Source organism: Streptomyces sp. PsTaAH-137, assembly GCF_003259365.1.
In the GTDB taxonomy this organism is placed as follows: domain Bacteria; phylum Actinomycetota; class Actinomycetes; order Streptomycetales; family Streptomycetaceae; genus Streptomyces.
The window spans coordinates 113,841-227,516 of the sequence record NZ_QLLY01000007.1 but is presented as its reverse complement, the minus strand read 5'-3'; the positions used below and the strand labels follow the sequence as shown (position 1 = coordinate 227,516).

104 protein-coding genes and 2 pseudogenes are annotated in these 113,676 nt (G+C 70.9%); 51 read left to right on the top strand and 55 right to left on the bottom strand.

The genetic code is table 11. The features are described from left to right. Nucleotides 1-44 precede the first annotated feature (44 nt). A complete protein-coding gene (locus tag K377_RS18015) occupies nt 45-425 on the bottom strand; it encodes a hypothetical protein (protein ID WP_258395074.1) in 381 nt (126 codons plus the stop codon). Between the two features lie 202 nt (nt 426-627). Here K377_RS18015 and K377_RS18010 point away from each other — a divergent pair, with 202 nt between their 5' ends. Continuing rightward, a complete protein-coding gene (locus K377_RS18010; protein WP_111664572.1) occupies nt 628-2,094 on the top strand; it encodes an MFS transporter in 1,467 nt (488 codons plus the stop codon). Between the two features lie 63 nt (nt 2,095-2,157). On the opposite strand, the gene K377_RS18005 is transcribed toward K377_RS18010, so the two are convergent. Next, nucleotides 2,158-2,892, bottom strand: a complete 735-nt coding sequence (locus K377_RS18005; protein ID WP_309252234.1) for an SDR family oxidoreductase — start codon at nt 2,890-2,892, stop codon at nt 2,158-2,160. Next, entirely contained in the window at nt 2,873-3,691 is an 819-nt protein-coding gene (locus tag K377_RS18000; RefSeq protein WP_111664403.1) for an alpha/beta hydrolase, read from the bottom strand. The genes K377_RS18005 and K377_RS18000 overlap by 20 nt, the downstream gene beginning before the upstream one ends. Between K377_RS18000 and K377_RS41685 the strand changes: the two genes are divergently transcribed. The 5 genes from K377_RS41685 to K377_RS17980 all read left to right on the top strand — a co-directional run bounded on the left by K377_RS41685 (nt 3,690) and on the right by K377_RS17980 (nt 6,985). After that, the gene (locus K377_RS41685) at nt 3,690-3,950 is read left to right on the top strand and encodes a hypothetical protein (RefSeq protein WP_161195135.1); all 261 of its coding nucleotides are present in this window, start codon (nt 3,690-3,692) and stop codon (nt 3,948-3,950) included. The genes K377_RS18000 and K377_RS41685 overlap by 2 nt on opposite strands. Further along, the gene (locus K377_RS17995) at nt 3,941-4,396 is read left to right on the top strand and encodes a VOC family protein (RefSeq protein WP_111664402.1); all 456 of its coding nucleotides are present in this window, start codon (nt 3,941-3,943) and stop codon (nt 4,394-4,396) included. Before K377_RS41685 ends, K377_RS17995 begins: the two co-directional genes overlap by 10 nt. 117 nt (nt 4,397-4,513) lie before the next feature. Continuing rightward, nucleotides 4,514-5,449, top strand: coding sequence for an ADP-ribosylglycohydrolase family protein (locus K377_RS17990; RefSeq protein WP_111664401.1), 936 nt, complete (start codon nt 4,514-4,516; stop codon nt 5,447-5,449). 165 nt (nt 5,450-5,614) lie between these two features. Then, nucleotides 5,615-6,484: a DMT family transporter gene (locus tag K377_RS17985; protein ID WP_111664400.1), complete on the top strand. Its 870-nt coding sequence runs from the start codon at nt 5,615-5,617 to the stop codon at nt 6,482-6,484. A gap of 93 nt (nt 6,485-6,577) precedes the next feature. Then, nucleotides 6,578-6,985, top strand: a complete 408-nt coding sequence (locus K377_RS17980) for a four-helix bundle copper-binding protein (RefSeq protein WP_111664399.1) — start codon at nt 6,578-6,580, stop codon at nt 6,983-6,985. Nucleotides 6,986-7,032: 47 nt separating this feature from the next. Here K377_RS17980 and K377_RS17975 read toward each other — a convergent pair whose 3' ends face one another. The 6 genes and pseudogenes from K377_RS17975 to K377_RS17955 all read right to left on the bottom strand — a co-directional run bounded on the left by K377_RS17975 (nt 7,033) and on the right by K377_RS17955 (nt 12,668). After that, nucleotides 7,033-7,398, bottom strand: a complete 366-nt coding sequence (locus K377_RS17975) for a MerR family transcriptional regulator (RefSeq protein ID WP_111664398.1) — start codon at nt 7,396-7,398, stop codon at nt 7,033-7,035. Nucleotides 7,399-7,425: 27 nt separating this feature from the next. Next, nucleotides 7,426-7,581, bottom strand: a complete 156-nt coding sequence (locus K377_RS42725; RefSeq protein WP_309252233.1) for a hypothetical protein — start codon at nt 7,579-7,581, stop codon at nt 7,426-7,428. Nucleotides 7,582-7,651: 70 nt separating this feature from the next. Beyond that, nucleotides 7,652-8,449: pseudogene (locus K377_RS17970) on the bottom strand (zinc-binding dehydrogenase); the annotation flags it as partial. A 160-nt stretch (nt 8,450-8,609) separates the two neighbouring features. Next, a complete protein-coding gene (locus K377_RS17965) occupies nt 8,610-9,806 on the bottom strand; it encodes a homoserine O-acetyltransferase (protein ID WP_111664571.1) in 1,197 nt (398 codons plus the stop codon). After that, on the bottom strand, nt 9,803-11,167 hold the full coding sequence (locus K377_RS17960) for a bifunctional o-acetylhomoserine/o-acetylserine sulfhydrylase (protein WP_111664397.1): 1,365 nt from the start codon (nt 11,165-11,167) through the stop codon (nt 9,803-9,805). The genes K377_RS17965 and K377_RS17960 overlap by 4 nt, the downstream gene beginning before the upstream one ends. Nucleotides 11,168-11,639: 472 nt before the next feature. Further along, entirely contained in the window at nt 11,640-12,668 is a 1,029-nt protein-coding gene (locus tag K377_RS17955; protein WP_181512598.1) for a zinc-binding dehydrogenase, read from the bottom strand. Between the two features lie 247 nt (nt 12,669-12,915). Between K377_RS17955 and K377_RS17950 the strand changes: the two genes are divergently transcribed. Further along, entirely contained in the window at nt 12,916-13,812 is an 897-nt protein-coding gene (locus K377_RS17950) for a helix-turn-helix transcriptional regulator (RefSeq protein ID WP_111664395.1), read from the top strand. A 25-nt stretch (nt 13,813-13,837) separates the two neighbouring features. On the opposite strand, the gene K377_RS17945 is transcribed toward K377_RS17950, so the two are convergent. Next, nucleotides 13,838-14,416, bottom strand: a complete 579-nt coding sequence (locus K377_RS17945; RefSeq protein ID WP_111664394.1) for a TetR/AcrR family transcriptional regulator — start codon at nt 14,414-14,416, stop codon at nt 13,838-13,840. 91 nt (nt 14,417-14,507) lie between these two features. On the opposite strand from K377_RS17945, the gene K377_RS17940 reads away from it, so the two are divergent. Further along, nucleotides 14,508-14,954 (top strand): DUF1772 domain-containing protein, encoded by a 447-nt coding sequence (locus K377_RS17940; RefSeq protein ID WP_111664393.1) that lies wholly within the window; start codon nt 14,508-14,510, stop codon nt 14,952-14,954. 28 nt (nt 14,955-14,982) lie between these two features. Here K377_RS17940 and K377_RS17935 read toward each other — a convergent pair whose 3' ends face one another. Further along, complete coding sequence (locus tag K377_RS17935; RefSeq protein ID WP_111664392.1) at nt 14,983-16,071, bottom strand: glutamate--cysteine ligase; 1,089 nt, start codon at nt 16,069-16,071, stop codon at nt 14,983-14,985. A gap of 182 nt (nt 16,072-16,253) precedes the next feature. On the opposite strand from K377_RS17935, the gene K377_RS17930 reads away from it, so the two are divergent. The 5 genes from K377_RS17930 (at nt 16,254) to K377_RS17910 (ending at nt 22,270) form a co-directional block, all read left to right on the top strand. Further along, the gene (locus tag K377_RS17930; RefSeq protein WP_111664570.1) at nt 16,254-17,762 is read left to right on the top strand and encodes an MFS transporter; all 1,509 of its coding nucleotides are present in this window, start codon (nt 16,254-16,256) and stop codon (nt 17,760-17,762) included. 178 nt (nt 17,763-17,940) lie between these two features. Then, nucleotides 17,941-19,119 carry a PP2C family protein-serine/threonine phosphatase gene (locus K377_RS17925; protein WP_111664391.1) on the top strand — a complete coding sequence of 393 codons (1,179 nt, stop codon included), beginning with the start codon at nt 17,941-17,943 and terminating at the stop codon, nt 19,117-19,119. Between the two features lie 194 nt (nt 19,120-19,313). Beyond that, entirely contained in the window at nt 19,314-20,729 is a 1,416-nt protein-coding gene (locus K377_RS17920) for an NAD-dependent succinate-semialdehyde dehydrogenase (RefSeq protein WP_111664390.1), read from the top strand. Between the two features lie 48 nt (nt 20,730-20,777). After that, nucleotides 20,778-21,605: an aldo/keto reductase gene (locus K377_RS17915; RefSeq protein WP_111664389.1), complete on the top strand. Its 828-nt coding sequence runs from the start codon at nt 20,778-20,780 to the stop codon at nt 21,603-21,605. An 86-nt stretch (nt 21,606-21,691) separates the two neighbouring features. Next, the gene (locus K377_RS17910) at nt 21,692-22,270 is read left to right on the top strand and encodes a TetR/AcrR family transcriptional regulator (RefSeq protein ID WP_111664388.1); all 579 of its coding nucleotides are present in this window, start codon (nt 21,692-21,694) and stop codon (nt 22,268-22,270) included. 31 nt (nt 22,271-22,301) lie between these two features. Here K377_RS17910 and K377_RS17905 read toward each other — a convergent pair whose 3' ends face one another. Next, complete coding sequence (locus K377_RS17905; protein WP_111664387.1) at nt 22,302-23,336, bottom strand: SMP-30/gluconolactonase/LRE family protein; 1,035 nt, start codon at nt 23,334-23,336, stop codon at nt 22,302-22,304. Nucleotides 23,337-23,531: 195 nt separating this feature from the next. Here K377_RS17905 and K377_RS17900 point away from each other — a divergent pair, with 195 nt between their 5' ends. Further along, nucleotides 23,532-25,346 carry an NAD(P)/FAD-dependent oxidoreductase gene (locus tag K377_RS17900; protein WP_111664386.1) on the top strand — a complete coding sequence of 605 codons (1,815 nt, stop codon included), beginning with the start codon at nt 23,532-23,534 and terminating at the stop codon, nt 25,344-25,346. A gap of 22 nt (nt 25,347-25,368) precedes the next feature. On the opposite strand, the gene K377_RS17895 is transcribed toward K377_RS17900, so the two are convergent. Then, complete coding sequence (locus tag K377_RS17895) at nt 25,369-26,388, bottom strand: YdcF family protein (RefSeq protein WP_111664385.1); 1,020 nt, start codon at nt 26,386-26,388, stop codon at nt 25,369-25,371. Between the two features lie 53 nt (nt 26,389-26,441). Continuing rightward, complete coding sequence (locus tag K377_RS17890; protein ID WP_146614737.1) at nt 26,442-26,735, bottom strand: PepSY domain-containing protein; 294 nt, start codon at nt 26,733-26,735, stop codon at nt 26,442-26,444. A 142-nt stretch (nt 26,736-26,877) separates the two neighbouring features. On the opposite strand from K377_RS17890, the gene K377_RS17885 reads away from it, so the two are divergent. From K377_RS17885 to K377_RS17875, 3 genes are all read left to right on the top strand, one after another. Continuing rightward, a complete protein-coding gene (locus K377_RS17885; RefSeq protein ID WP_111664383.1) occupies nt 26,878-28,002 on the top strand; it encodes an NADH:flavin oxidoreductase in 1,125 nt (374 codons plus the stop codon). A gap of 152 nt (nt 28,003-28,154) precedes the next feature. After that, on the top strand, nt 28,155-30,035 hold the full coding sequence (locus K377_RS17880; RefSeq protein WP_111664382.1) for a glycoside hydrolase family 5 protein: 1,881 nt from the start codon (nt 28,155-28,157) through the stop codon (nt 30,033-30,035). Nucleotides 30,036-30,131: 96 nt separating this feature from the next. Beyond that, complete coding sequence (locus K377_RS17875; RefSeq protein ID WP_111664569.1) at nt 30,132-30,734, top strand: GPP34 family phosphoprotein; 603 nt, start codon at nt 30,132-30,134, stop codon at nt 30,732-30,734. A 112-nt stretch (nt 30,735-30,846) separates the two neighbouring features. On the opposite strand, the gene K377_RS17870 is transcribed toward K377_RS17875, so the two are convergent. The 3 genes from K377_RS17870 to K377_RS17860 all read right to left on the bottom strand — a co-directional run bounded on the left by K377_RS17870 (nt 30,847) and on the right by K377_RS17860 (nt 34,297). After that, nucleotides 30,847-31,848: an ornithine cyclodeaminase family protein gene (locus tag K377_RS17870; protein WP_258395073.1), complete on the bottom strand. Its 1,002-nt coding sequence runs from the start codon at nt 31,846-31,848 to the stop codon at nt 30,847-30,849. Continuing rightward, nucleotides 31,845-32,756 (bottom strand): ABC transporter substrate-binding protein, encoded by a 912-nt coding sequence (locus K377_RS42310; protein ID WP_111664380.1) that lies wholly within the window; start codon nt 32,754-32,756, stop codon nt 31,845-31,847. The genes K377_RS17870 and K377_RS42310 overlap by 4 nt, the downstream gene beginning before the upstream one ends. A gap of 65 nt (nt 32,757-32,821) precedes the next feature. Continuing rightward, nucleotides 32,822-34,297, bottom strand: coding sequence for an MFS transporter (locus K377_RS17860; protein WP_111664379.1), 1,476 nt, complete (start codon nt 34,295-34,297; stop codon nt 32,822-32,824). Nucleotides 34,298-34,449: 152 nt separating this feature from the next. Between K377_RS17860 and K377_RS17855 the strand changes: the two genes are divergently transcribed. The 4 genes from K377_RS17855 (at nt 34,450) to K377_RS17840 (ending at nt 39,637) form a co-directional block, all read left to right on the top strand. Next, nucleotides 34,450-35,142, top strand: coding sequence for a FadR/GntR family transcriptional regulator (locus tag K377_RS17855; protein WP_111664378.1), 693 nt, complete (start codon nt 34,450-34,452; stop codon nt 35,140-35,142). A gap of 241 nt (nt 35,143-35,383) precedes the next feature. Then, nucleotides 35,384-36,898, top strand: a complete 1,515-nt coding sequence (locus K377_RS17850) for an NAD(P)/FAD-dependent oxidoreductase (protein WP_111664377.1) — start codon at nt 35,384-35,386, stop codon at nt 36,896-36,898. A 116-nt stretch (nt 36,899-37,014) separates the two neighbouring features. Then, nucleotides 37,015-37,983 (top strand): diiron oxygenase, encoded by a 969-nt coding sequence (locus tag K377_RS17845; RefSeq protein ID WP_111664376.1) that lies wholly within the window; start codon nt 37,015-37,017, stop codon nt 37,981-37,983. A gap of 46 nt (nt 37,984-38,029) precedes the next feature. Further along, nucleotides 38,030-39,637 carry an FAD-dependent oxidoreductase gene (locus K377_RS17840; RefSeq protein ID WP_111664375.1) on the top strand — a complete coding sequence of 536 codons (1,608 nt, stop codon included), beginning with the start codon at nt 38,030-38,032 and terminating at the stop codon, nt 39,635-39,637. 19 nt (nt 39,638-39,656) lie between these two features. On the opposite strand, the gene K377_RS17835 is transcribed toward K377_RS17840, so the two are convergent. Together K377_RS17835 and K377_RS17830 are read right to left on the bottom strand one after the other, a co-directional pair. Next, nucleotides 39,657-40,346 (bottom strand): TetR/AcrR family transcriptional regulator, encoded by a 690-nt coding sequence (locus tag K377_RS17835; protein WP_111664374.1) that lies wholly within the window; start codon nt 40,344-40,346, stop codon nt 39,657-39,659. A gap of 81 nt (nt 40,347-40,427) precedes the next feature. Next, a complete protein-coding gene (locus K377_RS17830; RefSeq protein ID WP_111664373.1) occupies nt 40,428-40,841 on the bottom strand; it encodes a rodlin in 414 nt (137 codons plus the stop codon). A 121-nt stretch (nt 40,842-40,962) separates the two neighbouring features. Between K377_RS17830 and K377_RS17825 the strand changes: the two genes are divergently transcribed. Continuing rightward, the gene (locus K377_RS17825; RefSeq protein ID WP_111664372.1) at nt 40,963-41,340 is read left to right on the top strand and encodes a nuclear transport factor 2 family protein; all 378 of its coding nucleotides are present in this window, start codon (nt 40,963-40,965) and stop codon (nt 41,338-41,340) included. A gap of 46 nt (nt 41,341-41,386) precedes the next feature. On the opposite strand, the gene K377_RS17820 is transcribed toward K377_RS17825, so the two are convergent. Together K377_RS17820 and K377_RS17815 are read right to left on the bottom strand one after the other, a co-directional pair. Beyond that, nucleotides 41,387-43,027 (bottom strand): GMC oxidoreductase, encoded by a 1,641-nt coding sequence (locus K377_RS17820; RefSeq protein ID WP_111664371.1) that lies wholly within the window; start codon nt 43,025-43,027, stop codon nt 41,387-41,389. A 117-nt stretch (nt 43,028-43,144) separates the two neighbouring features. Continuing rightward, a pseudogene (locus tag K377_RS17815) lies at nt 43,145-43,966 on the bottom strand (cytochrome P450); the annotation flags it as partial. On the opposite strand from K377_RS17815, the gene K377_RS17810 reads away from it, so the two are divergent. Continuing rightward, entirely contained in the window at nt 43,944-44,537 is a 594-nt protein-coding gene (locus K377_RS17810; RefSeq protein WP_237551772.1) for a gamma-glutamyl-gamma-aminobutyrate hydrolase family protein, read from the top strand. The pseudogene K377_RS17815 and the gene K377_RS17810 sit on opposite strands and share 23 nt — an antisense overlap. Nucleotides 44,538-44,557: 20 nt before the next feature. Here the strand turns inward: K377_RS17810 and K377_RS17805 are convergent, their stop codons facing one another. Both K377_RS17805 and K377_RS17800 read right to left on the bottom strand, forming a co-directional pair. After that, on the bottom strand, nt 44,558-45,130 hold the full coding sequence (locus tag K377_RS17805) for a MarR family winged helix-turn-helix transcriptional regulator (protein ID WP_111664370.1): 573 nt from the start codon (nt 45,128-45,130) through the stop codon (nt 44,558-44,560). A 116-nt stretch (nt 45,131-45,246) separates the two neighbouring features. Further along, nucleotides 45,247-46,221: an aldo/keto reductase gene (locus K377_RS17800; protein ID WP_111664369.1), complete on the bottom strand. Its 975-nt coding sequence runs from the start codon at nt 46,219-46,221 to the stop codon at nt 45,247-45,249. A gap of 302 nt (nt 46,222-46,523) precedes the next feature. Here K377_RS17800 and K377_RS17795 point away from each other — a divergent pair, with 302 nt between their 5' ends. The 7 genes from K377_RS17795 (at nt 46,524) to K377_RS17765 (ending at nt 54,263) form a co-directional block, all read left to right on the top strand. After that, entirely contained in the window at nt 46,524-47,408 is an 885-nt protein-coding gene (locus K377_RS17795) for an AraC family transcriptional regulator (RefSeq protein WP_111664368.1), read from the top strand. A 167-nt stretch (nt 47,409-47,575) separates the two neighbouring features. Further along, entirely contained in the window at nt 47,576-48,439 is an 864-nt protein-coding gene (locus tag K377_RS17790; protein ID WP_111664367.1) for an ABC transporter ATP-binding protein, read from the top strand. A 76-nt stretch (nt 48,440-48,515) separates the two neighbouring features. Next, on the top strand, nt 48,516-49,586 hold the full coding sequence (locus tag K377_RS17785) for an iron-siderophore ABC transporter substrate-binding protein (protein WP_111664366.1): 1,071 nt from the start codon (nt 48,516-48,518) through the stop codon (nt 49,584-49,586). A 32-nt stretch (nt 49,587-49,618) separates the two neighbouring features. Further along, nucleotides 49,619-51,739 carry an iron ABC transporter permease gene (locus K377_RS17780; RefSeq protein WP_375605928.1) on the top strand — a complete coding sequence of 707 codons (2,121 nt, stop codon included), beginning with the start codon at nt 49,619-49,621 and terminating at the stop codon, nt 51,737-51,739. Nucleotides 51,740-51,788: 49 nt separating this feature from the next. After that, nucleotides 51,789-52,856: a peptidase C39 family protein gene (locus K377_RS17775; protein WP_111664365.1), complete on the top strand. Its 1,068-nt coding sequence runs from the start codon at nt 51,789-51,791 to the stop codon at nt 52,854-52,856. A 198-nt stretch (nt 52,857-53,054) separates the two neighbouring features. After that, entirely contained in the window at nt 53,055-53,705 is a 651-nt protein-coding gene (locus K377_RS17770) for a hypothetical protein (protein WP_111664364.1), read from the top strand. 45 nt (nt 53,706-53,750) lie between these two features. Beyond that, nucleotides 53,751-54,263: an SRPBCC family protein gene (locus tag K377_RS17765; protein WP_111664363.1), complete on the top strand. Its 513-nt coding sequence runs from the start codon at nt 53,751-53,753 to the stop codon at nt 54,261-54,263. A 95-nt stretch (nt 54,264-54,358) separates the two neighbouring features. Here K377_RS17765 and K377_RS41680 read toward each other — a convergent pair whose 3' ends face one another. From K377_RS41680 to K377_RS17750, 3 genes are all read right to left on the bottom strand, one after another. After that, nucleotides 54,359-54,532 (bottom strand): hypothetical protein, encoded by a 174-nt coding sequence (locus K377_RS41680; protein WP_161195134.1) that lies wholly within the window; start codon nt 54,530-54,532, stop codon nt 54,359-54,361. A gap of 62 nt (nt 54,533-54,594) precedes the next feature. Next, the gene (locus tag K377_RS17755; protein ID WP_111664361.1) at nt 54,595-55,953 is read right to left on the bottom strand and encodes a lipase family protein; all 1,359 of its coding nucleotides are present in this window, start codon (nt 55,951-55,953) and stop codon (nt 54,595-54,597) included. Between the two features lie 48 nt (nt 55,954-56,001). Continuing rightward, a complete protein-coding gene (locus K377_RS17750; RefSeq protein WP_111664360.1) occupies nt 56,002-57,603 on the bottom strand; it encodes a GMC family oxidoreductase N-terminal domain-containing protein in 1,602 nt (533 codons plus the stop codon). A 315-nt stretch (nt 57,604-57,918) separates the two neighbouring features. Here K377_RS17750 and K377_RS17745 point away from each other — a divergent pair, with 315 nt between their 5' ends. Continuing rightward, nucleotides 57,919-58,560, top strand: a complete 642-nt coding sequence (locus K377_RS17745; protein ID WP_258395072.1) for a TetR/AcrR family transcriptional regulator — start codon at nt 57,919-57,921, stop codon at nt 58,558-58,560. Here K377_RS17745 and K377_RS17740 read toward each other — a convergent pair. Next, nucleotides 58,554-60,062, bottom strand: a complete 1,509-nt coding sequence (locus K377_RS17740) for an MFS transporter (RefSeq protein WP_111664358.1) — start codon at nt 60,060-60,062, stop codon at nt 58,554-58,556. The genes K377_RS17745 and K377_RS17740 overlap by 7 nt on opposite strands. A 288-nt stretch (nt 60,063-60,350) precedes the next feature. Here K377_RS17740 and K377_RS17735 point away from each other — a divergent pair, with 288 nt between their 5' ends. Both K377_RS17735 and K377_RS17730 read left to right on the top strand, forming a co-directional pair. Then, nucleotides 60,351-61,526 (top strand): spore photoproduct lyase family protein, encoded by a 1,176-nt coding sequence (locus tag K377_RS17735; protein ID WP_111664357.1) that lies wholly within the window; start codon nt 60,351-60,353, stop codon nt 61,524-61,526. Between the two features lie 45 nt (nt 61,527-61,571). Beyond that, nucleotides 61,572-62,225 carry a class I SAM-dependent methyltransferase gene (locus K377_RS17730; RefSeq protein WP_111664356.1) on the top strand — a complete coding sequence of 218 codons (654 nt, stop codon included), beginning with the start codon at nt 61,572-61,574 and terminating at the stop codon, nt 62,223-62,225. Nucleotides 62,226-62,281: 56 nt separating this feature from the next. On the opposite strand, the gene K377_RS17725 is transcribed toward K377_RS17730, so the two are convergent. From K377_RS17725 to K377_RS17710, 4 genes are all read right to left on the bottom strand, one after another. Then, on the bottom strand, nt 62,282-62,506 hold the full coding sequence (locus K377_RS17725; protein WP_111664355.1) for a hypothetical protein: 225 nt from the start codon (nt 62,504-62,506) through the stop codon (nt 62,282-62,284). Between the two features lie 370 nt (nt 62,507-62,876). Further along, the gene (locus tag K377_RS17720; RefSeq protein ID WP_111664354.1) at nt 62,877-64,511 is read right to left on the bottom strand and encodes an MFS transporter; all 1,635 of its coding nucleotides are present in this window, start codon (nt 64,509-64,511) and stop codon (nt 62,877-62,879) included. 236 nt (nt 64,512-64,747) lie between these two features. After that, the gene (locus K377_RS17715; protein WP_111664353.1) at nt 64,748-66,337 is read right to left on the bottom strand and encodes an oxidoreductase; all 1,590 of its coding nucleotides are present in this window, start codon (nt 66,335-66,337) and stop codon (nt 64,748-64,750) included. A 9-nt stretch (nt 66,338-66,346) separates the two neighbouring features. Next, a complete protein-coding gene (locus tag K377_RS17710) occupies nt 66,347-68,134 on the bottom strand; it encodes an MFS transporter (RefSeq protein WP_237551771.1) in 1,788 nt (595 codons plus the stop codon). A 51-nt stretch (nt 68,135-68,185) separates the two neighbouring features. Here K377_RS17710 and K377_RS17705 point away from each other — a divergent pair, with 51 nt between their 5' ends. Then, nucleotides 68,186-68,869, top strand: coding sequence for a TetR/AcrR family transcriptional regulator (locus K377_RS17705; RefSeq protein WP_111664351.1), 684 nt, complete (start codon nt 68,186-68,188; stop codon nt 68,867-68,869). Between the two features lie 74 nt (nt 68,870-68,943). Here the strand turns inward: K377_RS17705 and aztA are convergent, their stop codons facing one another. Then, complete coding sequence (gene aztA / locus K377_RS17700) at nt 68,944-69,687, bottom strand: zinc ABC transporter ATP-binding protein AztA (protein ID WP_111664350.1); 744 nt, start codon at nt 69,685-69,687, stop codon at nt 68,944-68,946. Nucleotides 69,688-69,701: 14 nt separating this feature from the next. On the opposite strand from aztA, the gene aztB reads away from it, so the two are divergent. From aztB to K377_RS17675, 5 genes are all read left to right on the top strand, one after another. Further along, nucleotides 69,702-70,586, top strand: a complete 885-nt coding sequence (gene aztB / locus K377_RS17695) for a zinc ABC transporter permease AztB (RefSeq protein WP_111664349.1) — start codon at nt 69,702-69,704, stop codon at nt 70,584-70,586. A gap of 10 nt (nt 70,587-70,596) precedes the next feature. Continuing rightward, nucleotides 70,597-71,844: a hypothetical protein gene (locus tag K377_RS17690; protein WP_111664348.1), complete on the top strand. Its 1,248-nt coding sequence runs from the start codon at nt 70,597-70,599 to the stop codon at nt 71,842-71,844. Continuing rightward, the gene (aztC, locus tag K377_RS17685) at nt 71,841-72,806 is read left to right on the top strand and encodes a zinc ABC transporter substrate-binding protein AztC (RefSeq protein WP_111664347.1); all 966 of its coding nucleotides are present in this window, start codon (nt 71,841-71,843) and stop codon (nt 72,804-72,806) included. The genes K377_RS17690 and aztC overlap by 4 nt, the downstream gene beginning before the upstream one ends. 93 nt (nt 72,807-72,899) lie before the next feature. Continuing rightward, on the top strand, nt 72,900-74,099 hold the full coding sequence (gene aztD, locus K377_RS17680; RefSeq protein ID WP_111664346.1) for a zinc metallochaperone AztD: 1,200 nt from the start codon (nt 72,900-72,902) through the stop codon (nt 74,097-74,099). A 217-nt stretch (nt 74,100-74,316) separates the two neighbouring features. Then, a complete protein-coding gene (locus K377_RS17675) occupies nt 74,317-75,174 on the top strand; it encodes a DUF4328 domain-containing protein (protein WP_111664345.1) in 858 nt (285 codons plus the stop codon). A gap of 17 nt (nt 75,175-75,191) precedes the next feature. Here the strand turns inward: K377_RS17675 and K377_RS17670 are convergent, their stop codons facing one another. The 5 genes from K377_RS17670 to K377_RS17650 all read right to left on the bottom strand — a co-directional run bounded on the left by K377_RS17670 (nt 75,192) and on the right by K377_RS17650 (nt 80,505). Then, the gene (locus K377_RS17670) at nt 75,192-76,052 is read right to left on the bottom strand and encodes an STM4011 family radical SAM protein (protein ID WP_111664344.1); all 861 of its coding nucleotides are present in this window, start codon (nt 76,050-76,052) and stop codon (nt 75,192-75,194) included. A gap of 8 nt (nt 76,053-76,060) precedes the next feature. After that, nucleotides 76,061-77,440 (bottom strand): STM4012 family radical SAM protein, encoded by a 1,380-nt coding sequence (locus tag K377_RS17665; RefSeq protein WP_111664343.1) that lies wholly within the window; start codon nt 77,438-77,440, stop codon nt 76,061-76,063. Next, nucleotides 77,437-78,243: an STM4013/SEN3800 family hydrolase gene (locus K377_RS17660; RefSeq protein WP_111664566.1), complete on the bottom strand. Its 807-nt coding sequence runs from the start codon at nt 78,241-78,243 to the stop codon at nt 77,437-77,439. Before K377_RS17660 ends, K377_RS17665 begins: the two co-directional genes overlap by 4 nt. Before the next feature lie 61 nt (nt 78,244-78,304). Further along, complete coding sequence (locus K377_RS17655) at nt 78,305-79,549, bottom strand: STM4014 family protein (protein ID WP_181512597.1); 1,245 nt, start codon at nt 79,547-79,549, stop codon at nt 78,305-78,307. Beyond that, nucleotides 79,546-80,505 (bottom strand): STM4015 family protein, encoded by a 960-nt coding sequence (locus K377_RS17650; protein ID WP_111664342.1) that lies wholly within the window; start codon nt 80,503-80,505, stop codon nt 79,546-79,548. The genes K377_RS17655 and K377_RS17650 overlap by 4 nt, the downstream gene beginning before the upstream one ends. A gap of 173 nt (nt 80,506-80,678) precedes the next feature. Between K377_RS17650 and K377_RS17645 the strand changes: the two genes are divergently transcribed. Together K377_RS17645 and K377_RS17640 are read left to right on the top strand one after the other, a co-directional pair. Next, entirely contained in the window at nt 80,679-81,005 is a 327-nt protein-coding gene (locus K377_RS17645) for a hypothetical protein (RefSeq protein ID WP_111664341.1), read from the top strand. A 64-nt stretch (nt 81,006-81,069) separates the two neighbouring features. Further along, nucleotides 81,070-82,212: a DUF6745 domain-containing protein gene (locus K377_RS17640; protein WP_375605927.1), complete on the top strand. Its 1,143-nt coding sequence runs from the start codon at nt 81,070-81,072 to the stop codon at nt 82,210-82,212. A 134-nt stretch (nt 82,213-82,346) separates the two neighbouring features. On the opposite strand, the gene K377_RS17635 is transcribed toward K377_RS17640, so the two are convergent. Beyond that, complete coding sequence (locus K377_RS17635) at nt 82,347-82,796, bottom strand: spore-associated protein (protein ID WP_111664340.1); 450 nt, start codon at nt 82,794-82,796, stop codon at nt 82,347-82,349. A 199-nt stretch (nt 82,797-82,995) separates the two neighbouring features. Here K377_RS17635 and K377_RS17630 point away from each other — a divergent pair, with 199 nt between their 5' ends. Beyond that, a complete protein-coding gene (locus K377_RS17630) occupies nt 82,996-83,688 on the top strand; it encodes a DUF2470 domain-containing protein (protein WP_111664339.1) in 693 nt (230 codons plus the stop codon). A gap of 13 nt (nt 83,689-83,701) precedes the next feature. After that, on the top strand, nt 83,702-84,535 hold the full coding sequence (locus K377_RS17625; protein ID WP_181512596.1) for a siderophore-interacting protein: 834 nt from the start codon (nt 83,702-83,704) through the stop codon (nt 84,533-84,535). Between the two features lie 59 nt (nt 84,536-84,594). Here K377_RS17625 and K377_RS17620 read toward each other — a convergent pair whose 3' ends face one another. Beyond that, nucleotides 84,595-84,999 carry a glyoxalase/bleomycin resistance/extradiol dioxygenase family protein gene (locus tag K377_RS17620; RefSeq protein WP_237551769.1) on the bottom strand — a complete coding sequence of 135 codons (405 nt, stop codon included), beginning with the start codon at nt 84,997-84,999 and terminating at the stop codon, nt 84,595-84,597. A 187-nt stretch (nt 85,000-85,186) separates the two neighbouring features. On the opposite strand from K377_RS17620, the gene K377_RS17615 reads away from it, so the two are divergent. After that, nucleotides 85,187-85,927 (top strand): class I SAM-dependent methyltransferase, encoded by a 741-nt coding sequence (locus K377_RS17615; protein WP_111664337.1) that lies wholly within the window; start codon nt 85,187-85,189, stop codon nt 85,925-85,927. 46 nt (nt 85,928-85,973) lie between these two features. Here K377_RS17615 and K377_RS17610 read toward each other — a convergent pair whose 3' ends face one another. After that, nucleotides 85,974-87,254 carry an MFS transporter gene (locus K377_RS17610; RefSeq protein WP_111664336.1) on the bottom strand — a complete coding sequence of 427 codons (1,281 nt, stop codon included), beginning with the start codon at nt 87,252-87,254 and terminating at the stop codon, nt 85,974-85,976. Nucleotides 87,255-87,429: 175 nt separating this feature from the next. On the opposite strand from K377_RS17610, the gene K377_RS17605 reads away from it, so the two are divergent. Next, nucleotides 87,430-88,029, top strand: a complete 600-nt coding sequence (locus K377_RS17605) for a hypothetical protein (protein ID WP_111664335.1) — start codon at nt 87,430-87,432, stop codon at nt 88,027-88,029. A 47-nt stretch (nt 88,030-88,076) separates the two neighbouring features. Here K377_RS17605 and K377_RS17600 read toward each other — a convergent pair whose 3' ends face one another. Next, nucleotides 88,077-88,730 (bottom strand): maleylpyruvate isomerase family mycothiol-dependent enzyme, encoded by a 654-nt coding sequence (locus K377_RS17600; RefSeq protein ID WP_111664334.1) that lies wholly within the window; start codon nt 88,728-88,730, stop codon nt 88,077-88,079. Between the two features lie 255 nt (nt 88,731-88,985). On the opposite strand from K377_RS17600, the gene K377_RS17595 reads away from it, so the two are divergent. Next, the gene (locus K377_RS17595) at nt 88,986-90,518 is read left to right on the top strand and encodes an alpha/beta hydrolase domain-containing protein (protein WP_111664333.1); all 1,533 of its coding nucleotides are present in this window, start codon (nt 88,986-88,988) and stop codon (nt 90,516-90,518) included. A gap of 81 nt (nt 90,519-90,599) precedes the next feature. Here the strand turns inward: K377_RS17595 and K377_RS17590 are convergent, their stop codons facing one another. From K377_RS17590 to K377_RS17580, 3 genes are all read right to left on the bottom strand, one after another. Beyond that, nucleotides 90,600-92,198: a cation acetate symporter gene (locus K377_RS17590; protein ID WP_111664332.1), complete on the bottom strand. Its 1,599-nt coding sequence runs from the start codon at nt 92,196-92,198 to the stop codon at nt 90,600-90,602. Nucleotides 92,199-92,468: 270 nt separating this feature from the next. Further along, a complete protein-coding gene (locus tag K377_RS17585) occupies nt 92,469-92,807 on the bottom strand; it encodes a hypothetical protein (RefSeq protein WP_111664331.1) in 339 nt (112 codons plus the stop codon). 162 nt (nt 92,808-92,969) lie between these two features. After that, the gene (locus K377_RS17580; protein ID WP_111664330.1) at nt 92,970-95,843 is read right to left on the bottom strand and encodes a lectin; all 2,874 of its coding nucleotides are present in this window, start codon (nt 95,841-95,843) and stop codon (nt 92,970-92,972) included. Between the two features lie 416 nt (nt 95,844-96,259). Here K377_RS17580 and K377_RS17575 point away from each other — a divergent pair, with 416 nt between their 5' ends. Then, entirely contained in the window at nt 96,260-96,982 is a 723-nt protein-coding gene (locus K377_RS17575; protein WP_111664329.1) for an SDR family oxidoreductase, read from the top strand. A 13-nt stretch (nt 96,983-96,995) separates the two neighbouring features. Here K377_RS17575 and K377_RS17570 read toward each other — a convergent pair whose 3' ends face one another. Further along, a complete protein-coding gene (locus K377_RS17570; RefSeq protein ID WP_258395071.1) occupies nt 96,996-97,331 on the bottom strand; it encodes a GNAT family N-acetyltransferase in 336 nt (111 codons plus the stop codon). A gap of 329 nt (nt 97,332-97,660) precedes the next feature. Here K377_RS17570 and K377_RS17565 point away from each other — a divergent pair, with 329 nt between their 5' ends. Continuing rightward, nucleotides 97,661-98,932 carry a glycoside hydrolase family 16 protein gene (locus tag K377_RS17565; protein ID WP_111664328.1) on the top strand — a complete coding sequence of 424 codons (1,272 nt, stop codon included), beginning with the start codon at nt 97,661-97,663 and terminating at the stop codon, nt 98,930-98,932. Nucleotides 98,933-99,008: 76 nt separating this feature from the next. Here K377_RS17565 and K377_RS17560 read toward each other — a convergent pair whose 3' ends face one another. The 4 genes from K377_RS17560 to K377_RS17545 form a co-directional block, all read right to left on the bottom strand. Beyond that, nucleotides 99,009-99,605, bottom strand: coding sequence for a class F sortase (locus tag K377_RS17560; RefSeq protein WP_258395070.1), 597 nt, complete (start codon nt 99,603-99,605; stop codon nt 99,009-99,011). 147 nt (nt 99,606-99,752) lie between these two features. After that, complete coding sequence (locus K377_RS17555) at nt 99,753-100,208, bottom strand: hypothetical protein (protein ID WP_111664326.1); 456 nt, start codon at nt 100,206-100,208, stop codon at nt 99,753-99,755. Between the two features lie 471 nt (nt 100,209-100,679). Further along, nucleotides 100,680-101,756, bottom strand: coding sequence for a glycoside hydrolase family 19 protein (locus K377_RS17550; protein WP_111664325.1), 1,077 nt, complete (start codon nt 101,754-101,756; stop codon nt 100,680-100,682). Between the two features lie 422 nt (nt 101,757-102,178). Continuing rightward, nucleotides 102,179-102,943, bottom strand: coding sequence for a hypothetical protein (locus tag K377_RS17545; protein WP_181512595.1), 765 nt, complete (start codon nt 102,941-102,943; stop codon nt 102,179-102,181). A gap of 443 nt (nt 102,944-103,386) precedes the next feature. Between K377_RS17545 and K377_RS17535 the strand changes: the two genes are divergently transcribed. After that, nucleotides 103,387-103,983, top strand: coding sequence for a hypothetical protein (locus K377_RS17535; RefSeq protein WP_111664322.1), 597 nt, complete (start codon nt 103,387-103,389; stop codon nt 103,981-103,983). 334 nt (nt 103,984-104,317) lie between these two features. Here K377_RS17535 and K377_RS17530 read toward each other — a convergent pair whose 3' ends face one another. The 6 genes from K377_RS17530 to K377_RS17505 form a co-directional block, all read right to left on the bottom strand. Beyond that, nucleotides 104,318-104,794 carry a nuclear transport factor 2 family protein gene (locus tag K377_RS17530; protein WP_111664321.1) on the bottom strand — a complete coding sequence of 159 codons (477 nt, stop codon included), beginning with the start codon at nt 104,792-104,794 and terminating at the stop codon, nt 104,318-104,320. Nucleotides 104,795-104,954: 160 nt separating this feature from the next. Further along, nucleotides 104,955-105,560, bottom strand: coding sequence for a dihydrofolate reductase family protein (locus K377_RS17525; protein WP_111664320.1), 606 nt, complete (start codon nt 105,558-105,560; stop codon nt 104,955-104,957). Between the two features lie 94 nt (nt 105,561-105,654). Further along, nucleotides 105,655-107,106 (bottom strand): carboxylesterase/lipase family protein, encoded by a 1,452-nt coding sequence (locus K377_RS17520; RefSeq protein ID WP_111664319.1) that lies wholly within the window; start codon nt 107,104-107,106, stop codon nt 105,655-105,657. A gap of 95 nt (nt 107,107-107,201) precedes the next feature. Beyond that, the gene (gene surE / locus K377_RS17515) at nt 107,202-108,299 is read right to left on the bottom strand and encodes a 5'/3'-nucleotidase SurE (protein ID WP_111664318.1); all 1,098 of its coding nucleotides are present in this window, start codon (nt 108,297-108,299) and stop codon (nt 107,202-107,204) included. 90 nt (nt 108,300-108,389) lie between these two features. Further along, nucleotides 108,390-110,168: a glycoside hydrolase family 3 protein gene (locus K377_RS17510; RefSeq protein WP_111664317.1), complete on the bottom strand. Its 1,779-nt coding sequence runs from the start codon at nt 110,166-110,168 to the stop codon at nt 108,390-108,392. A 44-nt stretch (nt 110,169-110,212) separates the two neighbouring features. Further along, the gene (locus K377_RS17505; protein WP_111664316.1) at nt 110,213-111,466 is read right to left on the bottom strand and encodes an MFS transporter; all 1,254 of its coding nucleotides are present in this window, start codon (nt 111,464-111,466) and stop codon (nt 110,213-110,215) included. Nucleotides 111,467-111,813: 347 nt separating this feature from the next. On the opposite strand from K377_RS17505, the gene K377_RS17500 reads away from it, so the two are divergent. Continuing rightward, nucleotides 111,814-112,806, top strand: a complete 993-nt coding sequence (locus K377_RS17500) for a LacI family DNA-binding transcriptional regulator (protein WP_111664315.1) — start codon at nt 111,814-111,816, stop codon at nt 112,804-112,806. A gap of 72 nt (nt 112,807-112,878) precedes the next feature. Then, complete coding sequence (locus tag K377_RS17495; RefSeq protein WP_111664314.1) at nt 112,879-113,262, top strand: hypothetical protein; 384 nt, start codon at nt 112,879-112,881, stop codon at nt 113,260-113,262. Nucleotides 113,263-113,676: the final 414 nt, after the last annotated feature.

Sequence of the window (113,676 nt, the reverse complement as noted above, 5' to 3'; positions counted from 1 at the left end):
GACCCGGTCATGGCAGGGGCGGCTCGGCCTACGCCGCTCGACTCTCAGCGGATGGTGACCTGGACGGTGTTGGAGACGGCCCCGCCGCCCACCATCCGGAGCTTGTTGAGGCCCTTGATGCCGAGCTTCACGCGCAGGTTGTAGGCGTGGCTGCGGGTGGTGTTCATGTGGATCGGGAGGCTGACCCACCCCTTCTTCTGCAGCTGCTGAAGGGTGACGCGGGTGCCCGACGCCAGCCGCGTGGAGGAGCCGTAGACACGGAACTCCTGCCATGCCTTGGCGGACTTCACCGTCGCCTTGGCCGAAAGCGTCGGCTTCGGGGCCTGCTGCGGGGCCGCGGCGACGACGGCCTGAGGAGTGGCGGCGTCGGCGGCGGCCGGCGTCGCGGCCAGCGGCGCGGCGCAGATCAGGAGACCGGTACCCACGGACGCGACGCGTCGGGAGACAGGATGCACGGAGAGCCTTTCGACAGTGGACCGAACCGAAGAATCAAACGAGCGCAATATATGACAAAAGGTGCACGGTGCTGAGCGGACATGCGGAACAGAGGCGTGTCGCATGCGCCGCGCACGGTCCCGCATCCCATCGCTCCGCCGTGTCGGCGGCCGGGCGCTGTATACCTGGGGCATGTCGAATGTCCGGCTGGCCTCGCCCCAGGGCAAATGGATCCTGCTCACCACGGTGCTCGGATCCAGCATGGCCATGCTGGACTCCACCGTCGTCAACGTCGCGCTGCCCCGCATCGGCGAGGACCTGGGCGCCGAACTCGCGGGCCTCCAGTGGACGGTCAACGCGTACATGCTGACCCTGGCCGGGCTGATCCTGCTCGGCGGATCCCTCGGCGACTCCTACGGCCGGCGGCGCGTCTTCGTGATCGGGGTCGTGTGGTTCGCGTCGGCTTCGCTGATGTGCGGGCTCGCGCCGAACGCCGAGGTGCTGATCGCCGCGCGCGCCCTGCAAGGGGTGGGCGGAGCGCTGCTGGGCCCTGGCTCGCTCGCGCTGATCCAGGCGTCGTTCCACCCGGACGACCGCAGCCGGGCGGTCGGCGTGTGGTCGGGGTTCGGCGGTATCGGCTCCGCCATCGGGCCGTTCCTGGGCGGCTATCTGGTCGGCGGCCCGGGCTGGCGCTGGGTCTTCTTCCTGAACATCCCACTGGCCCTGTTGTGCGTCCCGGTCGCCCTGCGCCACGTACCGGAGTCGTCCGACGGGCGTCGCCACGAACGGTTCGACGTGCTCGGGGCGGCTCTCGGAGCCGTCTCCCTCGCCCTGATCACCTACGCGCTCATCGAGGCCCGCGGCGGATCCTGGGCGGTGACGCTCTGCGCGGTGGCCGGGGTGCTGACGGGCATCGCCTTCGTCCACGTGGAGCGGCATCGGGCCGATCCGATGCTGCCGCCGGACATCTTCGCCTCACGTCAGTTCACGGCGGTCAACCTGGTGACGCTGTGCGTGTACGCCGCGTTCGGCGGCTTCTTCTTCCTCGCCGCGCTCCAGTTGCAGGTGGTGGCGGGCTTCTCGCCACTGGCGGCGGGGAGCGCGCTGCTGCCGACGACCGCGCTCATGCTGCTGTTCTCGGCCCGCTCCGGCGCGCTGGCCGACCGGATCGGCCCGCGCATCCCGCTGACCGTGGGGCCGTTGCTGTGCGCGGCGGCGATGCTGCTCATGCTCCGGGTGGGGCAGGACGCGGACTACCTCACGGACGTGCTGCCCGCCGTGCTGGTCATGGGCGCCGGCATGGTCGTCCTGGTCGCGCCGCTGACGTCCACGGTCCTCGGATCCGTCGACGCCTCCCGGGCCGGTCTGGCCAGTGGCATCAACAACGCGGCGGCGCGGGTCGCGGGCCTCGTCGCCGTGGCCGCGCTGCCGCTGCTGACCGGGATGGGCGCGGAAGCGTACCGATCGGCCGACGCCTTCGGTGCGGCGTTCCGCCGGGCCATGCCGATCTGCGCGGTGGTGCTGGTCGTCGGATCGGCGCTGGCCTTCACGCTCGTACGCCGTCCGGCACCCGGCTGTGCGCGACCGGAGTGCCGGACGCACGGGGGCGTCACTGCGCCGCCCCTGGAAGGGAAACGGGTGCGCAAGCCCACCGCGTGAGCGGACGTGAGCCGTCATGCCGCCACCCTGGAACGGTTGACAGCATGACGTCGTGACGGGCCGTCAGAGGGAGTCGACGAGACCGCCGTCGATGACGAAGTCGGCCCCGGTGATGTTCGCCGAGGAGGGGCCGGCGAGATGGACGACGAGATCGGCGATCTCCGACGGGCGGCTGAAGCGGCCGGTCACCGCCTGGGCCGCCGCGCCCTGCGCCACCTCGGCGGGGTCGACGGTGTTCACCCGCACTCCGCGCGGCCCGACCTCCTTGGACAGGGCCTTGCAGATGTTGGTCAACGCGGCCTTCGCCGCGCAGTAGTCGATGACGAGCGGGTCGGGCAGCCGGGCGTTGACCGAGGAGACGGTGACGATGCGCCCGTCTCCGGCGGCGATCAGATGGGGCAGGGCGGCCCGGGTGACGCGGACGGCCGCCATGAAGTTGATCGTGAACGTCCACTCCCACTCGTCGTCCGTCACGCTCAGGAACCCCTCCGGGCGGGGACGCACCGCCCCGACGTTGTTCACCAGGACATCGACACTGCCGTGCACCGCGACGGCCTCGGCGACCAGCTCCGCCGGGGCCTCGGGCAGCGCGAGATCGACCTCCACGACGGTCAGTTCGGCCCCCTGCTTCACCAGCAGGTCCAGAGCCTCGGTGCGTGTTCTCGTGCCCGCGACGACACGGGCGCCGGCCGCGAGGCAGGCCTCGACGACCGCCAGCCCGATGCCGCGCCCGCGCCGGTGACGACGGCGGTCCGGCCGGCCAGGGCCCCGGAGGTGCTCATCGGCCGTCCTCGGCACTCGACCCGCCGTGCTTGCCCAGCCAGTCCAGCACGGTGGTCGCGACCTCGCGCCAGCCGCTGTCGATCGTCAGGGAGTGCCCGCGGTCGGGGAAGTTGAGGATGTCGGTGACGGCGTCGGAGTGCCGGTACTGCTTGAGGGTGGCGCGCGTGACGGACTCCGGGACCGTGTGGTCCTTGCCGCCGGAGATGAGCAGCAGCGGACCGCGGCCGCTGTTCTCCGTGGCGACCTTCGCGGCCGAGTGCGGGTTGAAGTTGGCGGAGGCGGCCTCGTACAGCGGCTTGCCCGGCGCGGGGATGGTCCAACGCTCGTACAGCGCCGTCGACTCCTCCTCGGCGATCGCATTGCCGAAGGCGAACCGGAACTGCTCCTCGGTCAGCGAGACGGAACGGCGCTTGTTGGCCGGGTTCTTGAAGACGGGGAACGTCACCTTCAGCGCGGAGAGCGGCACCGGCAGCACCCCCTTGATCTGCGCGGCGTCGATCGCGACCGCCGCGGCGGCGCGGTCCTGACCGAGCAGCTTCTGCGCGATCATGCCGCCGAACGAATGCCCGATCAGAAGGGGCCGCGTCGGCAGGGACTCGATCAGCCGCGCGTAGTGCTCGACGACGTCGTCGATGCCGTGGTCGGCGATGCTCTCCGGGTTCCGGCGCGCTTCCTCGACGGTGTCCGGGTCGCCGGGCCAGCCGGGCGCGGACGGCTCGTAACCCTCGCTGCGGAACAGGTCGATCCAGGGCTGCCAGGAGGTGCTGTGCAGCCAGAGCCCGTGGATGAAGACCACGGGAAGGGGAGCGGTCATGATCGATCCTCTTTTCTACGACCAGACGGATCAGACGGATCGGATGGATCGGGCGGATCACATGGATCAGATGGATCGGATGGCGCAGATGGATCGGGCGGTGCCGTTGGCGCACCGCTCCAGTGCGTTCGAGGACGCATGGTGTCCCGGACTGAAGTATCGGCTGTCCCGGCGTGCGGACGTGGGGATTCCGCTCGGCTGGTTCCCGGCCGTGGCCCCGTTGTCGGACCCGCCTGGGATGCTCTGCCCATGGAGATGACGATGCAGCTGACGATCGACTGTTCCGACCCGCAGCGAATGGTGGCTTTCTGGGCCGAGGCCCTGGGCTACGTGCCGGAGCCCGCGCCGGCCGGCCACGCGACGTGGCGCGCCTACTGGGTGTCGATCGGAGTGCCCGAGGAGGAGCTGCCGGCCGGTGCCGGAGACGTACCGGAGTCGATCGTCGACCCCGAGGGACGCGGCCCGAGAGTGTGGTTCCAGCAGGTCCCGGAGCCCAAGACCGCCAAGAACCGGTGGCACTTCGACCTGAAGGTCGGCGGTGGCCGTGACATCCCGCTGGACGTCCGCGCACAGCGGGTCAAGGCCACGGTGGACCGCCTGGTCAAGGCCGGTGCCACCGTGCTGAAGGTCAGGGACGAGCCGGACACGGGGTCCTACGTCGCCGCCCTGCAAGATCCGGAGGGCAATGAATTCGACGTTGTCTGAAGAACGGTGGGACGGTGCTCGACAGGGCCAGGGGGTACTTCCGCACTTCCGTACTTCTCTGCTTCTGGCGCGAGTTGGCGCGGACCGGGTTCCGTCGCGCACAGATAATCTGCACGGATGAAACATGGTCAGCGTGCCGCCGGTGCGGTGGTCGGTGCGGCGGTGGGGGATGCTCTGGGCGGTCCGTTCGAGTTCGGGCCCCAGGGTGTGTTCTCCGCGCGGTTTCCCGTGCCGGGAGGCGGCGGCGAGATGTGCGGCGGCGGTGGCTGGGATCCGGGTGAGGCGACCGACGACACACAGATGGCCGTTCTTGTCGCGGAGTCACTGCTGGAGCGGGACGGACTGGACCTGCCGGACCTGTTCACGCGCTTCCAGCGATGGGCTGCCGCGGAGCCGAAGGACATCGGCCTGCAGACCGAGGACGTCCTGACCAACGGAATGCCCTGGGACCTCACCGCCCCGATCCATTTCCAGGTCACCGGCAGGGCAGCGGGAAACGGCTCGCTGATGAGGGCGTCGACCTCCGCGGTCCACTTCGCGGCTGCCGGTCGAGAGGCCACCATGGATGCGGCCCGTCGCATCGCCGCCCTCACCCACGGCGACCGTGCCGCCTGGGAAGGGACCGCGATCTTCCACGAACTCGTCCGCCTCACCCTTGAGGACACCGACCCCCTCACCGCGCTCCCGGACGTCCTGTCCCACGTCCACTCCGACCACCGCACCCGCTACGCCACGGTCCTCGCGCCCGACTGGCACCCCGAAAAGGCCACCGAGTTCAACGGTGCAGTCTGGCCCTGCCTGGGATCAGCGGTCTGGGCCCTGCGCACCACCGCGAACTTCGAGGACGCGATCCGGGCGGCGATCGACCTCGGCGGCGACACGGACACCGTCGCAGCGGTCACCGGAGGCCTGGCGGGCGCCTACTACGGCTTGGACTCCGTCCCCGCCCGCTGGACCGAACCGCTCCACGTCCCCCTCCCTGGCTTCGACGGGCGGGTCCTGCGCCTGGCCGACCTGCTCGATCTCGCACGGCGCCTCGCGGAACGTCGCTGATGGGCGGGCGCCGCGGCCACCGTACGGCCCGCCGTTCGGCTTTGCAGAGGACTCCTCAGGCGTGAGCGTCCGTGCCCCCATCGACATGGCACCCGCCTGGTGCGTTCGAGTGACGTCGGCAGGGCAGGACGCCGGATTCCGCCGGTTCGGGGCAGCATCGCGAACGTGCTTCTCCTCGCTGTGGTCTTCGCCGTTCTCGGGGCGGCCAGCAATGCCACCGGCACCGCCTTCCAGCGGAAAGCCGCCGCCACCGTCCCCGAGGGCGGCGGTCTGCGGCTGCTGCTCGCGCTGGTCCGCCGGCCTGCGTGGGTGGTCGGCATCGCGGGTGTGATCGGTGCGGCGCTCTTCCAGGCCCTGGCCCTCGCCTTCGGGCCACTGGCGCTGGTCCAGCCCCTGTTCGTACTGGAACTTCCGCTCGCACTGATCATCGCGATGCCGCTGCTGCACCGGCGGCTCCCCGCCGCCGGGTGGTGGGCCGTGGCGAGCGTCGTCGCCGGTCTGGGGCTTCTGCTCGGCGCGGCCGCGCCGTCGGGCAGCTCCAGCGACGCGCCGATGAGCCGGTGGACACCCGCACTCGTCGTCTGCCTCGGCGTGGTCGGCGCGACCGTGCTCGTGGCACGGAACCGGTCCTCGCCCCTGGTCAGAGCGGCCTGCCTGGGTACCGCGTCGGCGGTCGCCAATGCCCTGACGGCGGCCCTGCTCAAGTCCGCGACCGGAACCTTCTCCGACCACGGAGCTGCCGCGTTCCTCACCAGCTGGCAGACGTACGGATTCGCCCTCACCGGCATCGCCGCCGTGCTGCTGCTGGAGAACGCCCTCCAGGCCGGTTCGCTGGCGGCCTCGCAGCCCGCACTCACCATCGGCGACGCGACCGTCAGCCTGGTGCTCGGGATCCTCCTGTTCCAGGAGACGATCCGCACGGGCTGGTACCTCGTGCCGGAGGCCGCCGGAGCGGTGCTGATCGGTGCCGGGGTCTTCGGGCTCAGCCGCGCCGTGCCCCACGTCCGCGACCTCACCCCTGCCTCGGGCCCGTGACCGGTGGCGGACGCCCGGGCCATCGAACACGATGGGTGGGCCGAGGGTTGTTTGCCCTGCTTCGCACCCCATCGATTCAGGAGACGAAAGCTCATGTTCTCTGCCGAGAGGCTTCTCCAGGCTCACCCCGTCTCCGCAGCGGCGGAGACCCGCGCGGCCACCGCCCGGGCGGTGGAAGCCGCACTGGGCTGTGTGGCGGCCTGCACGGCGTGCGCCGACGGCTGCCTGTCCGAGGAGGACACGGCAGGCCTTGCCCGTGCGGCGGCGGCCGCCGAGAACTGCGCGACGCTCTGCGCCGCGACGGCCTCGGCTCTCCTGCGCCAGAGCGGCCATGCCGACCGGGAGGGCCTCATCGGCCTGCTGCAGAGCTGCACCAGCGCGTGCCTGCGCTGCGAACGCGAGTGCCGTGAGCACGAAATGATGCATGACCACTGTCGCCTGTGCGTCGAAGCCACCACGGCGTGCGTCGAAGCGTGTGAGCAGCTGATCGCGCTGCTGTGATCGCCGCCGCCCTCTGACGCCCCTGATGCGCTTGACGCCCTGCGCCGTCAGGGTGCCGCGATCTGACGCGCGAGGCTGTCGCGCAGCGCGGTCAGCCGGGTGATCTCGGCGTCGAGCGCGTCGATCCGCAGTTGCACGACGCCCGGTGCCTCGCCGGGGGCAGGCGCGACGCACCGCTGGACGGGCCCGGCGACCAGCAGGTCGATGCGGTCGGCACAGGCACGCACGTCCTCCACGGTCAGGCCGAGCGAGAGCAGGCGCCGGATGACGCGCACCCGGGCCAGATCCCGCTCGGCGTAGACCCGTTGCCCGGTCGTCGTGCGGTGCGGGGGCGGGAGGAGACCGCGCTCCTCGTAGAAGCGCAGTGCGCGCGGGGTCGTGCCCGCGGCGGCCGCCGCGTCTCCGATACGCATTCAGGATCCCCCTCGTGGCCGCTCCGGTCAGACCTGCACCACCAGGGTTCCGAAGTGACGTCCCCGGTGCAGTTCCTGCAACGCCCCCGGCGCCCGCTCCATGCCCGGCAGCGCCACGTACGGAAAGACGATGTCTCCCGTCCGCAGCCAGTCCGCCAGCTTCTCGTGCCACTCCTCCTCCACCCCGGGATGGTCGCCCCCCCTGATAGCCGAGCAGCGCCACCGATCGCCGGACGAGCAGGTACGTGTCGATCGCCGCGGGCGCGGTGCCCCCGGCCAGCGCGGGGTCGAACTGCCCCGACAGCGCCCCGACCAGGCCCACCCGGGCCCCGGTCCGGGCCACCTCCAGCGCCGCGGTGAGCTGTTCGCCCCCGACGGTGTCCACGATCACGTCGTAACCGTCGGGCGCGGCCTGGGCGAGCCTGTCGGCCAGCGGCTCCGTGCCGGGGACCACCACGGCGTCGTACCCGAGTTCCCGCCGCAGCCGTTCGGCCTTGCCCGGGCTGCGGGTCGTGCCCACCACCCTCCCGGCACCGAGCAGCCGGGCCACCTGCCCGGCCAGTGAGCCGACCCCGCCCGCCGCGCCCGTCACCAGAACCGTCTCGCCCTCGCGCAACCGGGTCAGACGCGTCAGCGCCCCGTAAGCGGCTGACGCCGTGGACAGCAGCGCCACAGGATCGGGATGCCCGGCCGGAACCACCTGCACGGCGTCCGCGTCGACCACCGCGTACTCCCGCCAGCCCAGCATGTGCGTGACCAGAGTCCCGACCGGTACGTCGGTGACCCCCGGCCCCGTCTCGACGACCTCGCCGAGCGCCGGGCCGAGCAAGGTCTCGCCCGGCTTCAGCGGCGGGATCGGAAACCCCTCGCCCTGCCGCGAGACCAGAGTGCGCAGCCCCGCGAAGACCAGGAACTGCCGGTTGCGCACGAGGAGTTGGCGGGAGGCCGGACGAGGTACGGGAACCTCGGCCACCCGGAAGTGCTCCGGAGCCGGCAGACCGTGGGGATTGTCGACCAAGTGGATCTCGCGACTGACGGACGCTGTGGACATGGCTGACCTCCGAAACCGTGCACCGTGCACGCTGCGCGGACGCTAACCCTTGACGTGCGGGTGAGAGGCAAGCCGATGGAGGCCGGGCAGGGCCCCACGGGATTGCAGACCGGCGGATCCGGGCCGGCGCGCAAGCCCACGGAGCGGCCACCGCCCCGCCCTACGACGACGCGGTACTCCCGTCCCGTCGGCGCTGAAGACGGAAGCGCGGGTGCGGAAGCAGCTCACCCACGAGCGCGGCGACCTGTTCCCCTTCAATGAGGAAGCCGTCGTGGCCGTAGGGGGAGTCGATCGACCGGACGGCGTCGGCCGCGGGGATGCCGGAGGCCAACTCCGCCTGCTGGGAAGGCGGGTAGAGACGGTCGGAACCGACGGCGGCCACGAGGGCCGGGGCGGTCACCCGGCGCAGGGCACGCCGGACGCCGCCACGGCCACGGCCGATGTCATGGCTGTTCATCGCCTCGGACAGCACGACATAGCTCCCCGCGTCGAACCGGCGCACCAACTTGGCGGCATGGTGGTCGAGGTACGACTCGACCTGATACCGACCGCCGGCCCACGTATCCTCCGCACCCTGGGGAACGCGACCGAACCGCACGTGGAGCTCCTGCTCGCTGCGGTACGTGACATGGGCGAGCCGGCGGGCCTGCGCCAGTCCGGCGACGGGACCGCGGCCCGTCCCGTGGTAGTCGCCGCCGCGCCAGTGCGGGTCGGAACGGATGGCGTGCAGCTGGACCGAGGCCCAGGCGATCTGCTCGGCGCTCGCGGCGGCCGTCGTGGCGAGCAGGAGGAGCGCGCCGGTGCGCTCCGGACGGGACACCGCCCATTCGAGCGCCCGCATCCCGCCCATCGAACCGCCGACCACCAGCGCCCAGCGGTCGATGCCGAGCGCGTCGGCCAAGTGGGCCTCGGCCGCCACCTGGTCACGCTGGGTCAGGAACGGGAAGGCGCCGCCCCAACGCCGTCCGTTGGGAGCGAGGGACGCGGGGCCGGTGCTGCCCTGGCAGCCGCCGAGGACGTTCGGGGCCACAACGTACCAGCGGTCGGTATCCAGGGCGAGACCCGGCCCGACGAGGCCGTCCCACCAGCCGGCCGTCGGGTGTCCGGGCCCGGCCGGCCCGGCGACATGGCTGTCGCCGGTGAGGGCGTGCAGCACCAGAACGGCGTTGGACGCGTCCGGAGCGAGCCGCCCCCACGTCTCGAAGGCGACCCGTACGCCCGGCAGTTCACCGCCCGCCTCCAACGGCAACGGAGCCGGGTGGTCGTACCAGCGACGGCGCCCGGCCGGGTCCCCCTCCTGCCAGGCTCCGGTGGCCCGGGGGAGGGGAACCCGTGGGGACGTCGGCGCGGTGCTCAGGAGGACGCGCCCTTCGCGGCGCGGAACCCCGCATCGAGGTCCGCCTTGAGGTCGGCGATGTTCTCGATGCCGACCGACAGGCGCACCAGACCGGGAGCGGCGCCGGTGGCCGCCAACTGCTCCTCGTCGAGCTGGCTGTGGGTGGTGGAGGCCGGGTGGATGATGAGGCTGCGGACGTCGCCGATGTTGGCGAGGTGGCTGAAGAGTTCGACCGCGTCCACGAACCTCCGGCCCGCCTCCACGCCGTCCCGAAGCTCGAAGGAGACGACGGCACCCGATCCGCGCGGCAGGTACTTCTGCCCCGCCTGGTACCACCTGCTGGATTCGAGGCCCGGATAGTGGACGGCGGCGACCTCGTCGCGCCGCTCCAGCCACTGGGCGAGCGCGAGGGCGTTCTCCGTGTGCCGTTCGATGCGCAGGCTCAGCGTCTCCACGCCCTGCAGGAGCAGGAACGCGGAGTGCGGGGAGAGCGCCGGGCCGAGATCGCGCAGCAGTTGGACCCGGAGCTTGACGGCGAAGGCGCCGGGACCGAGAGCCGGCCAGTACCGGAGGCCGTGGTAGCTCGGGTCGGGTTCGGTGAAGTCGGGGAACCGCTCGAGGTGCGCGCCGAAGTCGAAGGTGCCGCCGTCGACGACGACACCCCCGATCGCCGTGCCGTGTCCGCCCAGGAACTTGGTCGCCGAGTGCACGACGATGTCCGCCCCGTGCTCGATGGGGCGCAGCAGGTAGGGCGTGGGCACCGTGTTGTCGACGACCAGCGGCACACCGGCCTCGTGGGCGACGTCCGCGACCGCCCGCACGTCGAGCACGTTCCCGCGGGGGTTGCCCAGTGTCTCCGCGAACAGCGCCTTGGTGCGGGGCCGGATCGCCGCCCGCCACGCTTCCGGGTCGTCGGGGTCGTCCACGAAGGACACCTCGATGCCCAGCCTCGGGAGCGTGTGCCGGAAGAGGTTGTACGTGCCGCCGTACAGCGACGTACTGGAGACGATGTGGTCTCCGGCACGTGCGAGGGTGAGCAGCGCCAGCGTCTCCGCGGCCTGTCCGGATGCCAGTGCGACGGCGGCGACACCGCCCTCCAGCGCGGCGATCCGCTGCTCGAGGACGTCCTGCGTGGGGTTGTGGATGCGGGTGTAGATGTTGCCGGGCTCGGCCAGTGAGAACAGGTCGGCGGCGTGCTGGGTGTCGCGGAACACGAACGACGTCGTCTGGTAGATCGGGGTCGCACGGGCGCCGGTCGCCGGGTCGGGCACCGCCCCCGCGTGGATCTGCCGGGTCTCGAAGGACCAGGCCGAGGGGCCGGGCCCGGCGGGCGTCTCCTCGGGGGTGTGGCCTGCGGTGACGGAGTCGATGGGCTGGCTCATGACGATGCTCCCTGGACGAAGGTCGGGAAGGAGGAAAGCGGAACGGCAGACGGGAACGCCGGAATCCGGAACGGCCGTGGTGCGGCGCGCGCACGGAGCACCACCCGGCGAGCGGGCGTGTCGATGCGACGTACGGCGTGGGTGGGGAGCCGGTAGGAACCCGGTCAGATCCCGGTCAGATCCCGGTCAGATCCCGGTCAGAGACGGAGCGCGGAACTGTCGGAAACCCGTCTTCCGCTGGTCAGAAGGCAGGTCCGAGGCCGCAGCGCGTCGTCAGCTCGCGGCGTGACAACCAGTGGTGGTGACACGCGCGTAGTCGACGTGGCGACGGGTCACGAGCACGGTCATGACGTCAGGTAACCACAGCGAACGCGTCGCGCGCCAGGACACCGTGAAGTTCGTCGCTCTCGCTTTCATCCGGTGCCGCTGCCAGCGGAGTCGGCGGCAGCGGCCGACGGGGGAGCGGCCGGCGTCAGGGGCGGATCAGCGCCTTGAGCACCTGGCGGTCGGCCATCGCGCGGTAGGCGTCCGGCACCTGGGCGAGCGGGAATTCCCGGTCGAAGACGCGCCCGGGGGCGATGGTGCCGTCCAGGACGTCGGGCAGCAGCTGTTCGATGTAGGCGCGGGCGGGGCTGGCGCCGCCGGTCAGGGTGATGTTGCGCATGAACTCGGCCGGGCCGATCGGACCCTGCTCGTACTGCGGCACACCGAGCCGGCTGACGGTGCCGCCGTCCAGGACCGCGCCGAGGGCGGTGTCGAGGGCCTGGCGGGTGCCGACGGCCTCGATCACCTTGTCCACGCCGCCGGTCAGCTCCCGGATCCGGGCGACGCCCTCCTCTCCGCGCGCGGCGACCACGTCGGTGGCGCCGAAGTGACGGCCCAGCTCCGTCCGGGTCTCGTGGCGTCCGGCGAGCACGATCCGCTCGGCACCGAGCCGCCGCGCGGCGATCACTGCGCACAGCCCCACCGCACCGTCGCCCACGACCAGCACCACGTCGCCGCGGCCGACGCCCGCGGTGACCGCGCCGTGGTGGCCGGTGGTCATCACGTCCGACAGGGCCAGCAGGGAGGGCACCAGCGCGGAGTCGGCGGCCACCGGCAGTTTCACCAGAGTGCCGTCCGCATGCGGGACACGGACGGCCTCGCCCTGCCCGCCGTCGACGCCGTCGAAGCCGTACCGGCCACCGTCGCGGCACGAGATGTGCAGGCCCTTGGCGCAGTAGTCACACGTGTTGTCGCTGTACGTGAACGGGGCGACGACCAGATCGCCCGCCGTCAGCCCGCGCACGTCCGCACCGGTCTCCTCGACGACGCCGAGGAACTCGTGCCCCATGGGCCGGCCGGTGCCGGTGGCGGGCATCGATCCGTAGGGCCACAGGTCGCTGCCGCACACGCAGGAGGCGACGACACGGACCACGGCGTCGGCGGGCTTCACGATCTTCGGGTCGGGCCGGTCCTCGACGCGGACGTCGCCGGCTCCGTACATCACTGCTGCGCGCATCGGATGTGGCTCCCAACGGGGTCGTACTGGGCGGGGCGGCCGGCCCAGAGTGGTGCCCGGTCTCCCAGTCTCGCCCGGACCGGCAGGTCGCGCCGGTCGGAACCCGGGCGTCGGTGAAGGGACGGGCGTCTTCCTCGTCCCACCCTCGCCCGGATCGTTCCCCTGCGGCAGGGCGCGCTCTTCAGGGGTAATGACAGGGCCCCCTTCCCGGCCGCGAGGCGCCCGCCCCACGGGTGAGACTGGAGGCATGGCAACCGCAAGCGCGCACAGCGAGGGCGCCGAGCTGGGCCGCTATCTGCGCGCCCGCCGCACCCGGACCAGCCCCGGCCACGTCGGCCTCACCGTCGGCACCGGAGTCCGCCGCACCCCCGGGCTGCGCCGCGAGGAACTGGCCACACTCGCGGGCATCAGCATCGACTACTACGTGCGTCTGGAGCGCGGCAAGGAGACCCGGCCCAGCCCCGCCGTCCTCGACTCCCTCGCCCGCGCCCTGCACATGGACGACCAGGAACACCAGCACCTGCGCGAACTCGCCGCCCGCGCCGCCCGCTACGCCCCCGAACCGCCCCCGGCCCCCAGCCGCACGGTGCGCGCCCACCTGAAGCTGCTGCTGGAGTCGCTGCGCCCCCACCCCGCCTACGTGATCAGCCGCAGCATGGACGTGCTGGCCTGGAACCCCGGCGGGCTCGCCCTCTACGCGGGGCTGGAGGACTGGCCGGCCAAGCACCGCAACCTCGCCCGCTATCTCTTCCTCCACCCGGCCGCCCGCGACCTGTTCCCGGACTGGGACCGCCAGGTCACCGGCTGCGTCGCCCGGCTGCGTGCCGTCGCCGGCACCGCCCCCGACGCCCCCGACCTGACCCGTCTCGTCGGCGAACTGCTCCTGAAGAGCCCCGACTTCGCGGGCCTGTGGGAACGCTACGAGGTCACCGGCCGCAAGCCCGCGCAGAAGACCTTCCGGCATCCCCGGATCGGCACGGTCACCCTCACCTCGCAGTCCCTGCACGTCGAAGGCGCGCCGGGACAGCGGATCGGCGTCTACACCGCCGAGCCCGGCGGTCCCGACCACGATGCCCTGCTGCTGCTCGACATGACCGCGCCCCGGCCCGCCGAACCTCCCGCGGCCGCCCCCGAAACCGCCTGACAGGGCATCGAGGAGGAGCCCGTCGTCACCGGACGGCGAGCCGGTCCACCAAGAGCTCCACGCGCCGCTCGGCGTCGGCCGACGGAAGCCGTCCCGCCCGGCTGAGGGTGGCCAGCCCGTGCAGGGCCGCCCAGAACGTCTCGGTGAACAGGCCAGGGTGGACGTCGTCCCCGGCCACCTCGTCCAGGGTCTCCAGGAGCGCGGCGAAGGCGTCCTTCAGCGGCTCCGGGGTGGCCTCGTCCGCGAAGGCCAGACCGCCGTCGAGCCGGAAGACTGCGTCGTAGACCGCCGGGTTGCGCTCGGCGAAGTCGAGATAGGCGCGGGCGAGGGCGGTGACCCGCGCGTGGGCGTCATCCGCCGCAGCGGTCGCCGACCGCAGCGCCGCGGCGAGCTCCGTGGCGCCTTCGAGGGCGACGGCGCCGATGATCTCGCGCTTGCCCCGGAAGTGGCTGTAGAGGACGGGCTGGCTGTACTCGATGCGCTCGGCGAGCCGGCGCGTGGTGACCGCGTCCCAGCCCTGCTGCTCGGCGAGTTCGCGGGCCGTGGCCACGATGAGCCGTTCGCGGCCCGCTCGTTCGCGCTCCTTGCGTTCCTGTACCGACATAAGTTGATCCTAGCATTGCTAGACAATCGAGCGGCAGTAGCGCTAGCGTTGCCCCATCAGCTAGCAGCGCTAGATCCCAGGAGGGGTCATCATGCTCAACGCACTTGAGGTGTTCACCACCGTGGTCGTCGGCGTGATGGTGGGGGTGGAGTTCTCCGTCGCCTTCGTCATGAACCCGATCTTCAACGGCCTCTCGGACGACAGCAATCAGCAGGCCCGTTCCCACGGGGGCCGGATGCTCGGCGCCGTCATGCCGTTCTGGTACATCGGCTCGCTCGTCCTCGCCGGTGTCTGGGCCGCCGCGCGATGGGGCGACCACGGCACCGGTCTCGTCGTCGCCGGCGCCGCCCTGCTGATCGTCAGCGTGGTCATGTCGCTCCTGCTGCTCGTCCCGATCAACAACCGGGGCAAGACGTGGACCCCCGAGACCCGGCCGGCCGACTGGAAGGAGCAGATGAAGCGCTGGGACCGGTACCACTACGCCCGCGTCGGCGTGATCATCGCCGCCTTCGCCTTCCTGGTCGCGGCCCTTGTGTGAGCCCGCGGACCGTGGGCGGGGGGGCGTGTCACATGCCGCTGTGGGTCCGGCGCACGCACTCCTCCACCACCTCGCGCAGCTCGCCGGTGCGCCGGTGGACCTCGCGCTGCACGCGGGCACCGCTTCCGTCGCGCAGCAGCCGGGACAGCAGGGTGCGGGCCTCCTCGTAGTCGCCCGCGTCCTCCAGGGCGGGCCGCACGTACTCCACGAGGGACTCCACCGCGGTACGGGCCGGTACGGGACGCATCGACAACGGGCTCACGAGCTCGCCGTCGAGCCCGGACCGGCCCGCGCGCCAGGACGCGAGGCGCAACAGGGACACCGGGTGCGGGGCGGCGGGCTCACCGGCCCGCCAGTCACGTGCGGCCGTCTCGACCAGACCACGTACCAGCATGGCCAGCAGGACGGTCGTGAACGGCTCCAGGCAGACATCCGCGACGCGCACCTCCACGGTCGGATGGGCGGCGGAGAGCCGCGCGTCGAAATAGACCATGCCCCGGTCCCGTACGACACCGGTGGCGACCATGTCCTGGACCTCGCGGTGGTACGCGGCGGCGTCGTCGAAGAGCTCAACGGGCCCCGCGGTCGGCCAACGCCCCCATACGCGGCTGCGATAGCTGCTGTAGCCGGAGTCCTCGCCCTGCCAGAACGGCGAGTTGGCGCTCAGCGCGACGAGCACGGACATCCAGGGGCGCAGCCGGTTCAGCACGGCGACGCCCTCCTCGTCCGACTCGACGCCCACATGGACATGGCAGCCGCACGTCAGCTGCTCCTGCGTGGTCAGGCCGAACTCCCGCGCCAGCCACTGGTGGCGCTTTCCGGTGCCGACGGTGGGGCTCACCGGCAGGGGCGAGGTGGCGAGCGCGACGGCGGCGCCGCCCAGCTTCTCCGCGTGGTCGGCGGCCGTCGCCCGCCACCGGACGATCTCCTCGGCCAGGTTCGACATCGAGTGGTGCGGGCGGGTGTTGAACTCCAGTTGCTCGCGGTGCAGCTCCGCCTCGAAGTCGGCGTCGTCCTCCCGCGCGGCGACGGCCATGACCGCGCTCGACATGGCGCGTGGCTCGCCGCTGTCGCGGTCCACGAGCAGCAGTTCCTCTTCCACCCCGACACTGCGCATACGTCCTGTCCTTTCGGGTCACTCTGAAGCAGCACCAGTCTCCGCGGCCCGCTCGTCGACGAGCGGGCGCGACTGCGGGTGCGCCGCTTTGCGATCTTTGTTCGACTGTGGAGCATGATGTCTGCGCGCAAGGGTGAAACGAGCACACGTCCGCCGAAGAGCGGAGCCTGATCGTCATGCCCATGGCGGAGTCCGATCCTGCCCGTACCCCGGGCGCCGGGTCCGACGCATACGTACCGGACCCGCGACGCTGGAAGGCGCTCTGGGTCACGCTCGTCGCGGGCTTCATGAGCCTCCTGGACGTCACGATCGTCGCCGTGGCCCTGCCGACCGTGCAGCGCGATCTGCACGCCTCGGCCGCGCAGGTGCAGTGGGTGGTGTCCGGGTACGCCCTCACCTTCGCCCTCGCCCTGGTCACCGCGGGACGTCTCGGGGACGCCCTGGACCGACGGCGCATCTTCCTGCTGGCACTGGGGGCGTTCGTCCTGTGCAGCGCGGCCTGCGGCGCGGCGCCCGACATCACGTTGCTGGTGGTCGCCCGGCTCGCCCAGGGACTGGCCGCGGGCTGCATGGCCCCGCAGAACTCGGCGCTCATCCAGCAGATGTTCCGGGGCGCCGAGCGCGGCCGTGCGTTCGGCCTGTTCGGGGCGGTCGTGGGCATCTCGTCCGCCGTCGGCCCCATCACCGGCGGCGCCATCCTCGCCCTGGCCTCCGGACCGCAGGGCTGGCGGTGGATCTTCTACGTCAACGTGCCCATCGGCGTCGTCGCCGTCCTGCTCGGGCGGCGTCTGCTGCCACGGGTCCGGCGAACCGGCAAGGGCTCCGTGGACGTACCCGGCGTTCTGCTCCTCGGCGTGGGAGTCCTCGCCGTCATGTATCCGCTGGTCCAGGCCGACTCCGGCGGCATCGGGCGACTGTGGTGGCTGTTCCCCGTCGGCGCCGCGATCCTCGCCGCCTTCACCTGGTGGCAGCGCCGGCTCGTCGCCCGGCAGGGGCAGCCGCTGCTCGACCCGCGCCTGTTCACCACCGTGCGGGGCTACGCGATCGGCGCCGGTGTCGGCACGCTGTACTTCATCGGGTTCAGCGGTGTCTGGCTGGTCTTCGCGCTCTACTACCAGCACGGCCTCGACTTCTCCCCGCTCCGGTCGGGCCTCGCGGTCACCCCGTTCGCCGTGGGCTCCGCGAGCGCGGCGGTCCTCGCCGGCCGCCTGGTGGACCGGTTCGGGCGCCGACTGACCGTATGGGGTCTCACGGCCGTCATCGTCGGGCTGGGCGTGACGGCGCTGCTGCTCCGTTACGCGCCCGTGGACGCGGCGCCCTGGATCGCCGCCCCGGCGCTCTTCGTCGGCGGCATCGGCGGCGGCTTCGTCGTCTCGCCCAACATCACCATGACCCTGCGGGACGTGCCGGTGCGCATGGCGGGCGCCGCGGGAGGCGCGCTGCAGACCGGACAGCGGCTCGGCGCGGCGGTGGGAACCGCGGCCCTGCCGGGCCTGTACTACCTGGTGCTGGGCCGCGGCGACGACTACCGCGGTGCCCTCTTCGTGGCGCTGATCGCCGCACTCGTCGCGATGCTGGCCTCGCTGGCACTCGCCACGTCCGACTGGCTGCGCGACCGGCGGACGCGGCACCGGCGCGACGACTGCCCGGACGAGATGGCCAACACCCCCGTCCACCGCTGGCAGAACTGACCCGCCCCGGACGGACCACGGAACGGGCGGCCGTCCTTCCGCATGGCGACCCCGCGGAAGCCCTGATATCCAGGGCCCATCAGGCAACCACAGGCGCTCGCGGGCACCGCACGGCGGACCCTGTGGCGCTACCGCCCGACACCGCCCGACGGTCGCCGGAACAACCAAGGGAAGCGAGATGACGGTCCCCGAATCGGCCGAAGGCCTGCTGGGCGAATTCCTCGCCGATCCGCGCAACCTCCCGCTCGACCTGGTGACAGCCGTCGCGCGCGCCTCCGGGGCCCTGGGACTGCGCGGCGCCGTGGTCTACATCGCGGACATCCAGCAGCGCCGTCTGACACCGCTGAACGCGACCGTGTCCCCCCTGGCGATCGACACCTCGCTCGCGGGCTGGAGCTACCGCACCCAGTCCCTGCGCGTCGAGGAGGACGACGAGGGACTGACCGCATGGCTGCCGCTGATCGACGGATCCGAACGGCTCGGCGTGCTCGCGGTCAAGGCGCCCGCCCTCGACTCCGGAGTCCTGCGACGCGGACGGGCCCTGGCGGCGCTGCTCGCGATGATGGTCACGTCGAAGCGGACCTACAAGGACAGCTTCGTGCGCCGGTCCCGTACCGCCCCCATGGAACTGCCCGCCGAACTGCTGCGGGCCTACCTCCCGCCGCGCACCATCGGCACCGGGCACACCGTCTCCACGGCGGTGCTCGAACCGGCGTACCAGGTCGGAGGCGACGCCTACGACCACGCCCTGTCCGAGAACGCCCTGCACGCCGGCATCGTGGACGCCGTGGGCCACAACCTCGCCTCGGGGCTGACCGCGGTGGTGTCGTTGGCCGCGTGCCGCAACGCGCGGCGGACCGGTGCCGACCTGCCCGACGTGGTCGCGGCCGTCGACGACGCCCTGATCGAGTGGCTGCCCGACCAGTTCTGCACCGCCGTGCTCGCACGGGTCGACCTGTCCACCGGCCTGATGCGCTGGGTGAACTGCGGACATCCGCCGCCGCTCCTCATCCGCGACCAGAACGTGCTCGTCGGCGCGCTGGAACGCCGGGCGCAGCCGCCGATGGGATACACCTCGCGGTTCATCTCCGGCCCGCGCGACGCCCACGAGTTCGCCCTGAAGCCGGGGGACCGCGTGCTCATGTACACCGACGGCGTCACCGAGGCGCGTACCGCCGACGGCAGCGAACTGGGGCTCGAACGCTTCGCGGACCACGTCATCCGCGCCACGGCCACCGGGGAGCTGGCGCCGGAGACGCTGCGCCGCCTCATCCACTCCCTGCTCGATGCGCAGGATCACCGCCTGCGTGACGACGCCACGATCCTGATGTTCGAGTGGCGACCCGTGACGCCCTGACCGGGCGAAGGAGAGAGGACGAAAGTCCCGATATGCCACCGGGGCGAGCGGGGCACACCGAACAACAGACGGGTCCCGGAGCAGCCGCTTTGCATGGTTTGAAGCCGATATGCAAGGGCACCCCGGAGTGCGAGGCGGAAGCCCGGCCTCCGGACCCGTTCCGCCAGTCGTCGTATGTGTTCTGGAGTTTTCACATGTCGGAGCAGCGCAAGAGCCGATTCGCGACCGTCAATCCGTTCAGCGGGGAAACGGTCGAGGAGTTCTCCTCCATCGAGGGCAAGGAAGTCGACGCCGTGCTGGAGAAGGCCGAACAAGCCGCTCAGGCATGGCGGAAACGGCCGATCACCGAGCGTGCCGCGGTGGTGGGACGTGCGGCCGAGCTGATGAGAGACCACAAGGAAGAGCTCGCTCGGACCATCACGCTGGAAATGGGCAAACTCATATCCGAGGCCCGCGGCGAGGTCGATCTCGCCGCGTCGATCCTGGACTACTACGCGGAGAACGGCCCCGATTTCGCCGCCGCCGAGCCCCTCGACGTGAAGGAGGCCGAGGCATATCTCCTCAGTGAGCCGCTCGGCGTGCTGCTGGGGGTCATGCCCTGGAATTTCCCGCTGTACCAGGTGGTGCGTTTCGCGGGCCCCAATCTGGTGCTCGGCAATACGGTCCTGGTGAAACACGCCGGTATCTGCCCGCGGTCGGCGCTGGCCCTGGAGAAGCTCTTCCGGGACGCCGAAGCTCCCGAGGGCGTCTACGTGAACCTCTTCGTGGGCCATGACGAGATCCAGCGCATCATCGACAGCCCCGTCGTACGCGGTGTCTCGCTGACCGGCAGCGAGGCCGCGGGCGCCAAGGTCGCCGAACGGGCCGGCCGCAATATGAAGCCGAGCCTGCTCGAACTCGGCGGCAGCGACGTCTTCATCGTCCTCGACCGGGAGAACCTCGACCGCACGATCGACGCCGCCGTCGCGGGCCGCATGGCGAACACCGGGCAGAGCTGCGTGGCCTCCAAACGCTTCATCGTGCTGGACGACATCCACGACGACTTCGTGGACGGCATGCGCCGCAGGTTCGAGGCGCTGGAGCCGGGCGACCCCGCCGACGAGTCGACCACCCTCGGCCCGCTCTCCTCCGAGCAGGCGGCCGCGGACCTGGCCGACCAGCTCCGCGAGACGGTCGAACAGGGCGCGGAACTGGTCACCGGCGGACACCGGATCGACCGGCCGGGAGCCTTCGTCGAGCCGACGATCCTCACCGGCGTCGACAAGGGCATGCGCGCCTACGCCGAGGAACTCTTCGGACCGGCCGCGGTCGTCTACCGCGTCGCCGACGAGGACGAGGCCATCGCCCTCGCCAACGACAGCGCGTACGGCCTCGGCGGCTCCGTCTTCTGCGCCGACGCAGAGCGTGGCCGCCGCGTCGCGGAGCGGGTGGAGACCGGCATGGTCTGGGTGAACCACCCGACCTCGACCCAGCCCGACCTGCCCTTCGGCGGCATCAAGCGCTCCGGGTACGGACGCGAACTGTCCGAGCTCGGTATGCGCGAATTCGTGAACCGCAAGCTCGTCCGCGTCCTGCCCGCCGACACCCCGCTGCGCGGCATCGCCGGCTGAGCATCCCCAGCAGAACCCACCAGAGCCCCAGAGACAGGAGATATTCGCGTGACCTCCGTTCCCACCATCACCCTCAACAACGCCGTTCAGATCCCGCAGCTGGGCTTCGGCACCTTCCAGATCCCGCCGGAGGAGACCCGCGAGACGACGCTCGCCGCGCTGGAGGCCGGATACCGGCACATCGACACGGCACAGATGTACGGCAACGAGAAGGAGGTCGGACAGGCCGTCCGGGACTCCGGACTCGACCGCGCCGACGTCTTCGTGACCAGCAAGCTCAACAACGACGCCCACGACCCCGACGACGCCCTGCGCGCCTTCGACGGGACGATGGAGAAGCTGGGCCTGGACCACCTCGACCTGTTCCTCATCCACTGGCCGCTGCCGGACAAGGGTGACTTCACGCAGACCTGGAAGGCCCTGGAGGAGATCTACCGGAGCGGACGCGCCAAGGCCATCGGTGTGTCCAACTTCCAGCCGCACCACCTGCGCCGCCTCCTGGAGAACTCCGAGGTGGTCCCCGCGGTCAACCAGATCGAGGTGCACCCGTACCTCACCCAGGACGACGCCAGGGCCTTCGGCGCCGAGCACGACATCGCGACGGAGGCGTGGTCGCCCATCGCGCAGGGCAAGGTCCTCGACGACCCGACCATCGGCCGCATCGCGGACCGCGTGGGCAAGACCCCGGCGCAGGTCACCCTGAGGTGGCACATCCAGCGCGGCGACATCGTCTTTCCCAAGTCGTCGACGCCGAAGCGCATCAAGGAGAACTTCGACCTCTTCGACTTCGAGCTGACCGAGGGCGACCTGGGGGAGATCTCGGCCCTCAACCGCGACGAGCGCACCGGCCCCGACCCCGACCGCTTCACCAGCTGACCGATCGCAGCGGCAAGCCCCTGAGCCGTGAGGCGCAGGGGCTTGCCGCTCGTTCGTGCTGATGGGCTCCGTACTACGCTGCCGAGGTGACCAACCCCGCCGACCCCGTGCAGCCCCGCCCCGCGAACCAGGGGCGCCGGGTCGCGGCCCGCAACCGGGCCGCCCTGATCACCGCCGCCCGCGAGGTCTTCGCCGAACAGGGGCTCAACGCCCCGCTGTCCGCCGTGGCCCGCCGCGCCGGGGTCGGCCAGGGCAGCCTCTACCGGCACTTCGCCGACCGGACGGCGCTGGCCTCGGCGGTCCTGGGCGAGAACGTCCGGCAGATCGAGCGGGCCGCCGACGAGCCGGACGCGACGCTGAAGAGCGTGCTCGGCGTGGTCACCTGGCACGTGACCAGGTCGACCGCGTTCGTCGACCTCCTGCGGCTGCGCGGCGACGACAAGGAGGGCAGGGAACTGTCCGACCGGGTCCGCGCCGTCCTCGCCGGATGCCCGGCCGACGGCCCCGAACGGTCCGTCGACGACCTCATGCTCGCGGTGGCGATGGTCTCGGGAGCCGTCGCGGGCCCCCTCGAACAGCGCGAGCGTCAGGCGCTGGCGGCCTGGCGGCTGCTCGGCATCGAAGTGGGACCGCTGCGCCCGGTCGAGACGGACACCGACGTGTGACCGGAGCCGGTCACACGTGTGCGGGTCGTCGTCAGCCGCCGTTCGACAGACGGATGCCCTTCGCCAGCGCGGAGAAGGTGTACACGTATCCGCCCGAGGGACCGCTGACCGTCATGTAGGCGGCCCTGCCGCCCGGGGTGATCGCGACATTGGTCGCCGACAGGAGCCCCTTCGCCGCCCCGGCCGGTACCTCGACCGTGCCCAGGCGCTGCCCGTACTTGCTGAAGACGGCCATGGCGGGCCTGCCGTGCAGTGCCTGGTAGAGGTTGCCGTCGGCGTCCACCGCGATGGAGTCCGTCTGGGCCACACCGCCGTCGACGTGGATCGCCTCGTGCCGGGACGTCACGGACGTCCGGTCGGTGTCCAGGAGCAGATACGAGACGGTGTTCCGGGCGAGTTCGCTGATCCACAGGCCCCGCTGCCCGGGGTCGAACATGACCCCGTTGGGGTGGGCGAGCCCGTCGGCGAGCACGGTGGCCTTGGCGCCGTCGCGGTCGATGCGCACGATACGGCCGTCGGCCTTGCCCGTCTCCATGCCGTGCAGATCGCTGACGTACAGGTTTCCGTCGTCGTCGAAGACGATGTCGTCGGGGTTCATGAGCGAGCCGTCGACCTCGCCGGGGAAGAACGTGCGCCGGTCCGAGCCGTCCCGGGCGAGGCTGATGACGGCCCCCGACTGGTACTCGGTCAGATACACGCGGTCGTCGTACGGGCTGATCTGCGCGGAGGTGTACGCGCCGGTCCGGTCGGTGTACATGCCCTTGTGCCGGCCGGTTCCCACGTCCACGGAGATGAGTTTGGGTTCGCCGGGCGGGGCGGTGACGTCCGTGACGTACAGCTCGTCGTCCCCGGTGAGGACCGGGCCTTCGAGGAGCGTCATGCCGGTGGCTTCGTGCACGTCGGTGACGTGTGACACCTGGGTGGCCCTGATGGTGCGGCCCTCGCCGGACACCGCGGGTTTCGAGGCCGGTCCTGCGGCGGTCTCGGTGCCGCAGCCGGCCAACGCCAACAAGCCGACGGCGGCGAGGCCCGCCAGGGCGCCGCGGGATGCACGGAACGTGGTCATGGGGGGATCGTGCTCCTTCCAACTGGTGGGCGAGTGGGGTCGCTTGGCGCAAACCACACCCCTACCGGACAGCCTTGTCCGGTTGTTGGGTTACGGTACCGGTGCCCGTGCGGAAGGCCCACCCAGGGCTCGCCCCGCACGGAGTCGGCTGTACGTCTCCCCACGAGATGTCCCCCCACGAGAGGAATCCGCCGCATGACCCTGCCCCAGCGCGCCACGCCCCCCGTCCCGCAGGAGGCGGCAGACCTGCGCGAGCGCTACCGGATCGAGCGGGAGCGCCGGGTCCGCCCCGAGGGCACGCGCCAATACCGTTCCACCACGGCCGAGTTCGGGTACTTCGCCGACGATCCGTACGCGGGGGAGCCGACACGGCGGGAGCCGCTGCGGGACGTGGTGGACGTCGCGGTCGTCGGTGGCGGCTTCGGCGGGATCCTGGCCGGCGCCCGGCTGCGCCGCGAGGGCCTGGCGAAGGTGCGCGTCGTCGAGCAGGGCGGCGACTTCGGCGGCACCTGGTACTGGAACCGCTACCCCGGCATCCACTGCGACATCGAGTCGCACGTCTATCTGCCGATGCTCGACGAGACCGGCTACGTACCGGAGTGGAAATACGCGCCGGGCGAGGAGATCCGGCAGCACGCGATGCGGATCGCCGAGCGGTTCGCCCTGTACGACGACGCCCTGTTCTCCACCACCGCCACCTCGCTCACCTGGGACGAGGACGCCCACCAGTGGCTGGTCGGCACCGACCGGGGAGACAGCTTCCGCGCCACCTACGTCGTCACCGCCACCGGCACCCTCTCCGAGCCCAAACTGCCCGGCATCCCCGGCATCGAGGACTACAAGGGGCACACCTTCCACACCTCGCGCTGGGACTACGGCTACACCGGCGGCGGCCCCGACGGCGGCATGACGGGCCTCGCGGGCAAGCGCGTCGGCGTCGTCGGCACGGGCGCCACCGGCGTGCAGGCGATCCCGATGCTGGCCGCGGACGCCGGACATCTGTACGTCTTCCAGCGCACCCCGTCCGCCGTGGACGTGCGTGGCCAGCGACGTATGACACCGGGAGAGGTCGGCGCCGACCGTCCGGGCTGGGCGGCCGAACGGCGCGAGAACTTCCTGCGGATCGTGTCCGGCGAGGATGCCGAACGGGATCTCGTCACCGACGGCTGGACGGAGTCGGCCGGCCTGCTCGAAAAGCTGCTGCCCAGTTTCCGCCGCGACGGCGCACCGGACTTCGAGACGGCCTACGAGGCCGCGGACCACGCCACGATGAACCGGATACGGGAGCGCGTGACCACCGAGGTCACCGACCGGGACACCGCGGCGGCCCTCCGGCCCTGGTACCGGTACGCGTGCAAGCGGCCCACGTTCTCCGACACGTACCTGCCCGCCTTCAACCGGGACAACGTCACCCTCGTCGACACCGCCGACACCCACGGCATCGAGCGCATGACCGCGAACGGCGTGGTCGTGGGCGGGGTCGAGTACGAGGTCGACTGTCTGGTGTTCGCCACCGGATTCTCCGTCGGCGTCTCCGGCATCACCTCCGGGAAACTGCCCGTGACCGGCACCGACGGCATCCGCTTCCTCGACGCGCTCGCCGAGCGGGGCCCGCGGACCCTGCACGGCTTCACCAGCCACGGCTTCCCGAACCTGTTCATGATGGGCCCTCTGCAGAACGCCAGCAGCGTCAACTTCACCCACATCCTGGACGAACAGGCCACCCACGGGGCCGCGCTGATCGCCGGCGCGGAGAAGCGGAACGCCGTCCTGGAGCCGAGCCCCGAGGCCGTGGACGCCTGGCTCGCGGTCTGCGCCCAGGACGCCCCGGACCACGAGTGGTTCCACGCCGAGTGCACCCCCGGCTACTACAACCGGGAAGGCCGGGGCCGCCCCAACGGCCCGACCGCCTACCCGTACGGAGCCGTCGCCTTCCACGACATGCTGCGCCGCTGGCGCGAGCAGGACCTCGACGACGTACTGCGGAGCAAGAGGACGGACGCGGGCTGACGGCGCGCACGAAGAGGGTGCGTCAGGGGGTGGGAGGCCACCCCAGCCACCAGATGAACAGACCGCTCAGCAGGACGAGCAGAAAGAGAGCCGCGTTGGTACGGCGGTAGGCGACGAGCAGGGCCACGAACTCGCGGAGCACGGCACTCGGCCAGAAGTACGAGGCCGTGGGGGAGCCGACGACGTGGCCCCGGACGCCGGTGCGGCGCGCGATGACCGCGGCGCGGAAGACGTGATAGTTGTTCGTGACGATCACGCAGCGATAGTCCGGATTCACCTTCTCCATCAGGACTTTGCTGAACGCCAGGTTCTCGTCCGTCGTCGTCGAACGGTCCTCGCGGGTGATCAGGTCGGCGGGGAAGCCCTCGGCCGTCAGATAGTCGGCCATGGCGTGGGACTCCGGCAGCTTCTCGTCGGGTCCCTGCCCACCGGAGGTGATCAGCACCGGCCGCCTCCCCTTGCGGGACAGCCTGGCGTGCTCCTTGCGGCCCCGTTCGAGACGGCTGGCCAGGAGCGGCGGCACCTTGGTGCCGCCGATCAGGCCCGAGCCGAGGACCACCACGAAGTCCGCTCGGCGCCGGATGCGCAGACGCGCGTACAGCCCTCCGTAGACGAGGAAGCACAGGAACAGGAAGGCGACGTATCCGCAGAGCGCCATGGCCGTGGCCGCGGCCACCAGGAGTGTGTGCGTGTGCAGGACCAGCGCGGTGGCCAGCAGGGCGAGCAGCGCGACCAGCGCGAGACCTGCTCCGAGCGAGAGCAGGTTCGCCGGGCTCCGGCCCTCCTTGCGGACCATGGTGATCCCGTTGGCGATCAGGAACCATGCGAGCGTGATGACGCCCAGCACCGCCAGGATCAAGAGCGCGATCGCCAGACCGCGGCCCAACTCCTCCTTCTCCGTGGCCAGTTTCAGGAACAGCGCTATCGCGGCGAAGACGACGGAGAGCCCCAGAAGGACGGCGTTGCTGACCCGGCGGCGGTCCCGTGCCACGCCCACACAGAACAAGAAGAGGCAGACGAGCGACGGAACGAAGGACACCATGAGCACATGCTAGTGACACGCCCGATCACGGCTCGCACCCGCCCTGCACCGCGTCATTCGGACGCCGGCGAGGTCTCCTCCTCGGGCACCTCCACGTCCTGAACGATCTCCCCGGAGTGCGCGTCCAGGAGCAGCCGCCAGACGGTGCCCTCCTCGTCCTCCACCTCGGTCGCGAACAGGTAGCGACTCGCGCTCCCCGCGTAGCGGCCGAACTCCAGCCCCAGCGCACCCCTGCCGCCGGGGTGCCGCGCCTCGGCGATGTCGAGGAGCTCACCGGCCGGGAGCACCAGCTCGGCCTCCACGATCCGACGGGCCTCGTCGCTCTCGATCTGCGTCATACCGATCATGCCCCCACGCTACGTACGGTCCCCCTACCAGGGCGAACCGCGCGCGGGGAATGCGCACCCCGTACGAGCAGTTACTTCAGAGGCTGTAACAATGCACGCTCACATACCAACCGGTTAACCCTGCATTCTTCGAGGAGTACCTGTGACCGCCACGACGCCCGCCTCACGCGCGGCTCGCCTGCTGTCCCGCCCGATCGCGCTGGGCGGCCTCACCGTTCCGAACCGGATCGTGATGGCCCCGATGACGCGCATGTTCTCCCCGGGCGGCATCCCCGGAGAGGACGTGCGCTCCTACTACGCGCGGCGGGCCGCCGCCGGAGTCGGTCTCATCGTCACCGAGGGGACGTACGTCGGTCACGACTCGGCCGGGCAGAGCGACCGGGTGCCCCGGTTCCACGGTACGGAGCAGCTGGCCGGCTGGGCAAAGGTCGCCGAGGACGTGCACGCGGCGGGCGGCACCATCGTCCCGCAGCTGTGGCACATCGGCATGGTCCGCAAGGACGGCGACGCCCCGTATCCGCAGGCCCCCGCCGTCGGCCCCTCCGGCCTGGTCACCGCGGGCGCCGAGGCCACCGGCAAGGCCATGACGCAGGGAGACCTGGACGACGTCGTCAACGCGTTCGCCCAGGCCGCCGCGGACGCCGAGCGCATCGGCTTCGACGGCGTGGAGCTGCACGGCGCCCACGGCTACCTGCTCGACCAGTTCCTGTGGGAGGGCACGAACCGGCGCACCGACGCCTACGGCGGCGACCCGGTGGCCCGGACGAAGTTCGCCGCGGAGATCGTCGCGGCGGTCCGCGAGAAGGTCTCCCCGGACTTCCCGATCCTGTTCCGCTACTCGCAGTGGAAGCAGCAGGACTACACCGCCCGGCTCGCCGAGACCCCGCAGGAACTGGAGGCGATCCTGGCCCCGCTCGCCGCGGCCGGCGTCGACGTGTTCCACGCCTCCACCCGCCGCTACTGGCTGCCCGAGTTCGACGGCGCCGACCTGAACCTGGCCGGCTGGACGAAGAAGCTCACCGGCAAGCAGGTCATCAGCGTCGGCTCGGTCGGCCTCGACGGCGACTTCATGGGTGCCTTCCAGGGCGAGGGCTCGCCGGTCAAGAGCATCGACAACCTCCTCGACCGCCTGGAGGCCGAGGAGTTCGACATGGTCGCCGTCGGCCGCGCGCTGCTCCAGGACCCCGAATGGGCGGCCAAGGTGCTCGACGACCGCTTCGACGAGCTGAAGCCGTACGACGCCGCCGCGGTGAAGACGCTCAGCTGATCCCGCACCCGTCCGCTTCCGGGACGGGACGAGCGATCCGGCGGGAGAGGGGCTCCGCACGTGCGGAGCCCCTCTCCCGCCGACGCGACCTTCAAAACCGTGCCCGCCTGCCTTATCGTCGAGGCCCGAATCGTCGGCAGACGGGTGTTGTCGTGCGCCTTTTCCCCAGTGCGATCTCCTGCGCGGTCACCGCTCTGCTGGTCGCGCTCGCCGTGCCGACGCCCGCCACTGCCGGGGAGAACCGGGCCGCTCCGGCAGCGGGCCTCGCGGACTCCTGGACCGCGCCGCTCAGCACGCGCGGCCGCTACGTCGTCGACGCCGACGGAAGACGCTTCAAGCTCAAGTCGGGCAACTGGCACGGCGCCAGCGGCACATGGGACGGCTCCGGCTCCGTCGACGACCCGGCGCACAACCACGCCGGAGAGGTCGGACACCGCGCGCCGCTCGGCCTCGACCGGGTGCCGATGAGCCGGATCGTCGCCGACTTCCAGGGCCTCGGGCTGAACAGCGTCCGCCTCCCCTTCTCCGACGAGATGATCGGCGACACCAAGCCGGTGACCGGGCTGACCGCCAACCCGGAGCTGAATGGTCTGCGCCCGCTCGAGGTGTTCGACCGGACGGTCCGCGCGCTCACCGACGCCGGGCTCGCGGTCATCCTCAACAACCACACCACCACGACCCGTTGGTGCTGCGGCGTCGACGGCAACGAACGCTGGAACAGCGGCCAGAGCACGCAGAAGTGGCTGGACGACTGGGTCTTCATGGCCAAGCGCTACCGCGCCAACCCCCGCGTCGTCGGCGCCGACCTGCGCAACGAGGTCCGCCGCGACGTACTCGACGACCCCAACTGGGGACTGGGCGACTCCCACGACTGGGCCGCCGCCGCCCAGCAGGCCGGCGACCTGATCCTCAAGGACGCCAACCCGGACCTGCTCATCATGGTCGAAGGCATCAACTGGGCCGGAATCCCGGTCGACGGGTTCTGGCACGACCGTCCGATGCTGAAACCCCTCGCCATCCTGTCGAACACGCTGGTCCGCTCCCACAAGCTCGTCTACGCCGCCCACTTCTACGGCTACACCGGCCCGAGGCACAGCGGCGCGACCGGCGTCGGCGAGACCACCGACGCCCGCTACCGCGATCTCAGCCGCGACGACCTGTTCCGGACCATGCGCGACACCGCCTCCTATGTAGCGGACACCCCCGACCGCCACTTCACCGCGCCGGTGTGGATCAGCGAGTTCGGCGTCGGCAAGGACGCGGACGCCAAGGAGCGAACCTGGTTCGCCAACACCGTCGACTTCCTCGTCGACCACGACCTCGACTTCGCGTATTGGCCGGCCGTCGGCTTCCAGGACGGCGACCAGGGCAATCAATGGGGTCTGATCCGCTACGACACCAGCGGTGCCGCGCGCAGCGTCCTGGACGCCGACGACTGGCGCGGCACCGCGTGGCGCCGCCTCACCTCCGCCGCCGGACAGCAGGGACCCGTCCCATCCGTGCGTACGTGGTCGATGCTGAAGGCCACGCACACCGACGCCAACCGTTCACTGAGGGCAGCCGCGGACTGGGACAGCGGCGCCCGGAAACTGTCCTGCCCCGACGACCAGCGGCTGATCGGCATCAGCCAGCGGGGCCAGGGCGGCCTGTGCACCGACGCCGGCATCGCGGACCTCGCGGGCTCCGGCGCGCCTGTCAAGGTCACCTCGGAGGCCAACGTCACCACGAACTGGGCGAGCCGGTTCACGAAGTACCAGTGCGCGACCGGGCAGTTCATGACCGGCTACAGCGTCCGCGGCAACAAGGTCTCCGCCGCCCTGTGCTCACTCGCGCGCGTCCCTCTCGCGGGCACCGGCCGCACTCTGTGGGACGACCGCGGTGACTCCCGCCCCGCCTCCGGGGAGGGCGGCGACTACGCGAGCGGTTTCTACAAGGCGCAGTGCGACGCCGACGAGTACGCGGCCGGCCTCGCCTTCTCGACAGCCATCGGCCGCGCCGGAACTCCGGACGCGCTGTACTGCCGAAAGCTCTGAAGCGGGACCCCCGGATCGCCGCGCTGTCCGGAGCGGTGGGGGAGGGGCCGTGGGAGACTCGGCCCGAAGGGGGCTCACGAACGACCTGGAGTGCTGATGACCACTGCACGGGATCTCGCCCTTGTCGCCCTGGACGCGGCGCAGGGCCGCGATGTGGAGCAGGGCGACCTCTCCCTCGCGCTCGCGGGTGCCGAGGCGATCGACCTGGTCGGCGCCGGCGCGCTCGCCCTCACCGAGGACCGGCTGGTGCCCGGTCCGCCGACGCGGACGGGTGACCGGCTCCTGGACGAGGCCGCCGCGGCGCTGGTGCGCGACGAGCCCTTCGAGACGGTCGAGGACTGGCTGTGGCGGCGCGGCAACGGACTCGCCGCCGCGTATGTCGAGGAGCTGGAGAGCGCCGGGCCGGGAACCCGCGGGCGAGGCCGCCGCAAGCCACTGCTGGGGCGACGTGTCGACGTCGACCCGGAGGCCCGCGCCCGCGCCGAGGAACGCCGTGCGTCGGGTGACCCCGTCCTGGCGGTCCTGGTGGCGGCGGCCGGGGCGGCGGACGAGGACCCGGAAGCGGACCGGGAGATCGGCGACGACGCGGTCACCGCCGTGCTGGCCGCCGTCGGCAACGCGGTGATGGAACTCGAAGCCGTCCGGCAGCGCAAGGAGATCGAGGACGCCGCCTTCGACAACGTCTGGCGGGGCTTCTGAGCGTGGCCGGAGGAGACGAGGGCGTCAGGGTGTGAGGGGCGTCGGGGTGTGAGGGGGCGCTGCCCGCCGGCTCGATCCCGGCGAGCGGCGGGCAGCGCGTTTCCGGGGCGGGTCAGGACATCCGCAGCTCGGTACCGAGGTTCTTGCTCCGGGCGATGTCCACGACCAGGCGGGCGGTGGACATGTCCTGGATGCCGACGCCGACCGAGTTGTAGAGCGTGATGTCGTCCTCGTGGCGTCGGCCGGGCGTGCTGCCGTTGATCACCGCGCCCAGTTCGGTGCGGAAATGGTCCGTGGTGATCGCGCCCTCGGCGACAGGGAGGAGCATGTCACCGGATTCCGCCAGCGCCGTGTCGTAGCTGTCGACGACGACCCGGCTGCGGGCGATGCCCTCGGTGTCGATCTCGCGGTGGTCGGGCCGGGGCGGTGCCCCGACCGCGTTGATGTGCTGTCCCGGCCGGAACCAGCGGCCCTCGACCAGCGGGGTGTGCGACGGGGTCAGCGTGCACACGATGTCGGCGCCGCGCACCACCTCTTCCGGCGAGGAACCGACGACGACCTCCACACCCGCCGCGTGCTCCCGCGCGTGCTCACGGAACGCCTCGACCGTCTCCGCGCTGCGGCTCCACACCACGACCCGGTCGATCTCGCGGACGTGGCGGATGGCCGCGAGATGGGTGCGCGCCTGGTTGCCCGCGCCCACCAGACCGAGGGTCTGCGGCGATCCGCCCGGACGGGCGAGGTGCCGCGTCGCCACCGCGGAGGCGGCCGCGGTACGGAACTGGGTGACGGCCGCGCCGTCCAGGAGCGCCTCGGGAGCTCCCGTGACGGGGTCGACCAGCAGGATCAGCGACTGCTGGGTGGGCAGCGAGCGGGCCCGGTTGTCGGGGGTGTCCGCCAGCAGTTTGACGCCGGCGGCGCCGTGCGGCCCGACCGCCGCGAGCATCGGCACCAGCATGGTCGACGTGCCGGGCACCTCGGCCACGGAACGCGGCGGCTGCACCGCGGTGCCCGACGACAGGGCCGCGTGGGCCTCTTCCACCGCCTCGACGACCTGGGCCATGTCGAGCGTGGCGCGGACCTCGGACCGGTTCAGTATCAGGAGGCCGCTCACGGACGCACCACCGTCGCCTCCGCGGCCGGTCGGGGATCGACGAGATCGGCGTACGGGATCGGTGCGTCGATGAGACCGTCGTCCGCCAGGATCCGCATCCACGAGTCGTGGCCCTGCTCGTCGATGCGGATGTCGTCCCACAGGCCACTGGCCCGCAGATCGTCGACGACCGTGACCAGGAACTCCGTGTCGAGGCCCGGCCATTCGCGCTTGAGCAGGTCCGACAGCTCGGCCGCCTCGTGCTGCCCGAGCCAGTCGTACGCGCGCCGCAGGGCGCGGCAGAAACGGCCGATGACCTTGTCGTCGCGGTCGAGTACGGCGCGCGAGGTGTAGTAGACGCTGTTGGGCATGGCGCCACCGGCCCGGTCGTGCCGGAAGGCGATGTGCGCCTGGCCCGCGCGCTGCAGGAACGCGCCGTTGACGGCATCGGTGACCAGCGCGTCACCCGCCCCGTGCAGGAACATGTCGAGGAGCAGCGAGCCGGACAGGTCCCGCACCCAGCGCACCCGCGCCATATCGACACCGGCCTGCCGCATGAGTCCGGCGGTGTGGACGTACGGGGCGGTGCCGCCGGCGCCGGGGGCCAGGACGACCTTGCCCTCGAGGTCCTTGAGGGAGAAGTCCGCGACCGGCTCGCGGGTGACGAGCACCTTGGGGTTCACGCCGTTGAGCTGGGCAAAGGGAACGTACTCGCGGCCACGGCCGTGGAACATCGCGGGGACCCACAGTCCGCCGAGCACCACATCGGCCCGGCCTTCGGCGAGGTCGGTCAGTACGTCCGTCCAGTCGTCGGGGGCCGAGCGGGAGAAGTCGAGCCCTTCGTCCTCGTAGTAGCCGAGTTCTCGGGCGACGTACTCCGGCAGGTAGTTGGGCCAGTGCGAGGTGGCGGACACATGCAGGCGATCCATCGGGGTTCCTTCTCTGTAGGGCCGCGCCGCACGGCCTCGTGCCCGTGCGGCGCGTTGCGGGTGGGTCAAGCGGTCTGCACGGGTTCGGAGTTGATGTCTTCGAGGCGCTTGCCGAAGGTCTCAGGGGCGAGGCGCGCCGCGGCGGCCATGACCGCGTACATCACGGCGATCACCCCGAAGACGGCGACGACGCCGGAGCTGTCGAGGAGGAGCCCTGCTCCGAGCGGTACCAGGGCGCCGGCGATGTTTCCCTGCACGGCGATCATCGCGGTGCCGAACGCCCGTATCCGGGTCGGGTACAGCTCCGGCGCCCACGCGAAGATCGTGCTGTTCAGCATGAGGACGAAGAACTGGAACAGCCCGCCGAGCAGCAGGATCAGTGCGGAGCCGTGCGCGAGGAAGCCGAAGGTGAGCGCGGTCAGACAGGCCGCGAGGGCTCCTGCGGTGGTCACGAGGCGGCGCGGCCAGTGGGCGGCTGCGTAGGTCGCGGCGGCGGCGCCCAGGAGGCTGCCGACGTTCATCACCATGGTGAACGTCAGGCTCTTGGTGATCGAGTAGCCCTGGTCGACCAGGATGGTGGGCATCAGGACGAGCACGGTGACCTGGGCGCCGAAGCTCATCCAGGAAGCCACCGCGAGCGCCGCGGTGCGGCGCAGCAGCCGCCCGTGGAAGACCTCCGACAGCCGTACCTTCTGCGGCCCGGCGGCCGCGCCCGCCGACAGCGGCACGTACTCGACGACCTTCGCGCCGGTGTCCTTCAGGCGGCCCGACGCCAGGCGCGTCAGCACCTGGTTGGCTTCGTCGACACGGCCGCGGGAGGCCAGATAGCGCGGGGTCTCGGGGAGGTAGCGGCGGTAGAGGACGACGAGCACCGCGGGGATCACGAGCAGGCCGAACATCCATCGCCAGCTGGTCTCCGGGCCGCCGAAGAAGTTTCCGAGCGGGCCGAGGACCAGGGCGGCGAAGCCGAAGGACAGCATGTTGCCGAGCCCGCCTGCGCCGACGTTCAGGGACGCGACCATCGCGCCGCGGAAGCGCGTGGGCACCAGCTCGCTGAGCATGGTCATTCCGGCGGCCATCTCCCCGCCGAGCCCGATGCCCACCACGAACCGGCCGAGGGCCAGCACCGCGTAGCCGGGGGCGGTGGCACAGATCAGGGCGCCGGCGCAGTACAGGAACAGGTTGAACGCCAGGGCGAAGCGCCTGCCCTTGTAGTCACCGATGACCCCGGTGACCACCTTCCCGATGATCATGGCGCTGATCGTGACCGTCTGCAGGAAGGCGAGCTCGGTGGTGGAGAGGGACCAGACGTCCTTCAGCGCCGGGCCCACCGCGCCCAGCGAGTTCTCCTCCATGACGTCGAAGAAGGCGCCGAGCAGCACCATGAGCAGGATGAGCTTGTGGGCCCGGTTCAGACCGATCGCGTCGAGCGCGCGGCCGACGGCCGAGAGGGCGTCGGTCGCCGGAGGCCCGGGGCGGACCTGGGCGGTGGTGGCACTATGTGCCGGGCTGTGCGTTGCGGGTTCCGAGGCGTCGTGCATCGGACCTACCTCCTTCGAGAGGTGCGCAGACGTGGCAGCCGAGCCGGGATCTCGGGCTTCACCGGTCGCGGGCGCGGGACGGTGGGCGGCCCCAACTCTGGCCGCTGGATGTAGGATTATCAGTTGTCTGATGTTTCGGGGAAGGGTCCGCGATGAAACAAATTGAGCGCGTCTCATTGGTGGAGAGCGTCAGCAGGGCGCTTCGCGAGGAGATATCCAGCGGAAACTGGACTCTGGGGCACCGGATCCCGACCGAGGCGGAGTTGACGGAAAGGCTCGGCGTCAGCCGGGCGTCCGTGCGCGAGGCCGTCCGCGGCCTCGTCCACGCGGGGCTGCTCGCCACGCGTCAGGGGGACGGCACCTTCGTCGTGGCCACGGATCCCACCGACGTCGCCATCCGGCGCCGGCTGACCGAGGCGTCCGAGGGGGACGTCCTGGAGGTCCGCCGCGGACTCGACGTCATCGCGGCCAACCTCGCCGCGCAGCACCGGACCGACGCGGACGTGGTCGCCCTGCGGAGCGCGCTCGCCGAGCGTGCGCGGGCGGGAGCGGCCCGGGACATCGACGCGTTCGTCGCCGCGGACGTCGAGTTCCACCTCGGTGTGGCCCGCGCCTCCCACAACGACCTGCTGGTCGAGCTGTACTTGAGCTTCAGCCGTTCACTCGCCGAGAGCGTCCGCGGCGATCGCCGCCTGCACTCCTTCGAGGCCGACGGCGCCGCCGACCACGACACGCTCGCCGCGGCCGTCGAGGCGGGAGACGCGACGGCCGCCGTCTCCGCCGCGCTCGGCCTGCTGGACAGCACCGCCCGCCAACTGCCCGCGCAGACGGGCGAGATGGAGTAGGGCGCGGCTGGGGCTGCCCGTGGGGCTGCTTGTGGGGGTTCATTCCGATGAACCCCCATTTTTCTGTGACCTAGGTCATGTTACCGAGGGTATCTGAAACACCGTGTCGCAGGTAAATTGCGGTTAACACGCAGAAGTGCAACCACGCGTCCGAGCAACCGCCGCCGCCCCGAGGGACGGTGGCAACCCTCCGCCCCTGCCTCTTCCGGGGCCCCGCGAGCGAGAGTGAGGATCCTCCGCGATGGAGCAGCAGCACGTCGACGTCCTGGTCATCGGCGCCGGAATATCAGGCATCAGTGCCGCCCGTCACGTCCTGCGTGACAATCCCGCCGCCTCGCTCGTCGTGCTCGAGCGCCGCGCACGCGTCGGCGGCACCTGGGACCTCTTCCAGTACCCCGGGATCCGCTCCGACTCCGACATGTCCACCTTCGGGTTCGGCTTCCGCCCCTGGCGCGACGCGCGCATCCTCGCCGGCGGCGCGCAGATCCGGCAGTACGTCGAGGACGCCGCCGCCGACGACGGCGTCCTGGAGCGCATCCGCTTCGGCCGCCGGGCGATCAGCGCCGACTTCTCGCACGACACCGGCCGCTGGACCGTCGAGGTCGAGGACGAGGGCACCGGCGAGCACGAGTCGTACAGCGCGGGATACCTCGTCGGAGCCACCGGCTACTACGACTACGACCAGCCCTACCGCCCGGAGTTCCCCGGCGAGGCGGACTATCAGGGCACGCTCGTCCACCCCCAGCAGTGGCCGGAGGGCCTCGACCACACCGGCAAGCGCGTGGTCGTCATCGGCTCCGGCGCCACCGCCATCACGCTGCTGCCCGCGATGGCCGACACCGCCGCGCACGTCACCATGTTGCAGCGCTCGCCCACCTACGTCCTCGCGCTGCCCGAGGTGGACCCGCTCACCTCCGTCCTGCAGAAGCTGCGAGCCCCCGCCCGGCTGACGTACAAGCTGGTCCGCGCCCGCAACATCGCCTTGCAGCGCGGGAGTTACGCCTTCTGCCGCAAGTACCCCCGCCTCGCCCGCAAGGTGCTCCTCGGCCTGGTCCGGGCCCAGGCCGGCAAGAACGTCGACATGCGCCACTTCAGCCCGAACTACAAGCCGTGGGACCAGCGCCTCTGCGTCGTTCCCGGCGGCGACCTGTTCAAGACGCTCAAGAGCGGCAGGGCGTCGATCGCCACCGACCACATCGACACCTTCACCGCCGACGGCATCCGCCTGAAGTCCGGCGAGGAGCTGAAGGCCGACATCGTCATCACGGCCACCGGCCTGAGCGTCCGCCTCATGGGCGGCATGGCCCTCACCGTCGACGGCAGCCCGGTGGACGTCAAGAACCGCGTCCTCTACAAGGCGGTCCTCCTTGAGGGCGTCCCCAACATGTCCCTCGTCATCGGTTACACCAACGCCTCCTGGACCCTGAAGGCCGACCTGGCCGCCGCCTACACCGCCCGCCTGCTCGCCCACATGCGACGTCACGGACACGACATCGCCACCCCGGTCGCCTCCGCCCGGGACCGCTCGGAGTTCTCCGTCATGGGCGAGGCGCTGACCTCCGGCTACATCGCCCGGGCCAACGAGGTCATGCCGCGCCAGGGCACCCGCGACCCGTGGCGCCTGTGGAACAACTACTACCGCGACCGCGCGCTGCTCCAGAACGCCCCCATCGACGACAGCCCCCTGCGCTTCGACAAGGCGGGCACCCCGGACACCGCCGGCGCCGACGCCCAGGAAGCGTCCCGCGCCGCCTGAGCGCCCGGCCCGCACCACACCCCCGTACGACCGCACCGCATCCCCATCGCACCACCGCACCGGCCCGCGCACCCGCCTCCCCCCTCCGGCGGCCGAGCAGACAACCGAGGACGAAGATGACTGCGAATCTGACCAGGAAGCTCTACGACGAGCGCCTGCGGACCCTGTCCGAGGGCTCCGTGAACGTCAACTTCAACGCGTTCATCGACATCAAGTGGGACGATCCCGAGTTCGCCGTGCACCTCGACGACCCGCGCTGGGTGCTCACCAGCGCGGACGCCCTCGGCGCCCATCCCTGGTACCAGGAACAGCCCCTCGAGACGCAGATCCGCATCGGTGTCTGGCGCTGGGCCGTCATCGCCAAGGTGGGCATGCAGTTCGAGAACCTCCTCATGCGCGGAGCACTGGACTACGTCTACCAACTGGGCAACCAGGACCAGGAGTTCAGGTATCTCACCCACGAGATCACCGAAGAGACCCACCACACCCAGATGTTCCAGGAGCTCGTCAACCGCACCGGCGTGGACACCGCCGGCGGAAAGCGCTGGTTCCGCCAGGTCAGCCGCGTCCTGCCGCTCTTCGGCTCCCTCTACCCGGAGGCGTTCTTCACCGGCATCCTGGCCGGGGAGGAGCCCATCGACCACCTGCAGAAGGGCGCCCTGCGCAGCGGGGAGCCGGTCCACCCCCTCCCGCAGCGGATCATGCAGATCCACATCGCCGAAGAGGCCCGGCACATCTCCTTCGCCCACGAGTTCCTGCGGCTGCGCGTCCCGCGCTACGGCAAGACCCGCCGCGGTGCCCTGTCCGTGCTCTTCCCGCTGATCATGCGGATCCTGTGCGACGTCATCATGATCCCCGACCGCAGGTCCGCCGCGCAGGTCGGCATCCCGGCCTGGGTCGTCAAGGACGTCTTCTGGAAGTCCGAGGCCGGGCAGCGGATGCTCCACGACCTCTTCTCCGACGTGCGGATGCTCGCCCAGGACATCGGCCTGATGAACAAGGTGTCCCGCCCGCTGTGGAAGGCCCTGCGCATCGACGGCCGCCCGGCGCGCTTCCGCGGCGAGCCCGCGCTGCACACCGACTGAGCCTCCCGCAGGCCCCGCACGTTCCCCGAACGGAGACAAGACCGCCGTGCCGTACGTCGTCACCCGATCCTGCTGCGCCGACGCCTCGTGCGTGCTGGCCTGCCCGGTCAACTGCATCCACCCCGCGCCCGGCGACCCCGGCTTCGGGACGGCCGAGATGCTGTACGTCGATCCGCGCACCTGCGTGGACTGCGGCGCCTGCACGACGGCCTGCCCGGTCGACGCGCTCAAGCCCCATACTGCGCTGAGCGCCACGGAGTTGCCGTTCCTGGAGCTGAACGCCGACTACTACAAGCAGAATCCGCACGCCGACCGCACGCCGATGTACGTCGTGCCCAAGCAACGCAGCCTCCCGGCGGGCGAGTTGTCCGTCGCCGTCATCGGTGCCGGCCCCGCCGGCCTCTTCGCCGCCGACGAGCTGCTGCGCCACCCCGGCGTGCGCGTCACCGTCCACGACCGGCTCCCCACGCCGTACGGTCTCGCGCGGGCCGGTGTCGCACCGGACCACCAGGACACCAAGCAGGTCACCGAGCTCTTCTGGACCATCGAGTCCCAGCCGGGCTTCCGCTACCGCCTCGGCGTCGAGGTCGGCACCGACCTCAGCCACGCCGACCTGCTGCGCGAGCACCACGCGGTGCTCTACGCCGTCGGCGCCGCGACCGACAAGCGTCTCGGCATCGAGGGCGAGGACCTTCCGGGCAGCGCCTCGGCGACGGATTTCGTCGCCTGGTACAACGGCCACCCCGACCGCGCCCACGACACCTACGACCTGGACACCGAACGCGTGGTCGTCGTCGGCAACGGCAACGTGGCGCTCGACGTCGCCCGCATCCTCACCGCCGACCCCGAAGCCCTGGCCCGCACCGACATCTCCGACCGCGCGCTCGCCGCACTGCGCGCCAGCAAGGTCCGCGAGGTCGTCCTCCTGGGCCGGCGCGGCCCCGCCCAGGCGGCCTTCACCGTGCCCGAACTCCTCGCGCTCGCGGGCCTGAAGGACGTGGACGTGAGCGTCGAGGGCTGGCCCGACGGCCTCGATCCCGACACGAACGAGAAGACCCGGCTGCTGTCACAACTGGCGAGCCGCACCCCGGTCGAGGGGCGCCGCCGCATCGTGCTGCGCTTCCTGACCAGCCCGGTCCGGCTCACCGGCGAGGCATCCGTAGCGGCCCTGGAGATCACCGCCACCGCGCTGCACACCGACGACGACGGCACCGTCCGCGCCCGCCCCACCGGGGACACCCGGAGCCTGGAGACCGGCCTCGTCCTGCGCTCCGTCGGCTACCGCGCCCGGCCCGTCCCGGACCTGCCCTTCGACGAGGACCGCGCCATCGTTCCCCACGAGGGCGGCCGGGTCGAGCCCGGCGTCTACGTCGCGGGCTGGATCAAGCGCGGGCCGACCGGCTTCATCGGCACGAACAAGACCTGCGCCCAGGAGACCGTCGAGTCCCTGCTGGACGACTTCGCCGCCGGCCGCCTCGCGCAGCCGGTGCGCGGCGCCGGTGCGGTGACCGAGGCGCTGGGGCTCGACGCGTGGCGCGCGATCGACCGTGCGGAACGGGCGGCGGGCGAGGCGGCGGGCCGTCCCCGCGTCAAATTCACGGACACCGAGTCCCTGCGCCGGGCCGCGCAGGAGGCCCGGGCGGTACGCCCCTGACACCGGCGGCGGAGGGGGCTCAGGCCCCCTCCAGATCCGCCACCCGCTGCTGCGGCGACAGCTCCACGCCCAGATCCCGCAGCGTCGCCTCCAGCACCGCCCAGACCGAACGGCACAGCATCGCGCGCAACTCCTCCTCGGACACCTCGCGCTCGGGGTCGCGCACCCATTGGTTGACGGCGGTGTCCACGAACCCCACGATGCCCACCGCGACCGAACGGATCGGCGCCTGAGGCACCCCCAGGGCCTTGACCACGTCGCCGAACCGCTCGCTCAGCATCAGCGCGATGGCCGTCTTCGTGTCCGCGACCAGCGAGCCGTCACCCATCGCGTGGTCACCGACACCCATGTACGCGTACAGGCGCGGGTGCTGCGACACCCAGTCCAGATGCGCGCCCACCACGCGCTCCACGGACTCCTCGATCGTGCCCTCGAAGGTCAGCGTGGGTTCCATCCCGCGCATGAACGACTCCACGACCCGACGGCGGATCAGCTCGTCCAGAGTGGCCCGGTCCTTGAAGTGCCGGTAGAGCACCGACCGGGACTGGCCCACCCGCTCCGCCAGCCGCTGCACCCGGAAGCGCGCGCCCTCCTCCTCGATGAGCGCGACCGCCGCGTCCACCAACTCGACCTGACGCTGCGCCTTGTGCTCGTCCCACCGGGTGGAGCGCCCGTCGATCTGCTGCTCGCCGCTGGTTCTGTCCGCCATTCCGCCAGGATATCCGCACAGATGTGTGGGCGGCTGACGTCGTGACGCACGACGTCAGCCGCCCACGGGGAGCCTGCCGGCTCAGCTGTTGTGAACGCCGTTGCCCGAGAGCACCGGGATGCCGTGCAGGATGTGCGAGGCCGGCTCGTCACCCTTGGCCTGGGTGGAGTTGTCGGCACACTGCTGGTTCTGCGGGGCGGACAGGACGGGAATGTCCTGAGCGGCGACGGGGACCAGGATGCCGACGAGCGACCCGGCGTTGGCCTTCGCGGGCAGACCGACGCAGAGCTTGTTCAGCGACCCCTGGACAGCGCCCACCTGCGGGCTCAGCGAACCCTCCGTGGTGGAGTTGCCGACCTCCGACTGGGACCCGTTGCCGCTGGCCGAGGTGGTGCCCTGCTCGTCCCCGATGGCGAGCGCCTGTCCGGCGGTGGCGGCGGAGATGCCGACAACGGAGGTGGCGAGGGCGGCCGAGGCCATGACCTTCTTCAGCATGATGTGTTTCCTTGGTCGTCAGAGATTGATCACTGCGCGTGGAGTAACGGCAAGCCGGGCCCGGAGGTTGCGCTGATCCACTCCAACGACTCACGTTCCTCAGGAGCGGTACCGTGCGTCCATGGATCAGGTGACCGCACAGACGTTCGTGGATTCCTGGGTGACGGCGTGGAACGCGCACGACCTGGACGCCCTGCTGGCCCACTTCGCCGAGGACGTGACGTTCCGGTCGCCCGTGGCCGCGCAGCTGCTCGGCGGTGACGGCGTCATGCGCGGCAAGGGCGCGCTGCGCGCCTACTGGGAGGAGGGGCTGCGGCGCATCCCCGACCTCCGGTTCGAGGTGGTGGGCAGCTATGCCGGCGTGGACTGCCTGGTGATCAACTACCGCAACCAGAAGGGCGGTCTGGTCAACGAGGTGCTGGTCTTCGACGGCCCGCTCGTCGCCGACGGGTACGGCACCTACCTGGGCGAGGACGCCAACCCGGCCGGGGCCCGCTGAGTCAGTCGCGGGCCCGCCGGCCGGGACGGGTGCGGGGGAGGGGGCATCAGAGGTCGGTCGCGATGATCCTCTCGATGTTGCGCTCCGCGAGAGCGGTGATGGTGACGAACGGGTTCACGGTCGTGTTGCCCGGGATGAGGGCGCCGTCGATGACGTACAGCCCCGCATAGCCCGCCAAGCGGCCGTAGTTGTCGGTGGCCTTGCCGAGGATCGCGCCACCGAGCGGGTGGTACGTGAGGTGGTCGCCCCAGATCTTGTTGGTGCCGAAGAGATCGGTCCGGTAGATCGTCCCCTCCTTCTTGTTGATCTTGTCGAAGATGGTCTTCGCCATGGTGATGGAGTCCTGCTTCCAGGCGGTCTGCCAGGACAGGTCCACCCCGCCGGTACCGGCGTTGTACGAGAACGCGGCGCGGTTCGTGTTCTTGGTGATGGAGAGATAGAACGAGGCGAAGGTCTCGATCCCGGTCGGCAGCGGGGCGACCTCGGCGAAGGCGCCGCCCGCGTCCCAGTTGTCGATGCCGGAACAGGGGATGGTCGACTGCACGTCACCGGTGGCGTCCCACAGGTGGTTGGCGCGGCCCACCATCACGTTCCCGTTGTCGCCCCAGCCCTGGCCCACCTGGTCGTTGAGGCCGGGGAGCGCGCCGGTGGCCTTGAGCTTCACGAGCAGCTTGCTGGTGCCGACGCTGCCCGCGGCGAAGAACACCCGCGCGGCCTTCGCGGACTTGGTGGCGACAGTGTTGCCGGAGGTGTCGATCTGCTTCATCGCCACGACGTAGCCCCCGCCCGCGGCGGGCGAGACCGACGTGACCTCGTGCAGCGGGGAGATGGTGACGCGGCCGGTCGCCCTGGCCAGGGCGAGATAGGTCTTGGCCAGCGTCTTCTTGCCGTAGTTGTTGCCGTAGAGGATCTCCTGGCCGAGCGCCGACTTCGGCACGGTGCCGTTGTCCTCGGCGACCATGTAGTTCCAGTCGTAGACGTCCGGTACGAACGTCCAGCCGAACCCCGAGCGTTGGGCGTGCTTACGGCCCACCCGCGAGTACTGGTAGTACGACGTCCGCTCGAACCAGTCGGGGTCGATGAGCCCGACGCCGAGACCGGCGTTGGCCCGCGGGTAGTAGGTGTTGTACATCTCGTCCGCGTTCACGGTCGGCAGGACGGACGCGAAGTTCTGCCGCTTGGGCGTCACGGCCATGCCGCCGTTGACGAGGGAGCCGCCGCCGACGCCCCGCCCCTGGTAGACGGTGATCCCGGCGAAGTCCTCGGCGTCCAGGATGCCCGCGTACTTCGGTACGGCCTTGTCGATCGGGAAGCCGAGGAAGTTGCTGAGCGGCGCCTTGGTCTTGGTGCGCATCCAGAACGACCGGTAGTCGGGGCTGGTGACCTTCGGGTGGATCTTGCCGTCGGAACCCGGCGTGACCCAGTCCTGGCCCATCTCGATCATCTGCACGGAGATGCCGGCCTGGGCGAGGCGCAGGGCGGCCACGGCGCCGCCGTAGCCGGTGCCGATGATGATGACCGGGACGTTGGCGCCGTCGGGGATGTCGGTCGCGGCGAGCGGTTGCGCGTATGCCGTCGGGGTGCCGCCGATCAAGGCGGCCGCCCCCAAAATAGAACCTGTTCCCACTATGAGTCTTCGACGTGAGACCCCATCAGATGTGGGCCCAGGCTGCCTGATTGATGCCATGTGATCTTCCTCACGATTGAGAGAAGGGAAACGAGTTCTACTGGCTGGCATCAACGAAGTCACGGCATACGAGTCGGTAACTTTTGCCCGATCTTGTTACAGAGAGGATGAGGCCCGTCAGGCGAGGGTGACCTCGACCGGCAGCTTCTTGATGCCGTTGACGAAGTTCGAGCGGACGCGCGGGACGTCACCGGCCAGCTTGATGTCGGCGAGGCGCGGGACGAGCTCCTCGAACATGATGCGGATCTCGGTACGGGCGAGGAGGTTGCCCAGGCACAGGTGCGGGCTGCCCTTGCCGAAGGTGACGTGGTCGTTGTTCTCGCGCGCGACGTCCAGGTCGTAGGGGTTGTCGAAGACGGCCTCGTCACGGTTGCCGGACGCGTACCACATGACGACCTTGTCGCCCTCCTTGATGCGCCTGCCGCCGAGCTCGACGTCCAGCGTGGCCGTGCGGCGGAAGTGGTAGACGGGAGAGGCCCAGCGCAGGAACTCCTCGGTGGCGGACGGGATCAGCGAGGGGTCGTCCTTGAGCCGGGCCAGCTGCTCGGGGTGCTGCAGGAGGGCGAGCATGGCGTGCCGGGTCGTCTCGTTGCCGGCGACGACCAGGAGCAGGAAGTAGTTGTCGAAGTCCTGGGCGGAGAGCGGGACACCGTCGCGCGGGGTCTCGTTGACGAGCCGGGAGACGATGTCGGTGCCGTCCTTGCCGCGCCGCTGCCGGGCCAGTTCACGCCCGTACTCGAAGACTTCGGGGGAGGCGGGGGAGCGGAACGGCAGATCACGGTACTGCTCGCTCTCCGCGCTGTGCAGGAGGACGTCCGCGTAGTCGGGGTCGGTGTTGCCGATGATGCGGTTGCCCCAGTCGATGAGCTGCTGGTTGTCCTCCGGGGGGACGTCGAGGAGGCGGGCGAGGACGTTGATGGAGAAGTCGGCGGAGATCTCCAACCCGGCCGAGAGCGACGTGGCCGGCCGCCTCGCCCGCTTCGACGGCGTTCTGCTCCCCGGCGGCGGCGACCTCGCCCCGTCCCGCTACGGTGCGGCGGGCGCCCACGAGGCGGTCTACGACGTCGACGACCTCCAGGACGCGTTCGACCTCGAAGTCGCCCGGCAGGCGCTGGCGGCCGGGCTGCCGCTCCTGGCGATCTGCCGTGGTCTACAGGTGGTCAACACCGCCCTGGGCGGCACCCTCCACCAGGACATGGGCGGTCCGCGCCGTGAACACCGCCACGTACGCCACCCCGTCGCGCTCGCGCCAGGCTCGGCCCTGGCCCGCATCACCGGCGCGGACAAGACCGAGGCATCCTGCTACCACCACCAGCACGTGGACCGCCTGGGGGAGGGGCTGCACGTCACCGCCCGCGCCGCCGACGGAACGATCGAGGGCGTCGAACTCGCCGTCGCCCGCGCCCTGTTCGTGGCAGTGCAGTGGCATCCCGAGGACACTGCGCACGAGGACCCGGCCCAACAGCGCCTCTTCGGCGCGCTCGTCGAGGCCGCGGCGGAAGGGAACTGAGGAGATATCCCGACGACGGGTCAGCCCTTGGACCGGCGGCCGCTGCGACGCGGCGTCGGGGCCTCGCCGTTCAGCAGCGACCGGCGGCGGTCCTCACCGTCCTCCTCGACCTGGAGCACGACCTTGCGCAGCCCGTCGGCAAGGCTGCGGCACTCGTCGTCGCTGAGCCGCGACGTGACGAACGCTTCCTCGTCGTTGAACGCCGGGAACACCCGGCGCATGAAGTCCTCACCCTCGTCGGTGAGGGCCAGCAGCACGAGCCGGCCGTCGGTCGGATGACCGGCCCGGCGCAGCAGCCCGCGCGACTCCAGGGTGCGGGCCACGCCGGTCAGGGTGCCCTTGGAGAATCCCGCTTCCTCGGCGACGCGCCGGGTCTCCGACTCGCCCCAGACCCAGACCACCCACAGCACGACGAAGGCGGTCCAGGTGAGGTCCGATCCCCGCAGCACCGAGTTCTCCAGGTGCTGGCGCACGGCGGAGGCGGCCCGGTAGATGTTGGCCACGGCGGCCATCTGCTCCCGGCGGACCGGAATACCGCCGAGCTTCGCCTCCGCGAGCTTCTCCGCCTCGCTGATGGACCGCTGGCTGGGCACCGGATCTCCCTCGCGTCGTCGTCGCCCCGGGAGCGTGTTCCCCGAGGTCGTTCGACCTCAAATTCCACGGCCGCGGGCGAGCGGGCCGCCTCGCCCGCGGCTTTCCCGGCTGCCGGTCAGCGCTCCATCAAGCGCATCTGGGCCGCGTTGTGGGTGTCGCCCGCGGCCGACGGGAGGCTGGAGAGCCGGGCGAGCTGCTCGGCGGACAGCCGCACGGAGTCGGCGTCGGCGTTCTCCTCGACACGCGAGACGCGCCGGGTGCCGGGGATGGGCGCGATGTCGTCGCCCTGGGCGAGCAGCCAGGCCAGGGCGACTTGTGCCGGGGTGGCGTCGATCTGCGCGGCGACGGCCGCGACCTGGTCGGCCAGACGCAGATTGTGCTGGAAGTTCTCGGTGCTGAAGCGCGGGTTGTCGGCGCGGAAGTCGTCGTCCGCGAACTGGTCCGTGGAGCGGATCGTCCCGGTGAGGAAGCCCCGGCCGAGCGGCGAGAAGGGAACCAGACCGATGTTCAGCTCGCGCAGCACCGGCAGGACATGGTCCTCGGGGTCGCGGGTGAACAGCGAGTACTCGGACTGCAAAGCGGTCACCGGATGCACCGCGTGGGCGCGGCGAATGGTGCCCGGGCCCGCCTCGGACAGCCCGATGTGGCGGATCTTGCCCTCACCGACCAGCTCGGCCAGCGTTCCCACGACGTCCTCGATGGGAGTACCGGGGTCGACGCGGTGCTGGTAGTAGAGGTCGATGTGGTCGGTGCCCAGCCGGGTGAGGGAGCCCTCGACGGCGGCCCGGATGTTGGCGGGGCTGCTGTCGGCGCCGCCGTCGCGGCCGGTGTGGGAGATCAGGCCGAACTTGGTGGCCAGGACGACCTCGTCGCGATGCCCCTTCAGGGCCCGGCCGATGAGTTCCTCATTGATGTACGGGCCGTAGACCTCGGCGGTGTCGATCAGGGTGACGCCCAGCTCAAGGGCCCGGTGCACGGTGCGGATGGACTCGGCGTCGTCGCTTCCGGCGCCGGTGTAGGCGTGCGACATGCCCATCGCGCCCAGTCCGATCCGGGCCACGTCGAGGTCACCGAGCTTGATGTGCTTCATGAGGTGCGCTCCTTGGACGTCTTCGTGAGGTGCTGCTTCGAAAGGTGCTGCTGTGCGGCGTGCTGCCGACGTTACGGTCGCGGTCGCTCGCCGGCCGGGTGGTCGGTGGTCCTGCCACATTTCTTTCATGCTGCCTCGTACGCCGCCGCGCAGACAGGCCGTGCTGTGCCAGGGTCCGGCGATCAGGGGTGTGACAGGGCCCCCCTCGACCACGGGCCGCAGGCCACGGCGGGGCCGGGCCGGGGATCGCCGCTGGTGAGGGGCCCGGAGGGCCGATGCGGGCCCCGGATAGACTCGCCCGCATGGTTCGATCGGCCCGCGGTGAAGCGAGCCCCGGGTCGGCGCCGCCCGCGGCGGACGCCGCGGGGCGCCCGGACGGGACCGTCCCGGAGCAGGCGGCAGCCCCGTTCGTCATCACCGCCGGGTTCCGGATTCCCCGCGTCCCCACCGAGTGGGCGCCGCACTCGCACCCCGTGCACGAGCTCGTCTGGGTACGCGGGGGAACGCTGACATCCCGTGTGGAGGACCGCGTCTTCACCGTGTCCGAGGGGCACGGGCTGTGGATGCCCGCCGGGGTGGCGCACGGCGGCCGGGCGACGGCGGGTGCGAAGTTCCACGACGCCTTCTTCGCCCCCGACCACACGCCGTTCGCGTTCGGGGAACCGACGGCGATCGCGATGACACCGCTGCTCGAGTCGCTGCTGACCCATCTGTCCCGCACGGATCTCGACACGGCCGCCAGGGCGCGGGCGGAGTCGGTCGTCTTCGACGTACTCCAGCCCTCCGAGCGCCAGTTCACTCTGCACCTGCCGAACGACACCCGGATCGACCCCATCGCCGAAGCCCTCCTGGACGACCCCGGCGACAACCGCTCGCTGGAGGACTGGGCGCAGGCGCTGGGGATCAGCGACCGGACGGTCACCCGCGCGTTCCGTCACGCGACAGGTCTCTCCTTCGCGCAGTGGCGGCAGATGCTGCGCGCGCACCGGGCGTTGACGCTGCTCTCCGAGGGCTTCGACGTCATGACGGTCTCCGAGGTGCTGGGTTACGCGCAACCCAGCTCCTTCATCGCCGCGTTCCGGCGGATCATGGGAACGACGCCGGGCGCGTTCTTCGGCGCGGCCGACGGCGCCCTCGATGAATCCGGCGATGTCCGGAATCCCGTATCGGGTGTCCAGAACTCCTGATTGTCGACACGGCGAGCGGAATATAACCTTCCCGGAGTTAGGTAACCCTTAGTTGTTGCTCGACGTGCCCGGTGCTGCCCGTGCGCGGGAGCGCTCGCGGCCCGGCCCGGTGCAGGCCGGACGGAGGGTGCCGCACTCCTCGCCCCTCCGACCGTCCGGACTCATCGATGTTCACACGCCCGAACCGGCACACAGCGCGCCCGGTCATCGGCCCCGCCACACCGGTCGCCGCCCTCACAGGGCACGACCTCGTCCTGCGCTACGACGGCAACCCGGTGGTGCACGGCGTCTCCATCGACCTGGCTCCGGGCCGCGCGACCGCGCTGGTGGGGCCCAACGGCAGCGGCAAGTCCACGCTGCTGCGGGCACTGTGCCGTCTGCACCGGCTCGACGGCGGCCGGGTCACGCTCGACGCCCCCGAAGGCGGCCACGAGCGTGACGCGGCCCTGCTCAGCGCCCGTCAGTTCGCCCGTGAGGTCACGCTGTTCTCCCAGTCGAGGCCCGCGCCCCAGGGGTTGACGGTGACGGAGGTCGTGGCGTTCGGCCGCCACCCCTACCGCCGCGGTTTCGCGGGCCTCGACGCCGAGGACCGGGCCGCCATCGACCACGCCATGGGCGTCACCGGCGTACGGGACATGGCCGGACGCCCGGTCGGCGAGCTCTCGGGCGGCGAGATGCAGCGCGTCTGGCTCGCGGCCTGCCTGGCCCAGGACACCGGCGTCGTCCTGCTGGACGAACCGACCAACCACCTGGACCTGCGCTACCAGATCGAGACGCTCGACCTGGTGCGCGATCTCGTCGTCGAGCACGGCGTCGCGGTCGGGATCGTGCTGCACGACCTCGACCACGCGTCCCGCGTGGCGGACACGCTCGTCCTGATGCGCTCCGGCCGCGTGCACGCCGCCGGAGCACCCGCCGACGTCCTCACCGCCGAGAACGTCGGCGAGGTCTACGACATCCGGGTCGAGGTCTTCACCGACCCCCGCACCGGCCGCCTCCGCATCGATCCCATCGGGCGGCATCCCGCCTGAGGCGAGGCACCTGAGGTGGAACATCCGCCTCCGCGCACTACTGACACACCACAGGAAACAAGAAAGAGGACCCTCCATGAACCGTGCCCGTCGCCTGGCGGCTTCAGCCTCCACCGGGCTCGTTCTCCTCGCCGCAACGGCAACCGCCTGCGGCACGACCGACGTCGACAGCGCCGCGTCCGACACCAGCGCCAGCGCGTCGCCCGCGTCGAAGGACTGCGCCTCGGACACCACGACCACCTCGACGAAGCCGGTCTCCTTCAAGGACGGCGTCGGCCGGACCGTGAAGCTCGACAAGCCCGCCAAGCGGATCGCCGTCCTCGAATGGCAGCAGGTCGAGGACGCGCTGACCCTGTGCGTCACCCCCACCGCCGTCTCCGACGCGAAGGCATACAGCACCTGGGTCAGCGCGGAGAAGCTGCCCAGCGGGGTCACCGACATCGGCACCCGCGAGGAGCCCGACCTCGACACCCTGTACGCCGCGAAGCCCGACCTCATCGTGGTGGAGGCGTTCGACGCCGACGACGAGACCCTCGCGAAGCTGGAGAAGCGCGGCGTTCCCGTCATGGCCACCCGGGGCGCCGATCCGAAGGACCCGATCGGGAACATGCGCGACGTGTTCAGCATGATCGGCAAGGCGACCGGCCGCACCGAGCGGGCCGACCAGGTGCTCAAGGAGTTCGACGACCACCTCGCCACGGCGAAGAAGCAGGTCACCGACGCCGACCTGCCGACGAAGGACTTCCTGTTCTTCGACGGCTGGCTGGAGGGCGGCAACCTCACCGTCCGTCCCTACAGCGACGGCGCCCTGTTCACCGAGATAGGCAAGGAACTCGGCATGAAGCCGGCGTGGACCGCCGCCGTCAACAAGGACCACGGGGACGGAGGCGTCGACAAGTCCTACGGCCTCGCCCAGACCGACGTCGAGGGCCTCACCGCGGTCGGCGACGCCAACCTCTTCTACGCCAACGACGAAGGAGCCGGCGGCTACGTCGCGGCGCTGAAGAAGAACCCGATCTGGAAGACCATCCCGGCCGTCAAGGAAGGCCGCGCGCACTCCTTCCCGTCGCGGGTGTGGGGCGCCGGCGGCCCGCGCTCCTGCGAGCAGGCGATCGACGCGTACGTCGACGTCCTCGACAAGAAGTGAACTCACCGCAAGACGTGACCACGCCTCGCGATGTGAGCTCTTCGCGAGACGCGCGCACACCGCTGACGCCGACCTCCGGCGGGAACCCGCTGCCGCGCGCCGAGCGCGGCGGCGGCCCCACCGGGGCGGCGGTCCTCGTGGCACTCCTCGCCGTGACCGCGCTCGTCGGCATGTGGCACCTGACGCAGGGCACTTCGGGTGTCGGCGTCACCGACCTCGTCCGGTACCTCGCCGGTGAACGCGAGCACACCGGCGGGGCACCGGTCGGAGAGATCCTCACCGGCTCCAGGCTGCCGCGCCTGCTCGCGGGCGTGGCGGTCGGGTTCGCCCTCGGCGCCGCCGGAGCGCTGCTCCAGTCCGTCACGCACAACAGCCTGGCGTCCCCCGACACCCTCGCGGTCACGGCCGGGGCCTACTTCACCCTCACCCTCGTCGCGGCCTTCGGCCTCTCCGTCCCGCTGTGGGCGTCGGGCGCCGTCGCCTTCGTCGGCGGCCTGACCGCGGCGGCGGTCGTGCTGCTCCTCGCAGGCCGGGCCGCCGGCACCGCGGGCACCCGCCTCATCCTCGCCGGATCGGCGATAGCGATGGCGCTGGACGCGGCGACCGGAGCGCTCCTCATCCTGTTCAACCAGAACACGACCGGCCTGTTCGCCTGGGGGAGCGGCTCGCTCGCCCAGCTGAACATCGACGCGTCGGTACGCGCCTGGCCCCTCGTGGCCGTGGTGCTCTGCCTCGCGCTGGCCCTGTCGCGGCGACTGGACGTGATGAACCTCGGCGACGACACCGCGTCGAGCCTCGGTGTGCCGGTCCGTTCCACCCGCGTGACCGCCGTGCTCTGCGCGGTGCTGCTGACCAGCACCGCGGTGACGCTCGCGGGCCCGATCTCCTTCGTCGGCCTCGGCGCCCCGGTCCTGGTCCGCCTGATCGCGGGGCGGGTCCGGGCGCTGCGCCGGCACCTGTACGCGGTGCCCGCGGCCGGGCTGCTCGGCGCGCTGCTCATCCTCCTCGCGGACGCGGTGCTGCGCGCGGTGCAGGGCGCCGACGGGGCCGCGTCCATACCCACCGGCGTGCCCACCGCGCTGCTCGGCGCCGTGGTGATCGTCGTCCTCGCCCTGCGCCTGCGCGACACCGGCCAGGTACGACGGCCACCCCACGCGCGGGTCGCCGCACGGTCACGGCGCGCCTTCCTCCTCGTGGTGTCCGGCGCGCTGGCACTCCTGGCCGTGGCGGCCTTCGTCGCCGTCCTGGCGGGAAGCCTCTGGCTAAGAGCGGGAGACATCGCGCTGTGGGCCCAGGGCACCGCCCCGGACCTGATCGGCCAGGCGCTCGACGACCGGGTCCCGCGCGTGATCGCCGCGGTGGTCGCCGGCGCGGCACTCGGACTGGCCGGATGCGTCGTCCAGGGCGCGGTCCGCAACCCCCTGGCCGAGCCCGGAGTACTCGGCATCACGGCGGGCGCAGGACTGGGGGCGGCGAGCGTCGTCACCTCGGGCCTGCCCGGCGGCCGTCCGGTGCTCATCGCGGTGGCGGTCGCGGCAGGACTCGCCACCTTCGCGCTGATCGCCCTGCTGTCCTGGCGCGGCGGCTTCCTGCCCGACCGGTTCGTCCTGATCGGCATCGGCTGCGGCTACGGACTCAGCGCCGTGACCACCTTCCTCCTGCTGCGCGCCGACCCGTACAACACGCCCCGCATCTTCACCTGGCTCTCCGGCACGACCTACGGCCGCACGCTGCCCGACGTCGTACCGGTCGCGGTCGCCCTGGCGCTCGCGCTCCCCGTGCTGTTCGCCCTGCGCGGCCGTCTCGACCTGCTCGCCGTCGACGAGGACACCCCGCGCATCGTCGGCGTCAAGGTCGAACGCACCCGCTTCATCGCCCTCGCGATCGCCGCGGTGCTCGCGGCGCTCAGCGTCATGGCGGTCGGCGTCGTCGGGTTCGTGGGGCTCGTCGCCCCGCACCTCGCCCGGTCGCTGGTGGGCGCCCGGCACGGCCGGGCGATCCCCGTCGCGATGCTGCTCGGCGCGGTGCTGGTCTGCGTCGCCGACGCACTCGGCCGCACCCTCGTCGCGCCCGCCCAGATGCCCGCTGGCCTCATGATCGCGCTGGTCGGCGCCCCGTACTTCGTGTGGGTGCTCCGGCAGTCCCGCGCATGACCCGCCGCCCCACCGAGACGAAGCCCCGAAGGACCCGAAGGACACACCCGTGAACAGCACCGTCGTCCCGTTCGACTCCGACACGTCACCGGCCCTGCTGGAGCGGCTCGGACACCTGGACGTGCCCGAGCGCTGGAAGACCGTCGACCGCTCCGCTCAATCCCCGCACCTGGTGGCTGTCCCGGGCGGCGACGGCGGGGAGTGGTCCGCCGCGGCGCTGGTGACGGCCCGTCCGCACACGGCGTACCTGAAGATCGTCGACGCCGTCGGCGACGCACCGGCCGCCGCTGCGGCCGTCGTCGAGCATGCCCGTCGGCACGGGCTCGCCCAGGTCAAGTGGGAAGGCTGGACCGCCGACCACGAGGCCGCCGCGACCGCGGGCTTCGTACAACTGTCCCCGCCGCTCACACAGTCCGCGACGGAGGACGGCCCCGCGAGCGGATACGTGCGCTGGCTGCACGACGGCGCGGTGCCCGAGCCCCCGTACTACGGCCAGACCACGCACTTCACGTGCGGCGCCGTCACCGCGCTGATCGCGCAGACCCACATGGGGACTCTCACGCGTGGAGACCTCGACCGCGAGGCGGAGCTGACCCTGTGGCGCGACGCGACCAACTTCCCCGCCTGCGAGCCCGTGGGCCTCGGTGTCGCCGTACGCCGGGCGTGGCCGACGTCCCCGGTGACGATCCATCTCGACACGGACGCACCCGTCCTGCTGGACCACCTCCCGGCCGAGGAACAGGAGTGGCGCGCTCTGCTCCAGCGCACCTCGCGCACACAGGCCGCCCGGATCGGTGTCCCCGTCGACGCGCGCCGGCTGTCGATCACCGACATCCGCGCCACCCTCGACCGGCGGGAGAGCGTGCTCCTGCTGGTCTCGCTCGCCGACATGCTGGGGTTCGACGTACCGCACTGGGTCCTCTGCCACGGCACCGTGCCCGGCGCCGTCGTGATCGAGGACCCCTGGGCCAACGCCTCGAACGGTGACACCTGGGTCGACGCCCATCTGCTGCCCGTCGCCGACGCGTCGCTCGACGCCATGGCGGCCGTCTCGACGGAACGCGCGCGCGGCGCCGTGACCATAGGCCGTTCACCTGCGCCTTTGTCGGAATCCTGAGACGTACCTGGCCGGATCAATCACCCCTTCCGGCTGAAATGGCGACCCCTCGGGGCCCGGGGCTGCGGACGGTGGTGCTGGGACCACCCCCACTTCGGTGTTCAGACCCACCGACGCGGGCCCCGGCGCAGGGCAGGCTGCTTGGTGTCGGCGAACGAGCCGACGAAAAGCACCCACCACACCCACCGGGGGACACCCATGACCGAGACCTTCGCGCGGCGCCTGACCGGCGCCGCGGGCATCGCCGCCGCGGCCGCCTTCATCATCGAAGTGCCCCTGTACTTCGTCTACTCGGGCCCGCCGCCGGACGCGAACGTGCTGGGCAGGCTGCTGATCGGGATCCTGGCCCTCGCCTTCCTGCTCGTGTTCGTGACCGCGTTCCGGGAACTGGTCAAGCGGGTGAGCCCGGAGTACGAGTGGGCCGGCTCGATCGCCTTCGCCGCGGGTCTGGTCTACGCGACGATCACCCTGGTCTCCAGCGGTCTGGAGGCGGGAGCGGTCATCGCCGCCGACCGCCCGATCGACCCGACCATCGCGGTCAGCGGCACCTACATCCTCTACGGGTCGATCTCCCGCCTGATGCTGGCGCTGTTCCTCACCGCGCTGGGCTTCGCCGTCTCACGCACGCGGCTCCTGCCGCGTTGGACGGGCAGGTCGGCGTACGTCCTGGCAGCGGTCAACCTGGCCTTCGTGCCCTCCCTGTTCTTCGGCAACATTCCCGCGCACTTCTACGCAGCCAACGGCTGGGGCTCCACCGCACTGATGGGGGCGCTCCTCAGCTACTGGCTGCTGGCGTTCGGCATCTCCGCCCACCGCAGCGGCGCGCGATCCGCGCCGCGATCCCTATGATCTCTACTCGGCAGTAGCAAGTTGTTCCGTCGGGAGGGAACTGCAGTGACCCGCGTATTCACCGTGAGCAGCAGCATCGTGGTCGGCGTGGCGCCCGATGTCGCCTACCAAGCCGTGAGCCGGCCCGCGGACATGGGCCGCTGGAGTCCGGAGAACCGGGGCACGACGGACGATTCTCCGGCCGGTCCTGCCGCGCTGGGGACCACCTTCGTCGGACGCAACAAGCGCGGACGTTTTCGGTGGGTCACCCGCTGCACCGTCACGGCAGCCGACCCCGGCAGCCGCTTCGCCTTCCGCGTCCACGCGATCGGTGTCCGCCGACCGCGTCTGCCCGGCCCGATCGCCACGTGGGAGTACCGCTTCGAGCCCACCGGGAACGGCACACGTGTGACGGAGACCTGGACCGACGACCGGCGCGCATGGCCCACCTTCGTCGCCCATGCCTTCGACAGGATCGCCACCTCCGGTCACACCTTCGCCGCCTTTCAGGCGCGCAACATCGACAGGACGCTGGCGAACCTCAAGAGGGAGCTGGAGAGCGACGGCGACGCGGCCTGAGCGCGGACGGAACGCCCCGTGATCAGGCCCTGCGCCGCATTGCGTCGCACCAGGAGGCCGAGTGTGACGGCCTCCTGGTGCAACACATGTCCGCGTCAGAGCCCCAACAGCAGGAAGAGCGCGATCCCGATGCCGCCCGCGATCGTGAGCCTCGGCCGTTTCAGCTGCACCCCCGCACAGAACAGGGCGAAGAGCAGTCCGAGCAGCACCGTCCCCCAGTTCAGCGGACGCATCAGCAGGAGCAGTACGAGAATCAGAGCGAGCAGCATGGCGGCCACCTCCCTGTCGGGCCCCTGCCCGGCCCGGCCCAAGACCATCCAGGATGGTCGGCTCAGGGCTGCACCGGCATGGTCCGGCAGTTCGACGTGGCCGGCTTGCCCGAGAGGCGGTCCTCCAGCCAGGAGACGGCGTCACCCTGATCGGTGAGGAGAGGCACGAGATGGTTGGTCAGGATCTTGTCGCCCAGGTTCGGCAGGGCGATGGCCTTGTACGTGACGTCGCCGCCCTTGCCGCACCAGTCCTTGGCCAGTTGCCGGGCCTGCCCGTGCGGAACGATGTCGTCGTGGATACCGGTGGCCACCCGCACCGGACCGGCCGGCTTGAGCGTGCCGATGCGCTGTCGGTCCAGGGCGGCCTGCGCACGCGGTTCGGAGGCGATGACGTCCGCGATGGAGGTCCCGTCCTTGGTCCACTTGGTGCTCTTGGCGAAGCCGTAGCCGAACAGCGCGTCGCCGACGCACATGGTGGAGGCGTCGTCCAGGGCTGCCTTGCCCGCCTCGTTGATGTTCGCTCGGACGACCGCCCGCAGATCGGGGTCGGCCTGGGCGAACCCGTTGATCGACCAGGCCAGGGCGCCGGCCAGAGCGCTGCCGTCGATGCCCTTCATGGTGGAGGTGAGATCCGCGGGCGGAGCACCGGAGTAGGTGCCGGCGAGCGGGATGTCGGGGGCGTAGGAGGGCTGGAGTTCGGCGGCGGCCGCGGTGGCACCGCCGCCCTGGCTGTAGCCGTACAGCCCGGTGGGGGAGGCCGAGGTGACCGACGCTCCGGGTACGGCGCGCGCGGCGCGGGCCGCGTCCAGCAGGGCGTGGCCCTCGTCCAGGCGGTTGACATAGGTGTGGAGCCGGTCGGTGGCACCGAGGCCGACGTAGTCGGTGATGACGACAGCGGCTCCGGTGGCCAGGATGCGGTAGACGGCCAGTGCTTCGTAGCCGACGGAGACCGTGTCGCCGTTGAGGGTGAGCGGATGCTCCAGGGCGAACGAGGCGGCGCACTGGTCGCCTTGGCCCATGGTGCCCGGTGCCACCGCGACCAGCGGGCGCGGTCCGGAGTGCTTCCACTTGGCGGTGGGCTCGATGTACGCGCCGGTCACGGCGACCGGCTGCCCGGACGAGTCGGTCGACTTGTACATCAGCCGGGTCGCGGTGCCCGGCATCGGGTGGCCGTCGAGGCCGGGGATGCTCAGGCCGAGCGGCATCGCCCCGGTCCGCAGCAACGTGCCGTCCTGGGCGGGCAGTTCGGTGGGCGGGGTGTAGAAGGCGGGGATGGTGACCCCGCGGGAGACGACGGGGGCCGTGTCCTGTGCGGAGGCCGGTACCGCCGCCGCGCACACGCACAGCGCGCCTGCGGCGACGAGGGCGAGCGGCGACGCGATGGGGGATGTGCAACGGGAACGGGCTCTCTTGCGGCTCAAGGTGTTCTCCTCGCTCGTCGTTCGTGAGCTGGCGGTGTTGGGATCGGTTCAGATGACGGTGTCGATGTCCTGGGCGGTGATGGTGTCGAGCGCCCGTTCCGCGACGGCGGCGATGGTCATGGACGGGTTGCACGCGCCCGTGGTGCCGGGGATGAGCGCGCCGTCGAGTACGTACAGTCCCTTCTGGCCCTGTACGCGGCCGTTCAGGTCGCACACGGTGCCCATGGGGGCTCCGCCCAGCGGGTGCCAGGTGCTGTTGACCAAGGCGTTGGTGTCGGTCAGGACGCCGAGGCCGCGCGACACCTCGGTGACCCGGCGGTGGATGGCGCGATGGCTGCCCGTGTCCCCGTTGCGCGGCCAGTGCAGGGACACGGAGTCGGTGGAGGAGTCGTAGCGCAACTGACCGCGGTCGGCGCTCACTCCGAAGCCGACGAGCATGGTCGTCCTGGTGTCGAGGCCCAGGGGAGGAAGGGACGCCTGGATGACGGTGTTCGCGGTGGCTGGATCGTCCCAGGCCTTGCTGCCGTAGACGACCGGGCCTCCTTGCTCCTTGCCGAAGTCCTCCTGGAGGTCGGTCCAGGCGTAGATGCGGTCGCCATTGGTGCCCCAGCCGGAGCCGACCCCGTCGGGCAGGTCGGGGATGGCGCCGGTGGCGCCCGCACGGACGAGGAGCTTGCTGGTGTTGACGCTGCCGGCCGCCATGATCAGGGCGCGGCAGGTGAGGATCTTCTGCTCCAGCACGGTGCCCGAGTCGTCGGTGCGGTCGACGGAGACTTCCCATCGGCCGTCGGCGGCCCGTGCCACGGAAGTGACGTTGTGGTGGGTCTGGACGGTGACCTTGCCGGTGGCTTCGGCCTGGTGGAGGTAGGTCACGTCGACGGAGTGCTTCCCGCCGTTGTTCACGCCGAGCGCGCAGTCCCCGTTCGTGTACGACGGCTTCATCTCGCCGCGCAACTCTGCCTGGGCGTAGGCCCAGTCGATCGGCATGGGGATCTTCTCGACGTCGTAGCCGGCCCGCCGGGCCCGCTCGGCGAAGGTACGGGCCGCGTAGTAGGTGGGCGTGTCGATCAGTGCATCGGGTGCGGTGGCGACCTGGAGCATGCGGGCGACACGCGGATAGTGGATCCGGTCCATGCGCGCGTAGTCGAGGCCGGCGGGCAGCCAGGTGTTGAACACCGCCTCCGAGGGCTGGAGGGTCATGCCCTGGTAGACGAGTGATCCGCCGCCGACCCCGGCCGCGCAGACGCTCAGGATGTTCTCGCCGAGCACGGGTTCGAGGAGTCCGGCGTAGGGGGCGAAGTTCAGGGGAGTGCCGATCAGGCGGGCGAGCGGCCTGATCGCTTCGGGCAGGGTGCCGTACCAAAGGGCGCGTTTGTCGAGGCCGGACACGCGGGGGAAGGTCTCGGCGTTCGGGCCGGTCGGCCAGCGGCGGCCGCGTTCCAGCACGGTGACGGTGACGCCGGCCTGGGCCAGTCGCAGTGCGGCGACGCCGCCGCCGAAGCCGGATCCGATGACGACGACCCGGTGTTCTTCCTCGGTCGGCCGGACGCGTGCGGGGGCTGCCGACGAGGCGCGGGCCCGGGACGGGAGAGCGGCGGCGGCGAGTCCGGCGGCGCCGCTCAGCACGGCGCGGCGGCTGGGGGTGGGCATGCGGGCTCCATCGAGTGGGGGACTGAGGGCTGGGCCGGGGGCTCAAAGGGGCAGGTCCTGCCGCCTAAGCGCACGGCCGTATTGCATGCGCATGTCAAGCCACGGACGAGAGGTGTGGTTACTCGCCGGTTGCCTACCCGAGAGTAGGAGTGGCTGTCACTGAGTGACAAGGTGTCTGCATCTGAAATCTCCGGCGCCAACCGGAAGGGCCGCACGCGCTCCGGAGCCTGCGGCCGACAAACCCTCTGGTGGCCGGGCATGCCGCCGCTATGCTGCGTGCACCGGGCGATCGAGGGCGGTGGGGCGAGGGTGCGTGTGGCGCCGTCGAGAGGTCAGGAACAAGCGGCGCCGGAGGGTGAGAGGCCCTCCCTCGTCGAGCGGCGCAAGACGGCTCTGCGCTTTCAGATCGCCCATGAGGCGGTCCGCCTGTTCGCCGCCCAGGGCGTCACCGCCACGACGGGGGAGCAGATCGCCGAGGCGGTGGGGGTGTCCGCCCGTACGGTGTGGCGCTACTTCCCCACGAAGGAGAGCTGCGTCCTGCCGCTGCTCGCCGCGGGACTGGACTTCGTCGTCGACCGACTGCGCCACTGGCCCACGGACATGAGCCTGCTGGACTTCTTCACGGAGACCTGCCGGATCAGCGACCTGCCTCCCGGTACCCCCGCGATACTCGACCTGATCCGCATGACCTCGACCGACCCCGCGCTGCGAGCCGTCTGGCTCCAGGCCCACGACGACGCGCTGCCCGTCCTCGCCCGGCTTCTCGCGCAGCGCTCCGGGAACGACGCCGACTCCCTGCGGACCGCCGTGCACGCCGCGACGCTCAACGGGGCCCTGCGCGCGGCCGCGGAAGACTTCGCGCGGCGTTACGGGGACCGGCCGGGAGCGTCCGGGGCCGAGATCGGGGCGTGCCTCGACGCCGCGTTGCGGGCGGCGACGGAGGGATTGCCCTACTGAGACTGCTGGTTGGACGCGGCCGGCGGGGTGTTCTGTTTGGCGTACTGGTACAGGTCCTGAGAGGTGTCGATCAGTTCCTGCTGCTCCTCCGCGGAGGCGACCATCGGCTGTGAGCCGTTGAGGGGCAGTTGGGCGCTCTCCGGCAGGAACTTGACGGTGATGAGGCCGATGACGCCGGCGACCATGAGGTAGTAGGCGGGGATGAGTTTGTCGCCGGTCGCGTTGACGAGTGTTTCGGTGATCAGCGGGGTGGTGCCTCCGAAGGCCGCGACGGCGAAGTTGAAGCCGATGCCCATGGCGGCGTACCGCACGGCGGTGGGGAACAGCGCGGGCAGCGTGGCGGCACTCGGCGCGGCGAAGCAGGCGAGGAGCGTGGACAGGATCAGCACGCCGAAGATGGGTGGCCAGGTGCCGTGCGCCTTGATGAGGAGGAAGGCGGGGATGGCAAGGACGATCATGGCGGCTGCCGCGCCGGCGTAGAGCGGGCGTCGGCCGATGTGGTCGCTGAGGCGCCCGAGGAAGGTGATGAGGAGGACGATCCAGACCATGCCGATGAGGACGAGGACGTCGGCCGAGGTCTGGGAGCGGTCCAGGGTCTCGGTCTGATAGGTGGGCAGGTAGCCGGTGACCATGTAGTTGGTGACGTTGTAGAGCAGGACCAGGCCCATGCAGATCAGCAGCGGGCGCCAGTGCTCCTTGACGATGGTCTTGAACTCGCTGCCGACGGAGTCCTGCGCGAGGCTCTTCTCGTGCTCGTCCAGCTGTTGCTGGAAGGCGGGCGACTCCTCCAGCTTCAGCCGCATGTACAGGCCGATGACGCCCAGCGGTCCCGCGATCAGGAACGGCAGCCGCCAGCCGTAGGACAACATCTGGTCCTCGGTGAAGACCGTGTTCAGCACGGTGACCAGCGCGGAGCCGAGGGCGTAACCCACGAAGGTGCCGAAGTCGAGCCAGCTGGACAGGAAGCCGCGTCGGCGGTCGGGCGAGTACTCGGCGACGAAGGTGGTGGCGCCCCCGTACTCGCCGCCGGTGGAGAAGCCCTGCACCATGCGGGCGAGCAGCAGAAGAATGGGAGCGGCGATGCCGATCGTCGCGTAACTGGGGATGAGGCCGATCGAGAACGTGCCGGCCGCCATCATGATCATGGTGGTGGCGAGGACCTTCTGCCGTCCGACGCGGTCGCCGAGCGGGCCGAAGACGAGACCGCCGAGCGGACGCACCACGAACGCGGCAGCAAATGTCGCGAACGACGAGATCAGCTGGGCGCCCGGGGAGGCGCCGGGGAAGAAGACCTTGCCGATGGTCGCGGCGAGGTAGCTGTAGACGCCGAAGTCGAACCATTCCATGCAGTTGCCGAGCGCCGAGGCGCTGACGGCCCGCTTGAGCAGGGGCTTCTCGACGACCTGGACGTCCTGCTTGCGGTAGGCCCGTTTGGTGCGCCGCAACCTGCGGGCCAGTTCCTCCCGCACGTGCCGGGGCATGTCCGCGATGGTCTCCGGCATGCGCTTCCGGCCTGCGTTGGTCGGGCCGTCAGAAGGTGTGTGGGCCACGTGCCGATGCCGCCTTCCCGGTTGTCCTGCTCTGTTCGCCAGGGCCAAGTCTCTGCCACATTGATCACTCGGCGCACTTCGGGGGCGGCTATCCGGCGTTTGCTCCGGCACAGCACACTCCGGTGTTCCTCGCCTCGTGGAGTGCCGATGACGGCGGGCGCGGCCCGCGGCGGCTCGTAGGCTTGCAGGGACAGGTCCTACGGTGCGTCGGCGCACCGCCGACTCCGGAGGTACCCCCGCGTGAACCGTCCCCCGGACGACCCGCTGCCCGCCGAGGACGGACAGCAGGCCCTGTTCGGCTGGGACGACACTCCGTCGCCCGGCCCGCCCGACGGCGGATTCCGCGACAGCGCGCAGGCGCGGCGGCTGCTCGACATCCGGGCCGTCTACGCGGAGCGGGAGGCGCTCGATTCGCCGCGCGGCCGGCAGATCATGGCCCGGCTGCCCGACGCCGAGGTGACCGAGGTCGCCAGCCACTGGGGCATCCCTTCACTGCACGGCAACGAAGGGAACATCGGACGCTGGACCCGGATCAAGACCGAGACCCTGGTCCTCGGCGTCAAGCGCCACCCGGTCACCCGCCCCAACGGCCGCTCCGCGGACTGGATCGCCCCCGGCGTCTCCAACGGCTGCGCCATGGCCTGTGCCTACTGCTACGTCCCGCGCCGCAAGGGATACGCCAACCCGATCACCCTCTTCACCAACATCGAGGCCATCCTCGCCCACGTCCGCCGGCACGTCCGCGCCCAGGGACCGAAGAGCGAACCCAACCAGTGCGATCCGCACGCATGGGTCTACGACATCGGGGAGAACGGCGACTGCTCGGTCGACGCGCTGTTGTGCGACAACACCGCCGACTACATCAACGCCTTCCGGCACCTGCCCACCGCCAAAGCGTCGTTCGCCACCAAGTTCGTCAACCCCGACCTGCTCAACCTCGATCCCCAGGCACGCACACGCGTCCGCTTCTCGCTCATGCCGGGTGCCGACGCGCGCCGGCTGGACATCCGCACCAGCCCGATCGCCGACCGGATCGCCGCCGCCGCGGACTTCGTCGACGCGGGGTACGAGGTGCACTTCAACCTCTCTCCGGTCGTCCTGCGCCCCGGCTGGCAGCGCGACTGGGCCGAACTGTTCGACCATCTCGACGACGTACTGCCCGAGCGCGTGAAACATCAGGCTGCCGCCGAGATCATCATGCTCACGCACAACCAGCAGCTGCACGAGGTGAACCTCGGCTGGCACCCCCGCGCGGAGGAACTGCTGTGGCAGCCGGAAGCACAGGAGACGAAGCGCTCCGAGAACGGCGCCCTGAACGTCCGCTACCAGGTACAGATCAAACAACGGGCCCTCACCCGCCTCACAGATCTGCTCACCGCCCACGCCCCGTGGCTACGGATTCGCTACGCCTTCTGAACCGATGTCCCAGCGCTGTCAGAGCCCCGCTTTAGGGTCGCCGACATGACCGAGCCTTCGTTTCTGACCGCTGTCCGGAAGTCGTACGACACGGTCGCCGCCGACTACGTCGAACGCGTCCCGCCTCCGGCCGAGATGGATCCGCTGTCCCGCGCGATGCTGGCGGGGTTCGCCGAAATGGTGCGGACGGCCGGGCCGGGGGAGGTCGCGGACCTCGGGTGCGGGCCCGGTCGCATCACGGCGCACCTCGCCGGGCTCGGCGTGCCCGCCTTCGGCGTCGATCTGTCACCGCGGATGGTCGAGCTGGCCCGTAACGCCTATCCGGACCTGCGGTTCACCGAGGGCTCGATGACCGCCCTGGACACGGGAGACGACGAACTCGGCGGCATCCTGGCCTGGTACTCCACCCACCACACGCCTCCGCGGTGGCTGCCGGAGGTGTTCGCCGAATTCCACCGCACGCTCGCACCTGGCGGCTTCCTGCTCTGGGGAGACTACGTCGGCGACGAACACCTGCGGCCGACCCGACGCTACGGCCGTCCGGTGTCCTACGAGTCGTACTTCCTGCCCGTGGACCACATGGTCGGCCTGCTGGACGAGGCCGGACTCGTGGTTACCGCGCGGCTGGAGCAGGAGCCAGGCGGACGGGTGAGCCGGCCGCACGCCTGCCTTCTGGCCCATAAGCCCGACAGGCCCTGATGGTCTGGCCGCTCACCGGCGGATCCGGCTGCCCCGGCGGTCTTCCGTGATTGGGGTCAGTCCTTGGCGCGGTGCAGTTGCAGCTGCCGGTTGACGAAGAGGTGCACGTAACCGCAACGCAGGCAGATCAGCCCCGTAGCCGTCTCATCGGCCCAGGCCACATTGAAGAACTCCCCGCCCGTGCTGTTGAGTTTCACTCCTCGCTCGCGGAAGAGATCGCTCTTGCAGACGTGACAGGTGATCCACATTTCACCCTGTGAGACCCGTACTGCTTTGGCCATTGCATCCCCCTTGCTGTATCCCGCACCGCGGCCGGGCCATCAGCGCTCCGTCGCTCCTGCCCGGCCCATATTTGATCATCAGGGCGAAACCCGTCGTATGGCACGCCATTTGAGCAAGAACTGAGCAGGCGACCTCGAGCGCGCCGAGGAACCCGCCCAGCACCTCGCCGGGCTCCAGGGGCAGCTCGGTGGCCTCGAACCCGCACGTTGCGATATCGGGCGGCAACTGCGGGGGAACCTGCTTGGTGCGCCGTACGGCGGCGGACGCCTGAACCAGGCGTCGCCCCTGCTCTGGTCACGCGGTCGGGAGCCGAAGCCGGCGACTCGCCCGCCGCCGACCGTTGCGGGGCGGCGGGCGGAGCGGCTGAGGTCAGTGCCCCAGGGCGGCGGGAGCCGCCGCCGGGCCGCCGCTTTCGAGCGATGACGGCACGTCCTCGGCGGAACGGCGGGAGTGCAGTCCGGCCATCCCCACGGCGGCGAGCAGCGCGGCCACGCCGGCCGCCACACCGCAGACCGTGAATGCCGTGCCGAACCCGCTGCCGAGCGCGTCCAAGGCGAGCCCGTGCGCGGCGGATCCCGGCGCTCCGGCCGGGAGACTGTTCACGGCGATGGGCCCGCCGGCCTCGGCGATCTGATGCGCTGCCGCCTTCTGGGCGGCGGGCAGTTCGGCTCCGGACAGGCCGTCGGTGAACACCGACCCGGCGTTGCTCAGCGCGATGGCGCCGACGACGACGGGGCCCAGGGCGAAGCCGAGGTCGCGCAGCATGTTGGTGGTGGCGCTCGCCATGCCGGCCAGCTGTGCCGGGACGCTGTCGAGGGCCACGGCCGTCACCGAACTGACGGTCAGGGTGAACCCGATACCGATCAGCAGCGCCGGGACGACGAATCCGCCGAGTCCCCGGTCGGTGACGTCGAGCCGCGAACACAGCAGGCAGCCGACCGCCATCAGAACGAAACCGCAGGTGAGCAGGACGGACGGGGCGACGCGGTGCAGAAGCCGGGACACGAGCGGGATGAGCACGAAAGCCGGTCCCTGGAGCAGCAGGAAGGGAACGGCGACACGGATCGGGTCCTGGTGCTGTACGGGCCCCAGCCACATGCTCGTCGCGAAGCAGGCGCCCAGGAAGGACAGCATGCCGAAGACCGCGACGACGGACGACACCGCGAAACCGCGGTTGCGGAACAGCCGCAGGTCGAAGATCGGGGAGGCGGCGCCCAGTTCCACCACCACGAAACCGGCGAGGAAACAGGCGCCCAGCGCGAACGCGCCGATGACGGGAACCGTGGTCCAGCCCGACTCCGGCCCCTCCACGGCACCGTAGAGCACCAGAACCAGACCGACGGCGAAGGTGATCTGACCGGGCACGTCGAGCCGGCGGCCCTGCGGAGCCTTCGACTCCCCGGACAGAGCAAGGGTGAGCACCGCACTGACCAGCGCGAGTCCGACCAGTACCCAGAAGGATCCGCGCCACGACCCGATCTTGGCGAACATCCCGCCGAGCAGAGGCGAGACCGCCGCACCGGCGGACAGGAATCCGCTCCACAGCGCCACCGCGTGTGCCCGCTGCCGCGCTCCGCTGGTGACGGCGGTGATCGCGGTGAGCGAGCCGGGGAACATGGCGCCCGCGCCCAGCCCGTTGAGCGCCGCGCCGATCCACAGCAATTGCACGGTGGGCGCGAGCGCGGCCACGCTGCTGCCCGCGGCGAGGAGCAGTGTGCCGGTCACGACGAGTCTGCGCCGCCCGAAGAGGTCACCGAGGACGCCGAAGGTGAACTCGAAACAGACGACGGCGACCATGAACGCAGCCGTGATCCAGGTGAGTTGGGATCCTTGGGTGTTCAGGTCCTCCTGCAGCAGCCCGTTCAGCGAGGCCGGCAGGGCGTTGGCGACCTGGGCCACGAAGACCGCGCCGCAGGCGGCAGCCAGTGTTCCCGCGTAGCCCCGTCTGTGGACCGTGTCCGCGGTGGGGCCCTGGGACGTCGTCGTCCCACTGTTGAGCGTCATTGCTGTTCTCCTGGCTGGAAAGAGTGGCAGCCCGCACGGCACCGGCCCGCCAAGGGGTGCCGGTGCCGCGTGCGCGGTGGGGGAGAGCGCGGCACGGATCGGGCGTGATGCCGTGGACAATGGCACTCGCTTTACTGCGCGTCAATGATTCTTTCGAAATCTAAAATCAACGGTTGTTGCGTAAGGTGGGGAGTGGTGTCGTTCCGGCAAGGGACCCGCAGCGGCGGCTGTCCGGGCTATTGGCGGCTGAGGGCCCTGGACACTCCGGCGGTCACTGTCGTCGCGAGGACCCATCCGGCGGTGGTCAGCGTGTACGCGATCCACTGGCCGGCGCCGTGGGGCGCGAACGCCCCCTTCTGGCCGAAGCCGATGATGGGGAGGAGGAGGTCGAGGGCGTAGAACACCGGGCTGAACGGCGGGGCCTTGGCGGCTTCGAGCGGAGCCGGGGGATGCGCCGCGAAGAAGGCCGCGCCCAGAGCCAGCAGAGCCATCAGCCAGAGGGCGGCGCGGGCGGGCCGGTAGCCGTAGCCGACGGTCGCGTCCTGGATGAAGCCCCACACGCGGGCGTGCGCGCGGAGTCCGGAGCGGCGGCGACGTTGCTTGGCGAGCAGGACGGTACGGGCTTCGTCCTCGTGCCCCAGGCGCCGGTAGGCGGAAGCGAGTTGCTCGTAGGGCTGCGGAAGGTATGCGTCGGGGCTGCGTTGGATCCAGGCGAGCCGCTCGGTGGCGGTGAGCGGAGTGGCAAGGGAGTCGTACGAGGTGTCGGACAGCCGCAGTTGGGCGGGCCAGGTGGCGGGTGCGTCGTAGAGGACGCCGAGCTGGGCGTTGCCGGCGTCGACCGAGCCGTCGATCACCGTGCGGGTCCGCAGGTCGGTCTCTCGCGCCTGTACGAGGCGCAGTGACAGGGCTGTGCCGGTGGGGTGGACCAGGGTGGCGTCGTGGAGGCTGAGGCGCGTGCCGATCTGGGTGCCGTCGAGCTCGATGCCACCGTTCGTGGTGAGGCCGAGGCCGAGGTCGAAGTTGCGGCTGACGGTGACATCCACGGCTTCCAGGGCGGTGCCGCCGGGGTTGTCCAGACGGGCGCCGCAGAAACCTATGGCCGCGCCCACTTTGGCACCCGAGAGAATGATTTTTCCCTCGGCGCTGAATCCGGGGTGGAAGGTGAGATCCTCGGTGATCTGCATGTGGTAGGCGTCAACTGCGGTGCCGCCGGGGTTGCTCAGGTGCGCGCCTTCCAGGTCGAACTCGCCCGTCACGCAGCCGCCTGTCACGCGCGTGCTCCCGTGCACGGTCAGGTGGGAGCACAGCAGATCGCCGTGCGTGTTCAGACCTACGGCGGAAATGGCCTCGCGACCCGGTGCGCTGATCACGGAGTGCGTCAGATCCAGATCGCCCTGAATCTCGGTACGGGTGAGCACGAGGGGCCCGGACAGTCGGCAGCGGGAGAGGACGAGCCGGCCCTGGACCTGAGCCGTGTCGGCGATCAGTCCGGGCAACGCGCAGTCGGTGAAGGCGAGTTCGCGGAACTGGGTGCCTCGCACGACGGGGGCTTCCGCGAAATGGCAGTCCGTCAGGACGACGGGTACGGGGATGTCGGCGAACTGCAGGTCCAGCGTGCCCGTGATGGACGCACCGCTCAGGCGCAGCGCGGGACGTCCACCCGGCCCGGGCTCCGGACCGGCACCGAGGAGCAGGGCCGTGATGCATTCGGCCCGGATGGAGGGGCGGGCGGCCCGCGGTGAGTCGGGGCGTACGGCGAGGGGTTGCCCCTGGGCGTACGCGTTCCACAACTGCCGTTCGACGGGGCCGAGTTCTTCGAGCTGCATGATCGGCGATCATCGCAGCGTCCGCGGACTCCCGTACAGAGCACCCCAGTCCGCCCCGCGCCATAGCCAGCGGCTGCCACGGGGCGCACGAACCCGCTCTCCCCGAACCCCGCCCTGGCCGCGCAGCGGAAACACGCCCTCTGCCAAGCGGTCGGGGGCTTCCGCCTCGCGGCTCGCGACACCCTCAAGGGCAGAGACTGACACCGATCCTCGGCGCCCTCTCAGGCCGAAGGCGCTTCGGCTTCGGCTTGGGCTTCGGCTGGGGAGTGGGCGTGGTCCGCGGCGGGCGCGCCGGGGGGCGAACAGGGCCGCGATCAGGGCGGCCACGGCGCAGAACACGGCGGTGACGAAGAAGGCTCGCTCATATCCGTCGACCAACTGCTGTGTCCGGTCGGCGGCGGAGGACGGTGACCCGCCGTGGGTTGCGGCGACCGCGGTGAGGATCGCCAGCCCAAGGCTGCCGCCGATCTGACGTGCGGCGTTGACCAGCCCGCTGATGAGTCCGGCCTCGTGCGCGGCGGCCGCGGAGGTGGCCAGCGTCGTGTTGGACACCATGCAGAGCCCGACGCCGACCGAGGCGACGACCGACGGCAGCAGGAAACCGTTCAGGAACGTCGATGTCTCGTCCATCAGCCCGAAGAGCGTCATGCCGAGCGCCCCGAGGGCCAGGCCCGTGGCCAACACCGTACGAGTGCCCAGCCGGGCGGTGAGATGGCCGGAGAGCATCGACCCGGTGATGGTGCCGAGGCAGAAGGGCAGGAAGGCCGCGCCGGCCCGCAGGGGCGAGTAGTGAAGCACGTTCTGCAGGAACAGTGACGCGAAGTAGAACCCGGCGACGGTCGCCGCGCCGATGAACAGGACCACCAGGTTGGCCACCCAGACCGACCGTTCGCGGAACACGCCGAATCGGACGAGCGGTTCGGCCGCCGCACGCAGCTCCCAGACCACGAAGACCACGCCGGTCACGACGGCGATCCCGAAGGAGAGGACGGCGGAGGAGGCACCCCAGCCGTGCTCGCCGGCCTGGATCAGCCCGTTGGCCAGGGCCGTGACAGTGACCGTTGACAGGCAGGTGCCCGGCACGTCAAGTCGCTTTAGCAGCGGAGTGGTTGGGGTGCGCAGGGAGACCCAGGCGACGGACAACCCCAGGGCGACGATGGGTACGTTGACGAACAGCACCCAGCGCCAGGACAGCCAGTCCGTCAGCAGCCCGCCCAGCAGCACTCCCAGCGCACTGCCCGCGGCCGCCACCATCGCCCAGATCCCCACCGCCCGGGAGCGGGCCTTGCCACTGGGGAAAGCCACCATGATCACGGCGAGGCTGAGCGGAGCGAGCAGCGCGCCCGCCAGTCCCTGACCGGCCCGGGCGGCGATGAGCTGACCCGGGGTCTGCGCCAGGCCGCCGATCACCGACGCGACACCGAACAGCGCGAGCCCCCAGAGCATCGCGACGCGGTGTCCCACCAGGTCGGCGAAGCGCCCGCCGAGCAGCAACAGTCCGCCGAAGACGAGCGTGTAGGCGTTCACGACCCAGGACAGACCGCCAGGGGCGAACCCGAGATCGGACGCGATCGACGGCAACGCCACATTCACGACGCTGACGTCCAGCACCACCATCACCTGGGCGATGCAGGCCGCGGCGAGCACCAGGTGCGCCCGCGGCGACGGTGCGGTGCGGTCGGGGTGGCCGTTCGGTGACGTCTTGATGTCCGGGCTGATATGCGGATCCGTCATTGCTTCGTACTCCCGTCGTCCCGCGCGCCATCTCGGGCAGCGCGACGCGAACACTGTACGCATAAGGTTGCCCTAACTTTCAATGGGTGGGTCGGCGGGTGAGATCATGGGTGCATGGACGACCCCTCGAAGACGGCCGGCTCGCAGGGCGCTCGGCGGTCGCGGGGGAAGCCGCGATCGCAGCCGCGCCCGGGGCTGACGCCTGAGGTCATCACCCGGGCCAGCCGGGAGCTGATCGAGCGTGAAGGGCTGGACGCGCTGAGCATGCGGGCCGTCGCCGCCGAGCTCGGCACCGCCGCCACCTCGCTCTACCGGCACGTCGCCGACCGTGACGCTCTGTTGGTGGCGATCCTCGAGGACATCGCGGCCCAACTGCCGGTGGAAGTCGCCGGTGACACCCCCGGTGCGCGGCTGTTCAACCGGCTCGTCACCGCGCACGGCTACATGGCGCAACACGTGTGGGTGCTGCACATCCTCATCCGGGGTGAACTCGTCGCCCGCAACGCGCTGCCGTTCAGCGATGCCTGCCTCGCCGACTTCCTCAGTGCGGGGCTGGGGCCGCGCCGGGCGTCCACCGCTTTCCGTACCTGCTGGCACTTCACCATCGGGGAACTGCTGGACGAGCACCCCCTCACCCCGCCCCGCAGCCCCAACCAGCGCCAGCAGGCCATGGCCTCGTTCGACCCCGACCGGCTCCCGGCGCTCGCGCGGGTCCGTGAACTGGACGAAGTCGAGGGCCGCGACACTTATGCCACGGCTCTCAAAGCTCTCCTCGGCGCGTTCCTCCCGGAGTCCTGACGCGGTCGACTGTCACTTCGCACGGCGCGCGCGAGGGGTCGGCGACGGCGGCGTGATGTAGGCGCTCGGCCCGCTCACGCGGGCTGCCAGATTCTGGACAGGGCTGTGGGAGTGAGGACTTGGTCGGGCGGGCCCTGCGCGACGAGCCTGCCCTGGCTGAGGAGCAGGCAGGAGTCGGCGGAGCGGGCGGCCTGGAGGTCGTGAGTCGCCTGGATGACGGTCGTGCCGTCGGAGACCAGGTCCCTCAGTAGGACCGTGATGCGCTCCCGGGCCTCGGGGTCGAGCCCGGTGGTCGGCTCGTCCAGGAGCAGTAGGTCGGAGTTCTGGGCGAGACCCTGGGCGATCAGGACGCGCTGACGTTGCCCGCCGGACAGTTCGCCGAGTTGGCGGGTGGCGAGGTCGGTGATGTCGAGCCGCTGCATCGCGGAGTCGACCAAGGCCCGGTCATGGCGATTGAGCCGCCGCAGCAGCCCGCGTTGGCCCCAGCGGCCCATCTCCACCGTCTGCCGCGCGGTGAGGGGAAGGGCGTCACCGACGGCGCCGCGCTGGGGGACGAAGGCGGGCGGGCGGCCCGCGGCGTAGTGGAGCTGCCCGGATGTGGGGTCGATCACGCGGGCGAGGACGCCCAGCACCGTGGACTTCCCGCTGCCGTTCGGCCCGACGAGCGCCGACATCGTCAACGCCGTTATGTCGAAGGTCAGTTGATGGAGGACGGGGCGGCCCGGATAGCCCGCGTTCAGGTCGGTGATGCGTATGCGCTGTCCGTCGGTCCCGGCGTCGCGGAGACCCGAGCGGGGTTTGTTGAACATGATTGTCATTGTAGTGTCAGCGCATGGAGTGGTTGACGGCCCCTTTCGAGGTGGCCTTTGTGCAGCGTGCCCTGTGGGCCGGGATTCTGGTGTCGGCGATCTGCGCCCTCGCGGGGACGTGGGTGGTGCTGAGGGGGATGGCCTTCCTCGGTGACGCCATGTCCCACGGCCTGCTGCCGGGCGTCGCGGTCGCCGCGCTGCTCGGGGGCAACCTGCTGGTGGGGGCGGTGGTGAGCGCGGCCGTCATGACGGCAGGCGTCACCGCGCTCGGCCGCACTCCATGGCTGTCCCAAGACACCGGAATCGGCCTGCTCTTCGTCGGAATGCTGTCGATCGGCGTCATCATCGTGTCGCGCTCGCAGTCCTTCGCCGTGGACCTCACCGGGTTCCTCTTCGGCGACGTCCTCGCGGTGCGCGAGAGCGACCTGTACCTGCTCGGGGCGGCGCTGCTCCTGGCGCTGGTCCTCTCGGTGTTCGGTCACCGCGCCTTCCTGGCGCTGGCGTTCGACGACCGCAAGGCCAAGACGCTCGGTCTGCGTCCACGGCTCGCGCACGCCGTGCTGCTCGGTCTGCTGGCCCTGGCGATCGTGGCCTCTTTCCACATCGTGGGAACACTGCTCGTCCTCGGCCTGCTCATCGCCCCGCCCGCGGCGGCCTTGCCCTGGGCCCGCAGTGTGCGCGGAGTCATGGTGCTCGCCGCCGTTGTCGGCGCGACCGCCACCTTCGGCGGCCTGTTGCTCTCCTGGCATCTCAGGACCGCGGCCGGCGCGACCGTGTCGGCCTGCGCCGTCAGCTTCTTCTTCCTGTCCCATCTGGCGTCCGGGGCACGGCACCGACGCCGCACGGACCCCCTCCGACCCGCCGCCGTCCCCGCCCATGCCCCCACGACCCGACCGAACGAAACCTGAGGCGGTCTCCTTGTTCGTCCGAAGAAGCGTCATATCCCTGGCGCCGCCCGTCCTTTGCGCGGTCCTGCTGACCGCGGGGTGCGCCGACCAGACCAGCCGGAACGGCGACCCCACATCCGCATCGGAAACGGCTTCCCCCTCTGCAACTCCCCATGGCTACGTCGAAGGCGCCACTGAGGCGGCCGAGCAACAGTCCCGGCTGCTGCTGGGGGACAGCGCCACCGGAGAGACCCGACTCCTGGACCTGATCAGCGGGAAGGTCCACGAGACGGCACGCACAGCGGGGATCACCGCCCTCACCACGGACGGCCGCTTCGGCTACTTCCACGGCACCGGCGTCACGCACGTCCTCGACAGCGGCGCGTGGATGGTCGACCACGGAGACCATGTGCACTACTACCGGGCGAAGATCCAGGAAGTGGGCGAACTCCGCGGCGGCACCGGCACCAGCGTCCGCAGCGACGCCGGCGCGACCGTGGTGACGGGCGCGGACGGAAAGGCGCGCGTGCATGCCCGCGCCGACCTGGAGAAGGGCACGACCGGCACACCCGCCCGGCTTCCCGGCACCTACGCCGCGCCCGTGGTGCCGTACGCGGAACACCTCATCGCCCTCACCGAGGACGGCGACGGCCCCGCGAAGGTCGTCGTTCTCGACCGATCGGGCCGGCGCGTGGCCTCTCCGGATTCCGAGTGCGAGGACCCGAAGGGCGACGCGCTCACCCGTCGGGGGATCGTCCTCGGCTGCGCCGACGGCGCCCTGCTCGTCCACGAGGACGACGGCACCTTCATCACCGAGAAGATCCCCTACGGCGACGACGTGCCCCAGGCGGAGCGGGCCACGCAGTTCCGGCATCGTCCGGGCAGCAGCACCCTCGCCGCCCCCGCCGGTGACAAGGCCGTCTGGGTCCTCGATGTGACCGAGCGGTCCTGGACCCGGGTCGAGACCGGACCTGTGATCGCCGCCAACACCGCAGGCGAGGGTGCGCCGTTGCTCGTCCTGGAGTCCGACGGAACCCTCCACGGCTACGACGTAGGCAGCGGCAAGGAGACCGCGGTCACGGATCCCCTGGTGAAGGACGCATCCGCCACTCCCGACAGAACCACGGCACCGGTCATCGAGGTCGACCGCAGCCGCGCCTACCTCAACGACGCCCCGGGCAAGCGCGTGTACGAGATCGACTACAACGACGACCTCCGGGTCGCCCGCACCTTCGACCTGGACGTCCGGCCGTCCCTGATGGTGGAGACGGGACGATGAGCGTGCGCGTGGGAGCGGCGCGGCTGCGCGCCCTGGTGCTCACCCTGGTCAGCTTCTTCGTCATCGCCGGTACGGCGACCGGCTGCGCGACCGGCGACGGCGACCGGCCCCGGATCGTGGTGACCACCAACATCCTCGGTGACATCACCCGGCAGATCGCCGGGGACGAGGCGGACGTCAGCGTCCTGATGAAGCCGAACGCCGACCCTCATTCCTTCGGCCTGTCGGCGGTGCAGGCCGCCGAACTGGAGAGCGCGGACCTGGTGGTCTACAACGGGCTGGGCCTGGAGGAGAACGTCCTGCGCCACGTGGAGGCGGCCCGCACCTCGGGTGTGGCCGCCTTCGCGGCCGGCGACGCGGCCGACCCGCTCACCTTCCACACGGACGCCGACGGCGGCCCCGACGAGGAGACGGCCCGAGCGCCGGACCCGCACTTCTGGACCGACCCCGACCGGGTGCGCACAGCAGCCGGCCTGATCGCCGACCGGATCGTCGAGCATGTCGACGACGTGGACGAGAAGGCCGTCCGGGACAACGCCGAACGCTACGACGGACAACTCGCCGACCTCACCGCATGGATGGAGAAGTCCTTCGCCGCCGTCCCCGAGGACCGGCGCGCCCTGGTGACCAACCACCACGTCTTCGGCTACCTCGCCGACCGCTTCGGTCTCCGCGTCATCGGCGCCGTCATACCCAGCGGCACGACCCTCGCCTCACCGAGCTCCTCCGACCTGCGCTCCCTCACCCAGGCCATGCGGAAGGCCCACGTACGCACCGTGTTCGCCGACTCCTCCCAGCCCACCCGGCTCGCCGAGGTCCTGCGCCAGGAGATGGGCGGCGACGTGGACGTCGTCGCCCTGTACTCCGAGTCGCTGACCGAGAAGGGCAAGGGCGCCGGCACCTACCTGGACATGATGCGCGCCAACACCACGGCCATGGCCGAGGGCCTCAGCGCCGACTGAACGAACTCTGCGGCCCGCCACACCGAGCGCCGGCCGCGCCACCCCCCCCCATAAAGAACCGCCCCGTACGGGGCCGGAGAGGAAACACACGCGATGAACAACCCGACGCGCGCCAGAACGCTCACGGGAACGGCCCTCGCACTGGCGGCATCGATGGCGCTGACCGCCTGCGGCAGCACCGACGACGCCTCGTCCGACGCCGAATCCAAGCAGACCAAGCGCAGCGCTGCCGCCCCGGTCGACAACCCGCTGGTCGCCTCGTACGACGGGGGACTGTACGTCCTCGACGGCGACACGCTGAAGCTGGCGAAGACGATCGAGCTGCCCGGCTTCAACCGGGTCAGTCCCGCAGGCGACGACGACCACGTCGTCATCTCCACCGACAGCGGCTTCCGCCTCTTCGACGCCACCCGGCAGACCTTCACGGACACCGAGTTCAAGGGTTCCAAGCCAGGTCACGTCGTGCGGCACGCCGGCAGGACGGTCCTGTTCACCGACGGCACGGGCCAGGTGAACGCCTTCGACCCCACCGCACTCGGCGACGCAGGCAAGCCGCGGACCCGCACCTACACGTCCGCCGAGCCCCACCACGGCGTCGCCATCGAACTGGCCGACGGCGAACTCGTCACCACCCTCGGCACCGAGGGGAAGCGCACCGGCGCCCTGGTCCTGGACAAGGACAACAATGAGATCGCGCGCGCCGAGAACTGCCCGGGCGTGCACGGAGAGGCCGCCGCGAAGGGCGAGGTGGTCGGGTTCGGCTGCGAGGACGGCGTACTGCTCTACAAGGCCGGCGAGTTCACCAAGGTCGACGCACCCGACGACTACGCCCGCACCGGCAATCAGGCGGGCAGCGACGCCTCCCCGGTCCTCCTGGGGGACTACAAGACCGACCCCGACGCGGAACTGGAACGCCCCACCCGCATATCGCTGATCGACACCCGCACCACGAAGATGAAGCTGGTCGACCTCGGCACCAGCTACTCCTTCCGCTCGCTCGCCCGCGGCCCGCAGGGCGAAGCACTCGTCCTCGGCACCAACGGCGTCCTCCACGTCATCGACCCGGAAACCGGCACGGTGGAGAAGAAGATCGAGACGGTCGGCGACTGGACGGAGCCCCTGGACTGGCAGCAGCCCAGGCCCACCCTGTTCGTCCGTGACCACACGGCGTACGTCTCCGAACCGGGCAAGCGCCAACTGCACGCCGTCGACCTGGACTCGAGCAAGAAGCTGACGTCCGTGACCCTGCCGAAGGGCACCAACGAACTGTCCGGCACGGTGTCCGGCCACTGACCCGGTCCCGCACGCCACCGGAGCGCTCGCCGACCCCTGGGGGCCGGCGAGCGCTCCGCGCCTACGCATCCGGCGCCGCGCGCCCACCACATCCTGTCCCGCCCGTGATCCCACGAGTTCGCCCCCGGCCGAGCGGCCGACCCTGGGGTAAAGTTCGCAGGTCGCGCGGCCGGGGGGCCGGAGGAAACGCGGCAGTCCCTGGGGAGGGTGCGCGGCCGTGCTGTGCAAGAAATGCGGGAAGAATCAGGCTCTGGTCGAGGACGGACTGTGCTCCCGGTGCGCGGCCGCCGTGGTCGCGGAGCTGACCCCCGCACCGGGGCCCGACCTGGTCGCGGACGCGCCGCTGCCACCGCGGGCACCGTCCACTCCGTACGACCCGGAGGCCCGCTGGGCGCTGCTGCGCTCGCCCAACGGGCTCGCCACGCTGGCCGTGGCCCTGCTGTGCCTGGTCGCCGCGGCCGATCTCGCGGCCATACTCGCGGGCGTCGGCGAATACCGGATCCTCGCCGACGCGGCGGGCGGCGACTGGTCCCGGCTCGATGACGCCGACGCCCGGCGCGTCGACGAGCTGTACGTCTGGTCGGGCCGCATCCAACTGCTGACCCTGGCCGCATCGGCGGCCGGTTTCATCGCCTGGTTCCTGCGAGTGCGGGACAACGCTCACGTGTTCGTGCCGTCCGGGCAGAGCAAGGCGCGGGCCTGGGCGATCTTCGGCTTCTTCGTGCCGGTCGTCAGCCTGTGGTTCCCGCGCCGCATCGCGCTCGACACCTGGCACGCCAGCAGCGCCGAACTCGAACTCGGGCGCGGGCGGGCCTGGATGGTGGACCTGTGGTGGTTCCTGTGGCTGGGCGACCTGTTGATCGGGCGGATCGCGGGCAACCTGTACGACAGCGCCGAGACGCTGGACGAGATCACGTCGGCCACCGGACTGGTGATCTTCGCCGACGCCCTCGACATCGTGGCGGCCGGTACCGCCGTCGCCTTCGTGCGGGCGCTGACCGGCATGCAGAACCGGAAGGTCCAGGCGCGGACCGCGTCCCTTGCGACCGCCGCCGATGGACTGTCCCCTCACTGATTCTGCTCGACGCGGGTTCAGTTGGCCGTTCGGACCGGCGTCGCCGGGATCCGCTCCAGGACCCCGCCCGCGAAGACGTCGTACAGCGGCAGCGTCTCCAGATGGACGTAGCCGATGTGACAGTCGCAGACCGCCAGCGGGCACGCCCGCGGCGCGAGCGCCGCACGCCAGGAACCGTCGTACAGGTTGCCCAGCTCGGCGCGGACGAAGTGACAGCGGCGCACCGTCCCGTCGCCGTCCACCGAGACGACCGAGGAACCGGTGCGGCAGGGCAGCCCGGCCGAGCGGTGCGGGTGCCTGCTGTACGGGAAGAGGGGGTCGACGGCCGTCCAGGCGGCGGCCTCCTCGTCCGTGTACGTGCGGCCCTCCGCCGCGTTCACCCACAGGTACACCTCGGGCGGCAGCGCCTTGCGCAGTGTGCGGGCCTGTTCCAGATGCTCCGGGAAGCCGACCACGCCGACGCTGAACCGCACACCCCGGCGCGCCAGCTCCCGCGTCTTGCCGAGGAACCGCTCGTAGGGCGTCTGCCCCGGGTGGAACGTGCACCACAGGGCGAGCGTGTCGAGGTCGGCGTCGGCGAGCCACTCCGTGCGGCAGCTCAGATTGGTCTGGATGGCGACGCGTGCGACGTGCTCGTGGTGCGAGAGCTCGACCATCGCCCTGCGGTACCAGGACCGTACGAGCCCTTCGCCCCACGGCGTGAACAGGACGGACAGCCGGTCCTCGCGCTGTCCGGCGGCCCAGCCGGTGAACCGCTCCAGCGCCGCGCGGTCCGCCCGCAACTGCGCGGTGGAGTCGCGGCGCTTGGCGAACGGGCAGTACGGGCAGTCGTAGTCGCACGAGGACAGCGGCCCCCGGTACAGCATCGTCAGATCCATCGGCCCGCTCACCTCGGTTCGTACGCGGCCATCGCGGCGCGCACCTCGGGGGAGAACAGCTCCGGCCCGAGCGCGTCCGAGTACGCAAGCCCCTCGGGTGTCAGCCGCAGCCGCGTCCCGTCGTCCCACGGCTCCAGCCAGCCGCGTGCGGCGAACGCGGCGAGCTCGGCCGGAAAGTCGTCGAACGGGCCGGCGCCGAACCGCATCCGGTAGTCGTCCAGCGGCATGCCCTCGGCCTGCAACAGCGACTGCAGCAGATGGCGGCGGCTGGCTTCTCGCCCGTCGACACGGCGCCCGTGCCGCGCCCGCGCGAACTCCTCGGACAGGGTGGCCGCGTAGCCGTCGATGATCGCGCGGATCTCCCGCATGTCGACCGCGTACTCGAAGGAATAGTGCAGCGACGAGGTGTACGAGCGGGCGCCGCAGCCCAGGCCGATCATGCCGTCGGTCTGGCAGGCGTAGTCGTCCGGGCCCTGCGCGGGGGCGTCCGCGCGCCGGAACATGCGCATCGACACCTGCTCGTAGCCGTGCTCCAGGAGATGGTCGCGGCCCTGGCGATACAGGCGCAGCCGCTGCTCGTCCCAGGCCCGGTCGGTGAGCGGGGCGGCGCCGCGGCCCAGACCGGTCAGCGGGCGGACGTAGAGCGGGTAGAGGTACAGCTCCTCGGGGCGCCAGGCGAGCGCCGCGTCGAGGGAGGTGCGCCAGCTCGCCGGGGTCTGGCCGTCGATGCCGTAGATCAGGTCGATGTTCAGTATGGGGATGTCCGTGTCCCGGATGCGTGCGAGCGCCTCCTCCACGTCCGCGCGGCGCTGTGGACGGACCGCGGCGCGGGCCTCCGCGTCGACGAAGCTCTGCACGCCGATGCTGAGCCGGGTCGTGCCGCGCTCGGCGAGGACCGCTAGCCGGTCCGCCGTGGCCGTCGCGGGGGAGGTCTCCACGGACAGCGGCACCGCCCGCAGGTCCGCGCCCATCCGAAGCTCCGCGATGTCGCACAGGCGCGTCAGCTCGTCCGCGTCGAGGAAGGTGGGGGTGCCGCCGCCGAACGCCGCGTTCGCGAACCGGACGTCCGGATCGTCGCCGAGCGCCTCGCGCACCGCCACGGCCTGCCGCTCCAAGGCGTCCAGATAGCGGCCCGTCAGCTCGTCCGGGGCGCCGACGCGCGTGAACAGATTGCAGAAGCCGCAGCGGACCTCGCAGAACGGTATGTGGAGGTAGAGGGAGAGCGCGCTCTTGGGTTCGTCGCGCCACAGGTCGCGCAGCGCGGGACGCTCGGGCAGCGGCCGGTACGCGGTTTTGTGCGGGTAGGCGTAGACGTAACTCTGATATGGGCGCGGGGTGTCGGTGGGTACGGTCCCGGTGTGTCCGGCCGCTTCGGTCAGGGTGGTCATGCGGTCGGCTCCAGGAAGAAGTGGGCGTAGGGCACGGTCCAGACCGCTTCGTGGCCGAGGCGGTGGCCGGTGTAGCCGTCGTCCCCGTAGGTGGTGCCGTGGTCGGAGCAGACGATGGCGAAACAGCGGCGGCGCGCGCTCATCGCCGCGAACAGCCGTCCCACGTGCCGGTCGATGTACTCCAGGGCGGCGGCATGGGTCCGGCGGGTGTCGCCTGCCGCGTGCGTGGCGCCCGGCAGGTGGAACCAGTTGGGCTGGTGCAGGGCCGAGGCGTTCACGAACAGGAACAGCCGCTGCTCGATGGGGAGTTCGGCGACGACCTGCTCCGCGCGCGCGACCTGCGCCTCGAACGACGTGGGCGAGGCGACCCCGAACTCAGGCTCCCAGTGGCTCTCCTGGAAGAGACCGGGCAGGACGCTTCCCAAGGCGCCCTGACGGTTGAAGAAGCCGACGCCGCCGACGCACACCGTCCGGTATCCGGCCGCGGCCAGGCCCGACACCAGGTCCGGGGAATCGAAGACATAGGTGCGGCCCGCCGTGGTCTCGCTGCCCGCGAACCGCGCCGCGAACAGCCGTGGATGCGGGCCGGGCGTCGCGGGAGTCGGCAGGAAACCGGCGAACATCGCCTGGTGGGAGGCGTATGTGAAGCTGCCCGGCGCGTGCCGCTTCTCCCAGGCGCCGCCCGGCAGATGACGTGCCAGATGAGGGATACGGCCCGCTTCGGCCAGTTCGACCGCCACGTCGTGGCGCAGCGTGTCGAGGGTGAGCAGCAGGAGGTCGTCGCGGCCCACTACGTCGTTCATGTCGGGATCGGTCGTCGCGCCGCCTGTGGTGGTCGGGGCGGTCGGCGGCGGCGAGGTGGTGTCAGGGGCGGGCATCGCGGGTCCTTGCGAGCGGGTGTACGGCGGCGGGAGCCGCCCGGTGCGGGGCGCCGAATGTGGCCGGGGCCCGCGCGGGGTGCGCGGCGTCGGGGAAGTGGCGGAGCACGGCGGCGACCTGGGCCGCGTACGTGTCCAGCCCCTCGGCGCCACTGCCGGGCAGCCCGGTCAGGCGGGGCAGCAGATCGCCGAAAGCGTTGACCTCGCCGACGGTGAAGCGCCGCCAGCCCACCGAGGGCAGCAGGTCGACGCCGACGCAGAGGGTGCGCGGGAAGCAGGCGGCGGCGCGCTCGCACAGGTCGAGTGCGTGCGCCCAGGACGTGCCGGCGGCCTGCCGGGCTGCGGCCCACTCACCGCGTAGACCGCCGAGATGGAGGTTCGTGAGAGGGGTCCGGCTGGTGCGCACGACGGCGTGGGTAGCGCGACCGGCGACCACGACGACGCGCAGGTCGGCCGCCCGCCCGTGCAGCGACGCCTTCGGCAGCCAGCGCTCGATGTGCAGCCCGTCCGGGGCCAGCGCGTCCACGATCGCGGCGATGTCGGCCTCCCGTGTGTAGCGCCGCACGCGCAGGGAGTTGTGCAGAGCGCCGTCCGCCAGCTCCACGGACGTCGTGGCGCGGATCCGGCCGGGGCCGGCCGTCTCCAGGGCGAGCACCCCGGAGGCCGATGACCCGTGGGACGGCTTGACGAACACCCGGGGCATCCCGTGCTCGGCCATCAGCAACCGCACGTCGTCCCAGCCGCGCACGTCGGCGGCGCCGCCGGACGTGGGGGAGGACGGCACGGCCACCCCCGCATCGGCGAGTACCCGGTGGCAGCGTCGCTTGTCGAAGAGCACGGCGACGTCGTCGGGATCGTCGAGCCGGACCCCGCCGTCGAGGGACCGCACGGCCGCCAGGAACCGCCGGTACCACCGGGCGCCGCCCTCGACGCGCGTCGGATCGGACACGTCCCGCAGGGCGCGCTCGACCTCCTCGTCCTCGCCCGCCGAGTCGATCCGCACGATCTCGTCGTCGGCGAACGAGGCACCGCCGTCGCGCAGTACGTCACGCCACGCGATCACGCGCGGCGCCGGCAGCCCCGCGCCCCGGACGGCGGCCGTGAACAGCTCCACCCGACGATTGCCGGGGTTGCCGACGACCGCGAGACGGAGCGGGGCGTCGCCCAGCGCGGGCAAGCCCTCGGTGTTCGGTGCGCCCTCCGGCCCCGCGGGTGTGGTGCGCCCGGTCATTCGCCGACCGAGACGTACCGCCACACGGTGTCCCCGTCCTGGTCCTCGTCCGCGTCGTCCGCGTCGAGGTCGACCTCGACGCCCGCGGGCACCAGGGAGTCCAGGAAACGCTGACGCAGCCCCTCGCTCAGGTAGTTGTGGTGCAGGTCGAGCTTGCTCAGGTGCGTGAGCGGCTGGCCCGCGAGGAGCGCGGTGGCGCCGTCGTCGGTGAGGACGCCCATCGACAGGTCCAGCGTGTCGAGCCGGGCCACCACGGGCGCGGCCGCCACGGCGGCCGCGATGCCGTCCTGGATCTCGCTGTTGCACAGGGCCAGATGCTTCAGGGCCGGCAGCCGGCCGCCCGTCAGCAACGGCTCGACGTCGGCGACCGTGGAGTCACCGCCGTAGTCCGACGTGCCCAGCCACAGCGTCAGCCGGGTCAGGGCGGGCAGGTCGCTCGCCGCGACGCCGCGCACCACCTCGGCGGGCAGGCCGCCCGTCTCCACGGTGAGCGAGCGCAGCCGGTCGTGGCGCACCGCCGGGAACGCCAGGCTGGTCCCGCCCCGCACCGCGAACTCCGTAAGCTCCGGGAAGCCGTTCAACAGAGGGGTCACGTCCCCCTGCGTGATCCAGGAGATCTCGCACTCCTCGAGGACGATGTCGCCCAGGAACAGCGCGCGCAGCGCCGTCAGGCGGTCCCGCACCTCCAGCAGCGCCGCGATGACCGCCTCCGGCCCGTTCTCGTACGGGTCGCTCCACGAGCCGACGACGATCGCCTTGACGCGGCCGAGGTCCACGGCATCGGCGAACCGGGCGAACGCCTCCGGCCACGACTCCTCGCTGTCGTACGACTCGACGGAGATCCGCCATGCGACCGAGTCGGCGGCGGGCAGCGGCGGCGCCTGCTCGGCGTCCCCCTCCGGGAAGTCGAAGGCGGGCAGGCCGTGCAGCTCCTGCAAGTGGTTTCCGATGGTCATGTCCGCCCCGTTCCCGATCTGTTCGCGCCGTCCGCGATCTCCGCTGGACTGAAGTTGTACCAACCGGCACTGACAACGGCGGCCGCGGGGGCGCCCGACGGCCGTTGCCAGACCCTGCCCCTACCGTCGGCAACGACGCGGCCGCATTCGGCGGACCGTGGGACGGGAGAGTCATGTACCGGCAGGGAGACGTGCTGATCGTGCCGCTCGCGGAGGGCGCGGTGCCTTCCCACGTGGCGGACGCCGCGGACGAGCCGCGGGACGCCCGCGGGCGGCTGGTGCTCGCGCTCGGTGAGGTCACGGGCCACGCCCACGCGGTCGTCGGCCCCGGCCGACTGGTGCGCGAGCCGGGCCCGTTCGGGCCGCTGCTGCTCCATCTGCCCGACGGTGGGCGGGTGGTGCACGAGGAGCATGCGGCGATCCCGCTGCCCAAGGGCTGGTTCCGGGTGATCCGGCAGCGCGAGTACGTGCCGGGTTCGGTGCGGCTCGTGGCGGACTGAGCGGCGGGGCTGGGCGGGGACGGGAACAGGTCGACGAGTGAGCGCGGACGGAGAGATGCGGGGGATGACCGACACGATGAGGGCACAGCAGACGGCGTCGATGCCGGGGACGGAGGCACCGGTCGGAGCGGGGGGCCAGGACGATCCGGTGGGCGCCGCGGTGGACCTGGCGCACTGGCGGGCGGTCGCGGCCGCCACCGGACCCGCCGACCGGGAGGCGGCCGAGGCCGGTGTGCGGCGTGCCTACCGCGAGGCCGGGCTGGCCGAGCCCGAGCGCATCGTGTGGGCGGACTCGCCACGCGCTGCCGTGACGCTGCTCGTGCGGCTCGCCGAGGCGGGCGAACCAGGCGCTTGCGTAAGAGATCTGGTGCGCAACGGACCATGGGCCCAGGCCCGTGAGCGGCTGCACGCACAGCTCGGCCCGGGCGGCTGGGGCGCACACTGGAACGCCACGGGAGGCCGCCTGTGGGACACCACTCGGATGCTGGTCGACCGGATCAGAACGGGCATCGTGGAAGACCTGGCCGCGCCGTCCCGTACGGTCCCGGGCGCCCGGGACCGGAGAAGCGAGACGGCGATCCGGCTCCTGCTCCTGGACGCCGTGCTCGGCCAGCACGAGGCCGCCTGGCTCAGCGCATTCGATTCCTCCGGCCCGGGGTCGGACCTCCGACTGGAGGGGTTGGCCCAGGTCGCCCGGTCGGCCGGCTGGTGGTGGCCGTACGAGCGCGTGGCCGTGGTGTGCGAGCGGCCCACGGAACTGCACCGCGACGAGGCGGGCCGCCTCGACAGCGCCACCGGACCCGCCCTGGCCTTCCCCGACGGGTTCGCGCTCCACGCCTGGCGCGGCATGCCGGTGCCCGCCGACTTCCTGACCGGGCTCGCCGGGCTGACCCCACAACGCATCCGCGACGAGGAGAACGCGGAACTGCGCCGCGTGATGCTGGAGCACTTCGGCTACGACCGTTATCTGACGGAGTCCGGCGCGGAGCCCGTGCACCGGGACGCCACCGGCATCCTGTGGCGGGTCCAGCTCCCCGGCGACGAGGACGTGGTGATGGTCGAGGTCGTCAACTCCACCCCGGAGCCCGACGGCACCCACCGCACCTACTGGCTGCGCGTGCCGCCGCGCACGAGAACCGCGCGCGAAGGCGTCGCCTGGACGTTCGGACTGCAGGCCGACGCGTACGAGCCGCAGCGCGAGACCTGAGCGCAGGACGGACGAGGCGACGTTCGCGCGCGGTGTCGCGCCCTGACCGCCCCGGCGATCCGGACAGCACCGTGGGCCCCGCGCACAGGAATCGTGCGCGGGGCCCACATCGTGAAGCGGACGACAGGAGAGGGTCAGCGGACCGAGGTGACCCGGTGCTCCTTGAGGGCGCTGCAGTTGGAGCCGTAGACGGAGACGTAGACGTTCTTGATGTTGCCGCCCCAGTCGACGCAGTGCGCCTTGCCGTAGACCGAGACCGGACCGGCGTACGAGGTGAAGGCGCCGCTGTCGGAGGCACCCTGGCCGGTGTCACTCACGTACAGATACGCCGACATGTCCACGGCCGCGCCCGGGGTGCTGCGGATGGTGGCGACACAGTTGCGGCCGTTGGCGGAGTTGTAGGTCAGGTAGATGGTGCCGAGCGAGCCCACCGCTGCGGAGTTGACCGTCTTGTAGCCGCTGCCGCACACCTTCTGCGGGGTGGTGTTGGGCGCTGCGGACGCCGGTGACGCCAGGACGGCGGTGGAGCCGGCAGCAAGTGCTGACACGGCCGCCAGCGAGAGCACGGAACGCGTGAGTCGCATATTTCCCCCTTGTGGTCTTACTTGCTGTTTTCTCTCACTAGGTTGGACAGGCCGGATGGGCGAAGGGTTGTCATGGGCGTTGCGAAATGGCTGAGATGCATAGGACTGGCTGGGAATCGTCATCACCCCAGGCGTGCCCCGGGTGTCTTCACCGTGAGCAATTAAGTAAGGTGAGCCTTACCTAACCCGAGGAGGGAAGATGGTCCACCTTGTGACGCCTCCGGAGCTCACAGACGCCGAACGCGCCCGGACGATTCTGGCCGCCGCCGATTCCCTGGCGCTGAGCGTGAACCGCGGTGACCTCCGGTACGAATGCGTGGCGCTGCACACCGTAGACGCGGCGTCCCGTCTTCTGTTGCTCGACCCCGCGGACCCCTGCCTCACCGCCGAACTCGCGGCCGCTCCCGGCTCCGGCCTCGCGGCCTACGCGGAGTTCACCGACATCGCGCCGATCGCCGTACGGGACCGGGTGCGCGCCCGTCTCGCGCTCAGCGGACGCCTCACCCCGGCCGGTCCCGACACCCTCGTCCTCCGGCCCGCGCGAGTCGCACTCTCCGTGGACGACACCGTGCGCACCCTCGACGCCGCGACGCTCGGCGCGGCCACCCCCGACCCGCTGGCGGCGCGCGAGGCGGAACTCCTCGGACACCTCGACACGGGACACGCCGACATCCTCGTCCAACTCGCCGAACTGGCACGGCAGGGCGACCTGTCCGGCATCGACCGGATCAGGCCCGTCCGCCTCGACCGCCGGGGGCTCGTCCTGCGCCTCGAAGGGGCCGACGGCGCCACCGACGACGTACGCCTCGGCTTCCTGACGGAGGCGCGGGGACCCTACGACGTGGGCCTGTGCATCCAGGAACTGCTCGACCCCGCCACCGCCCGCCGCTGAGGAGACGCCGGACATGTCACGGGGAAACATCACGACAACCCGCACCAAGCCCGAGACACAGGAGCCGTTGCGCCTCCACGTCGTGCGGCGGGAGCGGCTCTCGCCCCACTTCCTGCGCGTCACTCTCGGCGGCGGCGACATCGACCGCTTCCGTCCGATGGGCTACGACCAGTGGTTCCGCCTCTTCCTGCCCGCCCCCGAGGGCACGGCGGCCTCGCTCGACCGGGTGCCCGAGCGGCTGAACACCCTCAGCTACCTCAAACTCCTCACCGCCCCCAAGGGGTCCCGGCCCGTCCTGCGCAACTACACGGTGCGCGCCCACCGCCCGCACGGCCCCGAAGGCCCGGAGCTGGACGTCGACTTCGTGCTGCACGGACACGAGGACGGCGCGGCCCCCGGCCCCGCCGCGACCTGGGCGGAGAAGTGTTCCGTCGGGGACGCCGTCGTCCTGGTCGACGAGGGCATCGGCTACCGGGCGCCGGACGGAGTGCGCCACGTCGTGCTCGCCGCCGACGAGTCGGGGCTGCCCGCCCTCGCAGGAGTGCTGGCCTCGCTGCCCACGGACACCACCGGCACGGCCGTCGTCGAGGTGCCGACGCCGGAGGACCGGCAGAAACTCACCGCACCGGACGGCGTCGAGATCGTCTGGGTCGAGCGCGGCGACACCGGCCCGCCGGTCCCGGGAGCCGCGGCGCTGGCCCGCGCCCGCGAACTCCCCCGCCCGGACGGCCCGTTCTACGGCTGGGTCGTCGGTGAGTCCGGCCTCGCCACCGGTCTGCGCCGCCACTGGGTGGCACAGGGCGTACCGAAGGACCACATCATGTTCTGCGGCTACTGGAAGCACTGACCGCCCAGCGGGAGCGACGGCCCAGGGCCTGTCCGGCGGATCGTCGTTCAGACCATTGTTCAGAGAAGGAGTTCGCGGGCCCGGCGGGCGATGTCCTCCGGTGTCAGGTCCTCCACGTGTGTGAGGAAGACCCAGACGTGCCCGGAGGGGTCCCTCAGGATGGCCGTGCGATCACCGTGGAACTGGTCGGCCGGCGGCTGCAGCAGCTCCGCACCGGCTGCGACAGCCCGCTGCGCGAGCGCATCGACGTCTTCGACGAAGACGTGCAGGCCCACGGTGGTGCCGCCGACGGTGGTCGGTGCGCTGAAGTACGGCCCCTCGGCGTCGCCCAGCATGATCCTGGAGCCCTGGACGCTGACCTCGGCGTGCACGACGCGTCCGTCCGGGCTGCCGATCCGGAACAGCTCTTCCGCGCCGAACGCTTCGGTGTAGAAGTCGATCGCGGCGGCGGTACCGTCGACCATGATGTGAGCGATGACAGCGTTGCGGTGGGCCTCGGGAACAACGGTGTGAGCGGACGGCCGAGTGCGCCGCTGTTCGGAGTCGGCCAGTGCGGGGGTCGGCCGATCCGAACTGCCGGCCCGTCGCATGATCCGCCGGACCGGCTTAATCGTGTTGACCGGCCGCAGTACCTGATGCTGGAGTCGGCACGTGGACAGCATCCCCGCGAACCGGCGGCTCTGGAACCGGATCAGCAGCGCCTACCAGGACGAGCACGACCCGCACATCGGCGCCGCCCCCCGGCTCTGGGGCATGTACTCCATCCCCGACGCACACCTGCGTGCCCTGGGTGACGTCACCGGCAAGCGGGTCCTCGAACTCGGCTGCGGCGCCGGCCAGTGGTCCAGGGCGCTCGCCGCCGAGGGCGCCGGCGTGGTCGGGATCGACCTGTCCGAAGCCCAACTCGCCGCAGCGGCGGGAGCGATGGGGGAGGCCCGCTACCCGCTGGTGCAGGGCGCCGCCGAACAGCTCCCGTTCGCCGACGACAGTTTCGACCTGGTGTTCTGCGACTTCGGCGGGCTCAGCTGGGCGCCCCCGCACCTCGCCGTCCCGCAGGCAGCACGCGTGCTGAGCCGAGGCGGGCGCCTGGTGTTCAACGTCGCCAGCCCATGGTTCGAAGCCTGCTACGACGAAGCCGCCAGTCGCGTGACCACGACGCTGCAGCAGGACTACTTCGGGCTGAACACCATCGCCGAAGGCGACGGCGCGACCAGCTATCAGCTCACCTACGGCGACTGGGTCAGGGTCCTGTGCGGCGCGGGTCTCGTCATCGACGACCTCATCGAGCCGCGCCCCGGACTCGGAACGCCCAATGGCTACAACGAGACCGACCCGCCCGACTGGGCACACCGCTGGCCGGCGGAACTGCTCTGGGTGACCCACAAACCGTGAGGTCCGCTGCACCGGGACGTGACGGCATCGCCTCACCGCAGGAGCCCTAACGGTCGAGCTCCCGGTGTGCGGTCTCGGGCAGCCGCAGGTACACCGCCGACGACACGAGGCAGAGCACGGCGACGTACCAGGGGAACAGTCCGCTGTGCCCGATCTCCTTGAACCAGGTGCCCATGTACGGTGCGGTGCCGCCGAACAGCGCCACCGTCAACGAGTAGGGGAACCCGATCCCGGCCGCCCGCACCCGCGCCGGGAACACCTCCGCGTTGACCGCCGCCGAGATCGACGTGAAGCCGGTGAGCAGCACCATGCCCGCGCACTGCGTCAGCAGCAGCGAACCGAATGACCCCGTCAGCGTGTGCAGCAACGGCACACTCAGCAGCGCGAACCCGAGCCCGAAGAAGAGCAGCAGCGGCTTGCGGCCGAAGCGGTCGGAGAGCATTCCGCCGACCGGCTGCAGAAGCGCGAAGAAGGCGAGCGAGATCGTGCCGGCGAGCAGCGCCTGCGACTTGTCGATGTCGGTGTTCAGCTCCGCGTACGTCGGCAGGTAGGACGTCCACGTGTAGTACGCGAGTGTGCCGCCCGCGGTGATGCCGCAGATGAGGAGCGACTGGCGCGGGTGCCGGCGCAGCGCGTCGAACAGGCCGGGCCGTTCCTGGCGCTGCGTGCGGGTCTCCTGCGCGCCCTGCCGGATCCAGAACCCGACGAGGCTGAGCACCGCCCCCGCCAGGAAGGGCACCCGCCAGCCCCAGCCGTCCATCTGCCCCTCGGCGAGGATGCTCACCAGCAGCGCGGCGACGCCCGACGCGATCAGCTGGCCGATCGACGTGGACACGTACTGGAAGGACGAGAACAGCCCGCGTCGGCCGGGACCCGCCGATTCCACGAGGAACGTCGTCGACGCGGCGAACTCCCCGCCCACCGACAGGCCCTGGAGCAGCCGGGCGAGCACGAGCACGACCGGCGCGAGGACGCCCACGGCCGCGTACATCGGTGTGATGCCGACCAGAAGACTGCTGCAACCCATGAGCAGGATGGTCACCGTGAGGGCGGCGCGGCGGCCGTGCCGGTCCGCGACCGCGCCCATCAGCAGACCTCCGACGGGCCGCATGAAGAACCCGACGGCGAAGACGGCGAACGTCGACAGGAGCGGGACGAGCGAATTGCCGGCGCTCTTCGGAAAGACCTGGTCGGCGATGTACGTCGCCAGAAACGTGTACGCGTACCAGTCGTACCACTCGACGGCGTTGCCGACGGAGGCGGCGAGGAGTTGGCGGACCGGGTGAGCAGGGCGGGCGGCGGTTGTGGTGGTCTCTGTCTCTGTCATGATCCTGTCCCGTGCCCAGGAACGTCCCTGTTCACGCGCGGGGCGAGGCAGTCGTCAGCCTGATCGGCCTGCCGTGGCCGCCCGGTCGTGCCGTGCCCCCGGGGCGGACGGTAATCCGCCGCGGCGTGGGCATGATGCAAGGCAGGGCAATGCACTGGGACATGGGGGGCGGCGCATGTTCGACAGCATCAGGAGCAGCCACCGACGGAGACGGTACAGCCGGGACTGGGAGTGGGAGGACGTCGTCGACGCGGTGGTCGACTTCGTGCGGTCTCGCTCGGTGTGGGTGGTCGTCGGCAACATGGGCTCGTGGATCTGTGCGGTGACGGGGCTGGTGTATTGCTGGTCGCGCCCACCCTCGTTCGCGCAGTACGGGGTGATCCAACTCGCCTGCGTGGCCTTCCAGGCGGTCGCTCTGATTCCGGTCGCATGGCCGGGGAAGTCGGCGACCCGACGGGACGTCGACGATGTCTCCGGTCTCCACGAGGGCATGACGCTGATCAATGTGTGCGGTTCTTGGATCTTCGGAGTGTTCCCCGCCGTAGGTCTCTTCATCGTCTTCGACGTGGACACGGAGAGCCCACGGTGGTCGGCCGTGCTCTTCTCCGGGACCGCTCTCATGCTGGCGTGTGTGGCCGGCCTCATCAGTGGGGTCTTCGTCTGCGACAAGGTAAGGACGCTGCGCAGTGCGGGGGCGGGGCCGCCCGATGCGTCCGACTGGGGGGACAGCGGGGACGGTGCCGACGTGGACTCGGGTGGCTTCGACGGCGACTGAGCGGCGGCGCCGGGCCGCTCCGGCGGCGAAGGCCGGACGGCGGATCGTCAGAGGGCTGCCGCCAGCCCGGCGACTCCCGGTCCGCCGAGGTCGTCCAGCGCCACGCGCCGTCGGGAGACGGCCAGGAGCAGGGAAAGCGCGGGTCCGCTCACCTGTTGTGGGCCTTCGCCGATCGACACGTCGGCGTCCGTAGCTGTCAGCCGGGTGTGAGCCACAAGGTCCTTGGCTCCGCCGAAGAAGGCGGAGGTGCGAGCCTGTAGGCGCAGCGATCTGACGACAGCCTCCTGCGGGTAGGAGCGGGAGATCCCCAAGGGGCGGCGGATGTCCTCGCCGTGCACGATCTCCTCGACAAGCCTGCTGTCGAGCGGCGCGGGCGGGGTCGACCTGCGCGACGCCACCTGCCGAAGCCGCTCCAGCGTCTCCTGCGGTGAAGCGCCGCGTTCGCGCGCGACGCCGCGGCTGTTCTGGCGGTCGAAGTCGAAGCGAGCCCGGGCCAGTCCTGCCAGGAAGCCGACGCGCGTGGTCCGCGCCGTGTCGACCATGTGGGCGACCACGTCGTGCACGGTCCACTGTGCACACAGCGACGGCGCCCCCCACTGATCATCGTCCAAGCGCTCAAGGTCATCGAGAAGCGCCGCACGCTCCTCGTGAACCATCGACCAGACATCCAACGACCGGACATCTCCCACGGCGTCCTCCATCGGCCGATCACAGCATCTGCCAGGGAAGACCCGCCCGGCTCCGAGAACTCATCGGACTGCCCGTCGAGAGCGGTAAGCCACAGTGCGTACGTTCGTCCGTCGTCACCGCTCTGCCTGCGGCCGGTCGCCACTCACCTCTCACCGGTCACGTAGCACCGCTCCCGGTACACCGGTGGATTCACCGATGGCAGGCCGACAGCGTCCGTCGAGACTCCGGTCTCAGCCCACTGGGACTCGCATTCACGGAGGCAACTCGTGCGCATACTCGCCCGGCTACGCCGACGGTCCGTCACCGTCACCGCGCTGTGGGCGCTGCTCTTAGGCGCTCTCCTCGGTATCCTTTCCGCCCCCTCGGCCGCGGCCTCACCCGCCGCGGCCGCGCATCCCACAGTCACCGTGCCGCCCGCGGGCAGTCACGGCTTCCCGTTCCTCGCCGCGGCGGAAGACCTCGGCTCCTATGGCTACACCGAAAGGGAGTACTTCCTCTCGGGCACCGCCACCTCGTACGCCAAATCCGGAGTGTGGACCTCTTCCGGGCGCTGGAACGTCCGCCCGTCCGGGACCGCCGCGTACAAGAGCCGCCTGCTGGTGCGCCGCCCCGCGGACCCGGCGAAGTTCAACGGCACGGTCGTCGTGGAGTGGCTCAACGTCAGCGGCCAGCTCGACCTCTCCCCGGACTACTGGTTCGAGCGGGACGAACTGCTGCGCGAGGGCTACGCCTGGGTCGGTGTCTCGGCACAGGCCGTCGGGATCAACGGCGGACTCGGCGAGATCAAGGGCCTCAAGGGCTGGGACCCGGCCCGGTACGGCAGCCTGGTCCACCCCGGTGACGCCTTCGCCTACGACATCTTCTCGCAGGCGGGCCAGGCGCTGCGTACTCCGGACGGCGCCGACCCGCTCGGCGGCCTCCCGGTCCGGACGCTGCTCGCCGACGGTGAGTCGCAGTCGGCGGGTTTCATGACGACGTACGCCAACGCCGTTCAGCCGGTGTCCGAGGTCTACGACGGCTTCATGGTGCACAGCAACAGCGCGGTCGCCGCTCCGATCAGCGGCGTGCTCGCCGACACCCTCCTGATGCCGAACCCGTCGCGGATCAGGACCGACCTGCCGGTGCCGACCTTCGTCGTCCTCACTGAGACGGATGTGCCCGGCGCCGCGCTCGCACGGCAACCGGACACGGACAGTGTCGTTCACTGGGAGCTCGCCGGCACCGCGCACGGCGATCAGTGGGCCTACGACCTCGGCGAAGCGACCGTGCGGAAGTCGGCGGGGTCGGCCGCGCCGTCGCCGGACTGCGCCGCCGGTTCGGCCCCCTTCAACGACGGGCCGGGACACTGGGCGATGAACGCGGCGCTGCGTCATCTGGCCGCCTGGGCCCGGGGCGGTGCGCGCCCGCCGAGCGCGCAGCCCCTGAGTACCGTCCTGCGCGACCCGGCCACTGGGCTGGCCTCCGGCGGTGTCCGCCTGCCCGACGTTACGGTGCCCACCCGTACGCTCACCGGTTCCCGCGACACCACGGGCAGCGGTGTCTTCTGCGGCCTGTACGGCGCGCGCGACCCGTGGAACGGCGACACCGACGCCTGGGACGAGCACGACGACGGCGACCCGTCCGACCCGTCGTTCCCGGCCACCGCGGAGCCGGTGCTCAGCGAGCTCTACCCGACGCACGCCGACTACGTGGACAAGGTGCGCGCTGCCGCGCAGACGTCCGCCTCGGCCGGGTTCCTGCTTCCCGAGGACGCGACGGCGATCATCACCGATGCGCAGAAATCGGCCATCGGCGGCTGACCCGCCGACCGTCCGCACGGACCCGCGTTCCGGCACTCCCGGAACGCGGGCCCGGACCAACCACCCTCCACAACAGCGGAGCTACGGCCACTCGCTCCTGCCCCGGCCCACCGTCACCCGCTCCTGCCACACCTGCTGCGGCGACGTGGCACGGGAACGCGGGCGGCCCACGAGGCCGAGCAGAAAGCCGACGGGGATGGTGATCAGCCCAGGGGTTTGGAGCGGGAACCAGTGGAGGTCGTGGTCGGGGAAGACCGCGAGGGGCGAGCCCGTGACGGCCGGGGAACCGGTCAGCAGCAGCACGATGAGGGGAATGGTCCCGTAGACGGTCCAGCGCACACCGGTGGCGGACCACCTCGGCAGGAACAGCGCGTACAACAGGACCGGGGCGAGGACCGAGGCCGCGACGGTGAACGACAGCGAGATCAGCGTCAGCCTGCCACGGTCGGCGAGGGCCGCCGACAGGACGACGGCGACGACTCCCACAGCCACGATGCCCAGACGCGCCCGCCGGATCTCGCCGGCGGCCGACGAGTTCTTGGCGCCGTGGGCGGACCGGCGGCCCAGGTCGCGCGTGAGACTGGAGGCGGCGGCGAGCGTGATGCCCGCGACGGCCGCGAGGGTCGTCGCGAAGACGGCGCACGCGACGACGGCGAAGAGCATGCTGTGCCGCGCGCCCCCGGCGACGGGGTCGAGAGCGCCCGTCACCATGAGAAGGGCCGTCGCCCCTCCGGGATCGGCCGCTCGGATCGCGTCACGGCCGATGAGGGCGCAGGCTCCGAGCCCTGCCACGACCACTCCGGTACAGACGACGGCGACGGGGCCGACGGCCCAGCCCACGGCGCGCCGCGCGGTGAGGGCGTCCTTGAGCGGGTGCAGCCGCATGGTGAGGTGCGGCAGGCAGGCGGCGCCGATCAGGAGAGTGGCCTGAAAACTGATCAGGTCGAGGCGGCCCGCGAGGGACGGGCCGAAGTGCAGGCCCGGTCGTCCGTAGGCGGTGCCGGCTCCTGAGCGGTCGCGGGCCGCGTCGAAGAGAGCCAGGGGCGACCAGCCGTACCGGGCCAGAACGATCCCCGCGAGGAGCGCGAGGGCGATGAGTACCACGCCGACCTTGAGGATCTGTACGTAGCCCACGCCGCGCATGCCGCCGATCGCGGCGTAGGCGATCATGAGCGCGCCGCCCGCGATCGTGCACGCGGTCAGCGCGCCGTCGGGGAGGCCGAACATGGCGGCCAAGATGCGCCCGGCGGTGGTGAGTTGCACCAGGAGCAGCGGGGTGAGGACGAAGAGGCTCGCGACACCCAGCGCCCGGCGGACGGACGGGTCGTCGAGCCGGTCGGCGAGGAAGTCGCCCAGGGTGAACACGCCGGCGCGGCGCAGCGGTTCGCCCAGGATCCGCATGACCAGGAACAGCGACAGGACCGTGGCACCGGCGAACAGCATGCCGTCGGCGCCGTCCAGGGCGACCGCCCCCGTGGTGCTGAGCAGGGTGGCCGCGGAGATGTAGTCACCGGCGATGGCCAGCCCGCCACCGACCGGCCCGAAGGCGGCGCCGCCTCCCGCGTAGAAGTGCTCGGGGTCGTCCAGGTCGGCCGCCGCGAGCCCGCACAGCAGCAGTGACACGGCGACGAAGCCGAGGAAGACCACGACGGCGAACGACTGCCCGTCGCCGCCGGTCACGGCCGACGCTCCCGTGCGACCGTTCTCCGACGGTGGGCGAGGGTGATGCGGGTGAGGGGAGGGGCCGGAGCGCGCGTCGAGCGGGATGCGGGTGAGGACATGCCGGGCATGGCATCAGCCGCCCGGGCGGGCGTACAGGAGGAGGGGCGTTCTGGCGGCGCCCGCACAGCCAGGCCGAAACCTTGTTGTGCGGTGTCACAAAGGGGCCGGAACGAGGCCGGCGTCCACCCGTGGCCGTACGAGGTGCTGCCGGACGATCTGCGAACCAGCTCAGCGGAGGTCCGCCGCGGTGAAGTGCCGCTGGTACGTCATCCCCCGGTCGGTGCCGCGCAGGACCCAGAACGCGTCGAGGTCCCGCTTCTTCGGATCCAGGTAGCCGGGGGAGCCGATCACCACGTCGAGGTGGCCGTCGCCGTCGGTGTCGAGCAGCGGGCCCAGGACGGTGATGCGGTGCCGGGTGGGGCCGCGGCCGGGCGACGGCGTGGTGCTGCCCGGGACGCCGGGGCTGTCCAGCGTCACCGCACGGATGTCCCCGGCGTCCGCCCGCAGCACGTCGGGGATCAGCCAGACCACGCCGTTGTTGTCGTTGGCGCCGGTCGCCGAGGCCACCAGGTCCGCCTTGCCGTCGCCGAGCGCGGTGTGGGGCCCGGCCCACTGAGGTTCTCGGTCGTCTCCGGCTCACGTTCTTGCGCCCCCCGCTGCCGATGACGACTCGCCCGGCCGTCCCGGGGAGGGGGCGGCCGGACGAGTCTCGGAGTCAGGACGTGGCGCTCACCGCCGTGTCGCGTCCCTCGGCGCGGAGGTCGGGCTGTGGCCCGGCTTCCAGGGCGGTGCGTCGGAGGGATCGGCTGCCGCCTTGCGGTTCAGGGACTGGGCGGTGGTCGGGAGCGTCCAGTTCTGGGCACCGGATCCGTTGCAGGCGTAGAGCTGGAGCTGGGTACCGCCCGCGGTGGAGCTGCCGGGGTCGTCCAGGCAGAGGGTGGATTGCGGGTTGACCAGGGAGTTGTTCGTCCCGGCGCGCCACTGCTGGCTACCTGTGCCGTTGCAGGTCCACAACCGGACCTTGGTGCCGTTGGTGGTGCCGCCGTTGTCCACGTCCAGGCACTTGCCGAGCGAACGCAGGGAGCCGTCCGAGGCGACCGTCCAGTCCTGGGCGTATGTGGCGTTGCAGGCCCACATCTGGGTGGCGGTGCCGTCGGCCGTGCCGGAGTTGGCGACGTCGACGCACAGTCTGCCGCCGCCGGAGGCGGTGACACCGGAAACGACCGGCCCCACTCGGGGGATCGTCGGTGATGTCGTGCCGCCCCCGTAGGACGGCGGTGCGGCTGAACTTGCCGAGGCCCAGCCGGTGTTGGCGCTTGTCCCGAGAGTGAAGTCCAGGGTCCCGCCCGTGGTCAGCGCGGAGGTGGGCGCGTAGGCGTTGTTCCACGCCGAACCGTTCCAGGCTGCGGACTGGACGTAGGGGGCGTTGTCGGCGGCGCCGTTGCCGTTGACGGTCAGCTTCTTGCCGGAGGGCAGGGTGATCACGGCCTGCGGGAAGAGCGGCGAGCCCAGGGCCAGGTCGGCGGTGCCCGGTGTCTGTGGGTACATGCCGAGCGCGGAGAAGACGTACCAGGCGCTCATGGCGCCCAAGTCGTCGTTGCCGTCGGCCAGACCGCCGGGGGTGGCGGACCAGATCTGCTGCTGGACGGCGCGGACGGTGCCCTGCGTCTTCCAGGGCTGACCGGTGTAGTCGTACTCCCAGGGCAGTTCGATGCTGGGCTCGTTGCCGACCCAGGCGTAGCCGTTGGCGCCGGTGAAGCTGCGCAGGACGGTGTCCAGATAGTGGTTCATCGCGGTGTTGCCGCCCTTGGCGCGGGCCAGGTCGCGCACGTTGAAGGGCACCATGCCGGTGTAGATCCAGGAGTCCGCCTCGACCATGTCCGTGCCGCTGGTCGGGTCGAAGCCACCGGTCCAGGAGCCGTTCGCGTTGCGCGGCTCGACGAAACCGGAGGCCGGGTTGAGGACATTGCGCCATTTCTGGGCGCGAGTCGCGTACTTCGACTGGTTCGCGCTGTCACCGAGCGCGCCGGCGAAGGCGGAGAGGGCGAAGTCCGCGGTGTTGTACTCCAGCGTCGTGGCGACCGGCCCGTAGAAGTTGCAGCAGCCGTAGCTGCCGTTGTGCGGCATGAAGCCGGGGGAGTCGAGGTAGTTCAGGCCCGGGCGGTCGTTGTTCGCCTTGGACGCCTGGGCGACCAGTGCGCGCAGCGTCTCGGCGGTGTCGAACTGCCGGGCGCCGAAGGCGTGGTAGTCGGCGATGATCGCGGCCGCGGGGTCGCCGACCATGACGTAGGACTCGCCGTTGTTCTCCGACCACTTCGGGAAGATGCCGGTCTGCCGGTAGTCGTCGAGCATGGACTGGGCGGTGTCGGATGCGGCCTGCGGATCCACCAGGGCCTCCAGCTGAGCCTGGGAGCGGTAGATGTCCCAGCCGGAGTAGTTGCCGTACGCGGCCTGGTGGCCGGAGTCCACGGTGTGGGCCTTGCCGTCGAAGCCCGGGTACTGCCCGTCGGTGTCACTGATCACGTTCGGGTGCAGCAGCGAGTGGTAGAGCGCGGTGTAGAACTGCTGCTGCTGGGCTGCCGTGCCGCCGCCGATCTGCACCCGTCCCAGCTCGGTGTTCCACGCGCTCTGGGCCGCGTTGCGGGTCGCGTCGAAGTCCCAACCGGAGTTCTCCGCCGTGCGGTTGGCCTTGGCTCCGGCGACGGAGACGTAGGAGACGCCGACCTTCGCCTGCACCACGGGGTGCTTGGTGGCGTCGAAGGTGACGTAGCCGTTGTTCGCAGCGGCCTGCGGTGCGACTGAGGTGCCGCTCTTCGCGGTGGCGCCGTGCAGGACGGGGTGGTTCGGCTTCTCCGCCGCGTTCTTGCCCGCGCCCTTGTCGGTCTTACCGCGCAGTGTCGGCGCGGCGGCCGGGGTGCCGCTGGTGGAGAAGGGCTGGTCGAAGACCATGTCGAAGTAGACGGTGTAGGTGTTGCCGGCGCCGCAGAAGCGGCCGCTGGTCACCTGCCCGCTGACCTCGGTGTCGGAGACCTTGGTGAACTGCGTGTTGCTCGCGCCGTTCTGGCTGCCGGTGAGCTTGAAGACCAGATTGGCCTGGGTGGTCGAGGGGAACGAGAAGCGCGCCATGCCGCTGCGCTTGGTCGCCGTCAGCTCGGTGGTGACCTTGTTGTCCAGGGCCACCTTGTACGTGCCCGCCGACGCCGACTCGTTGGCGTGGCTGAAGGCGACGCTCGCCTTGGTGTCGACGGCGCCGACGGTGGGCAGCACCGGCACGTCGCCCGCCGCGCCGCAGCCGGGCCCGGCGATGTGGGTCAGGCTGAAGCCGGTGATCGACTTGTCGTTGTACTCGTAGCCGCCGCCGGGAGGCCGCGAGGGGGTGTCGGGGCTCCACTGCACCATGCCGAACGGTGCGTCGGCGCCCGGGAAGTCGTTGGCCTGGTTCGAGGTGCCGATGAAGGGATTGACCAGGGTGGCCGGGGCGGTGACCAGGGCCGCGGGACGGGGTGCCGCGACCGCGGGGCCGGCCAGTTGGGCCACCGCGAGCGCGCCGGCCGCCACGAGACCGATGCCGAGCGCGGCGGATGACCGTAAGGGACGTCTCATGTCCTTCGTGCCTCCTCGTGTGCGCGGACCGTGGGACGCGGTGCTGGGCCCACCGGCCGGCGCAAGGGGTGACGCAGGAGAGCTGACAACGTTGTCAAAGCGTTGCGGCGGGCTCTCCGGCGATGGTGGGGGGTGCGGAGGTGCGGGGAGGGTCAGGTTCGAGGGGAACGTAGCCATGTGGCGGGGACGCGTCAACGCTGTGCGCAGAAATGCCGAACGGCCGCCTGCCGAGAGCTGGTGTACCGACGCGATACGCCAAGGATTCGGAAACCCGCGTGGATCAATGCCTCCGGTGTCCGCACGCGGAGTGCCGCCACCGGTGTTTACCTGGAGTGCGGACAGAAAACTCCCGCGTCGACGGCATGACGTCCGGGCTCTCGGAAAACCCGCGAGTCCTCCACCGAAAGGCTCCCACCATGGCCAAGCCGCTGATCGTCATCACGGGTGCCAGTTCCGGTATCGGCGCCGCCACCGCACGCCTGCTCTCCGGGCAGGGGCACCCGCTGCTGCTCCTCGCCCGACGGCTGGACAAGCTCGAGGGGCTGAACCTGCCCGACGCGCTGTGCCGCAAGGTCGACGTCACCGATCGCGCCGCCGTCGCGGCCGCGGTCCGCGAGGCCGAAGAGCGGTACGGCCCGGTGGACGCTCTGATCAACAATGCGGGGGCCATGCTGCTCGGCAGGATCGTGGACCAGCCCGAAGACGAGTGGGATCGCATGATCGACCTCAACGTCAAGGCGCTCCTTCACGTGACGCGCGCCGTTCTGCCGGGCATGATCGACCGCAGGGCCGGCACGGTGATCAACATCAGTTCGATCGCCGGCCGTAAGACGTTTCCCAACCACACCGCGTACGTCGGCACCAAGTTCGCCGTGCACGCGATGTCGGAGAACCTGCGCGAAGAGGTCGCCCCGTCCGGAGTCCGCGTGGTCACCATCGCTCCGGGAGCGGTGGAGACCGAGCTGCTTTCGCACACCAGCGACGAGCAGATCAAGAACGACTACGCGGAATGGAAACAGTCCGCCGGTGGCGCCCTCGATCCGCAGGTCGTGGCGGAGGCGATCGCGTACGCCTATCAGCAGCCGCCGAACGTCACCATCCGTGAGATCGTCCTCGCCTCGACCGGCCAGGAATCCTGAGAGCTGGGCGTGGTCAGAGCCGTAGCGTGACGAAAAGGGTGGTCCCGCGCACCGGGTCCACCTCCTTCCTGTCGGTCTCGGTGAATCCGATCTTGGCGAGCACCCGGCGAGAAGCGGTGTTCCAGTCCCAGACGGTGGCCCACAGCCGCTCGTACCCAGACGATCGCGCCCATTCCAGAACCGCCAGCGAGGCCTCGGTCGCGTACCCCCGACGCTGGCTTCGCTTCAGCAGTTCGAATGCGATCTCCGGCTCACCCGTCGCCCCTCGGCCGGTGTCGATCAGCCCGCAGTAGCCGATGACGTCACGGGATTCCTTCCGTTCCACCGCCAGCAGGCCGGTCGTCCCCACCGTGTCGGTGCGGATCGCGTTCGGTCCACAGTTCACGCTGAACGGCAGCTTCCTCCACCCGCCACGGCCTGAGCAGCAAACGGCTGGTCTCAAGGACGACTTCACTGCCCGGCGCGACTGGTGTCATGACGGTAACCGTCTCACGGGTCGAAAACGCCGTCGTGCCAGGGCCATTGATTCCGCCGCTGCTCAATCCCCGTAGTGCATGACGAGTAGTCAGGAAGCGTCGAGGGGACGCCATTTGGTCCGTACCAGCATCTTGACGCTCACTTACTTCACTTCTTAAATCAACAAATGAAACGCCTTCACCTCCACCTCGGCCGTGGCCCATGAGTGCCCGACCGCCCAGGAAGGACCGAGACGTGAGACCCCACCACTTGCTTCGCAGATGCCTGCTCGGCGCCTTATCCACCCTTCTGGTCACTTCCGCAGCAACCGGCCTCGCCCACGCGGGGCCTTCGGATGCCGCTGCTGTGACGTTCTCCGACACCTTCGACGGCGCCGCCGGCAGTGCGGTCAACTCGTCGAAGTGGACGCTGGAGACCGGAGACAACGTCAACAACCACGAGCGCCAGTACTACACGTCCGGCACGAACAACGCGGCCCTGGACGGTCAGGGCCATCTGGTGATCACGGCGAAGAAGGAGAATCCCGCCAACTACCAGTGCTGGTACGGCACATGCCAGTACACCTCGGCCCGACTGAACACGTCGGGAAAGTTCAGCGCCCAGTACGGGCACGTCGAGGCCCGCATGAAGATTCCGCGCGGACAGGGCATGTGGCCCGCCTTCTGGATGCTCGGCACCGACATCGGCTCGGTCGGCTGGCCCAACTCGGGTGAGATCGACGTGATGGAGAACGTCGGCTTCGAACCCTCCATCGTCCACGGCACCATCCACGGGCCCGGCTACTCCGGCTCGGCCGGCGTAGGAGCCGGCTACTCGCTGCCGGGCGGTCAGGCCTTCGCCGACGCCTTCCACACCTTCGCCGTCGACTGGGCACCGAACTCGATCAAGTGGTCGGTCGACGGAGTGGTCTACCAGACGCGCACACCTGCCGACGTGAGTGGCAAGACCTGGGCGTTCAACAAGCCGTTCTTCCTGATCCTCAACCTGGCCGTCGGCGGCTACTGGCCGGGTGATCCCAACAGCTCCACGACCTTCCCCGCTCAACTGGTCGTCGATTCGGTGTCGGTGACGACGAGCGACACTCCCGCTCCCACCGGCGGCGCGATCCGGGGCCTCGCCGGCAAGTGCGTGGACGTCGCCGCAGCCAACTCCGCCAACGGCACCCCGGTCCAGCTCTACGACTGCAACGGCACGGCCGCGCAGCAGTGGACCGTGGGCTCCGACGGCACCATCCGCGCCCTCGGCAAGTGCCTCGACGTGAACAGCGGCGGCACCGCCGACGGCACGCCGGTCCAGCTCTACGACTGCAACGGCACCGCCGCGCAGAAGTGGGTGGTCAGTTCGGCGAAGGACATCGTCAATCCGCAGGCCAACAAGTGCCTCGACGTGACGGGCAACAACTCGGCCAACGGCACCCGGCTGCAGATCTGGACCTGCTCGGGCGGCGCCAACCAGAAATGGACGGTGGGCTGACCGGCACGGAGGCGGAGTTCGGCACGGGCCCGATCCGGCGTGCGGTGCGCCCCGGTGACGGCCCGCGTCCGGTGTTCTACCGGGTGAGGTGGGCGCTGACGACGACGTTGCCCCTGTACTGCCGGCGTGCGCGGTCGAAGCCGCCGCCGCAGGTGATCAGGCGCAGTTCGGGGCGTCCGGTGTCGGCGTACACCGTGTCGTCGGGGAAGTCGGCGGCGTCGTACACGTTGATGGAGTCGATGGTGAAGCGAGCGGTGGTGCCGTCGGCGCGGGAGATCGTGATACGCATGCCGGAGCGGAGGGCGCCGAGGTTGTAGAAGACTGCGGGTCCTGCGGGGATGTCGACATGTCCGGCGATGATGGCGGTGCCCCGGGTTCCGGGGGAGGGGCCGTGAGCCCACCAGCCGGCGAGGTTCGCGTCTGTCTCCGGCGGGGCCGCCAGGTGGCCGTCGTCCTGGAGGGCGAGGTCGGTGAGCGGGGCGTCGACGCCGATGGCGGGGACGGTGACGCGCAGCGGGCGTGCGGCCGGCAGGGGCGCGGCTGCGGCTTCGTGTGGGCCGCCGCTCTGCTGGGCGGCGGACGTGGGTTGTGGTGGCCCCTGTTCGGTGGTCGTGAAGGCGAAAGCGACCGAGGCGATCAGGACCAGGAACAGACCCTTGATCACTTTGCTCACTCGCCGCCCGCCGGGCGGAGCTGATCCAGCGTTGAAGGCAGACACCCGCTCTCACCTCCCTCCCGATGGCCCAGGGTCTGCGCCGGGCGCGCGCCGCCTGGGAGGTCGTGCCCACCCTCGTGGGCGGCGCGCATCAGGCGTTGCCGGTCAGTGGTTGCGGGAGGACCTGGCGCGGCGTACGAGCGCGTAGCCGGCGGCCGCGGCGACGGCGATGCTGCCTCCGGCAGCCAGCGCGGACGTGGAGGAGTCGCCGCTGGTGGACCCGCTGCCGGTGTGCATGGCGCCGGTGGGCTTGTGCGTGGACGGGGCGGTGGGGGTGGGGTTCATGACGGTGTCACCGCAGATGCGCTGGGCCTCGGAGGCGGCGGAGTCGGACTTCTGTTTGAGCTGGTCGACGTTGTCCTGCTCGGCCTGGCCCGGGTGTCCGCCCGCGTTGATCTGCTTCTGGTAGTCGGCGACTGCGGCCTTGTAGGCGGACTCGGCTTCGGTGGCGGCCGCGGTGGCCGGGTCGCACTGGGAGTCGGACGCCGTGGCCATCGGCGCGGCGATGAGCAGGGCGGTGCTTGCCAGGACGGTGCCGGTGGCTATCTTCAGCGAACGCATCAGCGCATTCCTCCATCAGGAGCCGGCCGCGACCACAGTCGTGCCGCTTTCGGTGAGCCGCTCCTCGTATCGACTCAACGGCCCCTGAGCGGCGCGCGCAGAGGGGCCGGTGGCCGGGAGGTGCGGCGATGCGCGTGGTTCGTGCAGCGCTGGCGCAGTTCAGCGGCGTAGCAGTACTGCGCCCGAGTGAACGCCGCCCGCGTTGCGCCGAACGGACGGCGGGCACAGCGGTTCGGCCCCGTTCACGTGGTGCGGGTCGCGCGGGGCTGCCCGCGGAGAGGAGAACGGTGTGGTTTTCTGCCCGCGCTCAAGGACGGCAGTGCCATGCTTCTCGCAGGCGTCGTACGGCCTGCCCCCGGGACTGTGCGGCGCCCACATGCGAGCTCTCGCCCTCCCTCGGTCAAGACCCGGCCATGACAGCCGGGCCGCAACCGAGGGTCTTCTCCGGGGGTGGTCAGTGGACGGGCATCGTCAGCAGCTGAGGTTGCCGCCCGTGGGGACGCCGAGGATCGAGGCGAAGCTCTGGTAGGCGTTGATCCGGCTCTGGACCTGGGCGGGGTTGCCGCCGTTGCATTCGATGCTGCCGTTGATCGACCGGATGGTCTCGCCGAAGCCGGCGCCGTTGACCATGGCGTTGTGTCCGGTCATGGTGCCGGGGCCGGTCTGGGTGTTCCAGTACCAGAGGCCGGTCTTCCAGGCGACCGCCGGATCGGTCTGCACGAGGTTCGGGTTGTTGAGCAGGTCGATGCCGAGAGCGTCGCCCGCCGCCTTGTAGTTGAAGTTCCAGCTGAGCTGGATCGGACCGCGCCCGTAGTACGCGGACTGGCCCGCCGGGCAGCCGTAGGAACGGGAAGTGTCGCAGTAGTGGGAGTAGTTGGCGGTGTTCTGCTCGACGACGTAGACCAGGCCGCCGGTCTCGTGGCTGACGTTGGCGAGGAAGGCCGCGGCCTCCTGCTTCTTGACGGTGTCGCTGCCGGTGGTGGTGAAGCCGGGGTAGGCGCTGAGCGCGGCGGTCAGGCCGCTGTAGGTGTAGAAGGAACTCCGGTTCGGGAACATCTGGTTGAACTGGGCCTCGCTCACGACGAACGAGCCGTTGGTGGGAGGCGTCGTGCCGCCGCCGCAGGTGTACGGGTCCCAGTACCAGGTGCTGATCGTCGGGTCGTAACCCGGGTTGTCGTGCGACGCCTTGTAGTAGCTGCCGTTGGTGTACTTGACGATGTCACCGGCTGCGTACGCGCGGCCCGCGACCCACGCCGGGTAGTCGCAGCTGCTTCCGCCGCCGCTGCCCCCTGAACCGCCGGTGCAGGAGCCCTGGTCGGACCAGACTCCGGAGCCGCCGGCCGACGGCGTCTCGCCCTGCGTCCACCACTTGGCCTGCCAGTTGTGGCCGTTGTAGGACGCCGTGGAGCCACCGGTGTAGACCGCGGACGAGTTCCAGCTTGCCGCACAGGTGGCGGCTGACGCGGTGGTTGTCATCGGCCCCAGGAGGGCGATTCCCACCGCGACGGCTAGGGCGGTGAGGAGGGCGAGGAGGCGCTGTCTGGACATTGACCACTCCTTGCAGGGGTGAGTGTGACCGTGTCTCCCGACTCAAGCGAAATGGTATGGACCTGTCAAGGTCTAGACCAAGTAATGGTGCGGAAAGGACGTGCCCGATGAGAAGGAGCCGCCGCCCACCCGGACGTCACCGAGTGGCCCGACAAATCGGGGGAACCGGTAGCTCATGGGCGACTTAATCAAAGTCCTACTTGTGATCGTTGCCGTCGGACTCGTGGTCCTCGGCGGGTGGGCGCAGTCGGACAGCTTCCGCGACTACTTGCGTCGGCGCCGCACTCACTGACCGACAACGTCCTCTCTCGCGCTCACCGCCGTCGTGGTGTTCGATCGTCCGCCCCTTGTCGGCCAGCCACCGGGGTGGCCGGCCGCTCCGGTGGGACGCATCGCCGCCAGGCAGAGGCGGCGCGAGGAACTCACTTCACCACGACGTTGTCCCCGGACGAAGTCGACGGCCCGGTGGTGGTGTTGCCGTAGTACGCCCAGCGCCACGTGCCCGTCTTGGAAGCCTTCACGGTCGTCCTGAGATTCCCCGAACCGTTCGCATACACCTTCTTCACCGTGGTGTAGGAGGCGCTACCGGTGGGCTTGAACTGAAGGCTCACCAGACGGCCTGCGTAGGACACGTATTTCCTGGTCTCCCAGTTGGCCCGCGTGACCTTTCCGGTCACGGTGATGGTCTTGCCCTTGGAGACCGGTTCCGGCGAGGCGTTCACGAACAGGCGGGAGTTGCGCTTGACGTAGGCCGTGAGTCCCTCGTCGTCGGTGTCACCGCCGCCGCCCTGGAAGTGCACCTCGGCCGCGACCTTCCAGGCCCCGGCCTCGCTGTTGTACATGTCCCATTCGCTCGGGTCGAAGTACATCGTCTCCTTGAAGTCGCAGACGCCCGAGCTCACCGTGATGCAGTCGCTCGTCTCGATGGCGTGCCACAGCCGATCATCGGCCTTGCCGCGGTACAGGAACACGGCCGGCCACTTCCACTTGTGGGTGGTCGCCATCCGGAAGGAAGCGGGCACCGCGACCTCCTTCGACACCCCGATCACGATCGGCTTGCCACCGTTCACCTGGACACGGGTGAACGAGACCCCGCCCTCTGCCGCCCCGGCCGGCACCGCGGCCACGGCCGTGAACAGCGCCGCCGCGCCACCGGACACGACGGCTCTCCAGACCTTCTTCCCCACCTGATCCCCGATCTCTGTACCGAAAGGCGCCGGAGGATCATCCTCCGGCGCCTTTCAGACAGCCGTGACCCGCACCGGGTTGTGCGCTCGTTGATCACAGTCGGGCATCAGACGGACCGCGCCAGGGGGAGTGCCTCTGGTCGCTGCCCGTCAGCCGGTTGGGGTGTGCCCGTTTCATGCCCGGTGCTGGTCGGGCGAGCCGTGGGTGCCCCGAGTGGTTGATCAGAGGCGGGCGCGGGACTCACGGCCGGGGGCGAAGGGCCCGCCGCGACCGGGCCTTTCATCCATATCTCTGGATCAATGCGGCGCTGTCACGCGTCTGTGATGTTTCATATGGAATGCCTTGATGTGAGGCTCCTAGCTTCATGAGTACGCGGTCCACACGACGCGTTCGACTCAGCCAACCCGCTCGATTCGTTCGACTCATGGAAAGGGGCCGGCGCATGCAGACCTCTCGTATTCTCCGCACGTCTCTGGCATCCGCCGTTCTCGGCCTCGGCGCCGTGACCGCCGTCGCCGCCACCGCCCAAGCCGCTCCTCCGACCGCCGCTCCCGCGGCCGCCGCCCGGCACAGCACTCAGGCAGGCCACACCGAGACCCTGCCGCTCAGTGACGGCAGCTCCGCACACGTCACCAAGCTGGCGAACGGCACCTACCAGGCCTGGATCACGCACAAGGGTGTGCGGATCGCGGCGCTCGACTCCGCGCACAAGTCCCAGCGCGTACACGGCTACACGTATGAGCTCAACCAGGCGAACGGCTTCGTCGGCGTGGTGCACCCCGGCGGCTGGCACAGCGAGCAGAACGTGCCGCAGCACCAGAGCAAGCACCACACGAAGCAGACCGGCAAGACCCGCGACGTGCGGCTCGGGGACGGCGACATCGCCCACGTCACCAAGCTGCCCAACGGCACCTACCAGGCCTGGATCACCCGGCACGGAGTGCGCATCGCCGCCCTGGACGCCGGCCACACCATGGCCCGCGCCCACGGCCACCACTACACCCTCAACGCCCACACCGGCGCCGTCCACGTGCGCTGACGCTCCACCCGCCCTGGCCCTGCTCCTACCACTGGGGGCAGGGCCCGGGCGGGCTCGACCGGGAGAACGTCGCTGTCGTCTGAACCGTTCGAGCGCGGGTGGGACGAGCCCTGGTATCGGGTGCGCATGGAGCACTGCCAGGTGTCGTTCCTGCCCGGCGAAGGTGAGGACTCGGCCTGATCGAGAACGACGAATTCTCGGAGATCTTCCAACGGGCGGGAGATCACTGATCTCAGCCGCGGGCGGCAGCGCCGAGGATCCGTTCAACGAGGCGGCACACCGGGAGCGCCCAGGAAGCACGCCCGAGCTACGTCCTTGATCCACCGGGCGGGCCTCAGCCCGGCAGCGTGGGCGGCTCACCTGTGGTCCAGATGGCCCGCACCGACATGCGGCTGAAGCGCCAGCCCTCCTCTGTACGTCGCAGCTCCGCCTCGTAGGTACCGCCCACGGTGAAGAGGGGGTTCGCGTCCGCGCCCCGTGCTCGGAGCGTGGAGTCGAGGTGGACGTGGGTCATATGGGCGTTCCAGGACGCACGGGCTGTCCGCGCGCCCGGCTCTGCCCGGAACAGGACGTCGGAGGAGATGTGCAAGGTGGCGGCGAATCGGCCGATGGCCTCCTCCAAATGACGCACGGCATCGGCTCCCTCGGCCACGCCGAGCGGCGTCGTCGTGCGCAGATCATCGGTGAAGTAGGCCTCGGCCCAGCCCTCGTCGAACCTCTGCTCGTCCAGGGTGCGGAAGAAGGCGCTGATGAGGGTGGCGACTTCGGAGTGGTCCCTGAGTTTCGCGGTGCTGCTCAGCATCTCGTTCATAGCTCGATCATGGGACCTCAGCCAAGCTTGAGGTCAAGACGTGTTGATCGAGATCCGCCGGACAGGCCGTAGTGCCGGGGCTGTGCACACGAAAGCTTCGCTCCGCGCGCCGGCTGGGCGCCAGACCTGTGGCAGCCCAGACCGGCGGTCGGGGACGCCGTCACGCAGGAGAGCCGAGTGGCGGGTGATCGAGCACGCGGGGCTTGTACTCGACCAGCTGGATGCGGCCGTCGAAGGTGCGGTGCTCGATCATCTCGAGAGCGACGTCCGGGTAGTCGTCGTAGATCCGCTCCTCACCCGTGGCGCCGGTGATCACCGGGAACATCACGACCCGGAAGCGGTCGACGAGTCCGGCGCTGAGCAGGGACCGGCACAGGCTGAGGCTGCCGATCGTGCTGAGGAGCCCCGAGCCACTCGACTTCAAGGCCCGGACTGCTTCGACGGCGTCGTCCCGGACGAGCGTGGAGTTGGCCCAGGTCAGTGGCTCCTTCAGCGAGGAGGAGAACACCAGCTTGGTCGCTTGGGTGAGCTCGTCGACGGACGCCTCTTCTTCGGGCCTGAACTCGTCCTGGCCCTCCGGGACCGCGCCCGCGGCGAAGCCCGACATCAGGCGGTAGGTGTTCGCTCCCATCAGGTAAGTGGCCTCGGGCTGCTCCCCGAGCCATGCGAGGTATTCAGGGCCTTCGAGGCCCCAGAACCCGGGCCATCCCTCGCCCGACGCGTAGCCGTCGAGGGACGTGATGAAGTCGACGAGGAGTTCCGGCACGACGGTGTCCTTTCGCGGGTGTGTCACGAGTGTGGACCGGTGGGGAGCCGCAAACTCATCGGCCGCGCCGCGCGCCAGGCATCTCCAGCGCCTGCTACGAGGTGCACCAGATCGCTCGAACGCGGTGCAGGGGGTCGGCGTCGGTGTGCGGAGTGGTGTCCCAGATGCGGGTCTCGCGCAGTGACGCGGTGTACGGGGGCCAGTCGGTGCCTGGGTCGAGGTCGCGGATGAACGCCGTCCAGGCGGCGTGCACGGCGTCGGCGAGGTGCTGGGGCGGACGGTCGCCGAGGGCGGCGGTGACGCCTTCGGCGTGCAGGAGGTCGAAGGCGAACGGCAGGTCCGTGCAGTGATGGGCCAGGCCGGTGAAGCCGGGCGCGGTGGAGCGCAGCCGGAACTCGTAGAGCCAGGTGGGCCGACCGCGCCGGGCACGGGCCTCGGCGAGGGCGAGGCCGGGCGCGCGGAAGAGGCTGTCGGTCATGGCCTGGCTCTGCAACACGCCGGGTTCCCCGCCGCCGTACGTCTCGAGGAAAGCACGGATGCCCGCTTCGTCGAGGCCGAGGGCGGCGAGCACGGCGCGCAGGCTCTCGGCGGTGGCGTCGGGCTGCGGGGCGGCGTTGAACTCGTGTGCGGTGAAGCCGAGCATCACAGGGATGTCGGCTCCCGCGTCCCCCGTGGTCAGCGCGTCGGGGACGGGCTCGGGAATCAGTCGGCCGTCGGCGAACGGGGCAAGGGCCAGGGGCGTGCCGGGGGAACTGGACGCGTCCTGAAGCGCGAGGAGTTCGGCGTCGGAGAGGTTCTCCAGGGCGGCCGCGGTCACGGCGCTGCCGGTGTGCTCGGCGAGCCGCCGGGTGACGGCCTCGGCGGCCTCCCGGCTCTGGGGCCGCATCACGGCGCCGGACGCCGAGATCGCTGCGCGGAACAGACCGCGGGCCGCGGGGGTGGCGAGGAGCGTCTGCACGGCGCCGCCGCCCGCCGACTGGCCGGCGATCGTCACCTTGCGCGGGTCGCCTCCGAAGGAAGCGATGTTCTGCTGGACCCATTCGAGGGCGGCGATCCAGTCGCGTACGCCCCGGTTGTCGGGCGCGTCGGGCAGGTGCAGGAAGCCCTCGATGCCGAGCCGGTAACCGATCGAGACGACGACGATGCCGTCGCGGTTGAACGAGTCGCCGTCGTACCAGGGGCTGGCCGCGCTGCCGGCGAGGAAGCCGCCGCCGTGGATCCACACCAGCACGGGGTGTCCCGCGCCCGGCGCGGTGTCGGGGGTGAAGACGTTGAGGTTGAGGATGCCCTCGCCCGGGATGCTCGGTTCGGGGATGGTGGTGACGTCGAACAACTGGCGGCGCTGCGCGGTGGGCCCGTACGCGGTGGCGTCGCGCACGTCCGTCCAGGGCTCGGCCGGTACGGGTGCGGCGAAGCGCAGCGGCCCGACGGGCGGCTGGGCGTAGGGGATCCCGAGGAACCGTGCTCCGTGGGCGCGGCGCTCGCCGCGGACGGGGCCGGCGCTCGTGCGGACGACGGGCTGGGACGACGTGGCGATGGTGGTCATGGGTTGTTCTCCGGACGGTTGTGGGGGTACGGCGCTGGGGGTGGCCGTCCGCGGGCCCTCGGGTCAGGGAGAGGGGCGCGGACGGCCGGTCGGGGTCAGGAACGCGGAGCCTCGTGCTCGACGTACCACTTCAGGCGGGCCAGTTCGCGCTGCCCGGCCCCGTCGGCACGCACACCGTAGGTGCGGTCGGCGGTGATGGGGGCGACGGCGATGTGACCCTGGTCGAGCAGAGCGGTGGAGTCGGCGTTCTCGACGGTCTCGGTGCAGTCGCTGGCCGGCTTGTCGTCGCAGACGCCGGGGACGATGTCGAAGAGGTCGCCGCCCGGCGTACGGGCCTCGTAGGCGTGCCAGACCTTCTTGCCGTGGCCGACCCTCGTCCACACCGGAGGCTTGGCCTTCTGCCCGGCGCTGACGTCCGGGTAGTCGACCTTGAGCGCGAACCGGTCGGTGAACAGGCCCCGCTCGCGCAGTCCGGCGATGAAGCCGGCGGCGAAGCGGGCGTGGGCGCGGTAGTTGGCGACCGGGAAGTCGCGCTGGCTCGCGTCGCCGGACGAGGAGAGGGCGACGGCGGGGACGCCCTCGTCGACGGCGGCGACCGCGGCACCGACGGTTCCCGAGTCGTTGACCTGGGCGCTGATGTTGGGGCCCGAGTTGATGCCGGTGACGACCAGATCGGGGCCGTCCTTCCAGCCGGCCCGGGCGGCGAGACCGCCGCGCAGGGCGAACTTGACGGTGTCCGCCGGGGTGGCGCTGGGCGAGTCCGGGCCGCACGGGCCGGTGGCCAGGCACACCCCGTAGACGGGCGATCCGGAGCGGGTGCCGGAGCAGTCCTTCTCGTACCCGGCGCGCGGCTGGGGGCGGTGGCTGAGGGAGAGCGTGCCGCCGTTGGTGACGGCCGTGCCCTTGCCGGACTGCACCTGCCAGGGCGCGATGGCGACGACGTCCGCACCGGCCGCGCACAAAGCCCTGCGGATCTCGTACAGGCCGAGCCCGTCCGCATTGCTGGGCTTCGAGGCCTGCATGGAGTCGTCGTTGGAGAGCAGGACACGCAGGCCCGCGAGAGGGCGGGACGACCGGTCGGACCGCGGGGAGCCGTCCGGAGTGGTCGCGGAAGCGGCCACGCCCGTGCAGGCGAGAGCGGCGGTGGCGGCGAGAACGAGAAGGGTGCGTCTGCGGCGTGGGGCGCGAGTCATGGCTGTGGTCCTCTGCGTGCGGCTCGGATGGTCGGACGGTGCGGGACCGGGGGCGGCTTGCGGGGCTGGATGTGCGCCGCCCCCGGTGGTTCAGAGGGACAGTCCGGTTCCGTACGGGAAGACCGGGTCCTGGGTGGAGTTCGGTACGTCGCTGGGGGAGGCCGCGACGGCGGCCATGGAGCGCGGAAGCTCGTACGGCAGGCGGCCCTCGGGCACGGCACGGCCGAAGACGACGTCGAGCAGGGCGGCGTCGCTCGCTCCGTAGTCGGCGACGACCGCGGCGGCGCGCTCGGCGATCTCGGGGATGACGGCGGGCCGTTCGAGGTGGAGGAGGACGATGGTCGGTACGGCGTCGAGGACGGCGAGGACGGGCTTCAGCTCCTCCTCGGTGAAGTCCAGCCGGCCGGTGTGGAACAGCGCCTCGAACTTGTTGTCGCGGTGCTCGTACGGAGTGTGCAGGCGCAGCACGGCCAGGTCGGCGTCGGCCGGGGTGTCGGTCAACTCCCCGTACGCGGACGCGGCCTGTGCGTCGACGCCCTCCACGTACAGCTTCGGGCGTGGCCGGGCGACCGGCAGCGTGGCGTCGCGGTTGACCAGGACGGTGAGCGAGCGGCGCTGTGCGGCCTCGCCCGCGGTACGGAACTCGTCGGCGCCGACGATCTCCTCGGCCAGGCCGGGATCGACGTACGGCTGGTCGAACAGGCCGAGGACGAACTTCTCGCGCAGCAGACGCCGTACGGAGGCGTCGACGCGCTCCTCGCTGATCCGCCCGGAGCGGACGAGTCCGACGACGACCTCCGGACAGGCCTCACCGCCGAACTGGTCGGCGCCCGCGTCCAGTGCCTTCGCGGTGCGCTCGGCGAGCGTGAGGTGCTCGACGCCCCAGGCCCGGGCCCCGTGCCTCTCGCCGAAGATCGTGGCGTCGGTGAGCAGGCCCCAGTCGGCGCAGACGATCCCGTCGAATCCGAGGCGCTCACGCAACAGCCCGGTGACGACGCCCTTGTTGAAGCCGAATCCGACCTCCTCCCAATCGGTGCCGACGGGCTGTCCGTAGTACGGCATCATCTGGGAGGCTCCGGCGGCGATGGCGGCCTTGAACGGCTCCAGATGCAGGTCCCGCATGCCGCCCGGATAGATCTGCTCCTTGCCGTGCGGGAAGTGCGGGTCCTCGCCGTCCTTCTGTGGGCCGCCGCCGGGGAAGTGCTTGACCATGGTGGCCACGCTGTCGCTGCCGAGGGTCTCGCCCTGGAAGCCGCGGATGTACGCCTGGACGAGTTCGCTCGTGAGGGCGGCGTCGGATCCGAAGGTGCCCGACTGGCGTGCCCAGCGAGGCTCGGTGGCCAGGTCGATCTGCGGATGCAGGGCCACGCGGAGGCCGACGGCCAGGTACTCGCGGCGGGCGATGTCGGCGAAGCGGTGGACGAGTTCGGGGTCGCGGACGGCGGCCAGCCCTGTCGGCTCCGGCCAGGCGGAGAACGCTCCGGCGCTGATCGAGGCGCCGATGTTGGTGGTGAAGGAGTGGCGGGGGTCGGTGGAGACGGTGACCGGGATGCCGAGCCGGGTGGCGGCGGCGAGTTCCTGGACCGCGTTGTGCCACTCGGCCATCTGCCGTGGCCCGGTGCCGCCCAGGAGGTTGAAGTGGCTCAGCAGCTTCGAGCCGATCAGGCCGCTGGTGTCGGTGGGGATCATGGCCGTCTCGTCGCCCGCCTCGACGGGGTGTCCGTCGGCGTGCAGGGGCAGCATGGTGTGGAACAGCTGGCCGGCCTTCTCCTCCAGTGTCATCCGGGCGAGCAGGTCGGTTACCCGCTCGTCGACGGGCAGGGCGGGGTTCTGGTACGGGTGGCCGTCATTGCGCGGTGCGGGGGTCATGAGGGGTTCTCCAGGGTTCTACGAAGGGCTGGGGGCGGGTGGGTTCAGCGCACGCCGCGGATCGGTATGACGGACAGGGCCCCGACGACGGTGACCAGCGCGCCTGCCGCGAACAGGGCGTCGTAGCCGCCGAGGGAGGCGACGACGAGGGAGGCCAGGAACGGGCCGATGATCTGGGGGCCGGCGTTGGCGATGTTGAGGACGCCCATGTCCCGTGCCGCGTCGTCGGCGCTCGGCAGGACCAGGGTGACCAGAGCCGTGTCCACCGCCATGAAGCAGCCGAACGACAGTCCGGTGACGGCCGCGAAGACGAGCATGCCGGTCCAGGTGGGGCTGGCCACCGGAATCATCATGCCGAGCGCGGTGAGGACGCAGGAGACCGCGATGAACGGCTTGCGCCGGCCGATCCGGTCGGACAGCAGCCCGCCGACGACCGTCGCCAGCAGCATGCACAGGGCGTTGAGCGGGGACAGGATCGTCATGGCCGCGGCGGGATCGAGGTCCGCGGGCAGACTGATGTGGTCCTGAAGGATGTACAGCTGGAAGAGCGTCACCATGAAGTAGCCGAGCATCATCAGGAACCGGCCGATGAACGCCCACCGGAAGTCGCCCGCCTTCAGAGCGGTGCCGAACGCCGCGAGCTGCCGCACCAGCGGCACCGCCGCCACGGCGGGGAGGCGCTGCTCGCGCACCAGAGACGTGAACAGCACGGCCACCACGGCGATCACCGCGCCGAGGGCGAGATATCCGGTGTGGAGGGCGTCGGGCGCGAAGGAGGCGGCGAGCGTGACGCCGGCGATCACGCCGAGCGGGGTGCCGATGCCGACCATGGCCGATGCCAGGCCCCGCCGTTCAACCGGTACGCGGTCGGGGACGACGGCGGTGATCGCGGCCTGGTAGACGTTCATCATCGCCTGCACCAGGCACCAGCCGATGGTGACCAGGAGCAGGGTGCGCATCGCGCCGAGCAGGGCGAGTGCGCCCAGGGCGGCGAGCCCGCCGCCCAGGATCCACGGATTCCGCCGCCGGGACCGGTCCGACAGCAGTCCCGCCAGCGGGTTGAAGAGGGTGGCGAAGACCGCGGAGACGCCGGAGACGAGGCCGAGGTTGGCGACCTTGTCCGCCGGGTCCAGCAGTTCCACCTGCAGCGGCAGCAGCACCTGGCCGACGCCCATGTAGACCATGTACATCGCGGTGTTCCCGAGGGCCAGCATGGCCAGCAGCCGGGTGAGCGCACCACCGCCGGGACGGTCGGCCGACGCTTTCCGTGCCGGTATCTGGGTCGCGGATCTACTCATGACGGTCTCCTTGAAACACGGCGCAGCCCCGGTAGGGGGAGGGAGGGAAGGCGCGGTCGCGGCAGGGCAGGGCGGAGCAAGGGAGCGGGAACGGCGACCACATTAGTTACACGTGTCAGCAACGAATGGGTACTGTGTAACACCCCGGTCCGCTCTTGCCTAGACGTCGGGGGAAATCCGAAACAGGACCGTTGTTGCACGTGTAACAAAAGCCTGATTGGCGACCTGCCCTCGTGAGTGCTCGGGCGGCGCGTGCCGCCCGTGTGTGACGCGTGTAACGTGCAGGTGCAGCGCACGACGCACGCGCTGTGCGCTCAGCAGGCGACAGATCGAACGCGAGGAGAACGATGGTGGCGAACTCGGTCACGAGCACGGACGTGGCCCGGCTCGCGGGGGTGTCACGCGCCACCGTGTCCTTCGTGCTGAACAACACCCAGACGCACCGGGTCAGTGAGGCGACGCGCACCCGGGTGCAGGAGGCTGCCCGGCAGCTGGGCTACGTGCCGCACGCCGCCGCCCGGGCCCTGCGCGCGGGCCACAGCAATCTGGTGCTGATCCCGGCCTCGGTGTCCGCGGTCGGCCACTTGGTCAGCACATGGCTCGACGCGTTGCACAGCGAGCTGGAGGAACGCGGGTACACGGCCGTTCTGCACGCGGGACGGTACGCAGACGCCTCCGCGGGCGCGCGGGCCTGGGCCGAGTTGCGGCCGGCGGCGGTCCTGGCGCTGGACGGCGACCGCCTCACGGCTCAGGCGGTTCAGGTCCTGCGCAGCGCGGGCGTGGGCGCGGTATTGGCCCTGGCAGCCCATCCCGTGGAGGGCGTGCACGCGCTGCCGTTCGACCATGCCCGCATCGGAGAGATCGCCGCCGAGCACCTGGTCGCGCGAGGACGACGACGCCTCGGGGTGATCATGCCGCGTGAACGGGGCCTGGACACATTCGCCCGCCCCCGTCTGGAGGGCGTTCGAGCCGTCGCCGCGCGCAGCATCGCGACCGTGACCGAGGTCCCCATGGAGTACACGCGCGCGTCAGCCTCCGAACTGGCCGCGGCCTGGGGCGATCTCGGGCTCGACAGCGTGTTCGCCTACAACGACGAGTACGCCGCGCTCCTCCTGCACGCGCTGCAGGGCGCGGGCTTCACCGTTCCCGGCGACGTGGCGGTTGTCGGCGCCGACGACCTGGTGACGGCAACCCTCCAGAACCCTCCGCTCACCACCGTCCGCCTGCCTTTCATCTCGCCGGCCTTGGTCGCGGACATCATCGACGCACAGATCAACGGAACCGCCGTGCCTGACGCCCCGCCCGCCGAAGCCGTCCTCGTTCCCCGCGCGTCGTCGTGATCCGTCGAGGGAAAGTGGGCCGGATACCTGGACCCCTGCCCCAGCCGTCGAACCTGCGGGCAGACTGAGCTGATGCATCTCCCCGCCGAAGCCGTCGCCGCTACAGCGCTGATCGAGGTCGTCCGCATCTCCGGTCTGCCCGCCGGCCCGGATACCCCCTACCCCGGCACGACGGTCGCCCACTGGATCGGGAGCGAAGTAGCCACGGCCCTGTCCTTGGTCGAGAGCCTGTCCGGCGGCGAACAGCACCGCTGCGGCTTCTCGCCCGGCTGGGGCGTCAGGGCGTACGAGGACTCTCTCGATCTGGCTTTGTTCGAAGCGGCGTTCTGCTTCACGTGCCAAGAGATCCGCATGCACGGAAGGACCGTGCCGTCTGATTTGGCCAAGCAGTACTTCGACCCGGACACCTTGCCGGCCCGAACCCTGCTGACCCTCTTCCGCACGGCAACCCCGTAGCCGACTGCCTGATCTGGCCGCGCAGTGCGCCTACAGGAAAGCTTGGCGTGCCCGGGATGACGAGGTCGAGAGGTTCGAGGACCGGAAGACGGCCGGTGCGGTCGTCATTCAGGAGCACGGGTGCGGCTTCTCCACCCTGTTGGTGCGGACCGGCCCACTCAGCGGGACGGTTTGGTGGGACGGGCGGGCCACCTCCGACCTCATCGTCCCGCTTTCCCTGGACCACGGCAGTGGCGCCCGGCCCGTCAGATTCGGGGAGTGGTTGAACCACGGCTCGTGGGATCTTCTGCCGCCGAGCTGGAGACGGACCTCCGCTGTGGGGGCATAGGGATTCATAGGCAGGGCACTTGGGTTCTGCGTGGCTCCAACGCCCCCCGTCGGGCCACGCTGGTGGTGGGCGTGCGGCGGCTGGTG

Coding starts and splice junctions, on each gene's coding strand:
- K377_RS17555 (WP_111664326.1), bottom strand. CDS start 100,208: ATGCGTTCGCTGAAGATAGCCACCGGCACCGTCCTGGCAAGCACCGCC.
- K377_RS17790 (WP_111664367.1), top strand. CDS start 47,576: ATGTTCACACGCCCGAACCGGCACACAGCGCGCCCGGTCATCGGCCCC.
- K377_RS17795 (WP_111664368.1), top strand. CDS start 46,524: ATGGTTCGATCGGCCCGCGGTGAAGCGAGCCCCGGGTCGGCGCCGCCC.
- K377_RS17905 (WP_111664387.1), bottom strand. CDS start 23,336: ATGACCACGTTCCGTGCATCCCGCGGCGCCCTGGCGGGCCTCGCCGCC.
- K377_RS17580 (WP_111664330.1), bottom strand. CDS start 95,843: ATGAGACGTCCCTTACGGTCATCCGCCGCGCTCGGCATCGGTCTCGTG.
- K377_RS17660 (WP_111664566.1), bottom strand. CDS start 78,243: ATGAACGACGTAGTGGGCCGCGACGACCTCCTGCTGCTCACCCTCGAC.
- K377_RS17920 (WP_111664390.1), top strand. CDS start 19,314: ATGTCGGAGCAGCGCAAGAGCCGATTCGCGACCGTCAATCCGTTCAGC.
- K377_RS17895 (WP_111664385.1), bottom strand. CDS start 26,388: ATGGTGTCCTTCGTTCCGTCGCTCGTCTGCCTCTTCTTGTTCTGTGTG.
- K377_RS17530 (WP_111664321.1), bottom strand. CDS start 104,794: ATGAACGAGATGCTGAGCAGCACCGCGAAACTCAGGGACCACTCCGAA.
- K377_RS17670 (WP_111664344.1), bottom strand. CDS start 76,052: ATGGATCTGACGATGCTGTACCGGGGGCCGCTGTCCTCGTGCGACTAC.
- K377_RS17995 (WP_111664402.1), top strand. CDS start 3,941: ATGGAGATGACGATGCAGCTGACGATCGACTGTTCCGACCCGCAGCGA.
- K377_RS17960 (WP_111664397.1), bottom strand. CDS start 11,167: ATGAGCCAGCCCATCGACTCCGTCACCGCAGGCCACACCCCCGAGGAG.
- K377_RS17535 (WP_111664322.1), top strand. CDS start 103,387: ATGCAGACCTCTCGTATTCTCCGCACGTCTCTGGCATCCGCCGTTCTC.
- K377_RS17820 (WP_111664371.1), bottom strand. CDS start 43,027: ATGGCATCAATCAGGCAGCCTGGGCCCACATCTGATGGGGTCTCACGT.
- K377_RS17605 (WP_111664335.1), top strand. CDS start 87,430: ATGTTCGACAGCATCAGGAGCAGCCACCGACGGAGACGGTACAGCCGG.
- K377_RS17990 (WP_111664401.1), top strand. CDS start 4,514: ATGAAACATGGTCAGCGTGCCGCCGGTGCGGTGGTCGGTGCGGCGGTG.
- K377_RS17665 (WP_111664343.1), bottom strand. CDS start 77,440: ATGACCACCCTGACCGAAGCGGCCGGACACACCGGGACCGTACCCACC.
- K377_RS17520 (WP_111664319.1), bottom strand. CDS start 107,106: ATGACCACCATCGCCACGTCGTCCCAGCCCGTCGTCCGCACGAGCGCC.
- K377_RS17575 (WP_111664329.1), top strand. CDS start 96,260: ATGGCCAAGCCGCTGATCGTCATCACGGGTGCCAGTTCCGGTATCGGC.
- K377_RS17730 (WP_111664356.1), top strand. CDS start 61,572: ATGACCGAGCCTTCGTTTCTGACCGCTGTCCGGAAGTCGTACGACACG.
- surE (WP_111664318.1), bottom strand. CDS start 108,299: ATGACTCGCGCCCCACGCCGCAGACGCACCCTTCTCGTTCTCGCCGCC.
- K377_RS17495 (WP_111664314.1), top strand. CDS start 112,879: ATGCATCTCCCCGCCGAAGCCGTCGCCGCTACAGCGCTGATCGAGGTC.
- K377_RS17900 (WP_111664386.1), top strand. CDS start 23,532: ATGACCCTGCCCCAGCGCGCCACGCCCCCCGTCCCGCAGGAGGCGGCA.
- K377_RS42310 (WP_111664380.1), bottom strand. CDS start 32,756: ATGGATCGCCTGCATGTGTCCGCCACCTCGCACTGGCCCAACTACCTG.
- K377_RS17955 (WP_181512598.1), bottom strand. CDS start 12,668: ATGCGCGCAGCAGTGATGTACGGAGCCGGCGACGTCCGCGTCGAGGAC.
- K377_RS17945 (WP_111664394.1), bottom strand. CDS start 14,416: ATGTCGGTACAGGAACGCAAGGAGCGCGAACGAGCGGGCCGCGAACGG.
- K377_RS17640 (WP_375605927.1), top strand. CDS start 81,070: ATGACCGACACGATGAGGGCACAGCAGACGGCGTCGATGCCGGGGACG.
- K377_RS17635 (WP_111664340.1), bottom strand. CDS start 82,796: ATGCGACTCACGCGTTCCGTGCTCTCGCTGGCGGCCGTGTCAGCACTT.
- aztB (WP_111664349.1), top strand. CDS start 69,702: ATGGAGTGGTTGACGGCCCCTTTCGAGGTGGCCTTTGTGCAGCGTGCC.
- K377_RS17930 (WP_111664570.1), top strand. CDS start 16,254: ATGGCGGAGTCCGATCCTGCCCGTACCCCGGGCGCCGGGTCCGACGCA.
- K377_RS17600 (WP_111664334.1), bottom strand. CDS start 88,730: ATGGAGGACGCCGTGGGAGATGTCCGGTCGTTGGATGTCTGGTCGATG.
- K377_RS17550 (WP_111664325.1), bottom strand. CDS start 101,756: ATGTCCAGACAGCGCCTCCTCGCCCTCCTCACCGCCCTAGCCGTCGCG.
- K377_RS17725 (WP_111664355.1), bottom strand. CDS start 62,506: ATGGCCAAAGCAGTACGGGTCTCACAGGGTGAAATGTGGATCACCTGT.
- K377_RS17835 (WP_111664374.1), bottom strand. CDS start 40,346: ATGGCGGACAGAACCAGCGGCGAGCAGCAGATCGACGGGCGCTCCACC.
- K377_RS17935 (WP_111664392.1), bottom strand. CDS start 16,071: ATGCGCAGTGTCGGGGTGGAAGAGGAACTGCTGCTCGTGGACCGCGAC.
- K377_RS41680 (WP_161195134.1), bottom strand. CDS start 54,532: ATGCTGCTCGCTCTGATTCTCGTACTGCTCCTGCTGATGCGTCCGCTG.
- K377_RS17625 (WP_181512596.1), top strand. CDS start 83,702: ATGTCACGGGGAAACATCACGACAACCCGCACCAAGCCCGAGACACAG.
- K377_RS17710 (WP_237551771.1), bottom strand. CDS start 68,134: ATGCGTACAGTGTTCGCGTCGCGCTGCCCGAGATGGCGCGCGGGACGA.
- K377_RS17715 (WP_111664353.1), bottom strand. CDS start 66,337: ATGCAGCTCGAAGAACTCGGCCCCGTCGAACGGCAGTTGTGGAACGCG.
- K377_RS17875 (WP_111664569.1), top strand. CDS start 30,132: ATGACCACTGCACGGGATCTCGCCCTTGTCGCCCTGGACGCGGCGCAG.
- K377_RS18010 (WP_111664572.1), top strand. CDS start 628: ATGTCGAATGTCCGGCTGGCCTCGCCCCAGGGCAAATGGATCCTGCTC.
- K377_RS17845 (WP_111664376.1), top strand. CDS start 37,015: ATGACTGCGAATCTGACCAGGAAGCTCTACGACGAGCGCCTGCGGACC.
- K377_RS17810 (WP_237551772.1), top strand. CDS start 43,944: ATGGAGAAGTCGGCGGAGATCTCCAACCCGGCCGAGAGCGACGTGGCC.
- K377_RS17500 (WP_111664315.1), top strand. CDS start 111,814: ATGGTGGCGAACTCGGTCACGAGCACGGACGTGGCCCGGCTCGCGGGG.
- K377_RS17825 (WP_111664372.1), top strand. CDS start 40,963: ATGGATCAGGTGACCGCACAGACGTTCGTGGATTCCTGGGTGACGGCG.
- K377_RS17950 (WP_111664395.1), top strand. CDS start 12,916: ATGGCAACCGCAAGCGCGCACAGCGAGGGCGCCGAGCTGGGCCGCTAT.
- K377_RS17630 (WP_111664339.1), top strand. CDS start 82,996: ATGGTCCACCTTGTGACGCCTCCGGAGCTCACAGACGCCGAACGCGCC.
- K377_RS17740 (WP_111664358.1), bottom strand. CDS start 60,062: ATGCCGGAGACCATCGCGGACATGCCCCGGCACGTGCGGGAGGAACTG.
- K377_RS17980 (WP_111664399.1), top strand. CDS start 6,578: ATGTTCTCTGCCGAGAGGCTTCTCCAGGCTCACCCCGTCTCCGCAGCG.
- K377_RS41685 (WP_161195135.1), top strand. CDS start 3,690: ATGATCGATCCTCTTTTCTACGACCAGACGGATCAGACGGATCGGATG.
- K377_RS17855 (WP_111664378.1), top strand. CDS start 34,450: ATGAAACAAATTGAGCGCGTCTCATTGGTGGAGAGCGTCAGCAGGGCG.
- K377_RS17645 (WP_111664341.1), top strand. CDS start 80,679: ATGTACCGGCAGGGAGACGTGCTGATCGTGCCGCTCGCGGAGGGCGCG.
- K377_RS17850 (WP_111664377.1), top strand. CDS start 35,384: ATGGAGCAGCAGCACGTCGACGTCCTGGTCATCGGCGCCGGAATATCA.
- K377_RS17510 (WP_111664317.1), bottom strand. CDS start 110,168: ATGACCCCCGCACCGCGCAATGACGGCCACCCGTACCAGAACCCCGCC.
- aztC (WP_111664347.1), top strand. CDS start 71,841: ATGAGCGTGCGCGTGGGAGCGGCGCGGCTGCGCGCCCTGGTGCTCACC.
- K377_RS17860 (WP_111664379.1), bottom strand. CDS start 34,297: ATGCACGACGCCTCGGAACCCGCAACGCACAGCCCGGCACATAGTGCC.
- aztA (WP_111664350.1), bottom strand. CDS start 69,687: ATGACAATCATGTTCAACAAACCCCGCTCGGGTCTCCGCGACGCCGGG.
- K377_RS17770 (WP_111664364.1), top strand. CDS start 53,055: ATGACCGAGACCTTCGCGCGGCGCCTGACCGGCGCCGCGGGCATCGCC.
- K377_RS17705 (WP_111664351.1), top strand. CDS start 68,186: ATGGACGACCCCTCGAAGACGGCCGGCTCGCAGGGCGCTCGGCGGTCG.
- K377_RS17925 (WP_111664391.1), top strand. CDS start 17,941: ATGACGGTCCCCGAATCGGCCGAAGGCCTGCTGGGCGAATTCCTCGCC.
- K377_RS17975 (WP_111664398.1), bottom strand. CDS start 7,398: ATGCGTATCGGAGACGCGGCGGCCGCCGCGGGCACGACCCCGCGCGCA.
- K377_RS17610 (WP_111664336.1), bottom strand. CDS start 87,254: ATGACAGAGACAGAGACCACCACAACCGCCGCCCGCCCTGCTCACCCG.
- K377_RS17830 (WP_111664373.1), bottom strand. CDS start 40,841: ATGCTGAAGAAGGTCATGGCCTCGGCCGCCCTCGCCACCTCCGTTGTC.
- K377_RS17505 (WP_111664316.1), bottom strand. CDS start 111,466: ATGAGTAGATCCGCGACCCAGATACCGGCACGGAAAGCGTCGGCCGAC.
- K377_RS17940 (WP_111664393.1), top strand. CDS start 14,508: ATGCTCAACGCACTTGAGGTGTTCACCACCGTGGTCGTCGGCGTGATG.
- K377_RS17620 (WP_237551769.1), bottom strand. CDS start 84,999: ATGGTCGACGGTACCGCCGCCGCGATCGACTTCTACACCGAAGCGTTC.
- K377_RS18000 (WP_111664403.1), bottom strand. CDS start 3,691: ATGACCGCTCCCCTTCCCGTGGTCTTCATCCACGGGCTCTGGCTGCAC.
- K377_RS17655 (WP_181512597.1), bottom strand. CDS start 79,549: ATGACCGGGCGCACCACACCCGCGGGGCCGGAGGGCGCACCGAACACC.
- aztD (WP_111664346.1), top strand. CDS start 72,900: ATGAACAACCCGACGCGCGCCAGAACGCTCACGGGAACGGCCCTCGCA.
- K377_RS17750 (WP_111664360.1), bottom strand. CDS start 57,603: ATGCCCACCCCCAGCCGCCGCGCCGTGCTGAGCGGCGCCGCCGGACTC.
- K377_RS17785 (WP_111664366.1), top strand. CDS start 48,516: ATGAACCGTGCCCGTCGCCTGGCGGCTTCAGCCTCCACCGGGCTCGTT.
- K377_RS17565 (WP_111664328.1), top strand. CDS start 97,661: ATGAGTGCCCGACCGCCCAGGAAGGACCGAGACGTGAGACCCCACCAC.
- K377_RS17890 (WP_146614737.1), bottom strand. CDS start 26,735: ATGATCGGTATGACGCAGATCGAGAGCGACGAGGCCCGTCGGATCGTG.
- K377_RS17650 (WP_111664342.1), bottom strand. CDS start 80,505: ATGACCATCGGAAACCACTTGCAGGAGCTGCACGGCCTGCCCGCCTTC.
- K377_RS17800 (WP_111664369.1), bottom strand. CDS start 46,221: ATGAAGCACATCAAGCTCGGTGACCTCGACGTGGCCCGGATCGGACTG.
- K377_RS17720 (WP_111664354.1), bottom strand. CDS start 64,511: ATGACGCTCAACAGTGGGACGACGACGTCCCAGGGCCCCACCGCGGAC.